Here is a 113763-nt window from a genome sequence, read left to right as displayed (position 1 = left end):
CCGCGGGCGTCGTCCTGGCCTGCCCCATCTGGCTGTACCAGCTGTGGGCGTTCATCACGCCCGGTCTCTACGCGAAGGAGCGCCGTTACGCGATCGGCTTCGTGGTGTCCGGTGCCGCGCTGTTCATCGCAGGCGCCGTCCTCGCCTACGTGGTCGTCGCGAAGGCGCTGCATTTCCTGCTGACGATCGGCGACAACGTTCAGATCACCGCACTCGGCGGCGCGGAATACTTCGGGTTCATCATCAACCTGCTGATCATCTTCGGTGTGAGCTTCGAGATACCGCTGCTCATCGTCGCGCTGAACTTCGTCGGCATTCTGCCGTACGCGAAGCTCAAGGCGTGGCGCCGCGGCCTGATCTTCGCTCTGTTCGTGTTCGCCGCGATCGCGACCCCCGGGCAGGACCCGTTCTCGATGCTCGCGCTCGCGTTCGCGTTGACCCTGCTGTTCGAGGTCGCCGTGCAGATCGCCCGCATCAACGACCGCCGCAAGGCCCGTCGCACGGAACAGGAGTGGGGTGCCCTCGACGACGACGAGGCGTCGACCATCGCCGCACCGTCGGACTTGAACGAGGCATTCGACGTCGCCGCCACACCGGTCCCCGAGCCGGCGGGCCGGTTCCGGCGGTCACGCAAGTCCGGCAAGCCCGCGGGTGCCAACAAGAACGACGACGCGAGCACGACCGGCAGCAACACACCGGGTCAGGACTTCTCCGACACCCTGTGACAATCTGACGGGGTGGCAGTGACAACAGGTGACACGACCGGCGGCACCGAACTCGACGTGTTCTCGGCGCAGCTCGGCTTCGTGCTCGACCCCTTCCAGATCAACGCCTGCCGCGCGCTCGAGGGCGGCCACGGCGTCCTCGTCTGCGCCCCGACCGGCGCGGGAAAGACCGTGGTCGGCGAATTCGCCGTGCACCTGGCGCTCACGTCCGGTCGCAAGTGCTTCTACACCACACCGATCAAGGCGCTGAGCAATCAGAAGTACGCGGAGCTGGTGCGGCGGTACGGCAAGGACACCGTCGGGCTGCTGACCGGCGATTCGAGCATCAACTCGGACGCCCCGGTGGTCGTCATGACAACCGAGGTGCTGCGGAACATGCTGTACGCCGACTCCCCGGCGCTGCGCGGGTTGTCCCACGTCGTCATGGACGAGGTGCACTTCCTGGCGGACCGGTTCCGTGGCGCCGTGTGGGAAGAGGTGATCCTGCACCTGTCCGAGGACGTCCGCCTCGTCAGCCTGTCGGCTACCGTCAGCAACGCCGAGGAGTTCGGCGCGTGGATGGAAACGGTGCGCGGCGACACCACCGTGGTGGTCGACGAGAACCGCCCGATCCCGCTGTGGCAGCACATCATGGTCGGCAAGCGGCTGTTCGACCTCTTCGACACCAGGGCGCGGAGCGGGGACGCCCTCCAGGATCTGGTGGTCGACCAGGATCTGGTCCGTCACGTCAAACAGCGGCAGGCCCTCGAGCGGGCCGACTCGTGGGAGTCGCGGGGCAGGGGACGCCGCGGCGGCGGCCGCGGGTTCTCCAGCGACTTCCGGCCGCTGCCCCGACCGGAAGTGATCTCCCGCCTCGACGACGAGGGACTCCTCCCGGCGATCACGTTCATCTTCAGTCGCGCCGGGTGCGACGCCGCGCTGGCACAGTGCCTGCGGTCCCGCCTCGATCTGACGACGCCGGAGCAGGTCGCCGAGATCCGGACCATCATCGACGCCCACACCGCCGAACTGCCGAAGGCCGATCTGGAGGTCCTCGGGTACTGGGAATGGCGTAAGGCGCTCGAGCGGGGCCTCGCCGCGCACCACGCGGGGATGCTGCCCGCGTTCCGGCAGACGGTCGAGGAGCTGTTCGTCAAAGGACTGGTCCGGGCCGTGTTCGCCACCGAGACGCTGGCGCTGGGCATCAACATGCCCGCCCGCACGGTCGTCCTCGAACGCCTCGTCAAGTACAACGGCGAGGCCCACGCCGAACTCACCCCGGGGGAGTACACGCAGCTCACCGGGCGGGCCGGACGTCGCGGCATCGACATCGAGGGTCACGCGGTGGTCCTGTGGCAGCCCGGGGTGGAACCCGTGGACGTCGCCGGGCTCGCCTCCACGCGCACGTTCCCGCTCCGCAGCTCGTTCCGTCCCGGCTACAACATGACCATCAACCTGGTCGATCGCATGGGAGCGGCGGAATCACGGGCCCTGCTCGAGCGGTCGTTCGCCCAGTTCCAGGCCGACCGGTCGGTGGTCGGCCTGACGCGCGGCATCGAACGCAACGAGGCCGCGCTCACCACGCTCCGAGAACGGCTGGGCGGCGAGGACGGCGAGTACTTCGAGTACGCGCGCCTGCGGGAGGAGCTGAGCAGCCGGGAACGGTCACTCGAACGGGCAGGTCGAACCGAACGCCGGGACGCCGCCGTCGCCTCGCTTGTCGCACTGCGGCGCGGCGACGTGATCGCGATCCCGGTGGGACGGCACTCGGGTCTGGCCGTGGTGCTGGAACCGGACCGGGACCCCACGGATCCGAAACCGCTGATCCTCACCGAGGCGAAGTGGGCGGGCCGGGTGTCGGCCGGCGACTTCCCGGAGCCCGCACGGTCTTTGGGATCGATGCGGTTGCCGCGGCGCTTCGATCACCACACCGCCCGGGTGCGACGCGATCTGGCATCGGCGTTGCGCAGCACCGGAATCGTCGCGCCCGGACGCCGGAAGCGGAAGAAGTCGGGTGCTGCCACCGACGACGCCGAGATCGCACGGCTGCGGCGCGCCATCCGGCAGCACCCGTGCCACAGTTGGCCGGACCGCGAACAGCTGAGCCGGATCGGTGAGCGCTACAACCGGCTGGCCCGCGAGACGGAGACGATGCGACAGAAGGTGGCTGCCACGACGAACTCGTTGGCGCGCACGTTCGATCGCATCCTGTCGCTGCTCGCCGAACGCGACTACATCTCGCCGGGCGAACACCCCGACGCCACCGAACACGGCACACGGCTGAGTCGAATCTATTGCGAGAGCGACCTCTTGGTGGCCGAGTGCCTCCGGCAGGGTGTGTGGAAGGGTCTCGGGCCCGCGGAACTCGCCGCCGTCGTGTCCGCCGTGATCTTCGAATCGCGCCGTGAAGGGGACACCGTCGAAGGCGGCGGTCCGGGAGCACTGCGGCACGCCCTCGACGAGACCGTGCGGGTGTGGCGGGAGCTGCGGGCGGACGAGATCCGGCACAAATTGCCGCCCACCCGTGAGCCGGACCTCGGCTTCGCTGCCGCGATCTTCCACTGGGCGAGCGACAATTCGCTCGTCGAGGCGCTGATCGCGGCCGGAGATCAGGGGCGTGCGCTGTCGGCGGGCGACTTCGTGCGGTGGTGCAGGCAGGTGATCGACCTGCTCGAACAGGTCCGGTCGACGTCCCCCGATCCGCAGGTCGGTAAGGCCGCAGGTCGTGCGGTCGCGGCGATCCGCCGCGGTGTCGTCGCCGTGGATGCTGCGTGACCCGACCCCGTGTGGTTGGATTCGCACGCCGTCCGAAGGCCCGAATCCGATGGCGGGGCGTTACGGTAAGTACAAAACTTGACACGTGAGCGGGAGGCGACGATGAGCGGCCCTTACGGACCGAACGACCCGAACGGGCAATGGGCCCAGGGACAGCAACCGGGCCAGGGTAACCCTGACCAGACCGGCGGCCAGTACGGGGCGCCGCAGTACGGTCAGCAGCCGCCCGCTCAGCCGTGGGGACAGCCGACACCGGGTCAGCCTCAGCAGCCCGGGCAGCCGCAGTGGGGTCAGCACCCCCAGCAGCCCGGACAACCGCAATGGGGTCAGCAGCCGCAACCCGGTCAGCTCGGGCAACCCGGTCCGGGACAGTGGGGTCAGCAGCCCGGGCAGCCGCAGTGGGGTCAGCAACCGGGTCAGCCGCAGCAGTGGGGCCCGACCCCCGGCCAGCAGCAGTGGGGGCAGCCGCCCTCGTCGGGGAAGTCGAAGCTGCCGTTGATCATCGGCGGTGTGGTGGCTCTGCTGGTGATCGTGGGTATCGCCCTGGTGCTCGCGTTCACGGTGTTCGGCACGGACACACTCGATCAGAAGGCGGCCGAGGACGGTGTCGAGCGCATCGTCACCGACTCGTACGGCGCCGAGAACGTGTCCGGTGTCACGTGCCCCGCGGATCAGGAAGTGAAGAAGGGCAACAGCTTCACGTGCAGTCTCACCGTGGACGGTGAGAAGAAGCAGGTCACTCTCACCTTCACCGACGACAAGGGCACGTACGAAGTGAGCCGCCCCAGCTAGACGGCCCTCACGGAACCCGTGCGGCGGCCACCTTTTTCATCGCCGCCGTGAGGCGGCCGACGGAATTCTCGATTCCGAGTTCCTCCGCCAGCCTGCCGAGCCGGTCCGCGTCGACCGGTTCGGCAGGCAGCGTGTCTTCGCGGGACAGTTCGACCTCCGCGTCCCGCACCACCCGCACCACCGGCAGTGCCGCGTCGAGATAGTCCGCTGCGGCGGCGAATTTCGCGCGCGCACCCTTCGCCATGTCGGATTCGGGATCGACTGCGGCGGCCCGCAGGGCGGCGAGCGATCCGTATTGCATGATCAGGCTCGACGCGGTCTTCTCACCGATCCCCTTCACTCCCGGTAACCCGTCGGACGAGTCGCCGCGCAGCAGGGCGAGTTCGGCGTAGGCCTCACCGGCCCGGTCGGCCGGCACCCCGTACTTGGCTGCCACCTCGTCCGGCCCGAGCAGTTCGGCCTTGGCGAGGCCGCGCACCACGTACAGCACCCGCACCGGGACCGGGGCGTCCGTGACGACCTGCAGGAGGTCGCGGTCGCCGGTGACGACGATGGTGGTGTCGCGGGTCTCGGTGGCGGCCAGGGTGCCGAGCACGTCGTCGGCTTCGAGCCCTTCGGCACCGGCGGTCGCGATTCCGGTGGCGGCCAGGACATCCAGGATCATCGGGACCTGCGGCGACAGGGTGTCGGGAACCTCTTCCTCCGCCCCGCCGGTGTCTTCGGCGACCCGGTGCGCCTTGTAGGTGGGCACCGCCTCGACGCGGAACGCGGGCCGCCAGTCGAGGTCGAGGCACACCGCGAGCCGGGACGGCTGGTGCTTGGTGATCAGTGCGGCCACCATGTCGGTGAACCCGCGCACCGCGTTGACGGATCGACCGTCGGGGGAGGTGATCGAGTCGGGTAGCGCGTAGTACGCGCGAAACCACAGGCTGGCACCGTCGAGGAGAAGCAGAGGCCCTGTCATGACCCTCATCCTGCCAAACCGGTTTAGCCTGAAGCCATGAGTTCCCTCGGCGCATCGACTTCACGCTTCCCGACCACCATCTATGCCGACCGGATCGCTCGCGCAGGCGCACTGGCCCGCGACGCCGGACTCGACGGCCTCCTCATCACCCCCGGACCCGACCTGCGGTATCTGCTGGGTTCGCGCGCGGAGTCGTTCGAACGGCTCACCTGCCTGGTGATCCCCGCGAACGGCGACACCGCCTCCGTGGTCGTGCCGCGGCTCGAACTGGCGTCGCTCACCGAGTCGGCCGCGTCCGAACTCGGTCTGACGATCCGCGACTGGGTCGACGGGGTCGACCCGTACGCGTTGGTGTCGGGACTGCTGCCGTCTCCTGCCCGGACCGCCGTCACCGATGCCATGCCTGCGCTGCACCTGATTCCGTTGTCGGAGGCGCTCGGTGCGCTGCCGGTCCTGGCCACCGGGGTGCTGCGGGAGCTGCGGATGGTCAAGGACGACGCGGAGATCGACGCGTTGCGCCGCGCCGGTCAGGCCATCGACCGGGTCCACGCCCGCATGGGGGAGTTCCTGAAGGTCGGCCGCACCGAGGCCGAGGTGGCGGCCGACATCACCGCCGCGATCCTGGCGGAGGGGCACACCGAGGCGGCGTTCGTCATCGTCGGCTCGGGGCCGCACGGCGCCGACCCGCACCACGAGGTGTCCGAGCGGGTCGTCGAATCGGGTGACGTCGTGGTCATCGACATCGGCGGACCCGTCGAACCCGGCTACAACTCCGACTCCACCCGCACGTACAGCATGGGTGAGCCCGATCCGGGTGTGGCTGCCAAGTTCGCGGTACTGGAGGAGGCGCAGGCGGCGGCCGTCGACCTGGTGCGTCCCGGCGTCACCGCGGAGGCGGTCGACGCGGCCGCCCGCGACCTGCTGGCCGCGCAGGGGCTGGCCGAGGTGTTCGTACACCGGACCGGGCACGGAATCGGGTTGTCGGTGCACGAGGAGCCGTACATCGTGTCGGGTAACGCGATCGAACTGGCCGAGGGGATGGCGTTCAGCGTGGAGCCCGGCATCTACTTCCGCGGGGAGTGGGGTGCACGGATCGAGGACATAGTCATCGTGACCGCCGACGGCTGTGAGCCGGTCAACACCCGGCCGCACGGGCTGACGGTTCTCCCCGGCTGAGCACCGGGAGCGTGCGGGGGCGGTGCGGCGCGGGTAGTAACATCTTCCATTTGTTCACGACCGCACTCGCCGCTGCACGTCTGCGGAGAGTCGGGATCACAGATCACGCGAAGGTGTCATGGAAAGCGTCGCCCCGAAGGTAACCGTCGTCGTACCGACCTACAACGAACGCGACAACCTGCCCAAGATCGTCGAGCTTCTCGCGGCGTCGGAAATTCCGAACCTGCATGTGCTGGTCGTCGACGACAACTCGCCGGACGGCACCGGTGCGGTCGCCGACACGCTCGCGCAGAGCGGTCCGATCCCGGTCGGGGTCCTGCACCGGACCGTGAAGGACGGCCTCGGACGGGCCTATGTCGCGGGGATGACCCGGGCACTGGACGAGGGCGCGGACATCGTGATCCAGATGGACGCCGACCTGTCGCACCCCACCGAGGCCATTCCGCGGATGGTGGAGACGCTGGCGACGACGGACGCCGCCGTCGTGCTCGGCTCCCGCTACGTGGCGGGCGGCGCGGTCGCCAGTGACTGGCCCTGGCATCGCAAGGCGCTGTCGGCGTGGGCGAATTTCTACGTCAACGCGATCCTGCGGCTGCGCGTCAAGGACGCCACCGCCGGGTTCAAGGCGTGGCACGCGGACACCCTGCGGGCCATCGACGTCGAGGGTGTGCAGAGCAACGGGTACGCGTTCCAGGTGGAGATGAACTACCGCACGGTGCAGCGCGGCATGACCATCGCCGAGGTCCCGATCCGGTTCGAGGAGCGCACCGACGGCGTGTCCAAGATGAGCCTCGCCGTGCAGATCGAGTCCGCGCTGGTCCCGTGGAAGCTGCGGTTCAGTGGTGACGCAGCGCAGCCGAGCCGAGTACGCGGCTGACGGCGATCTCCACGACCACCCGGGTCGGGTTCACCCGGGGCTGGCGGTACCTGGCGGCGTAGCGGGCGACGGCGTCGGCGACGGACTCGGGGTCGGTCAGGACCCGGGCCGGGCCCTCGAGGGTCATCCAGCGCGGTCCGTCCACCTGGCTCACCGCGCCGTATCCTCCGCGTTCGGCGTTGAGGGCCTTCTGCGAGGAGCCGTTGGTGATGACCCGCGCCAGTCCGTGCTCCTGATCCCAGGTGAAGCCGACGGCGACGACGTGCGGGGTGCCGTTCTTGCGGAGCGTGGTGAGCGTCCCGAGGTGGTATTCGCCGAGGAATGCGAGCGCCGCGTCGGTCAGGCGGATCGGGGTGGAGGGGGTGCGGTCCATGCCCCGACGGTAATCCAGGACACTGGACGGGTGAGCCTGGGATCGAAGAAGAACAGCGGCAAGCCCGGCGACGACGGGGTGGTACTTCTCCTCGGTGGTCGCAGCGAGATCGGCCTCGAGATCGCCTCCCGGCTCGCGCCCGGCCGCACGATCGTCCTCGCGGCCCGCCGCAGCACCGAACTCGCCGCCGAACGGCAGGCGCTCCTGAACGCGGGCGCGTCCGTGGTCGACTGCGTGGAATTCGATGCCGACGACGTGGACAGCCACGAGAAGCTGCTGCGGTCCGTGGTGGACGCGCACGGCCCGCTGTCGGTGGCGGTGCTGGCGTTCGGCATTCTCGGCGATCAGGCGCGCGCCGAGCGGGACGCACGGCACGCCGTCGCCGTGGTCCACACCGACTACGTCGCGCAGGTCGCTGTGCTCACGCATCTCGCCACCCTGCTCCGGGAACAGCGGTCGGGGCGGATCGTGGTGTTCTCGTCCGTCGCGGGTGTGCGCGTGCGCCGCGCCAACTACGTGTACGGGTCGGCGAAAGCGGGCCTGGACGGATTCGCCTCGGGTCTCGGTGACGCCCTCCACGGCAGCGGTGTCTCCCTCCTGCTCGTCCGGTCCGGTTTCGTGATCGGCCGGATGACCGAGGGGATGTCGCCGGCGCCGATGTCGAGCACACCGGCGCAGGTCGCGGACGCGGTCGTGCGCGGGCTGCACCGCGGTGCGAGCCGGGTGTGGGTGCCGGGACGGTTGCGCCCGGTGTTCTTCGTCATGAGGTTGCTGCCGCAGGCGATCTGGCGCCGGATGCCGCGATGACCGACCCGATCGTCGTCGTCGGGATCGGGGCCGACGGGTGGGACGGTCTGTCGCCGTCCGCGCGACGCGCGGTCGAGCACGCCGACGTGGTGATGGGCTCGGGGCGTCAGCTCGGCCTGCTCCCGGAGTCGCCGGCACTGCGAGTGGCCTGGCCGTCGCCGCTCGTTCCCGCGCTGCCGGGCCTGTTCGAACAACACCACGACCGGCGGGTGTGCGTCCTGGCCAGCGGAGACCCGATGTTCCACGGCATCGGCGTCACCCTCGTCGACCTGCTCGGCGCGGATCGGGTGCGGGTGATCTCGCACCCGTCCTCGGCCACCCTGGCGTGCGCCCGGCTGGGCTGGGCGGCGCACGAGACGCCCGTGGTCAGTCTGGTGAACCGGCACGTGGACTTGCTCCTGCCTGCACTCGGCGATCACACGCGACTGCTCGTGCTGAGCCGCGACGAACACACCCCCGCCGCCGTGGCCGAACTCCTGACGGAACACGGGTTCGGGCCGTCGCGGCTCAGTGTGCTCGGCGAACTGGGCGGGCCCGACGAGTCGAGGCTCGACGGAACGGCGTCGGCATGGTCGCACGAACCGGGGGCCCGGCTGAACGTGATCGCGATCGACTGCCGGGCCGACTCCGGCACCCTCCGGTTGACCCGGATGCCCGGACTGCCCGACATCGCGTTCACGGGCGACGGGCAGATGACCAAACACGAGATCCGTGCCCTGACGCTGTGCGCCCTCGCCCCGGCGGCGGGGGAGTTGCTGTGGGACGTGGGAGGCGGGTCCGGCACGGTCGCGATCGAATGGATGCGTACCCACCCCCTCTGTCGGGCCGTGACTTTCGAGCGCAGCGCGGCACGCGTCGACCAGATCGAGTCGAACGCGGCCGCGCTCGGGGTGCCGTCCCTCGCCGTGTTCGGCGACGCGCCCGCAGCGTTCGAGGACGTACCACCCGAACTGTCCACACCGGACGCGATCTTCGTCGGCGGTGGCGTCACGCAGGACGGCCTGCTCGACGAGTGCTGGTCGCGGCTCCGGGTCGGCGGCCGGATGGTGGTCAACGCGGTGACGGCGGAATCGGAAGCGCTTCTGCTGCAGTGGTTCTCGAATTGCGGCGGGCAGCTCCGCAAGTTCCAGGTGTATCGCGGTGAGCCACTCGGCGGGTTCACCGCGTGGCGGCCGCAACTGCCGGTGGCGCAGTGGTCGGTGACGAAGCAGTCGAAAGGTGATGCGGCATGACGGTGTACTTCATCGGGGCAGGTCCCGGCGCGGCCGACCTGGTCACGGTCCGCGCGCAGCGGATCATCGCGGCGAGCCCCGTCTGCCTGTATGCGGGCAGTCTCGTCCCGCAGGAACTCCTGGCGGAATGCCCCGAGGGTGCGCGGGTGATCGACACGGCGCGGCTGAGCCTCGACGAGATCGTCGCCCTGCTGATCGAGGCGGACGCGGCCGGTCAGGACGTCGCGCGCCTGCATTCGGGTGACCCGTCGATCTTCAGTGCGGTCGCCGAGCAGGTGCGCCGGCTCGAAGCCGCCGGCATCGCGTACACCGTGGTGCCCGGGGTGCCCGCGTTCACCGCCGCGGCGGCGTCGCTGGGGCGGGAGCTGACCGTTCCCGGTGTCTCGCAGTCGATCGTGCTGACCCGGGTGTCCACGCTGTCCACCGCGATGCCGGAGGGCGAGGACCTGCGTTCCCTCGGCCGCAGTGGTGCCACGATGGTGGTGCACCTGGGTGCGCACCGGATCGATCAGATCGTCGAAGAGCTCACCGAGAACTACGGCCGCGACTGTCCCGCCGCCGTTGTCGCGTTCGCCTCGCGTCCCGACGAGATCGTGCTCCGCGGCACCCTGGCGACGATCGCCGATCAGGTGAAGGCGGCGGGCGTCACGAAGACCGCCGTGGTGATCGTCGGGAAAGTGCTTGCTGCCGAGGGATTTCCGGACAGTTACCTGTATTCCGCCACCCGCGAGCGCACCACCCACTGAGCGTGGCACGGATCCTGATCCTCGGCGGCACCGGGGAGGCCCGAGCGCTCGCCGCCGCACTCGCGGACGTTCCGGGTGTCGACACCGTGTCCTCCCTCGCCGGCCGGGTCCGCGATCCGCGCCTGCCCGTCGGTGACGTGCGGATCGGCGGATTCGGTGGAGCGGACGGGCTCGACGAGTGGCTGCGCGCGCATCCCGTCGACGCGATCGTGGACGCCACGCACCCGTTCGCGGCGCAGATCACGAGCAACGCCGCCGACGCCGCGCACCGTCGCGGGATACCGCACGTCGTCCTGAGGCGCCCCGAATGGTCGCCGCGTCCCGGCGAACGCTGGCACCGCGCCGCCGACCTCGCCGACGCGGCTGCACTGCTGCCCGACCTGGGAACGAGAGTCTTCCTCACCATCGGCAGGCAGGGTGTCGACGCGTTCGCCGGCCTGCACGCACTGTGGTTTCTCATCCGCGCGATCGATCCGCCCGACGTGGCGACGCCGCCGCGGTCGACGCTGCTCCTCGCCCGTGGGCCGTTCGCGGTGACCGACGAGATCGCGCTGATGCGGGAGCACCGCATCGCCGTCCTGGTCACCAAGAACAGCGGCGGCGGTCAGACCGACGCGAAACTCGACGCCGCCCGTGCGCTGGGCGTTCCGGTACTGATGATCAGCCGCCCACCGTCGCCGTCGGAGACGGTAACAGTGGACGACGTTGCGGGAGCAGTCGAGTGGATCGACTCGGTCACCCGATGAGGAGGCGGGCGCGGTGACCCGTCAGCAGGCCGGCGCCGGCGCGTCCTCGGACAGGGGCTTGCCCTCCGGTTCCGTGTAGAACGCGAGCAACACCAGCGGTTCGGTTCCCAGATTCGAGCCCTCGTGGACGTGATCGCTGCCGTGGTCCTCGGTGATCGCCTGACCGGCTGTCGTCACCGCTTTCGTGCAGTCCTGCAGAGTGCGGGACAGCACACCGGATTCGACGAACGCATACACCGGACCGTCGTGGTAGTGCCATCCCGTCGTTCCGCCGGGGGCGATCTCGATGCGCCGCAGCGTGAGATCGGTGCCCGCCGAGCTTCCGGCGACCGCCGGAACCGTCGTCTCGAACAAAACCTGCGCGGTCACCCCCGAGGACGGCGTGGCCTGGGCGGGGGAAGCGGACAGCACCGCGGCTACGGCACAGGACAAGACGACCACACTCGATTTGAGGAGCATCGTGACGACCTCTCGGCGCGCTGGTCCTGCACACTGCGCGCAGGCATCCAGGGGAGTGCATTTCGGCGTGTCCAGGGTAGGGGTCCGGAGGGAGCGGCCGCGGGGATATCCGCGAACCCGACGCTTCGGGGGCGTCGGCGCGGACGGGGAGGGTCCGCTGAGCCCGAGCGAGCGCATCGGTCCCTCCCCGTCATCCGGCGCACCGGTGTTACACCCGGGCCGGTCGGATTCAGCCGTTGTCGAGTTCGGTGCGGATCTGCATGGCCAGGACCTTGGAGTAGATCCGGCAGAGCTGGAAGTTGCCGGAGGAGAACCACAGTCCGGGTTGTGCGGTCCGCCGCCACGTGTTGCGGACCTCGCCCTCGTCGTCGTATCCCCAGATGGGGCCGACCGCGTCGGCGATCTCGTCGCCGAGCAGGGCGCGTACACCCTCTTGCTGGGTCTGGTATCCGGTCGCCAGGATGACGGCGTCGGCCTCGACGACGTCACCGTTGGTCAAACTCAAACCCTCGGCGACGAACCCGGCCGTGTCGGCGTACTGGACCAGCCCGACCTGCCCGGAAATCAGCAGATCCGAACAGCCGACGTTGAGGTAGTAACCCCCGCCCCGGCGCATGAACTTCATCTGCTGGCCGGTGTCCTCTTCGCCGTAGTCGGTTCGGAAGCCGATGCGATTGAGGGCGGCGACGAGGTCCTTGTCGAGTTCCTTCATCGTCGCGGTGATCATCTGGCTGCCGGTGTAGAGGTCGGGATAGACCGTCGCCATCGAGAGGAGGTCGCAGTCCTCGAGCGTCGGTGCGGTGAGGTACGACGCATCCGCCGCCGCGGCCGAGGGATCGACGCTCACGATGGTGGTCGAACTGCGCTGCACCATCGTCACGTCGATACCGTGAGCATGCAGGTCCTGGGCGACATCGTGGGCGCTGTTCCCGGTTCCGATGATGACGACACGCTGACCCGCGAAGTCGTTCGCGTCGTCGTATTCGCTCGAGTGCAGTGTGCGACCGGCGAACTGCGAAAGTCCGGGGAGCTCCGGGACGTACGGGATGCCGCTGACGCCCGTCGCGATCACGACGTGCTTGGGGCGCAGGGTCCGAACGGTTCCGTCGCCGCGGCGAACCCGCGCGACCCAGGACTGCGACTGTTCGTCGTAGTCTCCGCCGATGAAGGCGGTGGTACCCCAGAAGTTGATTTCCATGGCCTCGACGTACGCCTCGAACCATCCGGCGAGCTTGTCCTTGGGAACGAACTGCGGCCAGGTTGCGGGGAACGGCATGTACGGAAGGTCGTTGAGCCACACCGCGTTGTGCAGAGTCAGGGCGTGGTATCGGGTGCGCCAGTTGTCGCCGGGACGCGCATGTGTGTCCACGACGAGGGCGTCGACGTCAAGCTGCCCGAGCCGGGCCGCGAGGGTCAGTCCCGACTGGCCACCGCCGACGATCAGCACGTCCGGGTCACGGTTCTCGTAGGCTTGCGCGGCGACACGGCGGTCCAGCCAGTTGGGGCCACCGAACTTGGACGAGTCCGCCTGCCCGACGGGCCGGTGCTCGCCGGTGCGTTCGGGGTGGTCGGCGAGCTGGTCGAGGGTTGTGAACAGGGAGCGCACGAGCAGGCCGCGTTCCGGCACGTCGACCAGCCGCGCGACCCCGACGGCGGACCCGGCGAGGGTGTCGAACTCGAAGATGACCTCCAGGCAGGGGATACCCGCCCGCTCCACGAGACGGGGAGGTGTCCGGTCTTCGGCGATCCGGATGTTCGTCGCCTTCGTGAGCTCCTGGCGGCGGAGCAACTCCGCAGGAATCTCGTCGCTGAACGTGCGCAGATCCCCGGTGAACGCGAGCACGTCGCGCCAGTAGGCCTGCGGGGCGAACACAGCGGTGGGTGCAAGTTCGGCGGCGAGAAACCGGGAGAATCCGTCGAGCCACGCCTGGGCGTCGGTTCGAAGATCGGTGTCACTGAAAGTGGTGGTCATGATGTAGTCCTGTCGAAAAGTGTAAAGGGATTACGGAATCAGGCGAAGCGCCCGGAGCTGCTCGAGGTTGGCGACGAAGCTCTCGTGGGTGTCGATGCACGCGGTGAAGCCGGCCCGGCGGATCTTGATCGTGCTCTGCACCATGTCGGACTCCATGGCGAACCATCCGTCGACGAACGGCCAGGCTGCCACCGCGGACAGCGGTAGCGGACGTAACTGGTGCCGGGCGACGACGTCGTCCCAGAGTGCGGATTTGTCCGCCATCTGCTCGCCGAGCGTCATCGGCTGCATCGGTGCGACGTCCATGCCGAAGAAGCCTGCGATGTCCGACCACAGATGCTGCCAGCGGAAGTTGTCACCGTTGGTGACGTTGAACGTCTCGCCGCGTGCCGTTTCGGCGTCGAGCGCCCAGTGCACCGCGGCGCCCACGACGGCACTGTCCGTCGCCTGGTGCAGCGCCGTCCAGGCCTTCGGGGTTCCGGGGAAGCGCAGCGGCAGATCTTGATGCCGGCACAGGGTTGCGTAGACGCCGACACCGGTCAGCATGTTCATCGGTGATCCGATGCTCACACCCAGCACTGCATCCGGTCGTAGGACGGTCCAGGTGTACCCGTGCTGCTGGGCGTCGGCGAAGAGCAGGTCCTCCTGGTCGTTGTAGAAGATGGGACCGAGGTGGCGGGGGTCGGTCTCCTTGGCGGGTGTCTTGTAGAAGCCGTGGTGTTCGCCGTAGGACTTTCCACCGCCGATCAGAACGACATGCCGAAGGGTGGAGGATGACCCTCCGACCGCCTCGAGCACGTGCCGCAGCATTGCGACGTTCGGTGCGACGGTGGCCGCCATCGACTCACGTTCGGCGTACGCGGCGTAGACGATCGTGTCGATGTCGGAACGGCCGGCGAACGCAGCCGAGGTGGCCGCGCCGTCGAGGAGATCGACCTGGATGTGGTCGGCGACCGTCGTCCCGCCCGGCAGCTGGACCGGGCCGCGGCGTGCCACCGTGACGACGTCCCTGCCCTCGTCGGTCAGCGTGCGTACCACTGCGCTGCCGATCACTCCGTGGGCGCCGACGACCAGAGTCTTCCCGTCGCTCATGCCATGCCTCCGGTACTCGTGGGTGCGGTGCCCGCGCCCAGCGCGACGTACTTCGTCTCGAGGTATTCGGCGAGGCCTTCCGGGCCGCCTTCCCGCCCGTAGCCGGAATGTTTGACACCGCCGAACGGTGCTGCCGGGTTCGACACCGTTCCCTGGTTGATCGCGACCATTCCGCTGTCGAGTTGTTCGGCGACGCGGATCGCGCGGTCCAGGTCGCGGGTGAACACGTAGGCAGCGAGCCCGTACCGACTCGAGTTCGCGGATTCGAGGACCGCGGGTTCGTCGTCGAAGGAGATGATCGGCGCGACGGGGCCGAAGATCTCTTCCTGCATCAGGAGCGCGTCACCGGGAACTTCGGTGAGGACGGTGGGCGCGAAGAAACAGCCCGGACGGTCGAGGGGGTTCCCACCCGTCACGACGCGTGCGCCCTTGGCGACGGCGTCGTCGACCAGCCTCTGCACCTGGCGTCGTTGCTTGTCGTCGATGAGTGGGCCGATGTCGGTGCCGGGGTCCATGCCCGGGCCGATGGTCAGCGCGGAGAAGCGCTCGGCTAGTTCGGCAGCAAAGTCGCCGGCGATCGAGGAATGGACGTACAGGCGGTTGGCGCTGGTGCAGGCTTCCCCGTTGTTGCGCAGTTTCGCCTGTACCGCGGCGTCCACTGCCGAGCCGACGTCGGCGTCGTCGAAGACTATGAAGGGGGCGTTGCCGCCGAGTTCGAGCGACACGCGCAGCAACTGGTCGGCCGATTGCCGGACCAGTGACTGTCCTACCTCGGTCGAGCCGGTGAACGAGATCTTCCGCAGCCGTGGATCATTCATGGCCGCGGCCACGACTCGGGTCGAGTCACTGCTGGGCACGATGTTGACCACTCCGGCGGGAACCCCGGCCTCCTCCAGGATCGACGCGGTCGCCAGCATGCTCAGCGGAGTCTGCTTCGCGGGTTTGACGATGCAGGTGCAGCCCGCCGCCAGCGCGGGGCCGATCTTGCGGGTGCCCATCGCCAGGGGAAAGTTCCACGGGGTGACGAACAGGCACGGGCCGACTGGCTTGGCCATCGTGACGATCCGGCCGACCCCCGATTCGGTGACCGTGTAGCGGCCGCCGATGCGCACGGCTTCCTCGGAGTACCAGCGGAGGTATTCGGCTGCGTACGTCACCTCGGCCTGCGCCTGGGCGTAGGGCTTGCCCATCTCGAGCGTCGTCAGGGTGGCGAGATAGTCGGATCGCTCGAGCATGAGTGTGTAGGCGCGGCGCAGGATGTCCGAGCGCGTCCGGGGAGCGGTGCGCGCCCAGTCTCGTTGGGCGGCCGCGGCGGCATCGAGAGCGGCGGCCATGTCGGCGAGCCCGCCGTCGGCGATCTCGGCGATCACATCGCCGGTGGCGGGGTTCTCCACCGCGAGGGTCTGCCCCGTTCCGGGTGATACCCACCTGCCTCCGATGAACAGGTCGGTGGGCACCTTCGCCAGTGCGGCATCGGGTTTCATGGTTTCGTACGTCATGGTTTCCTTTGATCGTGTGTCACGCATGCTGCGTCCCCGAGGACTTGATGCGCAGCCGGTCCAGCGCCACCGCGAGCACGATGACCGCGCCCTGGATGATCTGCTGGTAGAACGTCGAGACGTCGAGCAGCGTCATACCGTTGACGAGAACCCCGATGATCGCCGCACCCACCAGGGTGCCGATCAACGAGCCTCGCCCGCCCATCAGTGACGTCCCGCCGAGGACCACGGCAGCGATCGCGGACAATTCGTATCCGGCACCGAGGTCCGGCACCGCGCTCTGCAGACGGGCCGACGCGATGATTCCGCCCACGGCGGCGCAGATGCCGGAGATCACGTACACGGTGGTGAGCACTCGCCGGACAGGGATGCCGGCCAGTCGGGCGGCTTCGGCGTTGCCGCCGACTGCGCGAACCCAGCGCCCGAAGACGGTGCGATTGAGCAGATACCATCCGCCCGCGAAGACCGCGGCCATCACGAGCACCGGAATCGGTACACCGAGTAGGGAGCCGTGGCCGAGGACGGCGTAGCCGAGGTCCGTCGAGAACAGCGTCTTGCCGTCGGTACCGACGTAGGTGACCCCACGCAGGTATGTCAACGCGGCGAGGGTGACGATGAACGACGCCAACCCGAGCCCGGCCACCAGCGCACCGTTGATCAATCCGATGATCAGGCCGGCGGCCAGCGCACCGAGCAGGGCGACCGGGGCGGGAGCGCCGTTGATGGAGAGGGCGACGGCGACGAACGCGGTCACGCCCACCGCCGAACCGACGGACAGGTCGATGCCTCCGGTCATGATGACGAAGGTCAGTCCCGCACCGAGTATCGCGGTCACGGAGATCTGCCGGGCGACGTCGAAGAGGTTGTCGACCGACAGGAAATACGGTGCGACTGTGGAGAACACGGCGATCAGCACGATGAGTGCGAGCGCCACACCGAGCCGGTCGGCGAGTGCGGCGACGTGGTGGCGGATACCGTTCGAACGCGGGGGCCGGTGCGGCGCCGCAGGCAGGGCGGGGGAGGGAAGTCGGGTGGTCATGAGATTACCTCGGTGAGCGATGGAGGGGCAGTCGCGCTTCCGGTGGCGTGCCGGATGATGTCTTGCTCGGTCATGGAGTCGCCGGTGACCTCGGCGACGATCTCGCCTTCGCGCATGACGAGGATGCGGTCGGAGAGGCCGATGACCTCCGGAAGCTCGGAGGAGATCAACAATATTGCAACGCCTTTCGAAGCGACCTCGTTGATGAGTGCGTAGATGTCGGCCTTGGCTCCGATGTCGACGCCGCGCGTGGGTTCGTCGAGGATGAGTACCGACGGTTGCTTGGCGAGACAGCGCGCGAGGAGGACCTTCTGCTGATTGCCGCCGGAGAGATCCCCGACGCGCTGGTCGACGCCGGTGGTTTTGACGCGCATCTGCTCGGTGTATCGAGTGGCCGCGCGTGTCAATGCTGCCGGCGAGGTCCGGCCGAAGCGGTGGCGGCCGAACCCAGTACCGAGGCAGACGTTGTCGGCGATCGACATGTCGAGGAACAGGCCTTGTTCCTTGCGGCTCTCCGGGAGCATCACGATACCGGCTGCCGCGGTCGAGCGGGGGGTGCCGAGGTCGACGTGTCGTTCGTCGACCACGACCCGCCCGGCCGCGGCTTTGTCGAAGCCGGCCACCAGACGGCACAGTTCGCTTCGGCCGGCGCCGACGATGCCCGCCAACCCGACGACCTCACCTGCGCGGACCTCCAGGGAGCAGGGTTGCACTCTGTCGGAGGAGAGGTCGCTGACCTGGAGTCGGACGTCGGTGCGTGCCGTGGCTCTCCGGTGCTGGTACATCATCTCGACAGGTCTGCCCACCATCGATGTCACGATCCGGTCCGTGGTCATGTCCGCTCGGGCCATCGAGTCGGCGACGACGCCGTCGCGGAGGACGGTGACGTGATCGGCAATGCGGTCGATCTCCGCCATCCGGTGACTGATGTACAGCATGGCCAGGCCGTGCGCCTTGAGTTCGGCGACCAGGCGGAGCAGGTTGTCGGCCTCGTCCTGCGACAGTGCGGCAGTCGGCTCGTCCAGAACGAGGATCCGGGGCTCCTCGGACAGGGCGCGGGCGATTTCGACCAACTGTTGCTGACCCGTACTGAGTTCGGACACAGAGGTTTCGGGTCGGATAGTCGACCCCACCCGTGCCAGGGCCGCGACGGCGAGTCGGCGGGCGGCACCGCGGTCCAGTCGGCCCAGACGTCGCCGTGGCTCCCGGCCGAGCACCATGTTCTCCGCGACGGTGAGTTCGGGAACAAGGCTGAGCTCTTGATGGATGACCGTGAGTCCGTGTGCGCGTGCGTCGCCCGGGCCGGTGAAGTGCGCCGGCGAGCCGGCGACGTGGATCGTTCCCGAGTCCGGTTGGTAGATGCCGGTCAGCACCTTGATCAGGGTCGATTTGCCCGCACCGTTCTCACCGGCGAGGACGGAGACCGCTCCGGGATGCAAGGACAATGACACCCCGCGCAGCACCGAGTTGCCGTTGAAGGACTTCGTGATGCCTTCGAGACGCGCGGCGGGGGCCTTCGTGAGCGTACCCATGGTTCATCCCCAGGTCTTGTAGGCAGTGATGGTGTCCGCGGTGACGAGGACGGTAGGAATCAATGTCGGTGCGCTGTCGACCTTTTCGCCGCCGGCGAGACGAACGGCGATGTCGAGGCCCGAGCGGCCGAGCTGGGCAGGGTCCTGCCCCGACGTGGCGATGATGGAACTCTTGCCGAGGAGGTCGGTCAGTTGTTTCGCGCCGTCCACTCCGACGACCTTCACGTCGACGCCCTTTTGCTGTGCAGCGAGGGAGATTCCGATCGCGGTGGGATCATTGACGCCGAAGAAGCCGTCCACGTCGGGGTTCGCGGTGAGGATGGTGCTCGCGACGTTCATGGCCTTGTCCCGGGTGAGATCTGCGCGCTGAGTGGCCACGACCTCGATACCCGGGTGTGCGTCCAACGCTTCCCGGCAACCCTGCATGCGGTCCGAGATCGCGGATACGGCGGCCCCGTCGACGATGGCTACCTTGCCGGATCCGCCGAGTTGTTCGACGAGATATGTGCACGCTTCGCGGCCTGCCTGGACGTTGTCGCTGGTCACGGTCGCGTCGGCACCGATCGCGGTGACATCGACGGCGACGACGGGGATGTTCGCCTGTGTCGCCCGGAGCAAGGCGGGACCGATGCCGTCGGAATCGACGGCATCGACGATGATCGAGTCCACCTTCTGCCGGATGAACGTATCGATCTGGTCGCTTTGCACGGCGACGTCGGCATTGGCGTACTGGACGGACACTTCCACGCGCTTCTCGGCGGCGGCGGTTTCGATCGCCTGGCCTTCCGCGAGGAAGAAGGGGTTCGACGCTGCGTTGAGGGTGACGCCGATCGTGGTGGTGCCGTCGTCTCCGGCGCCCGTGCCGGACGTGCACGCTGTCATGGTGCCGGCCGCTATCAGCGCGGTACCCAGTGCAGCGGCGATCTTCGACGGCGTTTTCGCACCTGGACAGGTTCTATCGAGAACTGACATCTGGCTGTTCCTTCTTGCTGGTCTGGATCGGTCAGACGACGGGCGTGACGCCGCCGTCGATGCAGAAATTCGCCCCCGACACGAAACTTGCGCGGGTGGACGCGAGATAGACGACGATTCCCGCCACCTCGTCCACGGTTCCCAGCCGGCCAACCGGGATCTTGTTCAGTTCAACGTATTTGGCGAGCGCAGTCTCGTTGTCGACGCCGAATTCAGCCGCCAGTGAATCGGCGATACCGCCGGGCCGGTCGTAGATCGGAGATCGGATGAACGCCGGCGACACGACGTTCGATCGGATGCCGTCGGAGGTGAACTCCGCGGCGAGGACTTTCGAGAGCATCAGAATTGCAGCTTTGGAGACGCTGTAGTCGGGCAGTCGGGGATTGGGCATCCGGGCCGCTTCCGATGCGATGTGGACGAGGGCGCCGTCGCCGTCGCCGTGCCTGCGCATCGCTGTGATCGCCGCACGGGACGCCCGGACGTAGCCCATCAGATTGAGGTCCAGCGTGAGTGCCCAGTCGTCGTCGGACGTCGTCAGGAAGCTGTCGCGTACCGGCGCTACGCCGGCGTTGTTGACCAGGACGTCGACGCGACCGAACTGGTCGAGTGCGAAGTCGATCATCGTCTGGGCGCCGGACGGATCGAGGAGGTCGACCTTCGTCAGGCGTAGGTGCTCGGAATCGTGGGGCAGGTCCGAGGTGGTGACGTCGAGATCGGCGCCGACCACCTTGGCCCCCGCTGCGAGCATGTGTCGAACACAGGCCCCGCCGATGCCGCCCCCTGCACCGGTGATCACGACCACGCGGTCGTGAAGCTCGCCGCTCATGTCCTTGCCTTCCTGCTGGTGAGTCGCACCACTGACTGTGGTGCTCACCACTGTCTCACTTCACGGACGATGTGTCTAGTAGGCGAGACAAACTAAGCGAGAAGGACGCGCGAGAGGAGGTGCTATCCGAAGTTCGCGACCTTCTGGCCGGCGAGATCGACGCCGAGGGCACGAGAAATCTCCTGTCCGCCGCTGATCACCTCCGCCTTCCATCGGTCGCTGTCGGCCCCGAGGATGGATTCGCGGACGCCGCTGATCGACAGCGCAGCCCGGACGCGGCCCTGGTAGTCGATGATCGGGACGCCGATCGCGGCCACGCCGACCGTCACGTCCTGGTCGCTGATCGCGATCCCCTCGTCGCGGGTGCGCCGCAGAAGTGCCCGCAGTTCGGACGGCTCGGCGGGGGTGGAGGGCGTCAGTCGTGTCAACGGGGTGTTTCGGGCGATGTAGGCCTCCCACTCGCTTTCGTCCCGGAAGGCCAGGATGGCGCGAGAGGCGGCACCGGTATGCATCGGCAGTGACCCGCCCAGCCGCAGGGCCAGCGACTGCACTCGTTTGCCGTCGAGGCGTTCGATGCACACCGCCTGGTCACCGCGGGGGACGCAGAGGAACACGGTCTCGCCGGTGAGGGCGTGCAGTCGTTCCATGACCGGCTGTGCGAACCGGCGCTCGTCGAACCGTTCGACCACCGCCGAACCGAGTGACACCAGCTTGAACCCGAGGCGGAACTTGCCGCGCCGCGATCCCGCCTCCACGAGGTCCTCCTCTTGCAGGCTCGCCAGGAGGCGATACATCGAGCTGCGCGGCTCATTTATCGCTTCCGCGATCTCGGTGGCAGTTGCCTCCCCCTTGGCCAGGAAGTCGAGCAACTCCGCGACCTTGCGTACCAACATCAAACTTCCGTCATTTGCCATACGTCCAGATTATCGCTCAGCGGACAATCAGTCCATCAAATAGTTTTACTGCTCTATGGACAAGGCGTCCGGCAGTTGATACTTTTTGTCCATGCTGACACCAACTCCACCGGTCACCGACCACGACGACGAACTCGTCGACCTGATCTCCGAACGCGCGCTGTTCGCCCGCCTCGAAACCGTCCGCCTCATCTCCATCGCCAAGACCGGTCACTACGCCTCCGGCTTCTCGTGCGCCGAGATCCTCGCGACCTTGTACTACGGCGTCATGCGGCTTCGGAAAGGCGAGCCCGATTGGCCCGACCGAGACCGTTTCCTGTTCGGCAAGGGCCACGCCGCGGCCACGCTCTATCCGCTCCTGGCGGATTGGGGATTCTTCGACCCCGCCGAACTCGACGAGTACACCCGCCTCGGCAACGCGTTCGGCGACCACCCCGACATGACCCGCATCCCCGGCATCGATTTCAGCAGCGGATCGCTCGGGCATGCCCTGTCGACCGGCACCGGTATCGCTCTCGGCACCCGCCTGCAGGGCCGCCCCTCCAACGTCTTCGTCCTTCTAGGAGACGGCGAACTGCACGAAGGACAAATCTGGGAAGCCGCGCTCGGTGCGGCCCACCACGACGTTGCGAACCTGATCGCGATCGTCGACCGCAACGACCACTCTCTCGACGGCCGCATCGACACCGTGACCAACATCGAGCCGCTCGGCGACAAATGGCGCGCCTTCGGATGGGACGCGTACGAGGTCGACGGACACGACGTCCGCGCACTGCTCGCGACCTTCCGCGCGATCGTCGAAGACCCCGAACGAACACGTCCGGCGGTGATCATCGCGAACACCGTCAAGGGCAAGGGCATCTCCTACATGGAGTCCGAATTCGGCTGGCATCTCGGCTGGCTGGCAGAACAAGACGAAATCAACGCGATCGAAGAACTGAGGAACAACCGATGAGCGTCGCACCCGGCCTGCAGGCCGAGTCCTGGCACCTGCTTACCCTGATCGAGCGGGCGCCCGGCTTCCACATACTCGCCGACACCTTGGCCGATCTGGTGGACGAGGGCCATCCCATCGTCGCCGGTACCGCCGATCTCAAGTATTCGAACGGACTGGTCGCGTTCCAGGAGCGGCACCCCGACCGATACGTCCAGTTCGGCATCTCCGAACAGCACATGGTCTCCACCGCAGCAGGACTCGCCACTACGGGGCTCCAGCCGTACGTTGCGACCTTCGCGTCGTTCATGGCCTACCTGGCCTGCGAGCAGATCCGCACCGACATCGCCTACACCAAGCAGCCCGTCCGGCTCATCGGCCATCACGCCGGCATCACGCTCGGGTTCTACGGCACCTCGCACCACGCCACCGAGGACCTCGCCATCACCCGCAGCATCCCTGGGCTCACGGTCATCGCACCCGCCGACACCGCTCAGCTCGGAGCCGCGCTCCGCGCCGCCGTCGACCATCCCGCACCGATCTACTTCCGTATCGGCCGTGGTCAGGACCCGGACGTATACGCCGACGGCGCTCACCCCTTCACCATCGGCACCGCCATCGAACACGGTGCCGGCACCGACCTGACGATCATCGCCACGGGATCGATGGTGCATCCCGCGCTCGAGGCGGCGCAGGCTCTGAACGCAGGCGGGATCTCCACGGGAGTCGTCGACATGCACACCGTCAAGCCCCTCGACGCCGACGCCGTCGCCCGCGCCGCACAGCGGTCCCGCATCGTTCTGACCGTGGAGGAACACAATGTCATCGGCGGTCTCGGGGGAGCGGTCGCGGAGGTCGTCGCCGAGCACGGGTACGGCACTCGTGTCATCCGACACGGTGTGAAGGACGAATACGCGCTGATCGGACCGCCGACCCACCTGTATCGGCACTACAAGCTCGACGCCGCCGGTATCGAGGAGGTTGCGCGAGCCGCTGTCGGGTCGTAAGCCCGCGCACGGCAGTAACATTCCCGCGATCCGATATACGGGCGGGCGGGCGGGTGGGTCGTCACGACAACACGACCCCCGCCCTGCCCGGCCATTCCACCGCGGGCCTCGCGTGGCCTCGCGGCGATGAGGGTGCTCTGGTCGCCCTCGGCGACACTGTAGGGGCGTGCCGGTTGCGGCGATAATGTCGTGACTGTGGTGTTGCGGAGTGGACCGACGGGACGAGCATGACGATCGAGCAGTTGCTGACCACGCACTTTCCGGACGATCCCGTGTTGGACGCGGCGCTCGCCACGGCACTTCTGCGTCGCACCGCGCGAGAGCCGAATGCCCCTGCGCTGATCCGCATCTACAGTCCTGCGCCGACTCTGTCGTTCGGGCGGCTGGACGCTGTTCGACCGCAGTTTCCGGCCGCCGCCGCGGAGGCGCGGCGACACGGATTCACCCCCGTCGTCCGAGGGGCAGGCGGTCGGGCGGCGGCCTACCACGAGCAAACCCTCGTCGTGGAGATGTTCTCGAGCGACACGGAGGGCATGGTCGGGGCTCGACCCCGCTTCCAGCGCATCACCCCGAGACTCGTGGAGGTGCTGAGGAAGCTCGGGGTCGACGCGCGCATCGGACCGGTGCCCGGTGAGTATTGCCCCGGTGATTGGACGGTGAACGGCGCGGGCCGCGTCAAGCTCGCAGGAACCGCGCAGCGAATAGTCGCCGGGGCGTGGCTCTTCGGCTTCGAACTGGTGGTGTCCGATTCCGACCCGGTGCGGGCGGTGCTCACCGATGTCAACGCCGCGCTCGAGCTGGAGTTCGACCCGGGCACGGCGGCGTCCCTGACCGACCTGAACCCGAACGTCACCCTCGAACAGGTCCGGGCTGCGGTCCTCGCCGAGGGCGGTGTGGTCCGCGAACTGACCGCAGACCCCGACGTACTCGACGAGGCCGCGACCCTGCGCGACGCACATGTGGCGTGAGGGTCACCGCGCCAGGCGTTGACCCATTGTCCTAGTACGTTGCCGGACAGTGAATGTCAACGTCCGGCGGGGCGCGCGCGAGCGTTCTGTTCTGGAGAACGCAGGCATCGGTACAAACTGTTGGACCGCCGTTCTGCCGGGTTCTAGCGTTGTCGCAAAGCCGTCCGGTGTGACGTGCAGCACGTGCACACCACTGCGACACGTCGGAAACTTGTGGAGGAGCCCAGCATGCGCTTACAGAACCGTCTGACCGAGAAGTTCGGAATCGAGCACCCCATCGTCCTTGCACCGATGGATTACGTCTCCGATTGGCGATTGGCCTCTGCCGTGGCGGAGGCGGGTGGGCTGGGGTTGATCGGCGGCGGATACGGCGACGAGTCCTGGCTCCGCGATCAGTTCGACCGCGTGACGACCGACGCGGTCGGCTGTGGCTTCATCACCTGGTCCATGGCGCAGCAACCGCAACTCCTCGAGAAGACGATCGGCTACCGGCCGGCGGCCATATTCCTCTCCTTCAGCGACCCGGCACCGCATGCGCCTGCGATTCGTGCCGCGGGAATCCCGCTGATCTGCCAGGTGCACGATCTCGAACAAGCGCGCCGCGCGGTGGCGGTAGGTGCGAGCGTCATCGCTGCTCAAGGAGGGGAGGCGGGTGGCCATGGAACAGGAACCCGATCGACGTTCACTCTGGTGCCGGAGATCGCCGACTTTCTCCGGCGGGAGGCCCCGGATGTGATGCTGCTGGCGGCCGGTGGAATCGGCGACGGCCGAGGCCTGGCGGCCGCGCTCGCGCTCGGAGCGGACGGTGCCCTCGTCGGGACCAGGTTCTGGGCGGCGGAGGAGGCGGCGATTCCCCGTGCGGCCCAGCACCGTGCCCTGCGGGCGAGTGGGGACGACACGATCAGGCAGAGCGCCTTCGACATCGTGCGTGAGAAGCCCTGGCCGACTCGATACACGGGCCGAGTCCTGCACAACGACTTCATCCGCCGTTGGCACGGCGACGAGTCCGGTCTCCGGGGCGAGCTTCCTGAGAAGCAGGAGCAGTTCCGGGCAGCAGTGAAGGCCGAGGACTACGACGTCGCGAATCTGATCGTCGGTGAGGTCGTCGGACAGATCGATCGTGTCGACACCGCCGCGTCGATCATCGATGACATGGTCGACACCGCCGCCGCCATCCTGGGCCGCACTTCCCACGACCTGGCGGCGATCGGCTCCTAGCGCCCATCGGTGCGACCTCGCCAACCCTCACCCCGCGCGTCCCGGAGAAGGATTCCCCATGACCACCAGCCAGTCCGTTTCACCGCCCGCTCTCGCGAGCGGTGTCGCGAAGAGCAGTCTTCGCAAGATCATTACCGCGTCGAGCGTCGGAACGTTGATCGAATGGTACGACTTCTACATCTACGGCAGTCTCGCAGTCGTGTTCTCCGGGATGTTCTTTCCCGAAGGAAACGGAACCGCAGCACTTCTCGTCACGATCGCCGCCTTCGGAACGGGCTTCGTCGTACGCCCCATCGGCGCCATGGTGTTCGGCAGAATGGGGGACCGCGTCGGACGTAAGAAGACGTTCATGACGACGTTGCTCATCATGGGCGGCGCCACCACGATGCTCGGACTGATGCCCACCTATGACCACATCGGGATTCTGGCGCCGATACTGCTGGTGACGTTGCGGCTGCTGCAGGGTCTCGCGATCGGCGGAGAGTACGGGGGTGCAGTCGTCTACATCGCGGAGAATTCACCGGCGAAGAAACGCGGAGCCCTCACCAGTGTTCTCCAGACCACCGCGACCGGTGGCCTCCTCCTCTCGATCGGCGTCATCGTGCTCTGCCGGGTCGGGTTGGGCGAGCAGGCATTCAGTGTGTGGGGCTGGCGGATTCCGTTCTTTTTGTCCGCGGTCCTGGTGCTGTTCTCGCTGAAGATCCGCATGAAGATGCACGAATCGCCGGTGTTCGAGGAGATGCGACGGAGTGGAAACCTCTCCCGTTCACCGATCAAGGACGCGGTGGCGCACAAGCCGGCCTTCGCGTTGCTGCTCGTCGTGCTCTTCGGAGTCACGGCCGGGCTGGGAGTTGCCTGGTACACCAGCCAGTTCTACACGCTGTACTTCCTGCAGACGATCTTGAAGATCGACTTCCTCACCGCGAATGTCTCCGTCGGAATCGCCCTGGTCATCGCGACGCCGTTCTTCGTCCTCTTCGGCAAGATGTCCGACAGATATGGGCGGACTCGAATCATCTTGTGCGGCTTGGTACTTTCGGCAGTCGGCTACCTCCCGCTGTTCCTGTGGATCCGGGACGCCGCGGTCCACGGCCACCACATCCAGATGGTCGTCCCTCTGACGATTCAGGTCATCTTCGTCACCATGGTCTACGGGCCCACCGCGGCATTCCTGTCCGAGCTGTTCCCACCACAGATCCGCTACACCGGACTGTCGCTGGCGTACCACATCGGGACCGGCGTGTTCGGTGGCTTCACCCCTCTGGTCGCGCTCTCGCTCAACTCGGCGACCGGGAACGTCCTCGCCGGGCTGATCTACCCCATCGCGGTAACCACGGTCACAGCGGTGGTGTTCGTGCTGACGTTGCGGCGCGGAGTGGACAGCCCGATAGTCCGGAGGGCGTGGAAGCAGATCGATTCCGAGTGCTCGTCATGAGACACCCGACCCGGTACGGCGCGATCGCGTTCACTGCTCCGGTGGCGGAGCGGCAGAAGGCGACGGGGAGCATCAACTGGTACGGGGGCATGCGGGCGCAGGAGGACGACCCAGGTCTGCCCGACGAACTGGACACCCGCGTCACTGCCCTGATCCGAGCCACCGATTCGTTCTTCATCGCGACCGTGACGCCCTCCGGGTGGCCCTATATCCAACACCGAGGCGGCCCGCCCGGCTTCGTGCACGTGCCGAACCCCACGACGATTGCGCTGGCGGACTACGCGGGTAATCAACAGTTCGTCACGGTCGGCAACCTCGACGAGAACGACCGAGTGGCCCTCTTCTTCATCGACTACCCCACCCGCACCAGAGTCAAAGTCTACGGCCGAGCCGAGGTCGTCGAGCGTGCCGACGATCCGGATCTGATCGCCCGGCTTCTCACCACACCGGACGGAGTCGGTCCGGCAGGATGCGATCGCGCGTTCGCCATCCACGTCGAGGCCCTCGACCGGAACTGCACGAAGAACATCCCGCCGAAGTACGGCGAGGCCCGGATGCAGGAGTCGCTCGCGTTGGCCCGCAAGGGTGTACAAGAAGAGATCGAAGTCCTGCGATCCCGCAATGCCGAACTGGAGCGGGAAGTCGCCCGGCTACGCCTGCACACCGACGACGATCAGTCGTGTTGACCGACGGCGGCACTGCCGGGTGGCGGAGAGTGCCGGATCGCGGCGTCCCGCAGGACCCGCAGCAGCGGTGTCACCCGGTTGCGGCGGTACACGAACCTCACGACCGCGGGCGGCGCACCGACCAGCGGGATGAACTGGACGTTCCGATGGGTTACCCGCCTGCGGGCAACTTCGGGAACCGTGCCGACACCCCGATCGGCGGCGATCAACTCGAGCCAGTCGTCGAAGTTCGAGCACGTCACCACCGGGCCGTCGTGGTTCGGCCACAGGTCTTCGGATGTGGTGCCGCTGAGGGTATTGATGACCAGGGGAAGCGTTCCGAACTCGGCCCAGTCGATCGATTCTCGGGTCGCGAGCGGCGACGCCGTCGAGACCGCCGCGATCCGCTGCTCCTCGAACAGCGGATGCTGCACGAACTCGTCGCCGGGAACATCCCGGCGGACGACGGCAGCGTCCACGGTGGCGTTGTTCAGTGCGGCAACGGGGTCGTCGTAGCGTCGCGGAACGACGGTGGCGCGGGAATTCTTCTCGACGTCGTCGATCACCTGCTGCGCCCACGGATCGGGGAGGAGCCAACTGAAGCCGAGGACGAGGGATCGGTTGGTGTACAGCGCAACCGCGGAATCGAGATCGCCGAGGATGACGCGCACCTTCTCGACGAACCCGGCACCGTCCTCGGTGAGGGCAAGTGCCCGCGAGGTCCGGTCGAACAATCGCACGCCGAGCGAGGTCTCGAGCTGCTGCACCGTTCGGGTGAGCGCCGGCTGGGTGATGTGGAGTGCGTTCGCTGCGGCGGTGAACGAGCCTGCCTCGGCGATCGCGACGGCCGCCCGCAGATGCCGCAGTTCGATGGACATAACTCCCAAGCATAGATCCGGCCGATTAGGCATTTCCGCTCCGCAATGCGGCGGTGCACGATGAGGAACGGAAAGACCACGCACACATCGACCGAAAGGATCCTGGTGTTCGATCTCGAGGACGGCCTCCGAATTCCCATCATCGGGGCGCCCATGGCAGGAGGACCGAGCACACCCGAGCTCGTTGCCGCGGTCTCGTCCGCCGGTGGCCTCGGTTTCCTTGCGGCCGGGTACAAGACCGTCGATGCGGTTCGACGTGAGGTCGATGCGGTCCGCGCGCTGACGAGTGCACCGTTCGGACTCAATATTTTCGTGCCCGGCCACCCCCTGGCCGACCGTGCAGCGGTGGAAGCGTACCGGTCGTTGCTGCAGCCGCTCGCCGAACGCAGGCAGGTGTCGCTGCCGGAGGTCGTCGACTTCGACGACGACGCCTTCGACGCCAAGGTCGACCTCGCGGTCGAGCGGGCCGTTCCCGTGGTGTCGTTCACCTTCGGGCTTCCGCCGCGGGACGTCGTCGATCGGTTACACGACGCCGGCAGCGCCGTGGTGGCCACGGTGTCCGATGTCGACGAGGCGCGCTCGGCCGCTCGGGTGGGCGTCGACGCGATAGGTCTGCAAGGAGTGGACGCGGGCGGGCACCGAGCGACGCTCGACCCCGACGCCGAGCCGGACCCACGTTCGACGAGGGACTTGGTGGAGGCGGCCCGTTCGGCAATCGACCTTCCCCTCATCGCGGCGGGCGGGATAGCGACCGGATCAGACGTCGCGGCGGCACTCGCGGCCGGTGCCACCGCCGTCCAGATCGGCACCGCTCTCCTCGACGCCGACGAGGCAGGGACCAAACCCGCGCACCGCGCCGCGTTGCACGACGCCCGCTTCACCGACACCGTCGTCACCCGCGCGTTCTCCGGTCGTCCCGCGCGTGGCCTGGTCAACGATTTCATCACCGACTTCGATGCTCACGCGGTGGCGGCATATCCACAGGTACACCTGCTGACCAGTGGGCTGCGAGCCGCAGCAGGCGCCGCCGGCGACCCGCACGGACTCGCCCTCTGGGCCGGTGTCGGCTATCGCAGTGCCCGTTCGGCCCCCGCCGGGGAGATCGTTCGGGACCTGTGGAGTGAAGCACGGTAATTCTCATGGACATCGGCGATCTGAACTTCTTCCTGGCCGTGGCCCGCGCCGGCGGAATTTCCCGGGCATCGAAGGAACTTCTGACGGTTCAGTCGAACATCAGCTCGCGGATCCGCGCGCTCGAAGACGAACTCGGAGTGGAACTGTTCCGCCGCCATGCCCGTGGGGTGACCCTGACGAACCCCGGCGAACGTCTGCTGCCCTATGCCGAACAGATCACTCAGCTCGTGCGGGAAGTCACGCAGGTCGTCAGCGACGATCGAGATCCGGGCGGACGACTGGCGATCGGCTCCATGGAGACCACCGCGGGATTGCGGCTTCCCGGGGTGCTGGCAGCGTTCAGCGAGGAGTGCCCCCGAGTCGACTTCACCTTGGCGACCGACACCACGGACGCGCTGACCACCCAGGTGATCGAGCATCGACTCGACGGCGCCTTCGTCTGTGGACCGGTGCGGCACCCGGACCTGGTCTCCGAGCAGGTCTTCATCGAGCAACTCGTGCTGGTGAGCGGCGTTCGCGTGGCCGATCTGGACTCCATCATGGCCGATGGCCGGCGGCACAAGGTTCTCGTCCTCCGGGCCGGCTGCGCCTACCGGGCCCGCCTCGAGCGGCTCTTCGAGCAGCACGGAGTGCCGGGCCCGGACATCCTCGAGTTCGGAACTCTCGAGGGCATCCTCGGGTGCGCGGCTGCGGGGATGGGCGTGACCCTGCTGCCGCTGGGCGTGGTGACCACGTCGCCGCTGACGGCGGCCTTGAAGGTGCACCACCTCGCGCCGGCCGACTCGCGCGCGGAAACCCTGTTCATCCGCCGCGCGGACTCCACCATGACCCCTGCCATGTCGCGTTTCCTTTTCCACACCCACGAGTCCAGCCGCCCGGCCTCCCTGAAATCCGTGGCTCGCTAGAGCCGCCCGCACGCCTGCCGACCGAATATTTCTGAGAGAGAACGCATGAACGCAGTACACGGTGCCGAGGAGCTCGTCGCATTCCGCACGCCGACGTCGCCGTGGGTGACGGTCGGCCAGGTCGGGGCTGCATTGGCGGCCAGCATGGGCATCGGACGGTTCGTCTACACACCTGTTCTCCCTCTGATGGAGGCACAGGCAGGATTGACACTGTCGGCGGGCGCCGCTCTGGCGACGGCGAACTATCTCGGCTACCTCGTCGGGGCGCTGGCCGGAATCGTCCTACCCGCCTTGGTGCGTTCGGCGGCAGTCATGCGTGTCTCGCTGCTGATCCTGACCGCCACGCTGGCGCTCATGCCGGTGACATCGAACGAAACCGCCTGGGCCGTACTGCGTTGTATTGCGGGTGCTACCAGTGCGATGGTCTTCGTCATCGCTGTCAGCGCCATGCATTCCACTCTGAGTGGGCACGCGGCACACCTGTCGGGTTGGGCGTTCGGCGGAATCGGAGCAGGTATTGCCCTCTCCGGGCTCGTGGTCCTCGTCTTGCGGTCGATGAGCACGTGGGGATCCGTGTGGTGGGCGGCCGCACTGCTGACCCTGATCTGCACCCTCGCGGCGTGGACTCTCACACCGGAACGCGCTCCGACGGCGCCGGCGGCCGAGCGCAGACGGTCGCGCACGCAGGGGCACCGCCGGTTCAGTGCGCTCTTCATCAGCTACTCCCTCGAGGGCGTCGGATACATCATTGCCGGCACCTTTCTCGTCGCAGCGATCGACCACACCGCAGGCAGCTTCGCGGGTAGTGGCGCCTGGGTGATCGTCGGGCTGGCGGCGCTACCGTCCGCTCCACTCTGGGCGTTGCTCGGCCGACGGTGGTCTCGTCCGATTCTGCTGGTGATCGCCCTCGTCGTTCAGGCCGCCGGCATCGCGTTGCCCGCGGTGGCAGACGGCATCTGGCCCGCCCTGGTGTCCGCCTTCCTGTTCGGGGGAACATTCCTCGGCATCAGTCAGATGTCGTTGACGATCGGCGCTCACCTCCAGTTCCCACGCGCGGTCGCGATCCTGACAACCGGATACAGCCTCGGTCAGATCGCGGGCCCGCTCATCGTCACGCCACTGCTTTCCGATGGCTACCACCTGGCATTGCTCGTCGCTTCGGGCATTGTTCTGGCGGCAGCACTCGCCGCCGCGCTACTGACCGCCCGGTTTCGTCAGCGAGCGACGGTCGAATGAGGAGTGACGGTCGGAAAGCAGGTATGCGCACGCGTACATCGGCCGATGTGGTCACGACGGGTAGCGGCCATGCTGGCTTTCATGTCGCCGGCGCCGCGGCACAGGCAAGAGCACATGGAGATCGTCATGGTGAGTCAACGCAGAGGCCGCAGATTTCAACCACTTCACGCGATTCGCGCGAGTGTAGGTGGCGCGGCCTGTCTCGCCGGCGTCGTCATCGGCGCCATGGCGCTGACGATTCTCGCGTTCCCTGCACCCGGCGTGCAGGCTGCGACCGTCACGTCCCAGAGCCGGTACAGCGTGGGGGAGTGGATCCACCCCGCAAGCGTCCACCTACATCAGGTCTGTCGAAACCAGTCGGAGCCACAGCCATAGCCGCGTGGTCGGATTGTCGAAGTCGATCTGAAACTCTTCGGCGAGACGGGTGATCCGGTACCGAATGGTATTGCCGTGGACATGCATTCGGTCCGCCGCTTTGGACACGTTCGCGTTCGAATCGAAGTACGCACGCAGGGTGATCAGAAAGTCGGTGTGATGGGTGGCGTCGTACGCCCGGATCGCATCGATGACGTCGAACTTGTCGAGATGCTTCTCGGCGATGTACTGACCGATCTCCAGTAGGTTCAGCTCGGTCCAATAGTCTTCGAACACAGCCGCTGCCGGGGCTCGAGGTGTCGGATTCTCTCGCGTGACCGACTGCTGGTGCATCAGATACTGCAATGTGCGCACCGCCTCGGTCCGGGATCGAGGTAACTCGCTGATCTGCGCGGCGATTCCGCCCACCGCCGCGACGACGGGATGCGCGCTGATCGTCGTTGCGTAGGAGCCGATGTCACGAATGACGCGACGGTGGGCTGCACGGGGAGAGTCGCCCGCGCAGGGCAGCAGCGCATACACGACCGAGTCGATCAGGGCGCTGTACGCACTGCGGAACTGGACGTTGCACGTGACGGTCACGAGCTGCAGTAGCCGATGTTGCTCGCGCATGGCGTCGAGGCTGCCGGCGTTCGGGTGGGCGAGGGCGAACGCCGCGATGGCGAATCCGTCGGTGAATTCGAGACCGAGTTGTGCGGCAGCGAACGAGGCCTGGGCCGGATCGTCCATCAACGTGCGCATGAGATCGGCGTTTCGTCGCTCGGTGAAATCGGAAGCGGATCGGGCATGAAGCATGTGCAGTCCGGCCAGTGGAGCCAGCCTGTCGAGCGCATCGAGGGCGGGTTGGCGGCGTTCACTTCCGGGATCGATGATCCAGATCGATCCGAGCAGTTCCCCGCCCGCCCGGACCGCGAGCGCCAGCCGGTCCGCGATCCCGCTGGGCGACTGCACGAACAGTGCGGCGGTGGAGGAGTAGACGACCTTGAAATCGGCGTCGAGGGCTGGAGGTGTCCGCTCCTGCAGGGTCAGAGTCGTCTCGCGGCGTAGGTCGTCGATCGGCTGGCCCGGCACCGTGGAGTATCCGAGGATGCGGCCCGAAGGATCGACGATGCTGGCGGCTCCATTGGCTATCGAGGCCACGGCGTTGGCGAAGGCGAACAGATCGCCCAGACGCACGCCCGATACCGAATCGACCGCAGCACCCGCGACCGCTGTGCGTGCCATCGCGATCAGTCGTGTCCAATCCGCGTCGTCGCCGACGACGAGCACGGGAACGTCGTGACGACTGGACGCGGCCCGCAGGTCCTCGATCGGCGTTCCTCGTGCTTTGACGATCACGGCGGCGGCCTCGCCGTCGGCGGCGTGGACGAGTACTCGCTCGAATCCGGCCGACCCGCAGGACACCCCCATCGCAAGGACGACGGTGTTCCTCACGTTCGCCTGGTCGTCGAGTGCGTCGTAGAGCTGCACGTCGGCGACGGGACGGCGAAGGTTCTCTGCCGTCGGATTCGCGTGCAGTAAATCTTCCTGCACCAAGTCTGTCCACGCCGACAGCGCGATCGGCACAGGTGTCGCGTCGCCGTGCCGCGCCAACTCCTCCGTTGAGTGCATTTGGAAGATCTTACAAGCATCACCTCACAGATTAGAAATTCCTCCATATCAACCGGGTGAGGTCTGGATCACTATTGGTTCCACCCCGCGCACCGGGTGTCAGCACCACTTCGAGGAGTCCCGATGAAACTCAGAGATGTCAGGTCGTTAGTGAATGTCGAGGGCCCGGCTCGGTCCGCCTCGCAACGGCTTGCACGGCGATGCCACAGCATCGAAGACGTACGAAAGATGGCCGCCGCGCGTCTCCCGCTGAGCATCTTCGACTACATCGAGGGCGGCGGCGAAGACGAAGCGTCGGTCCGCCGCAATCGTTCCTCCTTCGACGACTGGTCGTTCGTGCCACGGTGGGGCGCGGTGGAGAACCTCGACCTGGCGTCGACCCTCCTGGGCAAGCCGGTTGCCATGCCGTTGATGCTCTCGCCCACCGGGGGAACACGCCTCTTTCACCCGGAGGGCGAAATCGGTGCGGCGCGTGCTGCTCTCGCCGCGAATGTCCCATACGGTCTGGCGCACTTGAGTACGACGCCGATGGAATTGGTCAGCGCGCAGACCCCGAGCCTTCGTCGCTGGTTCAACATCGAACCGATGGCGGACAAGGGCATGCTCCAGGCGATGCTCGACCGGACAGCGAACGCGGGATACGAGGCCCTGCTGGTCAACGTCGATTGCCGAGCGATCGGTCATCGCGAACGCGACTATCGCAACGGCTTCACGGCACCCCCGTCCCTGAAACCGCGGACGGTCATCGAAGGGGCACTACATCCCGTGTGGGCGTGGAGATTTCTGCGCAACGACGCGATCGCCTTCCCCAATCTCGACGGGACCATCGCGGCGGGGCCGCTGGCGAGCACACCGGATATGTGGCGAACTCTGCTGTCGGGTTCCTACGAGCCCACCGACTGGGACACCCTCTGCGACCTGCGATCCCGATGGAGCGGTCCGATCGTCCTCAAGGGGTGCGTCAGCGCCGACGACGCGGCGATCGCCGCCGACATCGGGATCGACGCCATCCAGGTCAGCAACCACGGTGGACGGCAACTCGATCACATGGCCTCCCCGCTGGACGTGCTGCCGGAGATCGTCGAACGCGTGAACGGTCGGGTCGAGATCATCGTCGACGGCGGCATCCGCCGCGGCTCGGACGCGATCAAGGCGCTGGCGCTGGGGGCGAATGCATGTGCGATCGGCCGCCCGTACCTTTACGGCCTCGCGGCGGCGGGCCAGGAGGGTGTCGCGCACGTGCTGCGGATCTTCGCGGAGGAGATGACCCGGACGATGATGCTGCTGGGGGTCTCGAGCATCAAGGAACTGCAGGACAACGGGCCGTCCCTCGTTCGGAACCGCCATGCCGCGTTCGCCCGCTCGACGCACGCATCCACCGGACCGCACGCGGCCACACCGAAGCAGAAGTCCTCGTCATGACGAGGACTCCCGGAGGCTACTCTCACCGGCTTCTGTGTGCCGGCGCACTCGCCGCCCTCCTCTTCTCCACGATCGGCTGCGGCCGGCTCGAGGAATTTGCGGACCCGCCGGCCTCGGCTCCTGTCGAGGGCGACAGCACGCCGTCACTCGCGGTGAACGAAGCGGCAGTCGCACTGCTGCCCGGCTCGGTGACCGCACGGCACACACTGCGGGTCGCGATCCCGACGAATGAACCTCCCACCCAGTTCTATTCGGAGGGCACCCGATACATGACGGGCACGAACCCCGACATCGCGAGACTCATCGGAAAGGCCCTGAACCTGGACGTCGACATCAAGGTCGTCAATTTCGACTCGATCATTCCCGGGATCGCAGCCGGACGCTACGACATGACGGTGTCCTCGATGACGCCCACCACCAAGCGGATGGCGGCAATGGATTTCGTCGACTACATGCAGGTGGGAAACGCCATCGTCGTCGCGAAGGGAGGGGAGCCCGTCACGAAGGACACCCTGTGCGGCAAGAGGGTCGGCGTCCTGACGGGCTCGTATCAGCTCACCGTCAACATTCCGGCCTATGAGCAAGACTGCGCGGCCGCCGGTAAGCCGCCGATCCAGACCGGCCAGTTCCAGGACACGCGGCAGGCGATTTCTGCGTTGACCAGTGGCCGGCAGGACGCCGTCCTGGCAGATTCCCCGATCCTCTCGTACGCCACGGCGAACAATCCCGCCCTCGAGTTGTCGGACACATTCGATTACGCCCCCGTCGCCGTCGGCGTGACCAAGGAACCCGCACTCGTCGACGCCGTGTCCGCGGCACTCGACGCCGTCATCGCCAGCGATGCGTACAGGGAAGTCCTCGGAAAATACGGTTCGGAGTCCGCGATGATCACTCGAGCACGCGTCAACGCGGCTCAATAAGGAGACCTACCATGCACCAATTGGCCTCGCGAGACGCCTTTCCTCCACCGTCCGCGGTATCGGCGTCCCCGGACACGTCCATCCCGGTTGTGCCGCTCAAACATCCTGTGCGACAGACGTTCGGACTGGCGCTGCTCATCGTCGCCGTGGCGGTGACGTGGAACGTCGCAACCAACGACCGATTCCATTGGACTGTCGTGTCGTCTTATCTCTTTGCCCCGGAGATACTTCGAGGCGTAGTTCTGACGATCATCCTGACGATAGTCTCGATGACCGCCGGGATTTCGCTCGGAACGCTTCTTGCTGTCATGCGACTGTCGGACAACCCGATCGTCAATTCGATCAGCCGGGGCTACATCTGGTTCTTCCGGGGAACTCCGCTCCTCGTCCAACTGATCTTCTGGTACAACATCGCAGCCCTGTATCCCACCATCTCGATCGGAATCCCGTTCGGGGGACCCGAATTCATGATCGGTTCCGTCAACACGCTGATCACGCCACTCGGGGCCGCCCTCCTCGGGTTGTCGCTGAACGAAGCGGCCTACATGGCAGAGATCATCCGCGGTGGCATCGGATCGGTGGACAACGGCCAGTACGACGCGGCTCAGGCGCTGGGAATGAACAAGACTCAGCTGATGCGCCGGGTCATTCTTCCTCAGGCCATGCGTGTGGTGCTCCCGCCGACGGGGAACCAGGTGATCTCGATGCTGAAAGGGACAACCCTCGTCAGCGTTCTGGCGATCTCCGATCTGCTGTACTCCGCGCAGATCATCTATTCGCTGAATTACCAGACGATTCCGCTACTCATCGTCGCGAGCCTGTGGTATCTCCTGATGACCACCATCCTGAGCTTCTTCCAGGACAAGCTCGAAAAACACTACGCGCGTGGTTTCACCGCGTCGATAGCCCCCGCACGCCGTCGATTTGCACTGGGAAGGGCGAAATGAACACCGTCATGGTGAAAGCACAGGGCGTCCGGAAGAGGTTCGGTGCCACCGAGATCCTCAAGGGCATCGACCTCAGTGTCGAACGCGGGTCGGTGACCTGCCTCATCGGACCGTCCGGATCCGGGAAGACAACGTTCCTGCGCTGCATCAATCACCTCGAGAATGTTGATGCGGGCCGCCTGTACGTGGATCAACAGTTGATCGGCTACTCCGAACGCAATGGCCGGCTTCACGAGATGAAGCCACGGCAGACGGCACGGTCCAGGCTGAATGCCGGGATGGTGTTTCAGCGCTTCAACCTGTTTCCGCACATGACCGTTCTCGAGAACATCGTCGAAGCCCCGATCCACGTTCTCGGCCGACCCCGCGACGAGGTGACAGCGGAGGCGCACGTGCTTCTCGATCGTGTCGGGCTGGGGAACCGAGGTCAGGCATACCCGCGGGAGCTCTCCGGGGGACAGCAACAGCGGATCGCGATTGCTCGCGCACTGGCGATGAAGCCCAAGTTGCTGCTCTTCGACGAGCCGACCTCAGCGCTCGACCCGGAACTCGTCGGTGAGGTACTGGACGTGATGAAGTCCCTGGCGGAAGCCGGTATGACCATGGTCGTGGTCACCCACGAGCTGGGGTTTGCCCGCGAGGTCAGCGATCAGATCGTCTTCATGGACCAGGGTGTCGTCGTCGAGGCGGGCCCGCCGTCCGAGGTTCTGGGGAACCCGCAACAGGAGAGGACCCGCGCGTTTCTCTCGAAGGTGCTGTGAACACCTCACCCGCCCGCCCGAGATCGAGAACAACGAAGATTCAGGACTGAGGAAACCACATGAACAGGCAACAGGTCAGCACAGAACATGCACCCAGCCCTGCAGGGCACTACTCCCAGGCGATCATTGCCGACGGGGTCCTGTACACGGCAGGTCAGACGCCCCACCACCCGGATACGTGGGAACTCGTCGGCACCACCATCGAAGAACAAACGGAACAGGCGATGCGCAATCTCGCAGCCGTACTCGAATCGTGTGGCTCCGACTTCTCACACGTGGTCAAAGCCACCGTCCACCTGCAGAATCCGGCGCGAGACTTCACCGGTTTCAACGAGACCTATCAGAATTTCGTCTCGCACCCGTACCCGGCGCGGACCACCGTCGGATCGCATCTCGGTGACTTCCTGGTCGAAATCGACGTCGTCGCCCTGTGCCCCCGCTGACTGGGTCGATTGCGCACTCCGACTGACGGAGTCGCTCGATTCGACATCAAGACCGACAGGGGCCCGCACGGCCGAGATCATGTGGCATTCTCACGAGGTGCGACGGTGCAGAGGTGAGAGTGGTGTGGCCGGTACGCCGGCCGCGACCACGCCAGGGGAAACCCCTGGCTCGACAGTGTTCATCGGAGACACCGTCCGACGCGCGACCGTATGCTCCGCGTGCTTCGGCGCGCCGCAGACGACAGATATCGGTCACCTCGCACCGTCGCACACATGACAACCGGCCGGGCCCTGCAGCTGAAGTTGCTCGTCGCCTCGCGGAAGTGGCGACCGCCGGAGCGTGGACCAGGGCCGGCCTGATGCTCCGCTTCGAGGAAGCCGGTGCGCCGGATGCCGGACGAATCGCGACACGGCTCCACGACCTGATGCCCACGCCGCCGGCCGACGGCGCCGACAGCGTCTATAGGCTGCTGTCGGAGCTCCCGCAGATCGAGCAAACGGACACGGTCGTCGAGGTGTCCGGCAGTGACTGGAAGTTCGACATCGCACGGTGGTCGCACACGGCGGGGGTCGCCGAGGCGGTCGGTCTCACCCCCGCCGAACTCGACTGGTTCGCAGACCCCGGCGGATGGCTGCGCACGAAAGCGACTCCGCTGCAGCACTACCGCGATCGGATCCGATCGGACAACCGCCTGCTCGAGGCACCCAAGGAACGCCTTCGAGAGGTGCAGCGCCGGATTCTGCATTCTGTCCTCGACCGCGTCCCACCCCACGCCGCGGCGCACGGATTCGTCCGAGGTCGCAGCGTCCACACCTTCGCCGCTCCCCATGCGGGGCACGACGTCGTGGTGCGCATCGACCTCCGTGCCTTCTTTCCCTCCGTCTCCCAGATGCGGGTGAGGGCGGTCTTCGATGCCCTCGGCTACCCGAACCCGGTGTCACGCGTGCTCGCCGGACTCTGCACCACGGCCACCCCGCCGGGTGTTCTCGCGCAGCTTCCCTTCGATGCGGCCAGTCGACTCCGGGGTGCGCACCTGCCGCAGGGCGCACCGACCTCGCCGGCGCTCGCCAATCTCGTCGCCTACCGGCTCGACCGCAGACTGACCGGCCTCGCGAGAACGCATCGGGCCTGCTACACGAGATACGCCGACGACCTCGCGTTCTCCGGCACGGAACTGGCGGTGGACCGACTGATCCACGCCGTCGGCCGGATCGTTGCGGACGAAGGCTTCTCCGTGCACCCGGCCAAGACCCGGATCATGCGGTCGCACCGACGCCAGCACCTGGCCGGCCTGGTGGTCAACACCCGTCCGCAGGCGGCGCGCGCCGAATACGACGCCCTGAGAGCCCTGCTCTCAATTGCGCTCGCTATGCACCCGATTCGCAGAATCGTGACGGCAGACTGCATTTCCGTGAATACGTCTACGGACGCATCGCCCGGGTCGGGGAATCCAACGCGAGCAGGAAACGGTCGGTGCACGCACTGGCCGCCCGGGTCGACTGGGCAGACCCGCGCCGCTGATCGGCCGCGCGGTCAGCCGCGGCCGATGTACGGCATGCCGGTGGCCATGATGGTCATCGTCGGCACGGTGACGTCCAAGGGGAGTTCGACCAGTCGGGTCACTGCGTCCGCGACGTACCGCGGGTCGAAGGTGGGTTCCGCTCGCATTGATCCGTCTGGTTGCCGGGCGGATTGGCCGATGCCTTCGGTCATGGCGGTTGCGGCGTTCCCGATGTCGATCTGGGTGCAGCAGATGTCGTGGTCGCGTCCGTCGAGCGCGATCGACTTGGTCAACCCCGACACCCCGTGTTTAGTTGCCGTGTAGGCGACGCTCGCGGGTCGTGGCGTGTGGGCGGACAGTGAACCGTTGTTGATGATGCGTCCGCCGCGTGGTGTCTGGGCTTTCATCATTCGCACGGCCTCCCGGGAGCAGAGGAAGACGCCGGTCAAATTGGTGGCGACTGTTCGGTCCCAGTCCTCCGGTTCGATCTCGTCCACCGCGCCGGACGGGCCGAAGGTGCCCGCATTGTTGACGAGTACGTCGAGGCGGCCGAATCGTTCGGCCACGGCGGCGAAGAGGCTGTGCACCGACTGCGGCGACGAGACGTCGGCCGGCACCACGACTGCGTGTTCGCGACCGTGCGCTGTCTCGTCCAGCTTTTCCCGCGCCCGCCCTGTCAGCACCACGTGATGCCCGGCGTCGAGCAGTCCGGTCGCGATCGACCGACCGATTCCCGAGCCGGCACCCGTCACCACGATCACCCGTTCCGTCACATCCACTCCCTTGCATCACGTAGTTCCGAACAGCTGTCGGAAGCCCCCGAATTGTCGCCGATCGGCGGCGTCGCTGCGGCTGTTCACGCGTTCCGTTCGCGGGTGTCGACGAGAACGCGGGGGGATCTCAGGAATCACGGTGCGCCTAACACTGGAGCGGGGGGCGGTGGTCGGCTTTCCTGTCCGGGTGACCATCGCAGACATCGCACCCCGCACGGCGCTGCAGCAGCGCTACTGGGACCCCGCCCTCACCGAACCCGCGCAGTGGAATCCGGTTCTCGAAGCCCTGCACTCGCACCGGTCGGTCCGCCGCTACCTACCCGATCCGCTGACCGACGAGACGCTCGACGTGCTCGTGTCGGCCGGGCAGTCGGCCGCCACGTCGTCGAACCTCCAGGCGTGGAGCGTCGTCGCGGTCCGCGACCCCGACAGCAAGGCTCGTCTGGCCGCACTCGCGGGCGACCAGGCCCACATCATCGAGGCTCCCGTCCTGCTGGTCTGGCTCGCCGACTTCGCCCGTGTCCGCCAGCTCGCCGGCGACCGCGGCGCGCCGATCGAGGGCGCCGACTACCTCGAGAGCAGCTATATCGGGTTCATCGATGCCGCCCTGGCGGCGCAGAACGCCGTGACCGCGGCGGAGTCGCTCGGGCTGGGAACGGTGTTCATCGGGGCGCTGCGCAACAAGCCCGAGGAAGTCGCGGCGGAACTCGGCCTGCCACCCCACGTGTTCGCGGTGTTCGGGCTCGTCGTCGGGCAGCCCCATCCGGACGCCGACGCCCAGATCAAGCCGCGCCTGCCCCGAGCTGCGGTGTTGCACCACGAGAAGTACGACCTGCTCGCCCAACGCGACCACGTCGACGCCTACGAGGGGCGGATCGCTGCCTTCTACTCGGCGCAGCAGCTCGAACATTCCTGGATCGAAAGGGTTCTGGACCGACTCGCGTCCGCGACGCGGCTGAACGGGCGGGATCGGCTGAAGGAATCGCTCGTTCGTCTCGGGTTCCCCCTTCGCTAGAGGTGTGACGCGGCCGCCGGTGCACGGTGGCCGTTTGAAGTTCGAAACCCGGTGGGTGGCTCTGCGGGACCACCCACCGGGTCTCCTGCCGCAGCCCTTGACTCGTGAGCCATTCCACTAGAACTGACTTCATGGAGCGGATCCGTAGGGGACGCCGTGGACAGTGCCCGGTTTGGTGACGTCTCACTGACCTATGAGCTGCGCGAGGGCGGTGAGCGCGTCGTGCTCCTACACGCCGGTGCCTTCGTCTCGTGGTACGACCCACTGGTCGCGCAGCTGATGGAGTATTCGACCTTGCGGGTCATCGCTGCCTACAGATCAGGCGACAAGGCCGCCGCGGTGGACGGGTTCCTGCGCCATGTGTGCGGCGATGGCTACCGTGCCGTGCTGGACCGGGTGATTCCCCACGCCTTCGACGAGGAGCTCGACGAGGCTGACTTGTTCTGCCGAGCTGAGATGCCGGCCGTGCAGCAGCGGAGTTTCGGGGCAGGGGAGGCCCGGGCGCATCACGCGGCCGGTGCTCAATGTGCTCGGTGCCGAGAGTTGCGCGCGGTTCGTCGATGGAAGCGAGCTCGTGCAGCGCTGGTTCCCGCGGGCCGAGCGCCTCACCGTGCCGGGGGCCGGGCACCTACTGATGGTGCAAAACCCGACGGCATCGGCGCGGGGCCTGAAGGATTTCTTCTCGCACCATCTGATCGGACACCTCGGTCCGCTCGAGGTCAGTTAGCGGCGACCAGCATCGTCGTTCTGGTGTTCGGGCTTCGGTGACAGTTTCTCGATTGATGGACACAGACCCCGGGGGAGTCCCCGGACCGATACCGGGGACTCCCTCCTGTGCGAGGGTTTCGCGCTGTGGTCAGTTGCCGAACCGGAACCGGAGGCGGATTACGCGTCCGAATGCAGCGAGCACCTTCGCGAAGTCACGGAGGCCGGCGGTGCTGCCGGTGACGATGACGATGACGATGACGATGACCGTGACCAAGCAGGCGCTCACGAAGAAGATGAAGCAGGCGGCGATCAGCAGGGCGATCAGGACTTCGGGCTGGACCATGTGGACCCCTTTCTGTTGTGGACACACGACGACAGCGACCGTTCTGGTGCTGCCCGATGAGTGATCTCCAACAGAGGGGCGGGCCCTCTCCCCACCTCGGGTGGGATACCCAAATCATCACCTGGAGCTGGCGGTTTCGTCAATAGCGGATATCGGAAACGATGGGGTCGGGCGGCGCAAGCGTGCACGGTTCTCGCCGTGGCCACGTGCCTCCATCGGCGCTTCAAGCTCCACTCGACGAGCACCGGAGCCTTCCGCACCCGGCTAGGGCGCGGCGATGCCGGACCAGATGGTCGAAGCGACGCGGTGGGCGAGATCTGCGGTGTCGGTGTCCCCGCGGAGGAAAGCCGCGTGGTTCGCACTCGGCTTCGTGGCCGCGGGAATCGTCTCCGGCGTGGTCATCCCACACTGGGGCTGGCGCGCGATGTTCGTCATCGGAGGCATCGTGCCGTTGGTGCTACTCGTTCCTCTGCTGCGTTACTTCCCCGATTCACCCCGCTACCTACTGATGCGCGGCGCTCCCACCCGTGCACATGCCACCCTGCGCCGCATCGACCCCGGCCTGCCCGCCGATACGGTCATTCGGACCGACTACTCGAGTGCCGAGGAACCCGGCCGTGGGAAGGTTCCGATGGTCGTCGATCTGGTACGCGGCAGGTGGTTCCTGAGCACCCTCCTGCTGTGGACTGCCTTCGCGGCAAATCTGGCGGCCTTCTACGCAATTCAAAGCTGGCTTCCGACGATCGTCGGCTCGCTGGGAGCGCCGTCACGCGTCGTTATCGCCTCGACCGTCTTGACCACGATCGGCGGGATTCTGGCAGCAATCATCATCGGTCCCGCGATGGACAAGACCAACCCGTTCCGCACTCTCGGCATCGTCTATCTCGGCGGTGCGGCCTTCGTCGCGGCACTGGGGTGGGTCATCGGTGGCGGCAGCACCTGGGCACTTCTCGGAACCGCATTCCTGACGGGCACGTGTGTGACCGGCGGGCAGATGAGCGTCATCGCCCTGGCAACTGTGCTGTATCCACCCGGCATGCGGTCCACCGGAGTCGGCTGGGCCCTCGGGATCGGGCGCCTCGGTGGAATCGCCGGCCCGTTGATCGTCGGGTCTGCCCTCGGCGCCGGCTTCCTCCCACGCGACGTCTTCTTCGCGCTGGCGGTGGTTCTGGTCGTCGCCAGTATCAGCGTCCTGATGCTCGAACGTCGCTCTCGCGCCTGACGACGTGCGCGAGCGGGAGCCAGAGAATCTCGATCGACAGCGGGCGCTTGCCGATTGGTTCAGTATGTCGTGGGGGCCGTGACCGGGGAACGTTCGGCGATCTGCGCCCACGACATGCCCGCCGCGAGCGGCAGCGTGGCTGTCAGAGTCCACGGTTCCTCGGAATCGCCGTACGCCGTTCCCGAGGAGGACATCCGCCACGACGCACCTGTCCGGAACCAGTCCACGACCGCTACCGTGCGAAAGGTGGAACTCATTCTCGCTGCCTCGGCCGAATTCGAGCGCGTGGTGCGCCAACTGCCGGTGGACTCATGGGACCTGCCCACACCGTCACAGATTTCGGTGCGCGACCTGGTCGAGCACGTCGTGGTGGGGAACCGCTTCACTTCGCTCCTGCTTGGCGGCGTCGGTCGTGAACAGGCCCGGAACATGCTCACGGATGACCAGCTCGGAGACGACCCGGTCGCCGCGGTGGCCGAATCGTCACGACAGCAGGCCGAGGCCTTCGCCGCCGCACCACCGGAACAGCCAGTTCCGGGCCCGAACGGCGACGTCCCCGCCGAGGCGTTCCTGCGCTTCCGGCTCGTCGACCTCGTGGTCCACGCGTGGGACCTCCTCCGCGCGGCGGGCCTCGATGAAACTCTTGATCCGCCTGTGGTCGCCGGACTGTCGCGCGTGGTCGAACCACATCTGGACGACATGCTCGCCTTCGGTGCGTACGGCGAGGGCCCGAGCGACACATTGCCTCCCGACGCTTCGCAGCAGACCCGACTCCTCGATTGGTTCGGACGACGGCCCTAGCCCAACGCCAAGCGATCGAGGACCTCCCGCCGAGGATCCGCGTGCGGAACCGCCTGTCCCTCGGCGCGCTGTCGGCCACTCCAACGCGTCCCCGCCCTAGGTCCGACAATGCTCGACGACGACAAGGCCTTCTTCCCCGTCAATCAGGGCGCCGTCACCCCACCGAGGGGTCCGGATTCAGTCGTGGCCGTTCTTGTTCCAGAGCTGATGGGTGAGACCGCTGGGTGAGGTGACGGTCTCGACTGTGAAGCGGTCTTCGATGCCCTCCAAGCCCTCCCAGAGGGATACGCCGTGCCCGAGGGTGATGGGCACGATCACCAGGTGCATGAAGTCGATCAGGTCGGCTTGCAGAAACTGCCGCACGATCGAGGGTCCTCCGCCGATACGGACGTCCTGACCGTTCGCTGCTTCCTGGGCCATGCGCAGCACCTCATCGGGTGGCGCGTCCACGAAATGGAAGCTGGTTCCGTTGGGGAAGTCGATGCTCGGGTGTGGGTAGTGGCTCATGACGAACACCGGTGTCTGAAATGGCGGTTCGTCGCCCCACCAGCCCCGCCACCCGTCGTCGGGCCAATCGCCGCTGTGGGGTCCGAACTTGCGGCGCCCCATGATCTCCGCGCCGATGCCCTGGCTCCACAGGCTGGTCACGGCGCGGTCCAGGGTGATCGGGGCGTCTACCCGGTCGACCCCGTGGATGACGCGTCCGTCGAACCAGTCGAATAGCCGTTGCGCACCGCCGATCGGGGCGTCGAAAGTCACGTGCTCGCCGGCGGCGTAACCGTCGAGGGAGATGTTCATGTTGTGGATGCGGGTGCGGGGCATGGGCGCCTCCTCCAATGATCGGATGGACCGGGATACAAATAGACAGACCGGAAGAGATGGCTGGACTCATCGTGAACGTCGAAATCGTGTCCCGTCGGCCGATCCGCTTCCGAATGGTGCAGTGCCGCCAAAGGCGGTCAGCCCAGTCTGGCATTTCTTTGCACTCAGGGCTGACACCACTACGCAACGAACAGTCGAAGCCCAGTGACGACATCGACAGCAGGGACGCGGTTCCCTCTGAGGAGCCGGACGAAGGCCGAAAATGACCAGAGCCGTGATCCGAAAACCTACCGAGGTGCACTGGCGAGTCGCGCGCCCCGACGCCACCACGGTCGCCCGGCCGAAGGGGTGGATCGGGGCGATCGCCGTGCTTCGCGCAGTAGACTGACGGCCCGGACAAGGAGGACTCGATGCTGGTCTTCGGCGAGCCGTACGAGGCGAGTAACGGCACGGTGATCATCACTGTGTCGCGGACAGGTTGGGGTCGACGAGGTGAGCGTCCGGTCGGCATCTACACAGTCGGTGCGGAGGGTGTTACGTGGACGCCCGCCGTCGATGCGAGCTGGCACGCGTTGATTGGGGTCTGCACGGGTTTCGCGGCGGCCGTCATCGGCACGATCGCGGTGTTGCGGCGACCGCCATGGCCGGAGATGACCGAGCGGGTGATGACCGCGCTTGCTCAGGCGCGGATCGCCGAAAGCCGGCATAAGTAGGACAACTATCCGCCGCCGGTATGGGCACCGCCGCGCTCAGAGGGTGAAGCGCAGCAGAGAGACGCCGTTTTCGAAGCCGCGGGCCTGCGCCAGCTGCAGTTTCCGCATGTCGTAACCGTCGGGGAACAGCCGTCGTCCCCGACCCTGGACGGTGGGGTACACGAACATCCGGTACCCATCGACCAAGCCGGAGACGATCAGGGTGTGGGTCAGCGTGATGCTGCCCGCCTCAGCTGGTCGGGATTGGCGGCTGGAGCGGCGCCGAGGAAGGCTCCGACAGCGGAGGCGGGGGTGGCTGTGTGGTCGGGTTGTCCGACGGAACAGGCGGGGGCGGTTGTGTGGTCGGGTTGTCCGACGGAACAGGCGGGGGCGGTTGTGTGGTCGGGTTGTCCGACGGAACAGGCGGGGGCGGTTGTGTGGTCGGGTTGTCCGACGGCAGAGGCAGGGGCGGCTGCGGAGGCGGGACCATCGTGATGGTGGGTTCAGGGCTGGTGGACGGCAATGTCTCGGGCGGGAGCGGGAGCGTCGTCGTGGGTAGCGGCGGCAGTGACGTGGGCGGCTGTCCGGGAAGCTGCAGGTCGGTCGGCAGGGTTCCCGGCAACGGCTCGACTCCCGGCGCCGTCGTGGAACCGGGTGTAGCCGGCAATTCGATGGTCTGCGTCGGCGTGCCGGTGGTGGTGGTACCGGGCGTCGTCGTCGCAGGCGGCGTGGTGGGAGCGATCTTCTCGAGTTCCGCGGCGAGCTTCGCCCGCCACACGTCGAGTTCGTTGCGCGTGTCGGCGTCACGTACCCCGCCGGAACGGTCGGCGGCGTCCTCGAGCAGGTTCTTCGCCGCCGCCGCGTCGCCCGCGGCGATCAGCCGCTCGGCCTCCTGCAGCTGCGACGTGGTGTCGATCTGCGCGACGGTCGACTCGGCCTGCTGGCTGAACACGACCGACTTGACGCTCCACAGCGGATCGCCGGGTGCGGCGTTGTACGAGAAGATGGTGGCGCCACCCATGACGACCGCGATCGCGGCGGCAGCGCCTGCGATGGGTCGCAACAAGCGGAGCTTGCTGCGGGCGGCGCTGCGTGCGGAACGGGCGTCCGAGGCGTCGATCGCCGCGATCACGTCGTCCAGCAGCGGCCCGGTCGGCATCGGTGTCGCCACGATGTCGGCGCGCCAATTGGTCAGCAGGAGCGCGAGCTGGTCCTGTTCCGGCGAATCCGTTGCGACGGGACCGCCGCCGGCGATCGCGTCGATCAAAGCGTCGTCGCGGCGTACCGCCGCGACGTTCACCGGTGCGTCGTCTCCTGGGAGATCGGCATCGGGATCGCCGTTGCGCTTGATGCCCCTAGCCAAACCTCTCACCTGCCCTCGTTACCCGCGTGGCTCGTGTCGAGCCACGCGGACAGCTCCCGTGGTAGTACCCACGGCCGGGGTCGTTTTCTCGGCAGTTCGTTCATCTGCCTGCTCGCCTTTCGAGTCCAGCACCCGCTGTTCGGGTCCGTCATCGTTGACTACGACACCTAGTACGTCGGTGACGGGCTCCGACTTGTTACCGCATGTCAGAGAAGAGCGGCACGGAATCGGAACCCTGCAGTCGGTTGTGGGTTCCCCGGTGTTGTCCGCACGCCGTCGGTTGCCGGATGACACCCGTCCTCTGTGGGCCGACCCCGGCGCACTCGGGCGGTCCTGAGGCCCTGGGCCGGGGTCGACGTTTTTGCAAGGACATCGTCTTCGGGCTGGACGATCCTCCTAGGTGGATTATCCCACCGGTGGCCGGTACTCGGCGAGCCCCCGCAGTTGTCGCACCCGCCGCGGGCGAAGTGGGGGCGCTCAGCACGGTGATCATCCGTGCAGAGCCACGAGACAGTAGCGAGAGGGTAATCGAGGACCGGATCGCGTCGTGGCGACGAAGGTACCGTGGTCGGCAAGGGGATGTGAGATGAAAGTGACGGTTTCATGCCTTCCGGCGGCACGGCGAACGTGGGGAACCTCCCCTACGAATTGACGAGTTTCGTCGGCCGCCGTCATGAGATCGCCGAGATCCGCCGTCTACTGTCCGTGTCGCGGCTCGTGACGTTGACCGGTGTGGGGGGTGTGGGAAAGACCAGGCTCGCGCTGCGGGTCGCCGCCGATTCGTCTCGTGCGTTTGACGACGGTGTGTGGTCGGTCGGGTTGGGGGAACTGTACGACCCGGGCGCGGTCGTCGACACGGTGCTCTCGGCGTTGAACCTGCGCGAGGGCCCCGGCACCCCGGAAACGCAGCTAGTCGAGTATCTGACGCCGCGGAAGTTGTTGCTCGTGCTGGACAACTGCGAGCACCTCGTCGGCCCGGTCGCAAACCTCGCGGAAACCCTTCTGCGCAGCTGTCCGGACATGCGGATTCTCGCGACCAGCCGGGAGCCGTTCGGAATCGGGGGCGAGGCCGTGCTGCGGGTGCCGCCGCTGACGCTGCCGGAGGCGAGGCAGCGGTCGGTGGCCGGCGGGGGGCTTGGCCATTACGAGGCGATGACCCTGTTCACCGAACGCGCGGCGACGGCGGTGCCGGGTTTCGAGATCACCGAGAGCAACGAGGGCGTTGTCGCGGCGATCTGCCGGCGCCTGGACGGTCTGCCGCTGGCGATCGAGTTGGCGGCGGTGCGGCTGCGGGTGATGTCGGTCGAGCAGATCCTGCACCGATTGACCGACCGCTTCACCTTGCTGACGACGGGTAGCCGCGGTGCGCCGTCCCGCCAGCAGACTCTCCTGGGGAGTATCGACTGGAGCTACGACTTGTGTACCTGGGCGGAGCGGGAGATGTGGGGACGGCTGACGGTGTTCGCCGGCGGCTTCGAGCTCGACGCGGCGGAAGGGATCTGTTCCGGCGGCATGACGCGGGAACAGGTTGTCGACGTGGTGGCGTCGCTGATCGACAAATCGATCCTGCTCCGGGAGGAGACGGGAGGTGCGGCGCGGTACCGGATGCTCGAGACGCTGCGTGACTACGGGGTGGAACGGTTGCAGGAGACCGGCGAATTCGCATCATTGCTGCGGCGGCACCGGGACTGGTACGCACGCCTGGTGCTGCGGGCGGAGTCCGATTGGATCAGTTCGCGGCAGCTGTCCTGGACCCTGCGCCTCGACGCTGAGCAGTCCAACGTCGTTGCGGCTCTGCAGTTCTGCCTGACCGGCCCGCTCGAGGCGAACGCGGGGATTCGGATGGCGGGCGCGATGTACCCGTACTGGCGGGTGCGGGGCAAGCTGCGCGAGGGGATGCGGTGGCTGGCGCAGCTTCTCGCGGTGCGCGGCGACGAACCCGGGCTCGAACAGATCACGGCGTTGTACGTGCTCAGTGTGCTGTCCGGGCTGCACGGTGACGCTGACGCGTCGGCAATCTATGTTCAGCGCGGCAGTGCCCTGGCGGCGCAGCTCGGCGATCGCACCGCCGCGGCACTGATGGACGATGCCGCCGGCCAGCACGCACTGATCACCCTGGATGCCCGGGCAGCGTGTAAGCACTTCGAATCCTCGCTCGCAGTGTTCCGAGACGACGGCAACGTGCTGTACATGATCTGGTCCCTGTCCGGGCTCGCGGCGGCCAGTGACGCGGCCGAAGACTGGGCGCGGAGCGAGGAGTGTCAGCGCGCGATGCTTGCGCTGACCGAATCGCGCGGCGAGTTCATGTACCGGGGCTGGGCGCTGTGGGGTGCGGGGATGGGGGCGTGGCGGCGAGGCGAGTATTCCGGGGCGAAAGAGCTTGTCATGCAGGGGCTGCAGCTCGCCCGGTCAGTTGATGACCGCACCGGCGGCGCGGGGTGCATCGAGGTCCTGTCGTGGGTCGCGGTGGATGAGGGTGCTCCTCGGCGGGCGGCCACGCTGATGGGTGCCGCTGAGGCCCTCGCGCGGGCCGGCTGCAGCCCCAGCATCCTCTACCCGAGGCTGCTCGTCCACCACGCCCGGTGCGAGGAGAAGGCCCGCGGGGCAATCGGTGACCGCGCGTTCGAGGCGGAGTTCGGGCGCGGTCTCGGGATGCGGTTCGAGGAGGCCGCCGGGTACGCCCTCGACGAGAGTGGTCCGACCGCCGCGGCGGTCGGACCGGGGTCGACGCCTCTCACGCGGCGGGAGCGGCAGGTCGCCGAGCTGGTCGCCGAGGGATTGACCAACAGGGCGATCGCCGACAAACTCGTCATTTCCCAGCGCACCGCTCAGGGCCATGTCGAGCACATTCTGTCCAAACTGGGGTTCACCTCCCGGACTCAGATCGCGGCCTGGGTCATCGAACACAGGCAGGGCGAGTCCTGATCTTTCGTGCCACCGGGTCCGCGGAACAAGTTCCGGCACAGGTCGTTCGGCCTCGCATGGACGGCGGAGTCTTACCGCGGGGCTCCGGTAGGCTGGGTCAGTCGGCGTTGACGGGCTCGGGCTCGGGGTGGTGTGAGGGGCTTGCTCCTCACCACCCCCGATTTCACTTGCTGCGGGCACGTTGCACACCACTGGCGAACGGTGGTGTTACTACAGATCGCTCTGGTGGACGCCGAACGTGGCGAGTCGCGTTTTCATGCGGGGTTCTCAATCCGACTGGGCAGTGCCCGATGCGATAGCGCCCAAGCGCTGGGGAGCGAGTCCCCGGCTGTCGGACTCGCTGCGAACTTGGGTTGGCGGAGACGTGACTCGGAGGGGCTGCTCGGCGGGCAGTGCGTGAGGGTTTGAGCATCGGCGACGCGGCTGGGCCTCGGGCCGTGCGACGCTGAGAACCAGATGCTGGACATACTCATCACGGGTGGGTCGAGCGGTAGCGGGCGGCTTTCGCTTGGTTGCCGCAGGTCTTCATGCTGCACCAGCGGCGACGGCGGCTGCGGGAGGAGTCGATGAAGAACCAGCCGCAGCTGTCGCAGGCGCGTACTCCTTGCGGTGGTGGGGCGAGCACGAGGGTGATGGCGCGCAGCGCCAGGATCGTGAACACGCCCTCAGCGGCCAGTGGAGTCATGGAGCCGTCGGACGCAAGGTTGATGGTGTCGCTGCCGCGACGGGCGGTGCCGAGTAGCCGTGCGAAGGCGTCCGCGGGGATGTTGTGGCCGTCCTTCTGCGCGTCGAAGACTGTCCAGAACAGCGCACGCAATGCGCGAGCCTCCTTCAGGGCGGCCGCGGTGTCGGCGAAGGCGCGTTCCGGAGGCTCCGTCGCAGGTAGCAGGTGGGCCCGGTCGAGCCAGGTGACGAGTGCTTCGGCGTTGGTGAACAGCTCGGCGCCGAGTTCGGGCGTGCGGCGGTAGACGGTGTTGGCGAAGTCGAGCGCGGCGTCACCGGCGATGAAGTGGTCCTCGACCCAGGCCGTGGCGGTGGTCACTGCAGCTCGTAGCGCAGGACAGGGCGGTCGTGCTTAGGCCTGGCAACCTCGGTGAACCCGGCTGCGGTGAAGGCGCTGGCGATGCCGGTCATCGCCGTGTCCCGTCCCGCCGTGCGCCCAGCAGGCGGTTCGACCGGATACGCCTCGACCGTTCGTGTCTGCGGGGTCTCGGCCAGGTAGTCGCACACCGCGGCGATCCACGCCGCCAACAGACCGTCACCCCGGTGATCCTTCTTGATGAGCAGGCACGCAAGCGAGACCACGGGTTTGTCGTCGACAGGTTTCAGGAGCGCCGAGCGCTGCATGCGGGGGAAGTCCGAGCGATACCCGAAGGCGCACCAGGCCACCGGCTCGGCATCGAGATATCCCACGACTCCCGGTGGCGTATCGCGCTCGGCAAGGGCGCGCATGGCGGCCTTGTTGCCGTCGCCCTTGTTCTCCATCCACTCGGCGATGCTCAACCGCCAGTGCATGCACCAGCAGCCGCCGGCACCGCCGCGCGCGCCCATGACGGTCTCGAAGTCCTCCCAGGTATCTGCCGCAAGCGGTCGGACCGAGAGCTCTGGCGCGTGTTTCACAGCGGACTCCTTCGTCTCGTGGGTGGCGGCTAATTCCGTGTAATAACCACATTACGAGCTTTTACAGGTTACAGGGTTGGGTCATCCCGCTGATCACGACAGCCTCCGGCGTGAACGTCCCGTGTGACCAAGCAGGGGCGGCCTACCTCAGGGAGTCGGCTACGACGAGGCTGCTTTCGGTGAATCGGCGAAACGCCATCGACGCGCTCGCGCACGCGCCGAGGCGTTCTACCGCATCGTCGATCGGTAGAGGATGGAGCGGGTCATCCCAGTTTTGGTCGCGCCCTGGATACAAACCACCAGCGGGGACGATCCGGCCGTCAGGCGTCGGGTCCAATCCAGTCGGTGGCGGGCAGAATTTGTCACACTGGCTTCATGAATGATGTCTGGCCGATCGTGCATGCGGAGCGTGCGGCGCTGATCGATGACCTCACCGACCTCACCGACGACCAGTGGGACCACCCCTCACTGTGTGGTGACTGGACCGTGCACGACGTCGCCGCACACTTGATCAACAACGCGAAGACAACCCGCCTCGGCATCGTGCGCAATATGGCCCGGGCGCGCTTCAACTTCGATCGCCAAAACGCCCAAGGCGTCGAACGCGAACGCGGCGCCACACCCCGCCAAACGCTCGCCCGGCTTCAGCAGGTAGCAACACGTACGTCGACGCCGCCAGCACCGCTCGACAGCAGACTGGTCGAAGAGGTCGTCCATGGCGAAGACATCCGGCGGCCGCTGGGCATCAACCGTATATATCCGTCGGAGGCGGTCGTCAGATCGTTGCGGTATCAGGCGCGCACCCCGGTATCCCTGGGGGGTGCGAAGCAACTCATTGACTCGGTCCAGTTGCGGGCCACCGACGCAGACGTGTCGATCGGCGATGGCCCAGAAGTCTGTGGCCCGGCACTATCACTGCTCATGGCAATATCGGGGCGCAAGTTGGCGCTGGGCGATCTCGACGGCCCCGGAGTATCTGCGCTGACGTGACGGTCTGGCCGACAGCGCCCCGATGGCCTGTGACAGGTCCGCGCCGCGGTCCGCGTTCGCGATGACGATGGACCCGGGTGAGGTATCGACAGGCCCGCATCAATTGTCTGTTGCTCATCCCGGATTGTCCGCAAGCCGAACCTTCACCGGGCGAGACAGGCGCACAGCGCATTGCGGGCAGCAGCCGGCGCCCTTTTCGAAGCACGCTGGTCAGGAAGCAACCGTGGTCGCGTCGAGGACCAGCTTCCCTCGGACGTGTCCTGCCCGGCCCTCTTCGTGGGCAGCTTGCGCCTCGGCGAGGGGATACACCGAGCTGACCGTGGGCCGCACTCTGCCGTCGTCGACGAGCCGGGAGATCTTGGTCAGCGTGTCAGAATTCGGTTCGACGCTGAAGTGTCGCGTTCGTATACCGCGTCGGTCGGCTTCGGCCTTGACCACGTCCGGGACCTCTGCCGGCAGGGCGACGAGAACCCCGGCTCGCGTCAGCACGTCGAGGGACCGCTGTTGGACTTTGCCGCCGACCGTGTCGATCACGGCATGAACCGGAGCCACCGACGTCTCGAACCGCTGCTCGCGGTAGTCGACGAACTCGTCGGCGCCGAGCGAGTTCACGTACTCCCGGTTGGAGCCGGACGCGGTTGCGACCACGTGCGCTCCCAAGGCCTTCGCAAATTGCACGGCCAGATGGCCGACACCGCCCGAGGCGGCATGGATCAACACGCGCTGCCCTCGTTGTAGACCGGCCTCGTCGACGAGGGCACGCCACGCCGTCAATCCGGTCATCGGCACCGCCGCCGCGTGTATGTGGTCCAGGATGGGCGGCTTGGTGACGACCTGACTGGCGGGGACCGCCGTGTACTCGGCGTAGGCGTTGCCGGGTTCGGGCAGCCGAACCATTCCGTAGACGCTGTCGCCCTGCTGGAACCCGCTGACGCCGTTACCGACCACTTCCACTACTCCCGAGATGTCCCACCCCGGAATCCACGGCAGCAGAACATCGGGAAACTGTTCGAACCCGCCTTCTCCCAGCAACCAGTCCAACACGTTGACCCCTGCAGCTTGCACCCGCACCACGAGTTCGTCCCCGGCAGGCTCCGGACGGGGGCATCCTCGTAGACCAGATTCTCCGGTCCGCCATAGGCGTGGAGCCGCACCACTTTCATTTCTTCCATGTTCCTCTACCTCTCCGGCCTCTGTCACGCCGGTGACGGACGACAGAAGAGATGTCAGGAATCTCAGACAGAAATGCGGTGGCCGAAGCGTGAGACAAACCAGAACCACCGCAGGCGCGCGTTGACCCTTCCTTGCGAACGACGAGAACGCCTCGTCCACAAACGGATCCACTAATCGCCGAAGCCGGGCGCCTTCCGGTGGCCGTGGCCGTCCTACTCCGAAGCTGTCTTCGGCTCATCGACTGGCCGAGCTGAGCAGCCCCGACCAGTGAACGACACTGCATGCGTCGAGGCTCGAGCGGGGCTCACGGCGGTGTCAGGGCATACCGGGCGATCACGTCGGGCAACCAGTCGGGTTCGCCGAATTGCAGACCGTAGCGCTCGCAAAGTGCGGCGATCTGGGTGACATCCGGTTCGCCGGCGGCGACCAGTTCGGACATTTCCAGGAAGCAATGTTCGAAGCCTGCCGGACTGATGATCTCGATCATGCGCGCCGGGACGGTGCCGGCGTTCCACATGGCGTGCATCTCACCCCGGGGTTTTGTGATGTATCCGCCGGGTTCGAGAACGGCCTCCCGGTCGCCGGAGCGGAATCCGATCACACCCTGAGTAACTATCGAGAATTCGTCCTCCCGCGTATGCAGATGCGGCGGCACCAGCGCACCGACCGGGAACGGGTGCTCGACGACCGACAACACCCCACCGGTGTCACGGCCCCACAGCTTGAATTCGACCCCGATCGGGCCCAGGTCACCGGTCTGCCCGGCCCCCGGCGGCACGACGACCAGCGGTGGGGGATCGGTTGCGCTCACGCTTCTCACCTACTTACCGACTTGACAGATCGGGTCACAAGTTCCCTGCTCAACTTTCCGCCGACGGCGCAGGCATTGTCAACGTTCGCGGGGCGCTCCATCGGGTCCGCTCAGCCACAACGGTTGCGCGGCGATCCGCCTCGCTTTCGGCGCAGAGTCCGCCATCCACAGACGGTCCAGCTCCAGTCGACTTTCGTACGCGACATGGTCGCTGTTGGCAAACCGACCAGAACAGCGTAGTGCCGCCGGTGGTGATGACTTCGAACCATACGAACAGGCCGTCCGTGGACAACTTGACGTGAGGTCTGTCGCCGGATAATGCCTCCGGCGGCTTCATGATTTCGGTGCTGGCGGCAACGGTCCACGGTTTCGGTCTGCCTGTGGTCGAGGGAGGCTCTGCACGACTGCTGGAGGCCTTTCGAGGACTACTCGACGAATTGGGCGTCGAGGTGCGTCGATCTGGACCAGGTGCGATCGGTGGTCGGTTCCGCCTTCTTACCGCATACGCTCGAACCCACAGGTGGCGACGGTGCGGCGTCCTGCAGGTTTCACTCGGCCACCGCCGGAACTATCGGCCTGCACTACCTGGAATACGGCACCGGTATGCGCATTCGCCCGAGCGATCTCGACGACTTCTATCTCGTTCAGATTCCCCTCTCTGAAGTGGCGGAAATAAATTGGGGTGCAAAAACATTCGAGTCAACACCGGCTGTCGCATCGATCCTCCAACCGGGAGGGTCGACGACCATGGAATGGCGCAAGGGGAACCGGCAGCTGATTGTTCGGATCGATCGCCAGGGTCTGGAGCGGCAAGTACAAGAGGCGCTCGGGGCCCCGCTCCGCGAGCCACTCCGGTTCGACCTTCGAATGGAACTGGAGCGAACCGGCATTCGCTCTTGGCGCGACGTGCTCGAGCTCTTGCGGGGCGAAATGGAAAACGGTGGCTCACTGCCGAACGAGCCGATCGTTATGAAAGAGTTCGAGCGGCTTCTGCTCAGTCAACTCATTGTGGCCCAGCCCAATAACTACACAGAGGCGTTGCAGCGGCCAGTGCCGGCGGCGCCTCGAACGATTCGCCGCGCGGTCGAAATACTCGAACACCACGCGGACGAACTGCTCACTGTCGAGGATGTCGCATCGGCTACGGGCATCAGCGTTCGGGCGCTTCAAGACGGTTTCAAGAAGTACTACGGCACGACCCCGATGGGATATCTGCGCGAGGTTCGCATGAAAACTGTACGCGCCTGGCTACTCGACGCCGATCCGTCGACGACGACGGTTTCCGATGCGGCGAGCAGGTGTGGATTCGTGCATCTCGGACGCTTCTCCGTGCAGTACCGAGAGAAGTTCGGCGAGACGCCCCCGGCAACACTCCGGCGATGAAGGTGGGTTGCCCGTAATTCACCGACGGCCTGCGGGCGCTGCACAATCTGTAGGAACAGTGCCACCCAAGCCAAATCCACGAAGCTGTCCATGTCGCGGTGTTCGGCGTCGCCGATGCCCCGGGATCGAGGTTCGGTACAGGGAGTCGGTGTGCACGATGCATCGCGGCGGGGCTGATGAGCCGAGACACGTGTGAGGAGTACGGGATCTTCGGTGATGGATGCCTCGTACAAGAGCGGTCACTACGAATGCCGTGCGCTTACAGTTGCAGTCCACGAAAGACGAGCGCAATCATGAGCACCGCGAGGGGCGGGATGTTCTCCGCGTGCGCACCGTGCGTCGAGATGAGCAGATGCGGATTGGGGCTGGTCGGCCATTCCTCCGACTGAGCTGCGGCCGACGAGCTGGTGGCTGCCTGCGTTCGACCCGAACTTGGCTGACCACGTCGTAGGGACGAACGGTCTTGATCGGCAACTCGAAATGTTCGGCGACCCCACCGAGCCCGCTTGCGTCGCAGATACCCGGAGGTCTCGACGCTGTTCAGAGATCCCGGGACAATTCCCATGACGACCGTAGGTCGAGCTGCAACTAATCGGCACAGCCTCCGTGCACGGCACCTTCGACTCCATGGTTCGATGCGATCAGGATCGCCGCCTCGAGATAGACAGAGGCGGATTGCGGGAGTTTCGGGTGTTGCAGTCGTCTTTGCCGTTCAGGACGGCCGCGGACATCGGCGGGAGGGCTGGTGAGATTGCGACGCCGCAGGTGGTACTCGGCCGCCGGGCTCATCTCAGCAAACAGTGTGTCCTGCCGTGAAGTCCGGCGGCACACAGGCGGGGGTACCGCCCGGTTCGTCAGGCGTGGGCGGAAGCCAGTATTTTCCGTGCCCGTTCCGCGACGGGGAGGTCGACGAATTCGCCTCCGGACAATCGCACCGCAGCGCCGCCGGCGTGCTCGAATGCGTCGACAACCTTTCGTGCCCAGTCAATTTCGTCCTGTCGCGGACTGAACGTGGTGTGGATGGCTGGAAGCTGAGCGGGGTGGATGGCGGACTTGCCGAAAAGGCCGAGGTCACGGCTGTGGGCGGCCTGGCGGACGAGTCCGTCGGTGTCATGGATGTGCGGGTAGACGCTGTCGATCGGTGGGGCGATGCCGGCCGCGCGGGCCGCGACGACGAGGTGGGAGCGCGCGTACTGCATGGGAATGTCGCCGTCGCCCGTGCCGAGGTCTCTTCTAAGATCGATACCGCCGAGCGCGAGATGCGTGACCGCCGGGTGGCCGGCGATCGCAAAGGCGTTGGCAACACCTTTCGCGGTCTCGATGGCGCAGATCAGTGGCTTTCCGGGCGCCCGGTCCGTGACCCAGCGGATGTCGTCGAGTGTTTCGACCTTGGGGATGCGGATGCCGTGCGCGGACGTGGCGACGGCCTCTAGATCAGCGTCCGCCAATTCGGTCCCCGGCGCGTTGATCCGCACCCATGCGGTTCGGGTGGTGATGACGGATGCGACGTTCGCTCTCGCGGTCTCCTTCTCGGTAGGAGGTACCGCGTCTTCGAGGTCGAGGATGACGGCGTCCGCGCCGGCGTCGAATACCTTGCTGAGCAGTTTCAGGTTGTGGCCGGGCGCGAACAGGTAGCTGCGGTCCATCACAGGACGCCCTTCTCGGTGAGTGCGGTCAGTCGGTCCGGGTCGATGCCGAGAGTGTTCTGGTAGAACTGCTCGTTGTCCTGGCCGAGTCGGCGGCCGGCGAAGTTGATCGCACCGGGTGTTCCGAGCATGCGGAGCATGAGGTTCTGCATCTTGATCGGGCCGAGGTCCTCGTCGTCGATGGTGGTGATGCAGTCGCGGTCGAGGACGTGCGGATCGTTCATCAGTTGCGCGACGTCGTAGATCGGTGCCAGTGCGGCGCCGACGCGTTCGAATTCGGCTGTGACCTCGTGCAGCGGTCTGTCTGCGATCCATTTGGCGACCGCCTCGTCGAGCAGGTCACCGTTGCGGCTGCGTTCGCCGGCGGACTCGAACCAGGGTTGTTCGACGATGTCGGGTCGGCCGACCAGGCGCATGACCCGCGCGGCCACGGAGGTGGCGCTCGCGGAGATGGCGACCCACCGCCCGTCCTTGGTGAGGTAGGTGTTGCGCGGGGCATTGTTCGGGGAGCGGTTGCCGTTGCGGCCGGCGATGGTGCCGAGCTGGTCGTGCGCGGTGGGGCCGGGGCCGAGGATCCCCAACAGCGGCTCCAGCAGAGATAGGTCGATGACCTGACCTTTGCCGTCGCCGGCCGGACTGTTGCGGTGCAGCAGCGCGGTCACCACGCCGAAGGCGCCGGCAAGTCCGGCGACACCGTCGGCGAGACCGAACGGCGGCAGCGTTGGCGGACCGTCCTCGCTTCCGGTTTGGTGGGCAAATCCGCTCATTGCCTCGGCGAGGGTGCCGAATGCTCGGCGTTCGGCGTAGGGTCCGGACTGACCGAAGCCGGTGACCCGCAGCATGACCAGTTCTGGGTTGAGGTCACGGAGCCGGTCCGGGCCGAGGCCCCACTTCTCGAGTACGCCGGGGCGGAAGTTCTCCACCAGCACGTCGGCATCGACGACGAGATCGCGGAGCATCTGCTGGCCCTCGGCCGTGCCGAGGTTGAGGGTGATACATGTCTTGTTCCGGGAGATGACCTTCCACCACAGTCCGTGGCCATTCTTGCGTGCTCCGTGTGTGCGGGCGGGATCGCCGGTGGGGTGCTCGATCTTGATGACGTCGGCGCCGTAGTCACCGAGCATCATCGCAGTGATCGGTGCCGCATAGACGGTACTGATGTCGAGGACACGAATGCCGTGCAAGGGACCGCGCGCCGGAGTAGAGCCGACGCCCGTGGTCTCGTCGGCCTGGTCGTCAGGCGAGTGGATGTCACTCGGGTGTGCAGTCATGGGCTGTCCTCGCGTGTGGGGTGAATTGATACGGGGTGCGGCGCTTCGCTGCGGACGAGTGTCGCCCGACGGGTGGGTACCAGCAGGTGTCGCGGTGCGGCCGGGCGTGCGGAGCCGCCGCTGCCGCCACTTCAGACTGACACCCGCACGGTTCAACTACAATCACGGGTATGTCGACAGACGTTAACTTCTTCTAAAGTCTGGAGGTGGGTGGGTGCTGGACACGACCAGGATGTTCACGCTGCGCGAGGTCGCCGAGCATGGCTCGATCACCGCGGCAGCGGCGGCGCTCGGGTACACCACTTCGGCTGTCTCCCAACAAATCGCCAAGCTGGAGAAGGAAGCCGGCCAACCACTCCTCGAGCGGCACGCGCGCGGCATCGTGCTGACCGAGGCCGGGTGGTCGGTGGTCCGGCACACCGAACGCATCCTGATCGAACTCGAGGCCGCCGATGCCGAGCTTGCGGAGATCAAAGGGCTGCGCGCAGGTGTGCTGGCGATCGGCACCTTCCCCACGGCCGGTTCGTCGCTGCTGCCGCTCGTGGTCAAGGAATTCAAGACTCGGCACCCGGGCGTCGAGTTGAAGGTGCTCAGTGGCCGGTTCGCGTATCTGGTCGATGCGCTTCGCCGCCGGGAGACCGAGCTGTCGTTGTTGTGGGACTACGAATGGAACCGGGTCGACGACCCGACGTTGACCTACCACCACGTGATGAACGATCCGACGGTGCTGCTGGTGTCGGAGCGGCACCGCCTGGCCGACCGCGACTCGATCAGGATCGCCGAATTGCGCGACGAGTCGTGGGTGGTCCGCGCCGACGATCATCCGGTCGCACAGACACTCGAAAAACTCTGTCAGCAAGGCGGTTTCACACCACGCACCAGTGTGTTCGCGCACGATTACGGTGAGGTGCAGGCGATGGTAGCCGTCGAACTCGGTGTGGCCATCGCACCGCGGCTGGCCGTGCTCAATCTCCGGCCCGATGTCCGGTCGATTCCCCTCGCCACCCGCCCGCCGCAAAGGCGGATCCTGGTCGCGCATCTGACCGAGCGGCGCCTGAGTCCGGCGGCGCAGGAAGGGATCGCGGTGTGCGCTGCCGCCGCCCACCAACTGCAGGAGGGATTCGAGGCCGGATAGTGCCCGAGCCGATCGTCGGTCAGATTCGGGAGATGCCGAACGCGTCGGCGAGGTGGATGATCTTCTCGGCCCGGCCGAGCCGGGGCAGGTCGCTGCCGTCGCGGACAACCCGGCCGCGGGCGTCGAAATCGTCGAGGAATTCCCGCGCCCAGGTCACGTCCGAGGGCGTGGGGCTGATGGCCTCGTTGATCACCGGCAGTTGATCGGTGTCCAGGCACAGCTTTCCGGTCAAGCCGAGGGACACGGATACCGCGGACTGTTCGCGCAGCACGGTGTGGCTGTTGCTGACGGTGGGCCCGTCGATCGGTCCCGGCAGATCGCCGATTCGGCTGGCGACCACCAGCCGGGAGCGAGGGTAGGCCATGGCGAGGTCGTCCGCGCTGGTGCCGGTGTCGCGGCGATAGTCGCCGCTGCCGAAGGCTAGCCGGAACACGCCGCGGGCGCAGGCAATATCACCGGCCCGGTCGATGCCGAGGGCGGATTCGACCAACGCGAGCACCGGGGTGGATCCGCCGAGCCGGTCGAAGGTTTCGGTGACATGTTCGGCGGCTTCGGTTTTTGCGAGCATCACCCCGGCCAGTCCCGGAAGGCCGGCGAGGCGATCGACGTCATCGCTCCAGTACGCCGAGGACCGGTCGTTGATCCGCACCCAGGCCGAGGTGTGCTCGAGCCAGGCGGCGACCTCCTCCCGCGCGGCGGATTTGAGTTGGGGATCGACCGCGTCCTCGATGTCGAGGACGATCTGGTCCGCGCAGGAGCAGTCGGCCTGGTCGAACAGGTCCGTTCGGGTGCCGTTGACCAGGAGCCAGGATCGGGCGATCCGCGTGTCGACCGGCCGGGGCGCGATCGCGATCTTCTCGGGCATCAGGTGTCCTCACCTATCACGGGGCCGGTGCGGTGCGGGGTCCTCACCGCGCGGACCCGACCAGTGCCGGAGCCGGTGCCGGGGCGGTGACGAATAGTTCCGCCGACGCGATGCGGCGGGCCGCCCGGTGCAGGGTGACCGATTCGAGGATTCCGTCGGCCGAGGTGGCGAGGTCGACATCGAGGACTCCGGCAGGTGTTCCCACCCGCAGCGATCCCGGCCACCGGACCTGCGTGTTGGCGGTGACGACACCGGCCACGGTGGACGCCGCAGCGACGGCGACCGCGGACGTGAGCCCGATCGCCGGGTGCGGGGCGAGCATCGACAGCATCCGGACCGAGACGTCGTAGTCGTCGGCGCTGATGTCGACGCCGGCGCTGGTGCGGTAGTTAGCCGGCGGGCCCACGACACCAACTTTCGGAATCGCATGGGAGATGGGATCTCCCGGCTTGCTCAGTCCCATCCGCAACGATGATTCCTGTCGTAGCCGGAGCAGCAACGGCAGGTGTTCGGCGATGGTCTGGTTGTCCTCCGCGCCGGTCAGCCCGAGGTTGGCGGCGTCGAACAACGCCGCCGGGGCTCCGGCGACGACCATCGTGGCTCGGTACGTGTGGTCGGCAATCGAGATCTGGTCGGCGGCGGCGCCGGTGGGCAGGAGCGTGGTCGCACCGGCGGCGAGACCGGTAAAAGTGAGACCAACCGGAACCCCCAATGCGCTGGTACCGGGTACGGCCGCGTCACCCTCGGTGGGGATCATCCCGCCCGGGGTGGCGATCTCGGCGTGCAGGATCGCGCCGGTGTTCTGGTTCCGCATCCGCACGGTCGTCGCCCGGGGATCGACCGGAACGAACCCGGACTGCAGCGCGTACAACCCGATCGCGGTGGCGCAGTTGCCGCAGTTGCTGCCCCATTCGACCCGGCGGTCACCGATCGCGACCTGCGCGAACAGGTAGTCGACGTCGATTCCGGGTTCGCTGGAGCGGCGCACGATCGCCGCCTTCGAGGTGGTCGAGCTGCCGCCGCCGACACCGTCGAGCTGACGCGGATCACCGGAGCCGAACGCGGAGGTCAAGATGGCATCCAGGCCGCCGGCCTGGGCAATGAGTGGATCGACGTCGAAGGCGTTGAACAGCCAGCATTTGCTGGTTCCTCCCCGCATCCAGGTTCCATGAAGTGTGAACACGGTCCGGCCCACCTTTCGGGTTTGAAGAGTCTGTGAGGCACCGCTGGAGGCTCTGATCGGATGGGGAGCGTGCTTCCCAGCGGTGTCCCACTACCCACCCTGACTGACATCAGGGTGGAGAACAATAGCGAATAAGTCGATGAGGGTTAACTTCAGCTAAACCCTCGCGGGCTGTCGACGCGTCAGACCAGCGTCGGGACGACCACCAGCACCAGCCAGCACAGAGCCGGCGCGATCGCGACCACGATCCCCGCGTTGAGCAGCAGCTGGCGGTAGAACCGGGGACGCTCGATGTTCTGGGCATTGGCGAGGACGAGTGCGCCGTTGGTCGAGAACGGGGAGACGTCGACCACGGTGGCGGAGATGGCGAGGGCGGCCACGAGTCCGACGACCGGCAGTGCTCCGGTTTGCAGCAGTGGAAGCGCGAGCGGGATGACCGCGGTGAGAAGCGCTGTCGACGATGCGAACGCCGAGGTGACGCCGATGACGTAGCAGAGGACGACGGCGACCAGCAGCGGTGCGCCGATCGTGATCGCCATCTCGGCGAGGTGATCGATCGTGCCGATCTCCTCCATCAGCGAGATGTAGGTGACCATGCCGGCGACGAGCAGGACCGTGGACCAGCTGATACCGGCGATGGCCTCACTCTGCTTGGACAGATCGGTGAAGGCGAGGATTGCACCGGCCGCGATGGCAACGAAGCTGATCGGCATGTGCAGGACCAGGACCAGCACCAACACCGCGCCAATCAAAACGAGGGTGAGCTTCTGGACCCCGGTGACCGGCAGCACGTCGTGATCGGTGACGGCCTCGGTGCGCGGTGTCCGGATGAGTACCTGGGTACCACCCGTGCCGGACGAGCCACCGGCCGGGGTTCCCCCGGGTCCCGCGATCGGGGTGCCGGCCGCGCTCCCGCCGCCGTCGGGCTCGATGCCGGCGCTCGAGCCGGTAGCGGTGAATTCGAGGTCGTTTCGTACCCGGGCGAGGATGCCGTAGCCGACCACGGTCAGGACCGAGAGCAGCAGGTTGATGCCGTAGCTAGCGAAGAACAGGGTCCAGGGGGCGATCGTCAGGCCGCTCGACTCGACGATGTCACGGACGAGGACGCCGGAGACCGAGATCGGCGAGAACGCTCCAGCGTGCGCCCCGTTGATCGTCATGATGCCCATCACCAGCGGGCTCATCCGGGTCCGGGCGGCGAACGACATCGCGGCCGGTGAGATCAGAGCGACGGCGGCCGGGCTGAACGTGCCCAGGGCGGTGAGCACCGAGGCGCAGAAGAAGAACACCCACGGGATGACCGTCACCCGTCCGCGAACGCCACGTATACAGGCGTTGACGAGCAGATCGATAGTCCCGTTCTTCTTCGCCATACCGAAGAAGTAGGTGACGCCGATGATCGTCAGCACGATCGAACTGGGGAACTCGGCGAGGATTTCCTTGTCGTCGTAGCCGAGGAGGAAGTACCCCACGACGAACGCGCCGATAAACCCCAGGATGCCGATGTTGATGGGGAAGAAGGTGGCTATCACGAACATTGCCACCAACGCGATCAGTGGCAGTATCTCGATGGAAGTCATGGGCGTACTTTCGGTTCGCTGCGGGGCCGGTCGAACGGCGCCTGGACGGCGGCCGGTCGCGACGGACAGACATGAATACGGTTCGGAGCCACGCGATACGGATCGGGAGCTGTCACTCCCGCCGGCGCACTCCACGGTGCATATCGCCGCCGCCCGAGGTGACTGTCGACGGCGTCGGCCGCCCACCCCGCACCGGGTTGCAGTACCTCATCGATGCCGGCCGAGGGGCGCCGAAGTGAGCGCACTGGGCGACCGACGGGATCGACAGGGCGATTCGGTGCTGTGATCCCGGGTGGTGAGGGAGTTGCGATCGTCTGCATGTCACATCCTTCGCTTGATCATTACCCAGATCACACTATGAGCGGGTTATGTTTATGACAATGTCGTATTTCTACGGCGGGGTTTAGCAGAATTAAAGGCTTGTGGGAGGTATCGATGCGCAACTCGTTCGATGTGGTGACGCTGTTCCTGCTCCTCGACATCGCCGAGGCCGGATCCCTCACCGGCGGCGCCGAACGCGCCAACGTCACGCCATCCGCCGCGTCGCAACGCATCGCCAAGTTGGAACAGGAGATCCGGCAGCCGGTACTGACCCGCCTGCCTCGCGGCGTCCGGTTGACGGAGGCCGGTGAAATTCTCGTCACGCGTGCGCGGCTGTTCCGCCAGGAAATGCGCGCTGCCCGTGGTGACTTGGAAGCTCTGCTGGGGCTCGAGCGCGGCACCGTCCGACTCGGTTCCTTCCCGACCGTCAGCGCCTCACTGCTCTCGGACGCGCTGAAGGACTATCACGCCCACTGGCCAGGCATCGACGTGCGGGTCCAATCCGCGGTTCGCCCGCGACTGTTGGAAATGCTCCATTCGAGCGAGGTCGAAATGGCGTTGCTCTGGAGTTACGACTGGACCGAGGAGACCGAGAAATCCCTGGCCCTCATACCGCTGATGGAGGACGAAACGGTCCTGCTCGTCCCGCTCGAGGGGCCATACATCGACAATGTCGCGGTGGCATCGCTGCGATCGGCGAAGTGGATCATCCGCAACGCAGACCACCCGGCCGCCGAAGTGCTCTACCGTAGCTGCGAGACGGCAGGGTTCACCCCGAACGTCGTCTACGAGGCCCATGACTACCAAGAGATCGAAGCGATGGTCGCCGCGGGGGTGGGCATCGCCATGGTTCCGCGTCTGGCCGTCGCACACCATCGCCCGGACGTCCACGCTGTGCGATTTCTTCCCACCGACCGGGTTCCGACACGATCGATTTACATCGCTTCGCTCGCGCGTCGGCAGTACACCCCGAGCATGCATGCCGTCTCCCGGGCGCTGCACGACGCCGCCGACACCATCACCGCGCGACGCTGACTTTCGTCTCCGCCCTGGAGTGAGGACAGGTATCGATGCAGCATCGACCAGCCGAGCCAGTCCAGCCGGGATCACCAGGACGTCGTCCGCGTTGTATACCTGCGCGCCAGCGCACGAGAATCTGGAGCGAACTCGCCCCTGCCCGAGATCCTACGAGTTCTCGCCCGATCTTGCGGACCGCCGCCGAGATCGTCGCGACGATCCTGATCGTCTCGCACAACATCAACCTCGCGCGGACGGTGCCGGACAACATCGGCATGCTGTTCCGTCGTCATCTGGTGATGTTCGGTCCACGGGAGGTGCTGCTCACCAGTGAGGAGCCGGTGGTCAAACAGTTCCTGTGTGGTGCCCGTCAGCCCACGCGGATGCCGTTGTCGGCGAGGAACTCGCGGGCACGACCCAGTTGACGGTCGGTGGCGAAGGTGTACCACGGGTCGGTGAGGCTCTCCTGGTGGACGAGGTCGCGGAATCGGCCGAACGCGCCCTTGCCCTCGATCGCCCGCTCCAGCCGCTCCCGCAGCGCCGAATCTTGTTGCCGCTCGGCGAAGGCCGCCATGTCCCGCCAGCCATCCCGGGAGCCGGTGCGGTCGAACCGGAGCCAACGGTCGGGCTCGGTCTCCACGTCGACGGCGGCGTCCTCGCCGACCATCATCGGATCGGTGCTGCTGGCGTCGTACACCTGTCCGGTGCGCAGGTCGAGGTAGCTACCGGTGGACATGCCCAGATCCCCCTCCCATTCGGCACCGAGCATCTCGAGGTCGACTGGCACCACCCGCCCGGCCAGCGGCTCGCCGCGCAGACACGCGAGCAGGTCCTCGGCCAGCACCCCGTCACCCGCGCCGGCGCGCCAGGTCAGCCGGTTGATGACCGACACCGCCACCGGCTCGGCCTGCTCCCGTCGCTGCTTCAGTGCCATCGGTATTCCGGCCCCTACCTGTTGCAGCGCGTCGTCGACGTCATGTCCCCCGCATCGCGGTGAGGAACCTGGCGGCATCTGCTGTCGCATAGCTGCGCGCAGCTCGGACACATCGAGTGCGAGCACCTGCCCGTCGTCGTCGGACCACCGGCGCCCGTACTGATCCGGGATGGCGCCCCACCCCCAGTACGGCAGAGGCTTCCCTGGCGTGATCCCCAGCACTTCCAGGGGGTCGACCTTGTCGCCGCCGATCAGACAGCGGTGGGTCCAGTCATCACCCAGGTCGAAGGTGAACTGGAACTCCGCCCCGGGCTTCAGGAGCCGGGCGACTTTGGCCGACTCGATGTTCACCGCCTCGGTGATGGGCCCGCCGAGTGACTCCACCATCTCGGCCCCAGTCTCCGTGTCGGTGACCATTCGTCCATCGGCAAGGGTGAACATCGACAGGTGCGAGCGGTCCCACCGGGCGACGGCGTCGTTGATCGCATTCGCGAGATCCAGGAAGGTATGCGACGGTCCGACCGCGAAGACGCGGCCGGGCCATGGCTACAGTTCCTCGCCGCGCCCGCCGAGCAGCTCCACCGTCACCGACCACCACGTTCGTGCAATTCCTCGAGGATGGCATGCGGGCCGCGGCGCCGCCTGCCCACAGCCGCAAACCGCGCACAGCGCTTCACCGCTAACGGATCCGCTTACGGAACGAAGGCGGACTGCCGCCAGCATGCTCTGGGACGTCACTTCGTCCCGGTGCGGGTTCCTGCAAACACGCGTGGTGATTCGGCCGCCTGCGGAGACTGGCTGTATGGCAAGCGAATGGCAGGATTTGGAACGACATGTCAGCTGGGTACTGGGTTCGCGACGGAGTCGAGGTGATGCGGAAAACCACGGTGGTCTCACTCGTGCCCGCCCGGTTCGAAGCCTATGGCCGCGTGCTGTACCCGGTGCAGTCGGTCGACGACGGCGGGCATACGCGGTGGCTGCGCTGGTCGGACATCGCCCGTGTCACGGGTGCGATGCCTCATCCTTCGATGGAGCTGGAGACAATGCTCGAATTCGCCCCGAAGGGATACTTCCAGTCGGCCCCCATCGTCCCGGAGTGGCGGTCGCCGTGTGGCGACGCGGCGATCGTGAACGAGGCGTCCAGCTGCTCGGACAGGCGCTGCAAATCGACCTCAAAGTGAACGACCGGTTCAATGCAAGCCAGTGTCTGCAGGCGCTGGCATGGATCGGGCATCGGAGGAGCTCAGCCGGTCTGTGGGAAGCCCGATTGTCGTACTGCCCAATTTGAGCGAGTACCAGAAAGCCTGTGAAGGCGCGACGCAGCGTGCCTCGAGTACGGAGGCTTATGCATCTGCGCATCGTGACGGCGCGGCGTTAGGTTTCGACGCCGCGGTCGCCTATGCCTTGGGTGAGCAACTTCATCCTCCGGAGGCGATCCCTTGCGGTCCCGCCGCACACCTGACAAAGCGTGAGCTGGAGGTTGCTGATCTGATTGCCGAGGGCCTGACGAATAAGGAGATCGCTGCTCGCTTGGTAATTTCCCCTCGCACCGCTCAGAGGCCATGTCGAACACCTACTTACGAAGTTGGGATTCACTTCACGCGCACAGGTCGCGGCATGGGTCGTCGAAACACGCAGAGAAAATTCTGTGGCCCATGTTGCGGCGTTGGTGGCGGTGATGATGGCCGCTGCCTCCTGCAGCACCGCACCGCAGTACACGGATGCGAACATCGAAACACTGCCCTCGAATGCAGTAGGAACCGTGTCGCTCGGCGACCGCGCGGTCGAAACCTTCCGTGGTCGGACCCTGGTGTTCGTCTTCGACGAGAGCGGAAACGTCCTCAGCCGTTGGAAAACGGACGCATCGGCGGCAACCAGGTGGTGCCTTACACCACAACGTAGTCACCGCCTGCTGCCATGCAGTGACCACACACACCGACACCGCCGCATCGATACCCCTCTCATCGAGCACACCCCGTGCATCGATCTGAAACAACCCAAACAACGTCTCGGCTGGTCAGGCCGGTGTGAGACGGCACTGAACCGGTGTGGGAACGGGCCGAAAACCGCCTGCAGGTAGCCTTCACTGCATGGATGCGGTGAAGATCGACGCAATCGAGCGTTACCGCGCTGTCAACGACGCTGCGGCCACGCCCGAATTTCGTCTGCCCGCTCATGCGTTCCGAATGCCTTTCGAGAGGAGCAGAGAGTTGTCGGTATCGAAGCCCGAATCGAAAACCAGAAACCCAGAGAAAGGGTATGTCGCCCTTCTGGGTTGGAGTTTGAATGCTATCGAAGCTGTTGACCGTTTCGACAGGCGATATCTCGTCGTCGCGCCCGATTGGGCCGAAGATTATTGCAAGGAACACGGAATTCCGTATGTGCCGTGGAATTTCGAGCGATTGAACGATCGTTCCATGGAGATCGCCGAGACGCTGAAGGAGAAAGGTGTCGACGTCGCGATCCCACTGTTCGAGGAGACCGTCGAGTGGGCGGGCGCGATCAACTCCGTTCTTCTCGACAATCCACGACTCTTCGGCCAGTCTCTGCTGCTGCGCGACAAGGCCTTGATGAAACGTCGCGCCCAACTCGGCGGCATCCGCGTGGGAATCTTCGAGGAAGCCCACGAACGCGACGACGTCATCCGATTCCTCAAGCGAGTCAACCAGACATTGCTCAAGTTGGACGGCGACCCGAACGATCCGATCCATCTCAAAGCCTTCGACAAGGCCGGCAGTCTCGGGCACCGGGTGATCCGCACCCCGGATGAGGTCGACACCATCCCGGACGAGGAGTTCCCGGTCTTGATGGAGTCTCATCTGGACGGGTGGGAGTTCGCAGTCGAGGCATGGATTCACAACGGAAAGATCCGCTTCCTCAACATCTCGGAGTACGTGACCCTCGGATACTCCGTGTTCGTCCCGGCCACACCGGAGTTGGAGAAGTACCGTCCGGAGATCACTCGTCAGATCGAGAAACTGATCAAGACCTTCGACATCGAATTCGGGTTCGTTCATCCCGAGTACTTCGTCACCAGCGACGGAGAGATGTACTTCGGAGAGGTCGCGTACCGTCCGCCGGGCTTCAAGGTGTTCGAGTTGCTGGAACGTGCCTACGGGTTCAACGCATATCAGGGCCTGGTGCTGGCATTCGATCCCAAGACGACGGAAGAAGAAATCGAGGACTTCTTCCCGAAGGAAGTGGTGGACGCCAAGGGGCATGCCGGCTGTTTCGGTGTCTATCCACGACGACGCGTCGTCAGCCAACTGTGTATGCCAGAGGAGACCGAGGACCACATCTATTTCGAATCCCACGAGCTCACAGCGCCATTGGAAGAGACGGTCACCAAGCGAACTGCATTCGGCACGCACTGGGGACTCCTCCACTTCTTCGGTGACGATCCCTACGAGATGCGTGATCTACTGAAGAAACAGGAAGAACTCGACTTCTACGTTTGAGTCGAGCAGGTCCGTTCATACGTGAGGATCCCCGGTTGAAATCGACCAGCAGCGATACGAATACCGACAGCACGACGTTGGAGAAACGTCTGGCCGGGCTCGACGATGCCACCCGATCGTTGGCAGTGACCCGCGATTTCGGTAAACACGTCAAGCTACGCCCGGTGCTGGACGCCCTGCGTCTGGTTCTGTTGCAGCCGGGGGGCGCCGCAGCGGTGCAGGCCCGCGCGGCGGACCTGGACGAAGCGGGCCTGTTCGTCGGCACCGACTGGGCCGAACCACAGATTCTCATCCCGGCGCTGAGCACTGGAGCATTGAGCAGCGCCAATGCGGACACGGTGGTACTGGAGGCCGTCAACGAATTGCGCCTGCTGGCCGTCGCCAAGGGCGAGTATGCGCACCCGTTGATCTCCGCCGAGCAAGCCAGGCAACATCTTTCGCAAGTCCTGGCCGTCAACATGTCGCTGTTGTTGACGCCCCCCAGCGAAGCGGAGCGTGAACAACAGGGACGCCTGGCGCAGGCGACCCGGGCACTGTTCCGTCATCTGGGACAGGGTGTCGGCTACGACAACATCCTCGAACACCTCGTGGAGGAGATCTGGAGGATCCTGCGGCAGCGGCCAATACAGGTCGATCAGGTCAAGCAGATGATCACACAGATCGCCGTATACAGGAACAGTCCGGACATCGAACCGGGTGCCAGCGGGGTCGGCGCCGATCGTCTGATCAGCAGTCTTTTCGGCACAACGGACGCCTGCCGGGAAGACCCGGGCGTCGACGTCTACCGCAGTCGCCTGGAAGCAATGGACAGCAGCGGCCTCCAGTACGAAGCGGCCGGATTCGCGCGCGCAATGCACGACACCGGACTGGTCTCGCCGTACCACGCCGTACTGCTGCGGTACCTGCTCGAAAAAGGGGAGTACCTGATCGGGGAAGCCCTGGGGCTGTCCAGCACCGGCCGCGACTGCCTGCTCTGCTACCACGACCTGGTGCGCAGCCTCATCGACAATGCGGTCCATATCGAGACCGCCCAATGCATCTACGGTCTCGCATTGATGCTGGAACGGGGCATTCTCTATCAACCGGCCGTCGCCCCCGCCATGTGGCGCCAACTGGCGCAACCACTGTCGGCGTCCTCGCGGCAACGCCTGACCCAGACCTTCGGGCCGACGCTGGACGCTCGGGCTTGGCTGTTGTCCGGAATGCTGTCGATCCTGGGCTTGCCGCTGGGAGTGGGACAAGGCGACAACCCGACGTGCCAGTCGGCGAGGGCGCTGTCTATGTGGGCGTACAACGATCCGGACTACCTGCTCCAAACCCTGGTGTGGGCGGCACGAGACGACGAGATCGTCATGCATTTCGAAGGGCAACCGATATCGTCTCGCGACAGTGCGTCCGGTGTTGCGACCGTGCTGCCAGTCGACCTCGACCCGGTATCGCTGCTCGTCGTGCCGCACCTCGACCGCATCTACGCGGAGATGGGGAGGCGGTGCGCCGACCGCGAAGGCGACCCGCACCGCTGGGTCAACCCGGAGTTCCACGGCTGGTGGTCGGGCCGCGGGTTCCGTATCAACGTGGACGTGCCAACCGGCAAACTGACCGAACTCGACGAGTTCCTTCGTCATTTTTATGCCAGCTATCACCCCTTCTACAACGGCAACCAACCGCTCATTCACCCCCAACCGGCCGGTATCGCTGTCACCGACAGCGCCGCCCGATTCATCGGCTGGCATGCGATCACCGTGCTGCGGGTCAATTTGGACCCGCAAGAGGTGATGCGCGTCTACTTCTACAACCCCAACAACGACAGCGGACAGGACTGGGGTGACGGCGTCGTCGTGAGCACCGCAGGTCACGGCGAAAGATTCGGCGAATCTTCGCTACCGTTCGAGCAGTTTGCCTCCCGGCTGTACATATTCCACTTCGATCCACTGGAGCCAGGCGAAGTAGCTGGGGTCACCCGAAGCGAGCTCGATCGCGTGGTGGGGCACATCCACCGCAGTTGGGGTGCGGATCGGCTGCCGGAACTCGAGACACACACAGACTGTTGACTCGACTTCACGCCGCAATCATGGTGCCGGTCCGGACGATGCCCGGGCGTGCACGGATCAGCCTCTTTGGCGTGCGCTCACCGGCCTGCTGACGCCGTGTCGGTTTTTGAGTTAGGTTCGTGCGGGCAGATGGCGACCCCGAGCCTTCCGCGTGGGTACAGATCCGGATCCACGTTTCACCCTCGCGAACGAGCGGACGTTTCTGGCCTGGATCCGGACGTCGCTAGGGCTTCTCGCGGCCGCCGTAGGGTTCCAAGCCTTTGGGGCCGAGTTGGTCGGCCCGACGGTCCACACGGTGCTGGTGATCGGAATGCTCGCGGGTTCCGCTGGTTGACCGCTGGCCCAAGTCCGAATTCGCCCCATACCGGCCGAAGAACGCCTGAGCACACGCGGGTTTCGCAGTTTCAAACGGCGAGAATCGGCGAACCCGCGCGCTTCGGCACGTCCACCACGCCGAGGTCCTCACCCTCACCGGTGACTCCTACCGCACAAGACAACGGCACGAGTTGTTCGGCAAGAACACCCGAGCTAGCAACGACTGACCAAAGTCAGGGTGGTTGATTTTTGTTCGTCGCGTGGATCGCTTTTCGGCCGTCTTTGACACTGCTGACCGACAACCCACACACTGTCACGATCGACCGGATCGCCGGAGTCCCTGTCCGCCACCCCGACATTGTTTTCGCAGGTAACCTGCTGCTTGCCTCCCGTCGAATTGATCACCTTAATGATGGGCGCCGGGCCTAACCCCGGCCTCTCCGTGGTAGGCGAGCGCGATCGGGGAGGTCAGGGGTGTGCCCCGCGGCGCGGGAGGCGTTGACGACGAGGACGTCCCCGGCCCGCAGCGGCAGCACAGCGGGTGCGTCTTGGCCGAGGTGGGCAATCGTGGCGTGCCGGGGACCGCGGGTGCGGATGGCGCGGGTGATGTGCGGCCACGGGCTCGGCCCGTGGAAGGTGGTCGCCATACCCGGAAACGGTAGCGGGTATGCACGCGCGGCTTGGTGTATCCGGATTCGGTATCGACCGGTCAACTTCTAACTTCGTGTTGGGGTGGGGTGTTTGACCTTCCTGGGGTGGGCGAACGGACCCCTGGGGTTGCTTCAGATCGGGCGCTGGAGTGGGCAGAGTTGTACCTGTCACCGATGCACTTCCCCCGACATCCTCAGGAGAACTGAATGATCAACGCCCGCCGAACCGTTGCCGCTATCGCCTTCACTGCCTTTTCGGTTCTGGGTGCGGTCGGGGCGGCGTCCGTCGTTCAGGCCGAGCCGATCGGTCCGAACGGTCCCACCGGTGGTCCGTGTCCGATCGTGAACACGGACTCCCAAGGCAACGAGACGGTGACGTACGGCAAGCCCGGCGATCGCAATGGCGCCCTGGTATGTGGTGCGGACGGTGAATGGACAGTCGGCAAGACCAAGGGCAACCTCGGGCAGATCCAGACCCAGCCCGGACTCTCACGCGGTTAACCGACAGCAGCCTCCGCTGTGTCGTCAGTTCAGGTAGAAGTGATTTTTGGGCTCATCCTCGTCTACGGATCCAGTGGATACCGTCAGCGCCCGGCAGGTACGGATGCGGTGCGTAGCAGGGGAAAACTCGCCCGTGTACTACGCGCCGGCCACCACGTGGGGATCGTCCGGAGTGAGCTGCTACCGACCCACGCAATTGTCTACTCGCTCTAGGGAACCGGGAAGGATCCGAACCCAGGGTTGACCGGTACTTGAGGCCATCGGTCGCTCGCGGGCGGCAGGACGTGGGCGTTGACATCGGCGGTCGCGACGACCGTTCCGCTGCCGGTGCCCACTGTCGCCGGGGTATATCGGCACCTCTCATCCGGCGCGATGGGGCCACTGAAGTCGCCGGGCCGCACGGCTTGGAGCACGGTGGTGCCGGTGGCGCCGGTGGTCAGGTTTCGCCAGTTCACCGACACATCGATACAGTCGAACGTGGTGATCGCGATCGTGGTCGAGGGCTCTGCCGCAAGAGTCACCACGCCAGGTGCACCCGTGGTTGCGGACGGAGTCACGGTTGCCAGCAGGTACGGTACCCAGCATCTGAATCCCACTGTGCTACATGCGGAGACGAACGTCACCGGGGCCTGAAACATCGTCGTCGTCGCCGGGACCGGCGGCGGGTTCGCAGTCGCCGCAGCGGACGAGACTAGCGGCGCAGCGAGGATGGCCACGGACCCCACAGTCCAGGCGACGGACGAACGAGGAAGCGAAACCCACCGCATGGTGTGCCCTCCAATGTGGGACCTGTCCCGACCCTGCTGCAGTGTCAGCGTACTCGCTGAGCGCCCACCAGCTACTCAACTTGAGCTCGGCGAACTGCGGGGCGTTGGATTCGTATGCCCTGTTCACCGGCTCAATTCTCCAGCCGGCTTGTCCCGCCGACATCCGTCTTCCGGCGCGTCAGGGAACAAAACCGACGGTCGTAGTCAGCCTGTCGCATTGGCTGCCACCGTGCGTGCGAATCCCGTTCCGACGGTTTCAGTTCAGGTCGAGTTCGGGTGCGGTGGCGAGGTACTCGATCTGTTCCAACGTGATCGGCACGGTGGAGCCCTTCATAGGGGTGGTGCTGATGAGGATCTGTTGGGTGGAGGGGAGAGTTAGCGAGAAGTAGGCGCTGCCGTGAGCGGGGTAGAACCCGCGGGTGACGGTGGACCGTCTGCTGACACCGTCGTGACACGATTCGGGTCGATCTCGTTCAGGTACTCGTCCTGTCGTGAGGATGCGGGTTGACCACTGACGACGACGATCTCGAGGCGCCCTTCCCCGGCAGCCGATGTCACGGTGACCACCTCACAGACGGTGTCCTTGCCGAAGTCGGTCAACCGGAGTGATCCGATCGGCCGATCCAGGGTGAGGTCAGTATTCCCCGGCATGCTCGCCCACCGTGCTTCGAGTGCCCGGTCGAGCCGGGTCACCTTGTCCCGGGGTCAGCTCCGGGCCGTTCCAATCGGTGTAGGCCCCACAGGATCGCATCAGCGGCACGGCCGGGATGACGGGTGCCGTCACCGCCAGGGACGGGGTTGTCGCGATCGCGGTCAACTCGTCGAGGGTCAACGGGATCTGTCCGCTGTGCCGGCTGCCCGTCCTTGGGTCGGTGTTGTCGGCGTCATTGGCCGTGGCCACGATCCGGGTGCCGTCGGGAAAGTACGCGACGACGGTGCGTTCGAGCGTGCGGACACCGTTGATCTCGTACCAGGTGTCCAGTAAGTCGAGCACCGTGCCGTCCGGGCGGGTGTCGCGTCGATCCAGCGCTCCTGCCACGCACGGCAGGACGGGGCGGTCCCAGGCCTGAACATCGACGGTCAAGGTTCCGATGTGCCCGTCTCGGACCAGCGAGACGCGGGCGTTGGTCGACCCGTTGAACAGGTCCGCAGCTCCCTCCTGTGGGAAGGCGGAGAGGTTGACATCGGTGATCGGCTCGAACTGTAGGGTTCGGCGAGTGCGGCAAGCCTTCCCGGGCTGCGAATGTACCGGAAGCGCTGATCATCCGTTCCAGAAACCGCGCCACGTGCGTGGTCCTGGGGATGCTTGGGGGACAACAATAATGCGGTGGTCGGGACGATCTCGCCGGGCTGGTAGCCGGGCATGTGGGCGACCGCACCGGACCATTCTCACCGCTGCCCATTCCGCAAGCAGCAGAACGGTTCGGCTAATCGACATGCTCCGTGACGATTAGCCGACCGCGTTCTCCGCAGCAGCCCGGAATAGTTGCCGGTCAGCGCATTCCGAGGATTCGGCGGACGGGACCGCGTTTGCGCGTCTTCTTGATCGTCGTCGCCAGGCCGATGCGGCGGCCGGTGAGTGGATCGGTGGCGGGGGGACCGCCGAACCCGGCTTCGGACGCGGTTTCGGGTGCGGCGTCGCGGGTGTCGGTGAGGTATTTGTCGGGAAGCGAGAGTTTCGCGATGGTCCGCCACGACTTCCAGTACTGCACCGCGAGCGGGCCGGTCGTGTACGGCAGGTCGTACTTGTCACATAGCTGCTTCACGCGGATCGAGATCTCGTGGTAGCGGTTGGAGGGCAGGTCCGGGAAGATATGGTGCTCGATCTGGTAGCTCAGGTTGCCGGTCATGAAGTCGATGACGGGGCCGCCCGAGATGTTTGCGGAACCGAGCATCTGCCGCAGGTACCACTGGGCGTGCGTCTCGGTGTCGACGTCGGTCTTGGTGAACTTCTCGGCGCCGTCCGGGAAGTGGCCGCAAAAGATTACGGCGTTGGTCCACAGGTTGCGGACGAGGTTAGCGGTCGCGTTCGCCTTTGCAGTGGACTTCCATGCCTTGCCTGTCAGTGCCGGGTACACGACATAGTCCTTGAGGGTCTGCCTGCCGAGCTTGGCGAGCACTTCCTTGCCGCGCGTCTTGGTGAGTTCACGCTCGTCCCGGCCTCGGGTTACTTTGCCCAGCTCGAGCAATTGGATGGCGAGGCCGTATTGGAACAGCGCCGCGAGAATCGCGTTGTAGGCGAGGTTGCCGAGGTAGAACGGCTTCCAGCGCTGGTCACGGGTGACGCGGAGTAGGCCGAAGCCCACATCGTCGTCCATGCCGAGGACGTTGGTGTATTTGTGGTGGGCGTAGTTGTGGGTGAGCTTCCAGTGCGCCGACGGATCGGCGTTGTCCCATTCCCAGTTCACGGAGTGCACCTCGGGATCATTCATCCAGTCCCATTGCCCGTGCATCACGTTGTGCCCGAGCTCCATGTTCTCGATGATCTTCGACAACGAGAGCATCCCGGTGCCCAGTACCCACAGCGAGCGCTTGCGGGAGCCGAAGAGCACCGCCCGGCCGCCGAGTTCCAGGCCCCGTTGCAGCCGGATGGTGTTGCGGAGGTACCGGGCGTCGCGTGCACCGCGGGATTCCTCGATGTCTCGTCGGATCGTATCCAGGTCGCGGCCGATGGCCTCGACGTCGGCATCCGTGAGGTGCGCGTATTCCTTGATGTCTGATATCGCCATGAACCTACGGTATCGTAAGTTACGCTTCCGTAGGTTACGGGCGGGTATTGTATGACGCGAATCACTTCGACTGGTGCACAGCATCTTTCGATGTCGAAAGTGCGCTGGACGAGCCACATGCCGCGCTTCCGGGCCTGCGGCGACGACCGACCGCACCGTCCTGCAGGACAGCGCGGACGGTCGTATCGCTGCGGGCCCGGTCGGAATGCGAGGGTCATACATCGGGCCGGTGGCTCGCAGCATCGGCAGGCGTGAGCAGTGGAGACTTCGTCAGGGGTGGGTCACTGGGTGAGGAATGTTGGCGTGCGGGTGGTGTGGAAGCGTGGGAGGGCGGCGGCGAGGGCGGATAGGTCGTTGCCGCTACTGAGGACGGTGCCGTCGGGCCGGATGATGGCGGCGCGGGCGCGGCCGCGGCGTAGCCAGCGGTGCAGATCGGTGCCGGGTCGAGCCAGCAGGACTGTGCCACCGCGTTGTTCGATGTCGGTGCGTTGTGTCGTGGTCGGGGAGAAGGAGGTGACGACCGCGAACCGGCCGCCGACGACCTCAGCGAACCGGCGGCCCTGAGCGAGGTCCGGATTCGGGATCAGGCGGCCCGCTCGGCTTCTGCGGAGTCGGGGTCGTTCTATCAGAGTGGAGCGGTGAAGGGCCGGGGTTTCGCCGTCCATGATCTTGTCGCCGAGGCCCGGGATACGGTGCAGCAGTGGTACGACGATGCGACGGATGAGGTTACCGAGTTCGCCGCCTTCGGTCATGGCCATTCCGACCAGCTTGGCGCGCCGGATCAGTGCGAGCGCGTGGGGCTTGCGTTCGATCTCGTAGGTGTCGAGTGCGCTTTCGGGCAGACTTCCGGTGAGGACGCCGGCAAGTTTCCAGGCGAGGTTCATCGCGTCGCGGATCCCTGCCCCCATCCCCTGTCCGATGAATGGCGGTGTGAGATGGGCGGCGTCGCCGAGTAGGAACACGCGCCGGTCGCGCCATCGGTCCGCGATTTGGGCTCGGAACGTGTACTCGGCCACGCGGACAAGTGTCAATTCGTCGACCGGTGTGTTCCGTGTCCAGGGCGAGATGAGGGGTTGTAGTCGAGCCATGTCGCGATAGTCGTCGGCGGTCTCGCCGGGTTCGAGCCGGAACTCCCAGCGGTAGCGAGTGTGTCCGATGCGCATGTATGTTGCCGCACGCACCGGGTCGCACACCTGGTGGGCGCCCTCCCACGCGCCGAGGTCGGCGGTGGTCGCGACGTCGACAACCAGCCAGCGTTGGTCGAACTTCAGGTCCCGCATCGTTGCCTGAATCTGGTTTCTGACCAGGCTGTTGGCGCCGTCGCAGCCGAGGACGTATCTGGCCCGGACCGATTCCTGCACACCGGTGTTTCGGTCGGTGAAGTCGACGCGAACGCTGCCGGTCGTGTCGTCGGCCAGCCCGGTGACCTCGACGTTGCCGCGGAGGGAGGCCTTCGGGTGCCGTGCCAGGTTGGCGCGCAGGATCTCCTCGAACTGCGGCTGGTCGAACATGTTGGCCTCGGGGTAGCCGTGGACGCCCGGACCGGGGTCTCGGTGGAACTCGGTGAGAACGCGCATGTTCCGGTCGACAAGCCGCAACCCGAGGCAAGGCCGGGAGATCGCCGCGAACTCCTCGGCGATCCCGAGGTGCGCCACGATCCGGTGGATCTCACCGTCGAGGTGGACCGCCCGCGGCTGCGCATAGACGCCCTCCCAGCGCTCGAGTAGCAGGCACTCGACACCGTACTGAGCCAGCAGCGTGGCGGCGGTCAGCCCGGTGGGTCCGGCACCGACGATGACGACTGGGACGACCCGTTCGCTCATCGGATCGATCCGAACAGGACTACGAGGTAGGCCACGATCGCTACACCGACGACGATGGCGGGCGCCATCTCACGCAGTCCGTCACCGTTCCGTACGTGTGCGACGACGGCACCTACCATCAGGAGTAGCAGCCCGATGGCGGCTGCGGCGCCGAGCGCCGGCACGAGACCGCCGATCAGGAGACCGACGGCACCGGCGACTTCGAGCGCACCGATGCCCCGATACGTGCTGACGGGCATACCGACGTGGGCTGCCCGTTCCCGCATCGGCGAGGTCGCCGCTATTTTGCCGACGCCGAGCAGGAGGTAGAAGACTGCGAGGCAGAGTGCCAGAACTTGTGATGCGGTGGTCATGTGAGCACCGTGACCTTCCAATTGATCGCATATCGGTTCAAGATCGCCTTGACCGCCGGTTCGCCGGCAGTTCCGTCGATCTCGACAGTGGCAAGGATCGAACCGTCCTCGACGGACGCCTGGATGCTGCCGATGCCTGCGAGGGTGGCGAGGGCATGCTCGAGCTCGCGCCGTGTCGCGTCGGCGCGCAAAGCGAGTTTGTAGAGCTTGCCTACCGCTGTGACGGGCAACGCCGGGAGGATGGTGACCGCCTTGGGTGCCGCGGCCCGTTCGGGAACGCGCTCGCCCGCCCAGGCTTGCAGCTCGTGCGCGGTGACACCGGCGTCTGCGACGACGGTGACGTAGGCAACGGGCACTTCGCCGGCGTGGGCATCGGGGCGTCCCACCGCGCTGACCGCGGTGACCTGTGGATGGGCTAGAAGAGCGTCTTCGATGACCGCTGGATCGATGTTGTGCCCGCCCCGGATGATGATGTCCTTCGCGCGTCCGACCAGGTAGATGAAACCGTCGCTGTCGATGCGCGCCAGGTCGCCGGTGTCGAGCCAGCCGTCGACCAGTTTGCCCATGCCGTCGAGAACGGGCCCGTGTTCGTCGTGGCCGGAAACATAGCCGGCGAACACCGTCGGACCGCTGATCGCCAGCACTCCGGTGGCTCCGGTGGGCAGGTCGTCCCAGGTGCCGTCTTCACGGACGCGTACCACCTTGACCTGCTGATAGGGCATCCGTAGCCCGACCGATCCGGGTCGTGGTGCGTCGGGAAAGCTGCGTGCACTCGCGCAGGTTGCCTCCGTCAGTCCGTAACCTTCGAGAAGGGGGACACTCGTATGGTCCTGGAACTTCATGGCGACCGCAGTTGGCAGAGGCGACGCTCCCACCATGGCGAAGCGCAGACTACTGATGTCGGCATCGACCGGGCGCTGCGCGAGGGCCGCGTAGACGGTGGGCACCGCGCTCATCGATGCGATGCGGTAGTGCTCGACGATCTTCCAGAATTCGCTGGACAGTGCCGGGTCGCGATAGCCGAGCGGGCCGGCCCACACCACACCCTGGCCCTTGAACAGCGGCGCGAGCAGCGTGACCATCAAGGCATTGACATGGAACAGTGGCAGGGCGGCGAAGACGACGGCGTCCGAGTCCCACGACGAGTTCGCGGCCAGCATCCAGGCATCGGCGGCCTCGTTGTCGTGGGTGTGGGCGGCCAGCTTAGGAACACCGGTGGTACCACCGGTGTGAAACAGTGCGGCCACGTCGAACCCACGGGGGGGATCACCGACGAAATCGGAGGATTCGATATCGGCCGCCAGCGCACTGAGGTAGCCGATCCGCACTCCGTCGACCTCGGGCAGGTCCGCAGGAGCGCCGGCGGCGCCGGTGGGCCGCAAGACCAGCACGGCGTCCACCTTCCCGCTCAGGGCGATCTGGTGCGCGGCCTCCCATGTCTCGGGCGCAAGTTCCGGTCCGGCCGCGACGAGTACCCGGGCACCTGAGCGGCGCAGCAATTCAGCGATGTGCTGCTGCGACTGCGCGGCGTTGATGGGAGCAGCGATGCCGGCAAGCTGTGCGGCGAGAGTCGCGGGGATCAACTCGGCGCAGTTGGGCGCCATCACGGCGACCGCGTTCCGGCGCCGCACGCCCAGACGATGGAGCAGGTTCGCGTAACGATGAACATCGTCGAGTAGTTCGGAGAAACTGCGCTGCAACGGCTCCCGCCACCGTGCAGCGTCCGGTAGGACGGTGAGCGCGAGGCGATCCGGCCACATGCGGGCCGCTCGGGTGAGCAACGCATAGGTGGACTCCGGAAGCCCCCGATCGCGCAGCGGCACGGCCTCGATCGTCGCCAGATCCGTGGGAACCGCATAACGCGGCCACAGCAGGTCGGTGGTCATCGCGCGTACCTCACCACCGTGCGCTGGCGCCCCAAGTCGATGGTCCCGTCGTCGGTGGCGACGGTGGCTTCGATGAGGTCGCCGTCCTGAAGGTAGTTCGAATTCTTGGCCTGGCCCTTGAAGAAGAGCTTCCATTTGACTGCCGGCGGCAGCAGGGAGGAGAGGATTGCGATCGGCTTCGGTGGGGCGCTCAGCGCCGTCCCGACCGGTGTTCCGGTCAGCAGCAAGTCCCCGGCATCCAGGCGTTGAAACCGGGTCAGTGCCTGCAGAGTCTCGGTCGGCTGGTAGATCATGTCGGCAACGGTCATGTTCTGGCGCGGCTCACCGTTGACCCAGAGCCGCAGGCGCAGGTCGGTGAATCGCTTCAGCTCGTCGCCGTCCAGCAGTACCAGCGCGGGGCCGACCGGGGTGAACGTCGGGTATGACTTGCCTTCGTAGAACTGCGTTTTCGGAAGCTGGATGTCGCGCGCGGAGATGTCGTTGGTGACGACCAGCCCGGCAACGTAATCGGCGAGATTGTCTGTGGTGACCGCCGTCCCGACCGGGATGTCGCGGGCGAGGACGAGCCCGATCTCCACCTCGTAGTCCAGTAGCCGGACATGGGCAGGACGGATCACGTCGTCGTTGGGGCCGCTGATCGAACCGGATGCCTTGCGGAAGAAGGTCAACGGAATGGTGTCGGGATTCATCCCGGCATCCTCGACGTGCGAGGCGAAGTTCGTCATCTGAGCGACCACCCGGCACGGGGCGGTGACCGGAGAAAGCAACGAGAGGGTCTCGACGGGCACGGCGCCCTTGCTGGACGCCGCGGCCTCGACGGCCGGTCGGTCGGCCAGCAGTTGGGCGGTGGTGGTGGCCTCGGTGTCTACCCGTGCGGCACCCGTGGGTGTGTCGACCCACCAGGCATCGGCGGTGCGGAGGACGGAGATGGTCATGAGCTGGCAACTTTCAGAAGGCCGCGGAGGCGGTGGAGGTCGAATTCGTTGTCGGCGCGCAGCGCATTGACAATGGCGCGCAGTTCCTGGAGTGATTCCCGACCGGGGTTCAATCCGAGGAAGTCTTTGGTGGCGGGCGGCCCCCACTGGGACAGTCCGGACGCGGTCATCGGTGCCCAGCCCGCATCGAGGGTGTCGTCGAAGAGATCGCCGTCGCTGAAGTGCTCGACCAAGAATCCGTCAGGGTCGCGCCAGTAGTCGAAGATCTGGCTGCCCTGGATGTGTCGGCCGATGCCCCAGGACCGGCGGTAGCCCCGGTCGAGCAGGTATTCGCCACCTGCGGCGAGGCAGTCGAGGTCGGCGACCTGATATGCCGAATGCACATAGCGGTTGGCCGGGCCGAGAACCATTGCGAGCGTGTGATGGTCGGTGGGCGTGGCGCCCCGGTCACAGCGGATGAAGCTCATGATCGGGCCCCGGGCCCGTTGTCCGGGGTAGTAGAGGAAGTCGCTGACGATCAGTCCGAGGTGCTCGAGGTACCAGTTGAGTGTTTCGAGATACGTCGTCGTCTGGAGCACGACGTGCCCGAGCCGTTGCACGGTGGCCGGCGCGCGGGGCGGCCGCTGGGGAGCGTTCACCCGGCCGCCGTCGTGTCCGAAATTCAGTGGAAGCGGAGCCTGGTCGGACAGCGCGGGCAACTCGAACGTGTCGGACACGACGCGCACTCCCAGAGCGCTGGGATCCATGAGATCGACAGTGATCCCGCCCAGACTCTCGGGCAGGGGCACGACCGCACCCCCGACCGCGTCCGCCAGTCGCAGCACGTCGGTCGCGTCGGCCGCCCGGAAGGCGGGACCGACGAACCGCGACCGTGGACCCCGGCGGATGAGCACGCAGGGCGAACCGGGGTCTGTCCCGCGCAACTGCAGGTCGTGTGCGGTGCGAAGCGCTGTCGCAAAACCGAAGGCATGGGCGAACGCCTCCGCCCGATCGAGGTCAGGTTTTTCGAACTCCAGCCACGCGAGGTCATGCACTTTGATGATCGGCTCGGCGGCCCGACCCCGGTGCTCGCCCGCCAGCGCGCCCTGCTCACTGTGCAGACCGGTATGCGGGTCATGGTGGGCAGTCATTGACCACTCCCTTCAATTTGTGAGGATATCGTCACTCAAGAGGATATCGTCAGTCAAGACGTTTTGAGGAATTCGTCAATATTGATGACACGCGGTAGTGTCGGGCCAGCTCAGACGAGATAGGGGAGTGGGCACGCAGACATGACCGAGCGAATCACCGATGCACCGAACTGCCTTGACCGGCGCGAGTCGCGTACCCGCGCCGCACTCGTACGCGCAGCCCAGTCATTCGTGGCGGCTGAGAAGCTGACCGCCTCGATGCTCGAGGTCGCCCAGGCCGCTGAAGTCGGAATGGGGGCGTTCTACAACCACATTCAGACCGAGGAGGAGCTCTTCCACGTGGCCGTGGAGGAGGCCCTCGACCGCCACGACGCGTCGTCGGCGGGATGCTGATGGCTGGAATGGGTTTGATGCAGCGGTTGCTCGGACAGGGCAGATTCGAACCGATTCGCGTGGTGGCCGACGTGAGTGCGGCCAGTGAGGCAAATAGAGAAGAGATTCCCGTGGAGCAGGTCGTCGCGCTCCTGCGGGAGCGTGTGTACGGCGCGATGACGTGTTTGGCGACGCTCGCCGTCCTCGTCCGCTATACGGCTCCCGAGGCGAGCCCATGGTCTCGGGTCCTCGATGTCGCGGTGGCCACCGGCGGGCTCTGGGCGGCGAGCCTGCTGGCCGACTGGGTAGCGCACCTCGGCGCGCACCACAGTGCTCCGCGCGGACGGGCAGCGCTGCGGATGTTGCAGGCCTCCGGCCAGATTGTGGAGGCCGCGGTCTTGCCCCTGCTGATATTGGTCGCCGCCGCCGTCGGGCTGTTGAGCCTATCCACGGCGATGTGGATCGCGATGTGGATCCTCGTCGTCGAACTGGGGGTCATTGCTCTGTTTGCCGTGAGAATGGCCCAATTACGTTGGTGGCAACAGCTGTTCACTATCGCAGGTTTGGTCGGTGTGGGCGTACTCGTGGTCGGCATCAAGATCCTCGGCCATTAGCTAGTCCGTGTGTGGCTGCTGCTTGCGGACTGGAGTGGCTGCCAAGTTTGAGGAATTCGTCAATATTGATGACGCCCGGGTAGTGTAGGGCAAGGTCGGACGGATCAGGAGAAGGGCACGCAGGCATGACCGAGCAGATCACCGATGCACCGAACCGTCTGGAACGGCGCAAAGCGCGGACCCGCGCCGCACTCGTGCGCGCAGCCCAGTCCTTCATGGCGGCCGGAAAGCTGACCGCCCCGATTCTCGAGATCACCCAGGCCGCTGATGTCGGAATGGGGTCGTTCTACAACCACTTTCAGACCAAAGAGGAGCTCTTTCACGCGGCCGTGGAGGAGGCCCTCGACCGCCACGGCGCGATACTCGACGAACTGACCGCCGATCTGGACGACCCTGCCCAGATCTTTGCGCAGAGCTTCCGTCTGACCGGACGCCTGCATCGCAGGAATCCCGAACTGAGCAAAGTTCTGCTCCGCGACGGGCCGAGTCTGGTCAGCTCGGACAAGGGCCTGGCGCCGAGAGCTCGCCGCGACATCGAGGCAGCCGCCCGTGCGGGCAGGTTCAGCGTGCGCGATCCCGAACTGGCCCTGACGATCACAGCGGGGGCCGCACTCTGTCTGGGTCAACTGCTGCACGAGCACCCCGAACGTGACGACGCGGAGGACACCGACCAAGTCACTGAGGACCTGTTGCGCATGTTCGGCATCTCGGCCGACGAAGCCCACGAAATCTGCAGACGCCCCTTACCCGACGCTAACGATCAACCCTGAGGCGCAACCGCCACATAGCCGCTCGGAATCTCGCCCGGCGCGCGCCGGGTGTTCAGGCTTTCAGCTCAGTTTGAGCCCGTATCGCGGGCCGAGGCTGGCGATGGCCTTCTTGAGCTTTTCGCCGATATCGTCGAGACCCTCCGCCGCCGACGCGTCGACGGCCGCGCTGATCGCCGCAATCAGACTGCCGTCGGGTGCCAGCAGAGGCGTGGCCACGGCGTATGCGTCTGCGAGCGTGACTCCGCGGTTGAAGGCGAGTCGGCGGGAGCGGATCTCGGGGAGCTCGGTGAGGAATTGTCGGACTTCGCTTGCCTGCTCGGGGGCGGCGAGGTCGAGGAGGCGGTACATCTCGTCGTCGGGGACGTTGGCGAGCACGGTTTTTCCGGCGGCGGTCGTGTACAACGGGCGCCGGGCGTGGGTGCGGGCGACGAAGGTGAGGCTGGGTGATTCTTCACCCGCGAGGTCGGTGAAGACGATGGCGTCCCCGACGCGTACTGCGACGAGGACGGTGCATCCGAGGACCTCGCCCAGCTCGGCGACGAATTGGTGATCGAGCGAGAGCGCGGCCAGCTTGTTCGCGCGTGCGGCAAGGACGAACGGCCCCGGTCCTAGGTGGAACCGGCGCTCCTCCTCGAGGAGATACCCGCGGGCGAGCAGTCCGTTGGTCAGCTCCTGCACGGAGCTCTTCGCCGCGCCCAGGGCGGTTGTCAGTTCGGCCAACGTCACCCCGCGCGGGCTCAGAGACACGGTCTCGAGGATCTCGATCACGCGGTCGACTGTGCGATGCGGGCGAGCAGGCATGCCGGTGACCCTAGCAAACACCGCACACAGTCGGGCTCCACCTCTTGCGACGAGGCGTGGGTCACAGTAGTCTTCACACATGATCCGGAAATCCGGTTCTACATCCGTAAATCCGTACGCACGAAGGGGTCGAACCATGACCGCACCAGTCTCTCCCGGGATGATCCGCACCAAGACCGGCGTCCCGCTGCCGTTGGTCGCGTTGCCGCAGGATGACCTCCTGACCGTGAATATCGATGAGATCCCGCTGCTCGAGGACGCTATGGGCCCGGGGATCCATATTCAGCCGCTGCGCCTGGACCCCGAGAAGGGGCAGGTGGTACTGATGGCCACCATGGCGCCCGGTTGCCTCCTACCCGTCCACTACCACACCGGTACCGCCGAGGTGTGGACGTTCTCGGGCTGCTGGAAGTACGCCGAGTACCCGGATCAGCCCCAGGTCGCCGGCTCCTACCTCTACGAACCCGGCGGCTCGGTCCACACGTTCTACTGCCCCGAGGACAACACCGAGGACACCGTCGTGCTGCTGTGGATGGAAGGCGCGCAAATCGGATTCAACCAGGACGGCACCTTGCATTCGATCAATGACGCAACCTCCATCCAGCATGTGACCGAGACGGTCGCGGTGGCTCAGGGCACCGGACCGGTCGGCTACATCCACGGCGGCTCCGCCGGCGTCATCAAGTCCTGACCCTTCCCTGCCTCCACGATCGCCGCCCGCGCGCGGCATCACACCCGCGCCGGGCGGAGTCACCCGGGTCGTCCGCGACGGCAGTTCGAAATGGCCGAAAGATGATGTCGTGCAGGTGGGCAGCTCCACGATCTTGTCGGGCGACACCTGCAAGTTCGGCTGCGCTCACCCTGTCCTGGCTGCCGCCGGCGACCCGGGGTTGGCAGCCCCTGCCTCGACCACCTGATCTGCGCGCGATCCACCGTGGGTTCGCACCGATCAACCATTGTCGAACCGGTCGGGCCCTCGGACATGGCCGTGCTGATGCTGCTCACCGCCAGATGTCTGGCCTGTGTGCAGTGCCGAGTAAGTCTGCAATAACGCATTTCATCGACAGAAATCACGGAAACTTTTGCGCACCAGAGGTATTGGGCGCCACAGGAAAGGAGGTGCTGCTCTGGTGACGACGCGTGCAGCGACGAGACCACCACTGCGGCGATGCCGCGGTCAACAACTCCTGATCGGAGAGGCAAGCAATCATGTCCGCGTTTGACGGCATCCGGGTCCTGGAATTGGGCCAAATCTACAACGGTCCGTACTGCGGACTTCTTCTCGCCCAGCTGGGCGCCGAGGTCATCAAGATCGAGCCGCCCGGCGGCGAGCAGTTGCGCTTCCGCTCACACCAGCCGGTCGAGTCCCACGAGTTCGTGATGCTCAACTCCAACAAGATCAGTGTGGTCCTCGACTTGAAGACCGACGCCGGTCGCCACGCGCTGCTCGACCTGGCCGAGACCGCCGACGTGCTCATCGAGAACTTCGCGCCGGGCACCATCGAGCGGCTCCAGCTCGGCCCGGAGCAACTCCTCGAGCATAATCCGCGTCTGATCGTGGCCCGCGGCAAGGGCTACGGGTCCACGGGCCCGTACGCACACATGTCGGCGATGGACATCACCGTGCAGGCGATGTCCGGCAGCGCCGCGGCCACCGGAATGCCCGACGGTCCACCGACCAAGGCGGGCGCCGCATTCGTGGACTTCTCCGGCGGCATCCACCTGTTCGGGGCGATCAGCGCGGCCCTGTTCCAGCGCGAGCGCACGGGGCGGGGGCAGCTCGTCGAGGTGTCGATGCACGACACCATCTACCCCATGCTGGCCTCCAGTCTGGGTGGCCTGCACAACAATCCAGGCCGAAAGCTGCCCGAGCGCACCGGGAATCGGCATTCGGGCATGGCGCTCGCGCCGTACAACATCTACCAGGCCAGCGACGGATGGCTGGCGATCATCTGCATCTCCGAACGGCACTGGCGCGGTGTCGCGACCGCACTGGGCCGGCCCGAGCTGGTCGACGACCCCAGGTTCGCCAAGGAGAGCGAGCGGGCCGCGAACATCGAGGCGGTCGACGACGAGGTGTCGGCGTGCACCAAGACCCGCACCCGCGCCGAACTGGTGCGGGATTTGCAGGCCGCCGGTGTGCCGTGTGCGCCGGTCAAGTCGATCCGGGAGATCGACACGGACGAGCACCTGATCGAGCGCGGCATGATCCGGTACGTCGAGCACCCGGCGAGGGGTCGGGTGCCGGTACCGGGATGTCCGCTCAGGCTCAGTGACTCGCCGGTGGGACCACTGCGCGCCGCCCCGCTGCTGGGGCAGTCGACAGAGGAGATCTTGGCGGAACTGTCCGGTGAGGAGCCCCAGCATGTCCCCACTGCTTGAATCCGGCACTGCGCTGGCGGCGTACTACGCCCAGACGCAACCCCGGACGGGAGAGGTTCTCGCACGGCGCAGCCTCGGCACCCTCGAGGCGGTGACCATCGGCCGCTACGCGATGACCATCGGCGCCATCGATCCGAAGCACTACGATCCGGCGCACGCACGCGCGGCCGGGTACGCCGATGTCGTGGCGCCACCGAACATGCTCGCCGCGATCGTGGAGTGGGGTCTGGGCACCCCCGAGGCCCGGCTGCAGCCCGACGGAACCCCGCACGGCGGGGACATGCCCCTCGGTGACGGCGACCTCGGGCTGCGTGTGATGGGCGCCGGCGAAGAGATGGAGTTGGTCAACCCCGTGATCGCGGGCACGGAGGTGGTGCTCGAGACCACCCTCGCGGCGGTCACCCCCAAACAGACCCGGGCGGGCAGCTGTGTGTTCGTCACCACCATCAACACCTTCATGTCCGCCGAGGGTGCCGTCCTCAACCGGAACCGGCGCACCGTCGTACTGCGCAACCCCCTCCAGGAGTCCTAAATGTCCATCAGCTTCCAGCCCGGAGACAGGCTGCCACCGCTCGAGCACACGGCTACGCCCTTTCAGTTGTTCCGCTACAGCGCGGTCACCTGGAACCCGCACCGCATCCACTTCGACGAGTCCTATGCACGCGAGGAGGGCCATGACGGTGTCGTGCTGCACTCCCACCTCCGGGCGGCACTCGCCTTGCGGTGCGTCACCGAGGGCCTCGGCCCGACATGGCACGTCACGAAGGCCGCCTACCGCCTGCGCAGACCCGTCTACGCACCGGCGGACCTGACCTACACCGCCCGGGTGACGGCGGCCGAAGATGACAGCTTGACCCTCGAACTCATCGAGCGGCACCCCTCCGGTGAGGTGGGCTTCGAGGGGACAGCGTGGGTCAACAAGACAACGGGAGCAACAACATGACATCAGCACCGGGACGAGGGCAACGTCCGATCCGCGTGGGGAATTGCTCCGGCTTCTACGGTGACCGCGCCTCCGCGATGGCCGACATGGCCCGAGCCGGCGGCATCGACGTCCTCACCGGTGACTACCTCGCCGAGGTCACGATGCTGATCCTCGGCAAGGCGCGCGCCAAGGACAGCACCAAGGGCTATGCGACCACCTTCCTGCAACACGTGGACGCAGCACTGGATCACCTCGTCGCGAACGGGATCCGGCTCGTCGTCAACGCCGGCGGACTCAACCCCGCCGGGCTGGCCGACGCAACCCGCGCCCTGATCGCCGGCCGCGGTTACGACCTACAGGTCTCCCACATCGGAGGCGACGACGTGTTCGGCAGCCTCGACGAGCTGCAGCAGACCGGCCATTCGCTGCCACACCTGACCACCGGCGAGCCGCTCTCGTCCTGGCCGCACCGCCCACTGACGGCCAACGCGTACCTGGGCGGATTCGGCATCGCCCGCGCCCTGGCCCGCGGCGCCGACATCGTCATCACCGGCCGCGTCGCCGACGCCGCGTTGGTCGTCGGTCCCGCCGCCTGGTGGTGGAACTGGGCCCCCGACGACTACGACGCGCTCGCCGGCGCCGTCGCGGCCGGACACGTCATCGAATGCGGACCGCAGGCGACCGGCGGCAACTTCTCCGGATTCCGCAACATCGCCAATTTCATGCAACCGGGATTCCCGATCGCCGAAATCGACACCGACGGCTCCTCGGTGATCACCAAGAACCCGGGCACCGGCGGCGCCGTCACCCACGACACCGTCACAGCCCAACTGCTCTACGAGATCGGCGAACCCGCCTACCTCAACCCCGACGTGATCGCCCACCTGGACACCGCCGAGCTCACCGACCTCGGCGACGACCGCGTCCGGATCCGCGGCGTGCGCGGCTCGGCGCCACCGGCGACGACCAAGGTCGCGATCACCGGGGTGGGGGGCTGGGAGAACAGCATGATCCTCGCGCTCACCGGCACCGACCTCGACGCGAAGGCGGCCCTCGTCGAACGATTCGTGCACCGCGAGATCGAGGCCGCGGACGGGCTCGACGCGGTCACGATCACGCGGATCGGTCAGGCCCGGCACGATCCCGACAGTCAGAATGCGGGCACCGCGCTGCTCCAGATCGCAGTGCAGGGCACCAAGGAGGCCGCCGGGCGCGCCTTCTCGTCGCGGATGGTCGAGCTGGCCCTGTCCAGCTACCCCGGGTTGTACACCCTCGGCCCTCCACAACCGGGGTCCGCGTTCGGTGTCTACTGGCCCGCACTGCTCGACCAGCGAATGCTCGACCACATGGTCCACCACCATGACGGCACCACCGAGATCATCGCCCCCGGCACGCCACACGACGGGGGTCTCGAGGCACCCCCGCCGGTCGAGCTCTTCCCCGCGCCGTCGGTGCGAGCGCCCTGGACCGACGCACCACTCGTCATCGCCTCACTCGGTGAGATCGTGCATGCCCGCTCCGGCGACAAGGGCGGCGACGCGAATCTCGGCGTCTGGGTACGCGACCGGGGCGCATGGCAGTGGCTCCAGTCGACCCTCACCGTCGACGAACTCCGACGCCTCCTCCCCGAAACACACGAATTGGCCATCTCGCGTTACGAACTACCCAAACTCGGTGCGGTCAACTTCCTCATCCGGGGGATGCTCGGCAGCGGTGCCACCTCGACACTGCGGCTCGACTCCCAAGCCAAGGCACTCGGCGAGTGGCTGCGCGCCCGCAACACCAAGGTACCGCGATCTCTGCTCAACACGTCAGGAGCGCACTGGTGAGCGATCCCGACGAGAGCAACGTCGACGTCGTCCGCAAGGCAACCCGAGAGCTGGCCCACAAGTTCGACTACGACTACTGGCGCACGAAAGACACACTGGCCCAGTACCCGTGGGAGTTCCTCACGGCATTCGCCGAGGGCGGATGGCTCGGCGCGCTCATCCCCGAGGAGTACGGCGGCCTCGGGTTGGGCCTCGCCGAGTGCGGCGTGATGATGCAGGAGATCGCCGCATCGGGTGCCGGCGCGAGTGGCGCCTCGGCGGTCCACTTCTACCTGTTCCCACCCGCACCGATCATCCGTCACGGCTCGGAGGAGATGAAGCAGCAGTTCCTGCCCAAGCTCGCCCGGGGCGAGATCCTCATGGCGTTCGGTGTCACCGAGCCCACCGCCGGCGTGGACACCTCGCGCATCACAACTAAGGCCGAGAAAGTCGCCGGCGGCTGGGTGGTCAACGGCCAGAAGGTCTGGATCACCAACGCACAGAACGCCCACAAGATCCTGCTGCTGGCGCGCACGTCCGCCCGCAACGAGGAAAGACCGCTGGACGGGATGACGCTCTTCTTCACCGACCTCGACCGCGACCGGATCACGATCCGCGAGATCGAGAAACTGGGCCGGTCGGCGATCGACTCCAACGAACTCTTCATCGAGAACCTCGAGGTCCGCGACGACGAAGTCGTCGGTGAAACAGGCAGGGGCTTCAGCTACCTGATCGACGGGCTGAACTCCGAGCGCATCGTAGTGGGACTGGAAGGCGTCGGTATCGGTCAGGCAGCACTGGAGCTGGCGACGAAATACGCCAAAGAGCGTGTCGTCTTCGACCGGCCCATCGGCCAGAATCAGGCGATCGCCCACCCACTAGCGGATTCCTGGATCCGGCTGGAATCGGCTCGACTGATGGCGATGCACGCCGCCGAGCTCTACGACAACCACCAGGACTGCGGCAAGGAGGCCGCCGCGACCAAATATCTGGGCGCCGAGGCCGGCTTCGATGCCTGCGACCGGGCCATGTCCACGCACGGTGGCTACGCCTACGCGAAGGAATACCACGTGGAGCGGCTGTGGCGGGAGGCGCGGCTGCTCCGCAACGCACCGTTCTCACAGGAGATGGTCCTCAACTACATCTCCGCGCAGGCGCTGAAGCTTCCCCGCGCCTACTGACTCCGATCACCACACGCGATGAATGCCGCCATTCGCTCCGTTCTGACACTCACAAGCATCACGAATAGGACAGCCGGATCGAGTCGAATGACTCGTGATGGAAGCAAGATAGGAGGGAAGTAGTGTCGAATTCGCTATTGCACGGTGAGGTGCTGGTGACAGATCATCTCAACGTCGGCAATCATTTGGCGCTGGTGATCGACGAGGATCAGGATCGCCTCAAATCGATGAAACGTACGTTCTCCTCCGGCGCACCGGAGAACACGGTCTTCCTGGTCGACGCGTCCGAGGGGCGCGCGCTCATCACATCCGTCGATGAGATCCTCTCACTGCATCGCGGACCAGGAAAGGTCGTAGTATTCCTTCGCGCGGACCCTGGCAGCTGGACTACAGCCGCGGTCCTGGCAGGGATACGGCACCACACACGCTTCGAACGAGTCGATGTCGTTGCGGTGGCAGCGGGAACGCCAGACACACTCCCCGTGCAGATCACCGACTTTCCCGGATTGCGAATGGTGCCACCTGGCAGGCATTCGTGCGACCTGGTCGTCAGGTTTCTCGAAGCCCACCTGACCGATTCGGCGGGCACTGAACGCGGGCGCACGCGCGCTATCGACCACACTCGCTGACAACGAACCCTGAACCGTTTGAAGACCGCGAGTACTCATGGGGGGATCGGTGCCACGCGCCGGTGTCGTCGAGTCGCTGAAGGCGCCCGTCGAAGACCCGCTGTCGGCCGATGTGGCGCTTGTCGGTGGCGCTCGTCTCGCCGTCTGTCTGACGAGGGTGGTGACGAAGAACGTGCAGGATTCGCCGATCGATTCGAAGTGGCAATCCAACTCGACGGGCCGGGCGTCTGGCGGGAAGTACGAACTGGACCCACACGGCAAGACCAGGGCGGCGCCGCGGGGTGTCTCACATGCCGGGGAGCGGCAGCACCACCCACCACGCGGCGTACCGACCCTGACCGTGTGAACACAAGAACAGCGCAGATGGCCCACCCACACCGCCTCGCCGACCAGGTGATCGACCGGATCAACAAGAAAACCGATGTTTACCACGTACGCACGTTGCCCGTTGGACAACGCAAAATGGAGGAGATACGTGAGGGTCGTGTCAGAGGACCAGACGCTCGTCGACAACAACGCGCTGGGCTACAGCCAGGTGAGCGCGCAGGTCACAGCGAACACGCGAAACGCCTGCGGCAGGCTGGCAGTGGTCACGCGATGAAGCCCGCCGAAATCGCCGAGGGCGTGTTCTTCGTGCACTCCGAGATGGTCAACTGGGTGCTGCTCACCGAAGGTGACGCGGTGACTGTGATCGACACCGGATACCCGGGGCAGCGTGGCGAGGTGGAGGAATCGATCCGAGCTATCGGACGGGATCCTCACGGCATCGAGGCCGTGCTCATCACGCACGCGCATGTCGACCACATCGGAAGCGCACAATATCTCGCCGAGACTTACGGGGCGCCTGTACTGGTACACCCTGCCGAGGCAGCTCATGCCCGGCGTGAATGCCATGAGGTCGCGACCCCCTGGGACGTGCTCAGCAACATCGGGCGCCCCGGAGTCCTGTCCTGGGCAATGAAACTGGTGCGTCTGGGTGGCACCGCCAAGTACGGCATCGACTCCCCGACCCCGATGCCCGTACTTGGTGCCCTGACCTGCCCGGGTGCCCCCGTTCCGGTTCTCGTGCCCGGTCATACCTCCGGGCACACGGTTTATCACCTTCCCGATCACGGTGTGGTGATCTCCGGGGACGCCTTGATCACCGGGCATCCGACCTCACCCATCTCCGGTCCCCAGCTACTGCCGCAGTGGCTCAACCACTACTACGGCACGGCCGCCGTGTCACTGGACATCATCGGAGAGCTCGGCGCCGACATACTTCTGCCCGGCCACGGGCCGATCCATCGCGGTTCCCTCGCCGAAGCGGCCGCGACCGCGCGTGGGCGTGCCGGCTTCACCCTGTGAGATCGGGCCCTAGCGTGGGCCTGCGCCCCGTCCTGGCAGCCTGCCGGGGTGACGCCGGCGGCCTCGTGCAGGTATCGGACGGATCTGTTCGGCGGCCGCCGTGGTGCGTACGCGTCGGCAGCACAGTCCCAGAACAGCAGCGGCTGAGCTTCCAATTCCGCGGCGAACTCGGCCGTGTCACGTCCCTGCTGCAGCACTGGTTGCTCGGCGAGGAGGAGTACCGGATCCATCGCCCCTCTGCCCCAAGCGCGATCTGCCTCGGTCGGAACGGCGGTGCGCATTCCTCGAGGCTTGCGGCAGGGCGCGGCTCGGGCGGAGGCCTCCAGCGCGGAAGCAGACCGCTCCGGTAGCCGGCCCGGTTGGAGGCGGCTGTCGTAGTACGGGCTCGAGGACGCGGGGTGAGCGACCTCGCTCAGCCCGCGCCGATGCCGCTACTGACGTTTCCGCTCCACGACCCAGGCCGCGACCTGTGTGCGGGAGGCGAAACTCAGTTTGGCCAGGATGTGCTCCACGTGGCCTTGCGCGGTGCGTGGTGAGATCACCAGGCGGTCGGCGATGGCCTGGTTGGTCAGGCCTTCGGCGATCAGGTCGGCGACTTGGTGTTCCCTCTTGGTCAGTCGCACCGACGAATCTGTGTCGGGCGCGGAGGTGCTGGCCGGCTGCTCATGGAGAGCGTAGGCGATCGCTGCATCGAAGCCGAGACTTCGGCCCTTGCTGTGGGCCGACGCAAAAACTTTGTCTCCGAGTTCCTTCCGGGACTCCTGGTCGCAGTCCTGATGATAAACAAGCAAATTGGTATGTATGACCACAGCGCTGCCCACCGATTGCGCCAGCCCGTCCGCGGCTCCCATCAGCGTTGCGGCCCGTAGTGCGTCGCCCTGTTGGCGGGTGATCCAGGCCAGTGCCTCGAGGCAGGCTGTCGCGACGCGGGGGGTGTGCACGTGCCGGGTCAGCTCGAGCGATTGTTCGAGGAGCCGGACCGCACGATCGGTATCGCCCTGTCGCCACACGTCGATGCCCATGGCCCACAGAGAGTGCGCCCGGTACATTTTCTCGCCGTATCGCTCCGTTATCGCGAGGGCACGTTCGTGGCATTCGATCGCCCGGTCTGTCCGGCCGGACAGACCGTAGGCCGTTCCCAACGGGTACAGGAGGCTGGTTTCGAGTGTGCGATCTTTCCGTGCACTGAACTCGACGAGAGCGGATTCGAGGTGAGAGCATGCTCGCGCGAGATCACCGCTGTATAGCGCCAGCATGCCGTCGGCGCAGTCGCTGTACGCCCGCAACACAGGGTCGCTCGTGTGTGCGGTGAGAGTCCGCGCCGCCTCGACGAGCGCCGCCCCGGCCTCGAGGTCTCCCTGGCTATTGGCCATCACGCTGTCATAGCAGAGCGCCGTAACCCGTTCGAGGGTCGTTGCACCGCTGCGGCGGTCGAGGAGGTGGTCGAGCCACCGCCGGCCCTCGTTGTAGAGGCCTTGGGAACTCCAGAACCAGTACAGTGCGGCGGCGATGCGAAGGCCGGCGGCGGGATCGTCGTCGATGCTGAACTCGAGGGCCTCCCGCAGATTCGGCTGTTCCCGCTTCAGCCGGGCGATCCAGTCGAGCTGGCGGGCGCTGATCCAGTCGGCCTCCGCATCGCGCACCAGCGTCTCGTACCAGTCCCGGTGCCGGCGGCGCAACGCCACAGCCTCACCGGTCTGCTCGATTTTCTCGTAGCCGTACTCGCGGAGGGTCTCGAGCATCCGGAAACGCACCGCCGACCCGGATTCCTCCCGGATCAGGATCGACTTCTCCACCAAGGAGGTCAGCGTGTCGAGCAACTCGTCCGGTGCCAGGCCCGCGCCGCACACCTGCTCCGCGGCATCGAGTTCGAAACTTCCCGCGAACACCGCCACCCGCCCCCACACGAGTTGTTCATCGGCGGTGCACAACTCGAAGCTCCAGTCGATACACAACCGCAGGGTTTGCTGCCGCGTCGGCGCACCCCGGTTGCCGCGGGTCAGCAGCGTGTAGCGGTCGGTCAGCCGCCCCAGGATCTGCTGGGGCGACATCGCCCGCAGCCGCGCCGCCGCCAGTTCGATCGGCAGCGGCAACCCGTCGAGGCGGTGACAGATCCCCGCCACCTCCGCCGCATTGTCGTCGGTGAGCGCGAACCCCGGAACGGCAGCATTGGCGCGTTCGGTAAACAACGTCACCGCATCGTATTTGGGTAACCCGCGCAGGGAGAGCTTCCGTTCGGGATCGGGGACGGCCAGCGGGGGGACCCGCAGCACTGCTTCCCCGCCGATGCCGAGGGGCTCACGGCTAGTGGCGAGGGTCCGCAACCGCGGACACGTCCGTAGCAGGGTTTCGGTCAGTTCCGCCACGGCGTCTACCAGGTGCTCGCAATTGTCGAGAACCAACAGCACCTCGCGCGGGGCGAGGAACTCGATCAGGACATCCCGCAGGGGCCTCGTCGAGTGGTCCCGGACTCCCAGTGCGCCGGCGAGGGCGTCGACCAACGACGACGCGTCGTGCAGCTCACCCAACTCCACCAGCCGCACACCGTTGGCGTAGTCGCGCTGCACAGCCGACGAAATCCGCATCGCCAGCCGCGTCTTGCCCACACCTCCGATCCCGGTCAACGTCACCAGCCGCGACCCGGCCAGGAGGTTCTTCGCCTCGGTGAGCTCGTGCCGGCGGCCGACGAAACTCGTCAGTTCCAGGGGAAGGGCTCCGGTAGTGCTCCGAGGGGCGGGTTCTGTGGGGTGCCGAACGCCTGACGCTAGCGCTCGGTCACCGACCTCGGCGCCCGGTTCGGCGCGCAGGGCCATCTCGTCGACCGGGAAGCCGTGGGCGCGTTGCAGGGCTCGCAGCTCCTCTCCGAAGTCGGCGGCGGTAGCCGGGCGCTGGTCGGGCTCGCGGGACATCGCGTGGGCGATCGCCGCGGACACGTCGTCGGGGATGCCGTGCTCGCGCAGGTCGGGGACCGGTTGCGTGGTGATCCGCAGGAACTGCGCTACGACCTGCTCACCGCTGCGGCGTTCGAATGCGGCGTGGCCGGTCAGGGTACTGAACAGGGTGGCGCCGAGGCCGTAGACGTCGGCGGCCGGGCTCGGTGGTTCACCGCCGAGCACCTCTGGAGCGGTGTACGCCGGGGAGCCGGTGACGGCGCCGGTGGCGGTCTCGAAGCCGCCGCTGATGTGAGCGATGCCGAAATCGGTCAGTTCTGGTTCGCCGTAATCGGTGAGCAGGATGTTCGCGGGTTTGATGTCGCGATGCAGGATGCCGAGCCGGTGTGCAGTCTCCACCGCTCCGGCCATTCTCACCCCTAGGCGTAGTGCCTCCTCCACCGGCAGCGGACCGTGGCGGCGGATCCGCACGTCCAGGGAATCCTGCGGGTGGTACGGCATCACGATGTAGGGAAGTTCGCTGTCGGTGGCACCGACCTGCAGAATGTTGACGATGTTCGGGTGCCCGGTCAGCCGCCCCATCGCCCGCTGTTCCCGGAAGAATCGTGCCCGGTTCTCGTCGTCGAGTTCGACGGTGAGGACCTTCACCGCTACCGTGCGCTCCAGGTCTTCCTGGGTGCAGCGGTAGACGACGCCGAAACCGCCGCGGCCGATCTCTTGGGCATCGTCGAAGCCGGTGCCTGCCAACTCCGCCGCCGGGGAGGGCGGGTACCTCTGAGTGTCGAGCGGATCACCTGCACCCATCGGACGGTCTACTCACTCCGTCGGCTCATGGGGCTGCGGGCTGGTCCCGACGGCACGACCAGCGGAAATACAACCGTGGACTCACCTCTCGATGGCGTCCTCTCAAGGATATCGCCGACACCCCGGGCACACGGAATCGCTGCAGCCCTCCGAGGGCCGGCCTCACATCAGGCCGACGGTGCTCTCCGTAGGAAGTCCTCGATGACGGGGCCGAGCGTGGCGGCGTTGGTGAGGAGGTCGACGTGGCCGCCGGGGTGTGTGACGAGGGTGGCGTTCGGCATCAGCCGGTACATGATGTGCGCGTTGATGATCGGGATGATCGGGTCGTCGGTGCCCGCGACGATGAGGGTGGGTTGGCGGATTGCCGGGAGGGCGAACAGGCTCGACCACACCGCCCCGGCGAGCAGCTGGTGCAGGTAGCCGCGGCGGGATCCGGCGGCGAGTTGATGGCTGACGAGCTGGGTGACGGTGGCGTTACCGAAGTCGACGCTGCCGCCATAGATCGTCGCGGCGATGGAGGCCAAGTAGTTGCGGTCGACGAACCGGCGCGGGGTGAGCATCTTCGCGAGGACAGCGGGCCGGGCGGGCACCATCAGGGCGCCGGTTGCGGTTGCGGCCAGGACCAGGCGGCGACACCGGCGCGGGTTCTGGAACGCGAACTGCTGGGCGAGGGCCCCGCCCCATGAGTACCCCAGCATGTCGACCCGGCCGTAGCCGAGCGTGTCGAGCATTCGTCCGGTTACCCACGCAAGATACGGGATCCCATAGGGCACAGGAGAAGTCGGTGACGCCCCGGTGCCTGGGGCGTCGAACCGGATCACGGTGCGGTGTGCGGCGAGATGTGCGACCAGCGGGTCGAGTACCTCGAGGCTGGCGCCGATCCCGTTGCACAGCACCAGCGGCACGCCGGTGCCGCGCCGGATGTGTACACGCAGGTGCTGGCCACCGGCGCGCACCATCCGGGACTCGCCCGCCCGGTCCGGAGGGCGGTTCATCTGTAGACGATCACTGGTTTCGGCGACGCAGACGGGTGATGTTGCTTTCTCGGACTCGAAGGTGACGCCGAACACGGCCTCGAGCCCGGCCTCGAATCGCTGCGCGGAAAGGATCCGGCCGGTGCAGCGGACCTTCGTTCCCACTCGGTCGGGTGTGGGGAAGCGAACCCTGTTGAGTCCGTAATCGATGGTCTCCGGTGCACTGTCGATGGTGAGCAGGTCGCCAAGGCCCGTGGGAGGAGTGAGAGGGTGAGATAGCCGGAGGCGACGGCATTCTTGAATTCGGCCGCGGTGCGCGGTGGGGGGTGAGGGAGCCGCCGGTAGTCGCCGGTGGCGTCGGCGAACAGGTTCACCCGCTCGTAGGTGATCTGGTACCAGTCGGTGGTGCCGAGCTGCTCGCCGACGAGATCAAGGAGCTCGGCCGGGCGCGTCAGGTGTGTGGTCATCGCGGCCCTCCGATTGCGAGGTGGTGGGTCATTGTTCGCGGACGTAGGAGCCGGGCGCGGGCATCAGGGGTGGGAGATCCACGGCGCCGAGCATGGCTGGTGCGTCCTTGGCGGGTCCGCTGCGCTTGCTCAGCCAGTCCGCAAAGTCGGGCCACCAGGAGTCTTGCTGCTGCTGGGAGGTCTCGAGCCACTCGGCGGGGTGCTCGGTGCTCGGTGAAGCCATCCGGTAGGACGCGCGAGGATTGCCGGGCGGGTTGACCATCGCGGCGATGTGTCCACTGGTGGAGAGGACGAACCGGCTACTCTCGCTGCCGAGTAGGCGGGCGCTGCGGTAGCACGCCTGCCAGGGGCTGATGTGGTCGGCGATGCCGGCGATCACATACGAGTCCACGATGACCTTGGACAGGTCGACGGGGGTGCCGAGCATACTCACCGCGCCCGGGGTGGTCAGCGCGTTGCTCAGGCCGATCTGCACCATGTCCTTGTGGAGGGTGGCCGTCATGCGGGTGGTGTCGGCGTTCCAGAACAGTACGTCGAACGGCGGCGGCGTGCGGCCCTGGATGTAGTTGTTCACCCAGTATCGCCACACCAGGTCGGTGGGGCGCAACCAGGCGAACACCTCGGCCAGAGACCGGCCGTCGAGGTATCCGCGCGCGGCCGAGACCTGGATGGCGGCCTGGGCGGTTGTCGGGTCGAGAGCGGCGGCCGCGAATCCGGCCCGGCTCTGGTCGAGGACGGTGACCGCCAGCGTGAGGCCGGCGAGGCGGTCGCCCTGACCGATGTGGGTCAGATGTGCGGCGGTCATCGCGGCCAGCATCCCGCCCGAGCAGCTCCCGTGCAAGTGCGTGCGCGTACTGCCGGTGATCTTTTCGACCGCGTCCAAGGCGTCGACGATGGCCTGCCCGTAGGTGTCCAATCCCCAGGTGCGGTGGCGGGCCTTCGGGTTGCGCCAGGAGATGGTGAACACCTGCTGACCCTGGCCGAGGAAGTACTCGACCATGCTGCGGCCCGGTGAGATGTCGGTGATGTAGAACTTGTTGATCACCGGGGGCACGATCAGCAGCGGCACCTCGCGCACCGTCGGGGTCTGCGGAGCGTACTGGATGATCTCCATTATCCGGTTCTGAAAGATCACGGACCCGGGTGTCGCGGCGACGGTGCCGCCGACAATGAATGCGTCGGGGTCCACCATCGTTGGCACCCGTGGTGTGGTGGCCAGGTCGCGGACCAGATTGCTCATCCCGCGCACGACGCTGGTGCCGCCGGTGTCGATCACCGCCTTGTAGCCGAGCGGGTTGAGCAGCGGGTTGTTACTTGGCGCGGCGGCTTCGACGGCGTTGTCGAGGACGAACTGCAGGCGCTCTCGATCTCTCCACTCGAGGTCGGCGTCGATGAGCAGTTTGCCCGCGGTCTCGGCAACGGCGAGGTGGGTCTGCATGATGCGGCGCAGCAACGGGTTTCCAGACCAGGCCGGGTCGGCGAACCGTTGGTCCGCGCGTGCTGGGCTCCGGGTAGAGGTGCCGCGCGTGATGTCCGCCAGTTCCACCGCCAGCCCGCGGCCACGGCCGAGAAGAAAGTGCGGTGCTCCGGCCAGGCTGGCGCCGAGTCGCAACCAGGAACGGTTGGGCAGCATCCGGCGGGCGATCCCGAACACCGAGTCGGTCAGCAGCAGGTCCAGCGGTGCGGCGAGCTCCTCGGCCTCGGCCTCGGTGGCGGCGACGATGGTGTCGGTCATGGTAGGTCTCCTTGTTGTTCGGTCAGACGGTGTGCGGACGAGACATGGGTGGACAGTGATGCGAACGGTGTGGATCCGGCGTGCGACTAATGTCATCGACATCCGCCCGGTGTGGCGTTGGTGGACGTCTTGGCGACGCTCCAGCGGCGGAGAGTGATGCGCTGTCGACCGCCGTTCCGAATGCTCCCTCGGAACGGTCGACGAGGATGAGAGGGGGAGTCCGGCGCCAGTCGGACCTTGATCGATTTGCTGGTCGGGGACGTGGAGTGTGTCGCGGAGTTCGGGTGGTGCTTGGAAGCTGGTCGCCGGCGGTGAGGTCTCGTTGGTGTGCGGGCGGCGGATCATCCAGCGCCCAGGCGTCGCCGGGCGAGATTGGTGATGGCGACCTTGTCTTATGGCAGCGCTTACACCCCGAATACGGCGAACGTTCGGTTACCTGTTTGCATATTCGTCATCATTTGGGACACAGAAGGATACATATTCTGCGGCATGGTGTGGTCATTTGCTGTTGCAGCGCAACGTAACTGGGCTGGCACTCAAGTCCCCGCATTCATCGGCTCGAAGACGATCGAGTGGCGCACCCCATTTCGCTTCATGTGGTTGTCATGCTCGGGCCACATCCCGCGCCGCCTCGGCATGTTGCGCGCGACCTCATCCTCTGTAGCGGGTCGCGACAGATAGTTTGCAGCGGTGCCACCGATTTCGATACGTGCCTGGTCGGCGAGCAGGTTCTTCGGCCAACTGGAGGCCGCTTCTAGCCTGAAGTTCTCGCAAGCGGCGACGAGATTCTTGCCATCGCGAACATAGTGCAGCGGAACCGTTCGATCTTTGCTTCTTCTGCCTGTCGTCAGCAGCAGCAGGGTCGTGAGCTGCGGTCCGCTCAGGGAGGGCCGGCCTCGGCTCCCGCGGATCAGTGCCCGGTCTCCCCGTGAGCCGACGTAGTTCATGAACAGGGAGAACCAGCGGTAGTGACCGACCCGACGCATCACGCCGATATACAGCTCACTCATGGTCGGACCTACGCGCGATCGCGTCTGGGTGTCGTCAGTTGAGGCCATATACCAAAGCTCCCGCCGTACGTATTTACAGTTTGCTCGACAGATATACGGATAACATGGACTGTACTGCGACGCGCACGGCGCTGCAACACCCTGTCCGAACTGATCGACAGGGCTTACAACTAGCGCGGCGTGGATGGTGGATCGCTTACGGTTCGAACTCGAGCGGTGGGGTTCGGTGGTCGAGGCTTTCGTTCTTCTCCGTGGCTGTTGGTGGACGATGTCGGCGGAGCGATCGAGCCGATCCGTCGGTATCTGGTCGAGGTCTCGGCTCTCGGCTCTCGGCAATCGGCCGGGTAGCGTGCGCAGTTACGCCTTCGATATACGTCGGTGCTGGCGATGGCTTCGGATAGTCGGCGTGCCGTGGCAGCGCGCGACATCGGCCGCGATTCGCGACTACGCGCTGTGGCTCGGTGTGGCGACCAAGCCAGGCGTGTCCGCGCGCACGGTGTCGTCGACGACAGCGGGAACAGTCAATTCAGTCACTCGCAAGGCTTACCTGAACGATCGCTACCAACCGCGGACGGTCCGTCACGCGTTGGCGGTACCAAGGGAGTTCTACGGGTGTTGGGCCGATCTCGGCGAGGGACCCGTCGATATGCTGCACGCATCCTTACTGCTCACAGCGAAGAGACGGTGATCGAGTTGTCTGATGCGCAACGTGGCCAACCCCGACAAGCTGCACGCCGTGGTGGTCGGCCCGATCCTCCACGTCGGCGCGCAGCAACCGCGGACGCGCACATCGTGTTGCCGACCATCGACGGGCAGTCGTTCGCGTCGTTGCGCCGCCGGGCCACGCCGAGGGCGGAGCGGTACGCGCTCGGCAAACGCCTGCGTAAGCAGGCACCGCGGTCCACGCTCGGCGAGTGGCGCGCACCGGACGATCGCCCCGATGTGGTGGATCAAATCGGTGTGTCGCACCAAGGTCGGGTGGAATCGCTCATACCGGTCAGGGTGGGGCGGATGGCGGCCTCGCCGTACGGTTTTCTGCGCGGCACCGCGATCGTGATGGCCCAGGACCTCGCCGGGCTGCCGGCGACCGGAATCCAGCCGGTGATCTGCGGGGACGCGCATCTGGGCAACTTCGGGTTCTACGCCTCGCCGGAGCGCGACCTGGTGCTGGATCTGAACGACTTCGACGAGGCGCATCCCGGCGGCTGGGAATGGGACCTGCGTCGCCTGACTGCGAGCATCTGGGTGGCGGGCCGGCAGAACTCGGCGACCGAGGGGCAGTGCGAGAGTGCAGTGCAGTCCTGCGTCGCCACCTATCGCGAGCATGTGCGCTGGCTCGCGGAACAACCATTGCTGGCGCGCTCGTTCGAGCGACTCGACCTCGACCGGCTGCAGACGACGGCGTCGGACGAGTCGCTGCGCCACGAGATCACCCGCGCCGCGGAGCGGGCTCGGCGCCGGGTCAGCGACCGGGCGCTGCCCCGATTCACCGAGCAGGACGAAACCGGCCGGCGCATCGTGGAGGAGCCGCCGCTGATCACCCGGGTGTCCGAGGCGGAGGCCGAGCAAATCGCCGCCGGGCTCGACGAATACCTCACCACGCTGCCCAGCCACTGGGCACGACTGCTCAGTGGCTACACCGTCGTCGACGTCGCGCACAAAGTGGTCGGCGTGGGCAGCGTCGGATTACGTGCCTACGTCGTGCTGTGCGAAGGGAGCAGTGTCGACGACGTGGTGTTCCTGCAGCTCAAGCAGGCACGTCGATCCGTCGTGGCACGCTTCGTTCACGGCGAGTCCGCCTGGCACGACCACCAGGGCCGGCGCGTGGTCGAGTATCAGCAGGCCCTGCAGACCGTCAGCGATCCGTTACTCGGCTGGACCACGGTGAAGGGCCGGCAGTACTACGTGCGGCAGTTCCGGAACATGAAGGGCGCGGTCCCGATCGACCACCTCAGCGCAGCAGCGCTGACCGACTACGCCGGCATCTGCGGGCGCCTGCTCGCGAAGGGCCACGCGCGGACCAGTGGTGCGTCGATGATCGGCGGCTACGTCGGAAAGTCGGACACGCTCGACGTCGCACTGAGCCGGTTCGCGCACGCGTACGCGGATCAGACCGAACGCGACCACGCGACGTTGGTCGACGCGGTGAAGCGGGGGAAGTTGCCGTGTGAGCCGCCGACGTGAATCGGTGTGTATTTGTCGTCCGGCTTCGCGGCGGTCACACTCTGGGTCTTCGCCGGTTTCGGCCTAGTGTGTGGACTCGTAGGTGCTGCCGTCTTGTGGTGGTACGCCTCCCAGCCGTTCACGATCTACACGGCCAGCTACCAGCCGAACGAGTTCCATTCGATACGGAGCGACAAGGTCTCGGTTGACCGATACATGATTGGACTGGTCGTTGGTGGCCCTCTTTTCGGAGCCGCAATCGGGGCGCTCGTTTCCACGACGGGTTGGAATCTCATGCGGAGAGAACGCACGCGCGATTCTGTCCAAATCATGAGGCCGTCACTCGACTGGTGAAGCTGCCGTGGAATCCGGGGAAGAAGTGCCGGTCCAACCTGGCGACGGCGATGGGTGCGCGGGAGGGGTCGCGGGCGTCGGGAACCACCAAGGCGGAGCGGTGCTCGGCAGCGAGATAGACGACGGTCAGCAGCCAGCCGCCGTCCTCGGCTGCGGTGCCCGAGCGGGGCACGGAGATCGGCTCGCCGACCGCGTCGCCCGGTTCGAATACGTGCTCCAGATGTCGCCCCGTGTCGGTGTCGATCTTGACGACACGGTTCGAGGCATCGGGGCGTGAATCAAGTGTGCCGTGATAGCCGTACCGATAGGTTCGCGAGGCGCACCGCCAATCATGTTGCGGCAGTTCGGTTCGCTGGCCGCTGAAGTCCTCGACAGTGACTTTGCTGCCTTTGCTGACGCGAAGCCGTGACGCGTAGCCGCCGATCACGGCAGGAGCGCGGAAGTCGCGCGCGGGATCGAAGAAGTCGTGATAGTCGTCGTACCGGACAAGGTCGACCACAACATCGCCACGATCCTCGAACGCATTGTTGATGTGGACGTACATCAGCGGCGGGCATTCGATTTCGCGTCGCTTACCACCGCCGCGGGGGACAAGGATGATCTTGGTGCCGACCTCGGGCCGGTAGCTCGTTGCTGCTTCGGCTGTGCTCAGACCGAGCATCGCCTTGACCGGGTCGAGGATGATCGGCGCAAGTACGAATACGTAGTAGTGCTCGGTGAGGGCGAAGTCATGCTGGATGTGCGCGTGATCGAGCGGGACGGTCGCATCTTGGGTAGCTGTCCAACTGACGATGGCTAGAACGGACCAGATCACCGCAGAACGGCGCTCAGCCTGTCAGTTTCAGAAGACGACTGCACACGTCCAGATGGACGCACGTCGTCGAGGGAGAGTGAGGCCCGTGTTCATTTCACTGCGTTGAATTCCTGCGGCAACGCGGCGGTCAAGGCGCTCCTGCGGCCGGACACCCCCGAGTGTTTCGTGGGTCCACGGGCAGCAAACTCCCGTTCCGGGTGCTGGCAGTGGCCCACTCTCCTGTGGTGAGGATCCAAGCGAACACGCGCCGACCAAGACGGACGCCATTTCGAGTGCAGGCAGAGGCGACCGGGCTGGCCTAGGGCTGCGCCGGGCATCGGTGCTGGTGTCCATCCCATCCCGGCCGGCCGGTCCCCGTAGCAGGGCTTGGGTGCGGCTCACGTGGAGTGAGGGTGTGAATCCGGAGGCACTCGCAATTCAGGGGCAATACCCGCGCTGACCTGCATTGGGGAACAACTGAATTCGATTCCGGGTAGCTGTGGGGCGCGTATGGGGCGCGGGTGCTCGTACACAAGCCGATACTCAGCGGGGGCCGTTCACGCTCGGCTTCGTTACACAGGCTCCGACATCCATCCTTGCCGCTCCACCCCGCCCCGAGCACGTTCCCGACAGTGGTCGGCCCGCCGTCACGTCCGGCTTCTCCCCACTCTTCGGGAGACGAGCGCTGATCGTAGATCAGTCCTTCGCTTCGCGGACGTCCTTTCCCTGCTCGGCGAACGCCTTGAAGTCCTGCATGTGCTGTTGTGACTGCTTGCGGGAGGCGCCGGGCATCAGGAGCCCCACCAGCCGCATCAGCAAGCCGCTGAACCGGTATTCGCTCTCGCTCACCCAGAGCGTCATCTCCGGACCGACTTCGGTCAGCCGGTCGCGCACGGCGCTCCACATGCCCTCGCCGACGATCTCGCGGTCGAAGTGAACGACGCTCCCTTTCGGGATCCCGCGCAGGTCTTCCGGTTCCCGACGCGTGATGGTCTCGGTGCATTCGATCTCCTGCTTCCCCATCTGCATCACGACCCGCGATGTGGTACCGACCTGTCCGTGCACCCCACTCAGCGGCTCGTGCAGCACCAGACCCCGCAGCCACTTCGGCAGGTGTGCCGATTCGGCGAGCAGCTGTACCACTGTCTCCCGCGGCAGGGCGATCTCGATCGAGACGGTGTTCTTCATGGCGGAGCGCTCCTGGGTCCCGAGTAAAGAGGCCCACGCCAGCAGCCTCGCTTCATATTATGAGGTCACGGCGTGTTCAACGATTGAATCGCCCCGGGTCTGTCGGAGGCTCTCCAACCTGTGAAGGATGGAGAGCATGGCAGCACTACGGAAGTACAGCGTTGAGCTGAAGGATCGAGCAACGAGGATGGCGGTCGAGGCCCGCCAGGATCCGGCGACGCGGCCGGGAGCGATCAAGCGGATCGCCGATCAGCTCGGTGTGCACCCCGAGGCGTTACGGACTTGGGTCAAGCCGGCCTCGCCTTTCTTTGCGGCGGACATCGACCGCCCACAGCGCTGATCGTGGAGTTCGTCGCTGCTCACCGCGACGAGCACGGAGTCGATCCGATCTGCGCGGTCTTGCGCGGTAAGGCCACCCAGATCGCTCCGTCCACAGTCCGAGCTCACCTGAGTCCCCAGCGAACCGAATCGGCACGTGCCGTACGTGATCGCGAGGTTCTGTCCGAGATCCGGAGAGTTCATGCCGACAATCTCGGGGTGTATGGGGCCCGCAAAGTGCACGCCAGTCTGAAACGAGAGGGGACGTCGGTGGCCCGGTGCACCGTGGAACGATTGATGAAAGCCGATGGGCTACAGGGAATACCACGATTGAAAGGGCGGAAGATCACGCACAGTGACGGAGCCGAGACTCCGCGGCCGGCGGATCGGGTCCAGCGTCAGTTCGTCGCCGACGCGCCCAACACGTTGTGGGTGGCGGACCTGACCTACATTCGCACGCATTCGGGGTGGGTGGACGCCGCGTTCATCCTCGACGCGTTCTCCCGGATGATCGTCGGTTGGCAGGTCTCGACGTCGATGCGGACCGACCTGGCCCTCTTGGATACTGGGTTGTGGGCGCGCCGACGGGTCGGCCAGGACGTCGCCGGATTGATTCACCATAGCGACCGCGGCGTGCAGTATCGAGCGGTGCGATACACCGAGCGCCTCGACGAGTGTGACGCGGTGTCTTCTTTTGGTTCCAAGGGAGATTCGTATGACAACGCGATGGCGGAGGCGTTCAACTCGTTGTTCAAGGTCGAGTGCATTCGCAATCCCGTGATGCGCCCGCACGGGGGCTGGCGAGGCGTTGGAGACGTCGAGTGGGCGGTCGCTGAGCACATCGACTGGTTCAATCACCGCCGCTTGCACGGCGAGATCGACCACGTCCCACCCGCAGAGTACGAGACCGCCTACTGGTCGAATCACACGGCGGCCGACTACCGTGAGACACCGGTCCTCGCTGAGGCCTTCGCCCGTACGGTCCTCGAATAGACACACGTGGGCAACGCTCACGCGCGTCAGCCGATCTGCTCGAACAGGGACACTATGATCCCTTCGGGCCCACGTACGTAGGCCATCCGCACGCTGTTTTCGTACTCACCGATGCCGCCGATGAGCCCGTACCCGTCCGCAGCCACCGCATCGACGGCCGCCTGGAGGTCGCCGACCTCGAAGGACACGTTGCGCAGCCCAAGCTCGTTGGCCATCGCCGTGGGCGATCCGGGCACGTGGTCGGGCGTGACGAAGGTCGCGAGCTCCAGCCGCGATCCTCCGTCGGGCGGCCGCAGCATCGCGATCTCACAATGCGCGCCGGGGATGCCGCAGACGGTCTCCACGAATTCGCCCTCGACGGATCCGGTGCCCTCTACCTCGAGGCCCAGTCCGACGAAGAACGCCGTTGCCGAGTCGAGGTCCGCGACGGTGATGCCGATGTGGTCGAAACGTTGTACGTGTGCCATGGGATCCATCCTCCAATTGTTGTCTTGTGTTGTCTTGCCGATTCGATGCTGGGACGGAGCCGGTGCCGGGATCTCGACATGTTCTTGCCGCAAGCCTGCGATCAACCCAGGGTTTCGGAAGATCGTGCGGGACGACATCCTCCCCTCGACGGGGCGCCCGTTCATTGTGATGCAGCATCATCAACGGGGCTCTCTGGACGCGGCTGTGCGTCGGCAGGGTCCGATGGCCTGGGGCAAGGTGGTCCGGATCGGCGTAAAGTTGGCGGGGGCGTTGGAGACTGCGCACCGGGCGGCCATCCTGCACCGGGACGTCAAGCCGGGCCCAGTCGCCGCACCCGCGGTGCCTCGTTCCACCGAACGGCTGACAGATTTCGCTGGTCTATTCCGGGGTATCCCGATTCCAGCACTCGACGATCAGTGCGGCAACCACCGAAACGACGGAGATGTGATGAATCAGCCAGACCCTCTCGCGCAGATCGAGTCCCTCATCGCCCGCGAGCATGAGTTGCGGGACCGGGTCCAGGCCGGCGAACTGACCCCCGGCGAGGAACGCGACCAACTCCGTCGGGTCGAGGTAGCACTCGATCAGTGCTGGGACTTGCTCCGCCAGCGCCGCGCCCGCCAGGACTCCGGGCAAGACCCCGACGGTGCGGCCCCGCGTCCGATCCCGGAAGTCGAGAACTACCAGCAATGAGCTCAGGACTCCTTCCGCTACGGACGACCGGGTCGCGTCCCTGATCGAACAGGTCCAGAATCCGATCGCCTCATCGAGATCGGCCGGGTGCGGTTGCGGTGCCTGCGCCGTCAGCGTCGCCCGTTCCGTGAGTCGGCTGGGGTCCTCGCCCTGTTCCACACCGGTCAGACTGGGATCGGCGCCGGCGGCCACGGCATCAAACTGCGCTACTTCGACCAGATGCTGCTCGACGACGTCGCCGCCTGGGTCCCGCGACCTGTTCGGGCGGACGGTCGGTGGGTACTCCCGGTCTGACAGGATCGGCGGCGTCGTCGATCTGGGTGATGGTGAAGTGGTGTGAGCGGGCAAGGTGCTGGTGGGCTGTGCGCCGTCACCGCAGCTTGGACAGTGCTCCAGCGACCGGCCGAGGCGGTCGACAGCAGCGCCTTGTCCAGCTGCGGGCGCGACGCAAGTTTCCCGGAGGCCTTGTCGATGAAAATCTCATCGCACCCTGCGGCGGTCAACGCATCATGCTGCGACTCGGGACGCTGATCCCGCGTCGACACTCGGCCGTACCTGATCCTCACATCGGGGAATGTATCGCGTAGCCCCGACAACGTGACGTTGTTCCGTACACGGTGTTCTTTACGCATCCGACCTGGGTAAACGTCAACCGGTCAGTGATGTCTCATGAACAACCGTTTGTGTGGGGGGATCTGACCGGTCGGCCATCTCCGCGCAGACCCGCCATTGTTCGAGCGCCGGGGCAGGGCGGGAGAATCCTACTGCCGACGCTCACCGCAGTTCCCGCGCGATCGCTCGGGCCGCGCGGCGAGCCTGCTTCGCCGCGAATCCGATCTGCGACGGCCTGGGCACGAACCCGATGAAACGCAACCTCTCGGCGGCCGGCTTTTCACCGGTGGCGTGCGGCCAACCTCGCTCGTCCAGTACGCCGAGGTGCCCGACCAGCTTTTCGAGTTCCTGGCGGAACCCCGTCGCGCAGACCATCGCCTCCGGGTCGATTCGCACACCGTCCACCAGCCACACGCTGTCCGCGTCGAGTGACTCGACTCCGCGAACGACCTCGATGGACCTGTCTCGGATCGCGGCGATGAGCTCCTTGTCGACGATCGCCGGTGCCACGCCCAGGCGGGCGCTGCGGGCGAAGATCCCCTCGTCGGGGATCGGTAATCCGAACTCGCGCAGGTCGCCGATGCTCCTCTCCCGGCCGAACCGAGCGATTGCGTCCGCGATAGGGACCGGGGCATGGTAGAGCGGCGTCGCGATGAAGTCTCCCGGTATGCCACCAGGTCCTTGGCGGAGCATGATGTTCGGCGGCGTGCGAGCCGAAAGCCAGACCTTTGCCGCGCCTCCGGTGGCGAGGTCGTAGGCAATTTCCATGCCCGAGCAGCCCGCTCCCACCACGAGGACCCGTTTCCCGTTGTACTGCGAGGGATTCCGGTACTGCGAGGAATGAACCAGTGCACCCCGCCAGTCCCCGCGTCCGGGCCAGTCCGGGACGAAGGGCTCATGATCGAAGCCGGTCGCGACCACCACCTCGGCAGCGTCGACCGAACCGGCAGCGGTGGTCAACCGCCAGTGCCCGTCCGTTAGGTCGAGCCGTTCCACCGGGCAGCCCAGGCGCAGCTCGATCCCGTCCGCACGTGCGTGCCGCTCGAGATGCTCGATCACCTGTTCCCGCGTGGGAAAGGTCGGTGTGCCCTTGGGGTAGGGGCGGTTCGGCAGGTGGGAGAACTGCCTGCCGGTGTTCAGTCGCAGCCGGTCATAACGAGAGTGCCACGACGAACCGACTTGGTCGGCTCGGTCGATCAGCAACGGGTTGATGCCACGGTCGGCGAGGGCCACCGCCGCCGCGACCCCGGAAGTGCCGGCACCGACGATTGCGACTTGATGCTCGCTCATCGTGTGCTCCTTGGGTGTTGTCTTGTTTCATGCGGTTTCGGCGACAATGACGCTCATCGGGCCGGTGAGCGAGCGATGGTCGCGGCAGCGCCAGCCAGTGTCCTGCAGCCAGGCGATGCCTTCTCCGACGCTGTAGACGTCGCCGTGTTCGAGGTGGACCGCGAATTCGCCCGCCATCAGGGCGGCCGCGACCGGCTGGGTGTGGGTGGGGTCGGTCCAGAAGTCGGCAATCAGCAGCGTGGCGCCGGGTGCGGCGACGTCGCGAATGCGTTGTAGCAGCGCACGATTCTGCTCCGGCGACCAGTAATCCACCAGGTTCGCGACCAGGAAGGCGTCGTATCCGGTGGGCAGCGGGTCGGCCATCGCGTCGCCGGCGTATACGTCGATTCGCCCCTCCATCCCGACCGACGCGATGCGGTCCTGCGCGGTCTGGGCAACCGCCGGCAGCTCGAACACGGTCGCGCTCAGTTGCGGGCAGTGGCGCGCCACCGCGATGGACCAGGAGCCGGTGCCGCCGCCGATGTCGAGGAGTCGATGACTGCCGGACAGATCGACCGTGTCCGGCAGGGCGAGCGAGGAGCCGGCCGAAAACGCCTCGATACCGATCGAGGCGATGGGTTGCAGGGCGGCGTCGAGGTCGAAGATCTGGCGTTTCGGCCCGCGGGCGAGTGCGCCGGCCAGGTCTTCCCACGCCGGGAAGCTGATCTTGTCCCAGAACCGCAGCAGCGGACGCAGGTCGGCGGGCGATCCGCCGGCGAGGAACGCGGCCGCCGTCTCGGTATTGACATACTGTTCGCCTCGGCGTTCGAGCATACCCATCGCGACCATGGCGTCGGCGCTGATCCGGGTGGCTCGGGCAGTAAGCCCGCTGCGGGCGGCCAGGCCATGCAGGTCGGTGGGGCCCTCGCCCAACGCCTCGAACAAGCCGAGTTCGCTGGCGGCGAAGAGGTGTTTGGCGGCCATGAACCCGGACGCCAGCTGCATGATCGGCTCCGGGCTAGGCAGGTCGTGGTCGGTTTCGGCGGAGGTATGGGCTGTCATCGTCATGCAACCAGCGTCGTCGTTGTCGGTTCTGCGTCATATCCCTGAATCCTGGGGAATTCACCCAGATTTCTGGGGTAGGCAGCCCTAACCTGCTGCGATACACTTCGGAGATGGCGCAGAGCTTGCTGCCACGCGTCCGCGATCAAATCTCGCGTGCCGCCGCCGACCAGCTGGACTGGGTGGGGTACAGCGCGCGAATGAGCGAGGCCCTGCGCGCGGTGATCCCACATGACCGCTGCTGCTGGCACACCGTCGACCCGGGCACCATCCTGTTCACCGGCAGCGTCAACCGGAACGTTGGGTGTTCCGGATCCTGGTTGGCGCACTACGAATACGAGGTCGAGGACGTCGACAAGTGGGCGTTTCTTGCGCACAGTGGCCGCCTGGCGGGTGCACTTAGTCTGGATACCCACGGAGATTTGTCCCGCAGTGCACGGCACCGTTCGCACGAGGCGTACGGAATCGGCGACGAGCTGCGGGTCTCCCTGGTGTCGGACGGGGTCTACTGGGGTGCAGCGGCATTTCTGCGCGATGCGGGCGCGCCCTGGTACACCGCCGAGCACGTCCGCGCAATCGCCGCGCTGGCGCCCGCGCTCGCGACCGGTCTGCGACATTCGATGCTCCACAAGGTCGAGGCCGCCGTGACGACCGTGGACTACGGCCCCGGCGTGGTGGTCTTCGACGCCGCGGGCAACCCGGAATCGGTCTCACCCGCCGCGGAACGCTGGATCGACGAAATTGTCGAGGTCCCGGCGCCGTCGACGCCGTTCGAATCGAAGGTCGTGCAAGCCATCGCGGCCCGGGCGCGGGCGATCGAACCGGGCACCGATCCGCTGGAACTTGCCGCGCGCTCGCGGGTACGCACGCGATCCGGCGCCTGGCTGTTGCTGTACGGGACCAGGCTTTCCGGCGTCGAAGACGGACGCACCGCCGTCATCATCCAACCCGCGACGCCGCATGAGATCGCGCCCGTCATTGCCATGGCCTACGGACTGTCCCAACGCGAATGTCATCTCACTGCGCTGTGCATCCAAGGGCGATCGACAAGGGAGATGGCGCACGCAATGTCGTTATCCGTCTACACAATTCAAGACCACATGAAGTCGATCTTCGACAAGACCGGGGTGCGCAGCCGCGGGGAATTGGTGGGGCAGATATTCCTCGAGCACTACGCGCCACGCTGGGAGACGGCATCCCCGCCATCCGGATGGTGGGCGAAGGGCATCAACTGAATTCGCCGAACTCTCAGCTGTGCGTATCTGCTTCACGGCCAGTGGCGCGCCAACCAAGAAGGTTCACCGCCCGAACCATCTCTCCTTCCACGACGCTGGCGCTCACCGATACTTTGCCGTCGACCGGGAAGGTGCCCCTCGCACATTCTGTCGCCGCCGCAGCGAACGGAGGTGGCCCCGATTCCCTCCGTTCGTCCTGCAAGCCCAATCCCAATTCACACGACCAGCAGCGGCTCCGCGAGTCCGGCAGGCAGCGCCATATAAAGCCGCGAAATCGATGCCACTTATCGCCTTGAGTCACAACCAAACCCGCGGGTCAGAGTGGGTGTCGGAAAACGATCGTTTCTGCAGCTCACGAATGCGGCCCGCGACAGTCACGGTGTGTTCACGATGGATCGTCGGGAACCGCCCACAGGCCCGGGCCGGTCCGTCGGCCGGTGTCGGGGTTCAGTGCCCGGAGCTGTTCGGCGTCGTCGCTCAGTGCTTTCTGTGGGTGGGGTCGGGCGTCCTCGGTGACCTCTGGTGGTAGTGGGCAGTCTTGGTGTGCGAGGTCGGGGGTGTTGTCGATGAGCCGCGCCGCTCGCAGGGGGAGTGGCTCGGGCACTCGGACCGTGGGCGGTCGCGGCGTGGTCTCGGGTCGGGACGCCGAGGGTGGAGAACGTCGACATCGCTGTCGCCGGCTCGTCGGGACCTGTGTTGGCGCCGGTGAGGGCGGCGACTTCGACGAGGGCGGCGATTGTCGCACCGAGGGTGGGGGGCATGGTGATGGCTGGGTAGCATGCTGCCCTCGCGATTTCAGCGGCCTGTGTGGCCGCTTCGCCGGTAACGGCGCTCCCACTGCTATGGGTGTGCCAGG

The 113763-nt window shown here is 66.2% G+C and carries 102 protein-coding genes, 9 pseudogenes and 1 other annotated feature (1 of these 112 only partly in view); of the genes and pseudogenes, 59 read left to right on the top strand and 52 right to left on the bottom strand.

Annotated elements, in window-relative coordinates:
- The 3 genes from tatC to PSR88_RS04245 form a co-directional block, all read left to right on the top strand.
- A protein-coding gene (tatC, locus tag PSR88_RS04255) for a twin-arginine translocase subunit TatC (RefSeq protein ID WP_009473512.1) crosses the window boundary here: on the top strand, positions 1 to 725 show its 3' portion. It extends 316 nt beyond the left edge of the window; the window shows 725 of its 1041 coding nt (coding positions 317-1041); the start codon falls outside the window, past its left edge; the stop codon is at positions 723 to 725.
- 18 nt (positions 726 to 743) lie between these two features.
- Positions 744 to 3479, top strand: coding sequence for a DEAD/DEAH box helicase (locus PSR88_RS04250; protein WP_009473511.1), 2736 nt, complete (start codon positions 744 to 746; stop codon positions 3477 to 3479).
- Positions 3480 to 3581: 102 nt separating this feature from the next.
- Entirely contained in the window at positions 3582 to 4271 is a 690-nt protein-coding gene (locus PSR88_RS04245) for a DUF4333 domain-containing protein (RefSeq protein WP_009473510.1), read from the top strand.
- Between the two features lie 7 nt (positions 4272 to 4278).
- Here PSR88_RS04245 and PSR88_RS04240 read toward each other — a convergent pair whose 3' ends face one another.
- Complete coding sequence (locus PSR88_RS04240; RefSeq protein WP_009473509.1) at positions 4279 to 5235, bottom strand: 5'-3' exonuclease; 957 nt, start codon at positions 5233 to 5235, stop codon at positions 4279 to 4281.
- Between the two features lie 36 nt (positions 5236 to 5271).
- Between PSR88_RS04240 and PSR88_RS04235 the strand changes: the two genes are divergently transcribed.
- Positions 5272 to 6411, top strand: a complete 1140-nt coding sequence (locus PSR88_RS04235) for a M24 family metallopeptidase (protein WP_016880747.1) — start codon at positions 5272 to 5274, stop codon at positions 6409 to 6411.
- A gap of 118 nt (positions 6412 to 6529) precedes the next feature.
- Positions 6530 to 7288 (top strand): polyprenol monophosphomannose synthase, encoded by a 759-nt coding sequence (locus PSR88_RS04230; protein ID WP_009473507.1) that lies wholly within the window; start codon positions 6530 to 6532, stop codon positions 7286 to 7288.
- Here PSR88_RS04230 and PSR88_RS04225 read toward each other — a convergent pair.
- Positions 7248 to 7661, bottom strand: coding sequence for a TIGR03618 family F420-dependent PPOX class oxidoreductase (locus tag PSR88_RS04225; RefSeq protein ID WP_009473506.1), 414 nt, complete (start codon positions 7659 to 7661; stop codon positions 7248 to 7250). The genes PSR88_RS04230 and PSR88_RS04225 overlap by 41 nt on opposite strands.
- A gap of 30 nt (positions 7662 to 7691) precedes the next feature.
- Here PSR88_RS04225 and PSR88_RS04220 point away from each other — a divergent pair, with 30 nt between their 5' ends.
- Genes PSR88_RS04220 through PSR88_RS04205 form a run of 4 tightly spaced genes read left to right on the top strand, consistent with a single transcriptional unit; the run spans position 7692 to position 11192 of the window.
- The gene (locus tag PSR88_RS04220; RefSeq protein WP_016880746.1) at positions 7692 to 8468 is read left to right on the top strand and encodes an SDR family NAD(P)-dependent oxidoreductase; all 777 of its coding nucleotides are present in this window, start codon (positions 7692 to 7694) and stop codon (positions 8466 to 8468) included.
- On the top strand, positions 8465 to 9700 hold the full coding sequence (locus PSR88_RS04215; RefSeq protein WP_016880745.1) for a bifunctional cobalt-precorrin-7 (C(5))-methyltransferase/cobalt-precorrin-6B (C(15))-methyltransferase: 1236 nt from the start codon (positions 8465 to 8467) through the stop codon (positions 9698 to 9700). Before PSR88_RS04220 ends, PSR88_RS04215 begins: the two co-directional genes overlap by 4 nt.
- Positions 9697 to 10446 carry a precorrin-4 C(11)-methyltransferase gene (gene cobM / locus PSR88_RS04210; protein WP_009473503.1) on the top strand — a complete coding sequence of 250 codons (750 nt, stop codon included), beginning with the start codon at positions 9697 to 9699 and terminating at the stop codon, positions 10444 to 10446. Before PSR88_RS04215 ends, cobM begins: the two co-directional genes overlap by 4 nt.
- A gap of 2 nt (positions 10447 to 10448) precedes the next feature.
- Positions 10449 to 11192, top strand: a complete 744-nt coding sequence (locus PSR88_RS04205; RefSeq protein ID WP_011594065.1) for a cobalt-precorrin-6A reductase — start codon at positions 10449 to 10451, stop codon at positions 11190 to 11192.
- 21 nt (positions 11193 to 11213) lie between these two features.
- Here the strand turns inward: PSR88_RS04205 and PSR88_RS04200 are convergent, their stop codons facing one another.
- The 9 genes from PSR88_RS04200 to PSR88_RS04160 form a co-directional block, all read right to left on the bottom strand.
- The gene (locus tag PSR88_RS04200; protein WP_016880744.1) at positions 11214 to 11651 is read right to left on the bottom strand and encodes a cupin domain-containing protein; all 438 of its coding nucleotides are present in this window, start codon (positions 11649 to 11651) and stop codon (positions 11214 to 11216) included.
- Positions 11652 to 11880: 229 nt separating this feature from the next.
- Positions 11881 to 13623: a flavin-containing monooxygenase gene (locus tag PSR88_RS04195; protein ID WP_016880743.1), complete on the bottom strand. Its 1743-nt coding sequence runs from the start codon at positions 13621 to 13623 to the stop codon at positions 11881 to 11883.
- Positions 13624 to 13653: 30 nt separating this feature from the next.
- A complete protein-coding gene (locus PSR88_RS04190; RefSeq protein WP_011594062.1) occupies positions 13654 to 14715 on the bottom strand; it encodes an SDR family oxidoreductase in 1062 nt (353 codons plus the stop codon).
- Entirely contained in the window at positions 14712 to 16214 is a 1503-nt protein-coding gene (locus tag PSR88_RS04185) for an NAD-dependent succinate-semialdehyde dehydrogenase (RefSeq protein WP_016880742.1), read from the bottom strand. Before PSR88_RS04185 ends, PSR88_RS04190 begins: the two co-directional genes overlap by 4 nt.
- 19 nt (positions 16215 to 16233) lie before the next feature.
- The gene (locus PSR88_RS04180) at positions 16234 to 17253 is read right to left on the bottom strand and encodes an ABC transporter permease subunit (RefSeq protein WP_011594060.1); all 1020 of its coding nucleotides are present in this window, start codon (positions 17251 to 17253) and stop codon (positions 16234 to 16236) included.
- On the bottom strand, positions 17250 to 18785 hold the full coding sequence (locus PSR88_RS04175) for a sugar ABC transporter ATP-binding protein (RefSeq protein WP_011594059.1): 1536 nt from the start codon (positions 18783 to 18785) through the stop codon (positions 17250 to 17252). The genes PSR88_RS04180 and PSR88_RS04175 overlap by 4 nt, the downstream gene beginning before the upstream one ends.
- Before the next feature lie 3 nt (positions 18786 to 18788).
- Positions 18789 to 19757 carry a substrate-binding domain-containing protein gene (locus tag PSR88_RS04170; protein WP_011594058.1) on the bottom strand — a complete coding sequence of 323 codons (969 nt, stop codon included), beginning with the start codon at positions 19755 to 19757 and terminating at the stop codon, positions 18789 to 18791.
- A 31-nt stretch (positions 19758 to 19788) separates the two neighbouring features.
- Positions 19789 to 20631, bottom strand: a complete 843-nt coding sequence (locus tag PSR88_RS04165) for an SDR family NAD(P)-dependent oxidoreductase (protein WP_237723872.1) — start codon at positions 20629 to 20631, stop codon at positions 19789 to 19791.
- Positions 20632 to 20705: 74 nt separating this feature from the next.
- Positions 20706 to 21476 carry an IclR family transcriptional regulator gene (locus PSR88_RS04160; protein WP_016880740.1) on the bottom strand — a complete coding sequence of 257 codons (771 nt, stop codon included), beginning with the start codon at positions 21474 to 21476 and terminating at the stop codon, positions 20706 to 20708.
- Positions 21477 to 21588: 112 nt separating this feature from the next.
- Here PSR88_RS04160 and PSR88_RS04155 point away from each other — a divergent pair, with 112 nt between their 5' ends.
- From PSR88_RS04155 to PSR88_RS04130, 6 genes are all read left to right on the top strand, one after another.
- Positions 21589 to 22452, top strand: a complete 864-nt coding sequence (locus tag PSR88_RS04155; protein WP_011594056.1) for a transketolase — start codon at positions 21589 to 21591, stop codon at positions 22450 to 22452.
- Positions 22449 to 23438 (top strand): transketolase family protein, encoded by a 990-nt coding sequence (locus tag PSR88_RS04150; RefSeq protein ID WP_016880739.1) that lies wholly within the window; start codon positions 22449 to 22451, stop codon positions 23436 to 23438. Before PSR88_RS04155 ends, PSR88_RS04150 begins: the two co-directional genes overlap by 4 nt.
- Positions 23439 to 23665: 227 nt before the next feature.
- Entirely contained in the window at positions 23666 to 24406 is a 741-nt protein-coding gene (locus PSR88_RS04145; RefSeq protein ID WP_016880738.1) for a biotin/lipoate A/B protein ligase family protein, read from the top strand.
- 228 nt (positions 24407 to 24634) lie between these two features.
- Positions 24635 to 25624, top strand: coding sequence for an NAD(P)H-dependent flavin oxidoreductase (locus PSR88_RS04140; protein ID WP_011594053.1), 990 nt, complete (start codon positions 24635 to 24637; stop codon positions 25622 to 25624).
- Between the two features lie 58 nt (positions 25625 to 25682).
- A complete protein-coding gene (locus tag PSR88_RS04135; RefSeq protein WP_016880737.1) occupies positions 25683 to 27059 on the top strand; it encodes an MFS transporter in 1377 nt (458 codons plus the stop codon).
- Positions 27056 to 27745 carry a pyridoxamine 5'-phosphate oxidase family protein gene (locus PSR88_RS04130; protein WP_029538131.1) on the top strand — a complete coding sequence of 230 codons (690 nt, stop codon included), beginning with the start codon at positions 27056 to 27058 and terminating at the stop codon, positions 27743 to 27745. The genes PSR88_RS04135 and PSR88_RS04130 overlap by 4 nt, the downstream gene beginning before the upstream one ends.
- Here the strand turns inward: PSR88_RS04130 and PSR88_RS04125 are convergent.
- Complete coding sequence (locus PSR88_RS04125; RefSeq protein ID WP_029538128.1) at positions 27733 to 28602, bottom strand: LysR family transcriptional regulator; 870 nt, start codon at positions 28600 to 28602, stop codon at positions 27733 to 27735. The two genes, PSR88_RS04130 and PSR88_RS04125, sit on opposite strands and share 13 nt — an antisense overlap.
- 105 nt (positions 28603 to 28707) lie before the next feature.
- Here PSR88_RS04125 and PSR88_RS04120 point away from each other — a divergent pair, with 105 nt between their 5' ends.
- The 3 genes from PSR88_RS04120 to PSR88_RS04110 are packed head-to-tail and all read left to right on the top strand — an operon-like array spanning position 28708 to position 31877.
- Entirely contained in the window at positions 28708 to 29736 is a 1029-nt protein-coding gene (locus PSR88_RS04120; RefSeq protein WP_029538125.1) for an NAD(P)H-dependent flavin oxidoreductase, read from the top strand.
- A gap of 5 nt (positions 29737 to 29741) precedes the next feature.
- Positions 29742 to 30641, top strand: a complete 900-nt coding sequence (locus PSR88_RS04115; protein ID WP_009473451.1) for a LysR substrate-binding domain-containing protein — start codon at positions 29742 to 29744, stop codon at positions 30639 to 30641.
- A 45-nt stretch (positions 30642 to 30686) separates the two neighbouring features.
- Entirely contained in the window at positions 30687 to 31877 is a 1191-nt protein-coding gene (locus PSR88_RS04110) for a YbfB/YjiJ family MFS transporter (protein ID WP_016880733.1), read from the top strand.
- A 333-nt stretch (positions 31878 to 32210) separates the two neighbouring features.
- Here the strand turns inward: PSR88_RS04110 and PSR88_RS04105 are convergent, their stop codons facing one another.
- Positions 32211 to 33863 carry a PucR family transcriptional regulator gene (locus tag PSR88_RS04105; RefSeq protein WP_029538122.1) on the bottom strand — a complete coding sequence of 551 codons (1653 nt, stop codon included), beginning with the start codon at positions 33861 to 33863 and terminating at the stop codon, positions 32211 to 32213.
- A gap of 228 nt (positions 33864 to 34091) precedes the next feature.
- Between PSR88_RS04105 and PSR88_RS04100 the strand changes: the two genes are divergently transcribed.
- From PSR88_RS04100 to PSR88_RS04075, 6 genes and pseudogenes are all read left to right on the top strand, one after another.
- Positions 34092 to 35285: an alpha-hydroxy acid oxidase gene (locus PSR88_RS04100; RefSeq protein WP_016880731.1), complete on the top strand. Its 1194-nt coding sequence runs from the start codon at positions 34092 to 34094 to the stop codon at positions 35283 to 35285.
- Complete coding sequence (locus tag PSR88_RS04095) at positions 35282 to 36205, top strand: transporter substrate-binding domain-containing protein (protein WP_016880730.1); 924 nt, start codon at positions 35282 to 35284, stop codon at positions 36203 to 36205. The genes PSR88_RS04100 and PSR88_RS04095 overlap by 4 nt, the downstream gene beginning before the upstream one ends.
- 11 nt (positions 36206 to 36216) lie before the next feature.
- Positions 36217 to 37152 (top strand): amino acid ABC transporter permease, encoded by a 936-nt coding sequence (locus PSR88_RS04090; protein WP_011594044.1) that lies wholly within the window; start codon positions 36217 to 36219, stop codon positions 37150 to 37152.
- Positions 37149 to 37913 carry an amino acid ABC transporter ATP-binding protein gene (locus PSR88_RS04085; RefSeq protein ID WP_016880729.1) on the top strand — a complete coding sequence of 255 codons (765 nt, stop codon included), beginning with the start codon at positions 37149 to 37151 and terminating at the stop codon, positions 37911 to 37913. The genes PSR88_RS04090 and PSR88_RS04085 overlap by 4 nt, the downstream gene beginning before the upstream one ends.
- A 59-nt stretch (positions 37914 to 37972) precedes the next feature.
- Positions 37973 to 38356, top strand: a complete 384-nt coding sequence (locus PSR88_RS04080) for a RidA family protein (RefSeq protein ID WP_016880728.1) — start codon at positions 37973 to 37975, stop codon at positions 38354 to 38356.
- A 359-nt stretch (positions 38357 to 38715) separates the two neighbouring features.
- A pseudogene (locus PSR88_RS04075) lies at positions 38716 to 39585 on the top strand (reverse transcriptase family protein); the annotation flags it as partial.
- A gap of 305 nt (positions 39586 to 39890) precedes the next feature.
- On the opposite strand, the gene PSR88_RS04070 reads toward PSR88_RS04075, so the two are convergent.
- Positions 39891 to 40637: an SDR family oxidoreductase gene (locus tag PSR88_RS04070; protein WP_016880725.1), complete on the bottom strand. Its 747-nt coding sequence runs from the start codon at positions 40635 to 40637 to the stop codon at positions 39891 to 39893.
- A 181-nt stretch (positions 40638 to 40818) separates the two neighbouring features.
- Between PSR88_RS04070 and PSR88_RS04065 the strand changes: the two genes are divergently transcribed.
- Complete coding sequence (locus PSR88_RS04065; protein WP_029538117.1) at positions 40819 to 41646, top strand: NADPH-dependent oxidoreductase; 828 nt, start codon at positions 40819 to 40821, stop codon at positions 41644 to 41646.
- A 318-nt stretch (positions 41647 to 41964) separates the two neighbouring features.
- On the opposite strand, the gene PSR88_RS04060 is transcribed toward PSR88_RS04065, so the two are convergent.
- A complete protein-coding gene (locus tag PSR88_RS04060; RefSeq protein ID WP_148228372.1) occupies positions 41965 to 42156 on the bottom strand; it encodes a hypothetical protein in 192 nt (63 codons plus the stop codon).
- A 16-nt stretch (positions 42157 to 42172) separates the two neighbouring features.
- Here PSR88_RS04060 and PSR88_RS04055 point away from each other — a divergent pair, with 16 nt between their 5' ends.
- Positions 42173 to 42373, top strand: coding sequence for a hypothetical protein (locus PSR88_RS04055; RefSeq protein ID WP_037196097.1), 201 nt, complete (start codon positions 42173 to 42175; stop codon positions 42371 to 42373).
- A gap of 129 nt (positions 42374 to 42502) precedes the next feature.
- On the opposite strand, the gene PSR88_RS04050 is transcribed toward PSR88_RS04055, so the two are convergent.
- Complete coding sequence (locus PSR88_RS04050) at positions 42503 to 42697, bottom strand: hypothetical protein (RefSeq protein ID WP_016880721.1); 195 nt, start codon at positions 42695 to 42697, stop codon at positions 42503 to 42505.
- Positions 42698 to 42974: 277 nt separating this feature from the next.
- On the opposite strand from PSR88_RS04050, the gene PSR88_RS04045 reads away from it, so the two are divergent.
- Positions 42975 to 43919, top strand: coding sequence for an MFS transporter (locus tag PSR88_RS04045; protein ID WP_016880720.1), 945 nt, complete (start codon positions 42975 to 42977; stop codon positions 43917 to 43919).
- A gap of 59 nt (positions 43920 to 43978) precedes the next feature.
- Here the strand turns inward: PSR88_RS04045 and PSR88_RS04040 are convergent, their stop codons facing one another.
- The gene (locus PSR88_RS04040) at positions 43979 to 44176 is read right to left on the bottom strand and encodes a hypothetical protein (protein WP_157180081.1); all 198 of its coding nucleotides are present in this window, start codon (positions 44174 to 44176) and stop codon (positions 43979 to 43981) included.
- Here PSR88_RS04040 and PSR88_RS04035 point away from each other — a divergent pair.
- Entirely contained in the window at positions 44166 to 44720 is a 555-nt protein-coding gene (locus PSR88_RS04035; protein ID WP_029538116.1) for a TIGR03086 family metal-binding protein, read from the top strand. The genes PSR88_RS04040 and PSR88_RS04035 overlap by 11 nt on opposite strands.
- Before the next feature lie 177 nt (positions 44721 to 44897).
- Here PSR88_RS04035 and PSR88_RS04030 read toward each other — a convergent pair whose 3' ends face one another.
- On the bottom strand, positions 44898 to 45542 hold the full coding sequence (locus PSR88_RS04030) for a dihydrofolate reductase family protein (RefSeq protein WP_016880718.1): 645 nt from the start codon (positions 45540 to 45542) through the stop codon (positions 44898 to 44900).
- Positions 45543 to 45952: 410 nt separating this feature from the next.
- Here PSR88_RS04030 and PSR88_RS04025 point away from each other — a divergent pair, with 410 nt between their 5' ends.
- Positions 45953 to 46255 (top strand): hypothetical protein, encoded by a 303-nt coding sequence (locus PSR88_RS04025; RefSeq protein ID WP_009473426.1) that lies wholly within the window; start codon positions 45953 to 45955, stop codon positions 46253 to 46255.
- Between the two features lie 36 nt (positions 46256 to 46291).
- Here the strand turns inward: PSR88_RS04025 and PSR88_RS04020 are convergent.
- Together PSR88_RS04020 and PSR88_RS04015 are read right to left on the bottom strand one after the other, a co-directional pair.
- Positions 46292 to 46480, bottom strand: a pseudogene (locus tag PSR88_RS04020) (dihydrofolate reductase family protein); the annotation flags it as partial.
- Positions 46481 to 46484: 4 nt separating this feature from the next.
- The gene (locus tag PSR88_RS04015) at positions 46485 to 47606 is read right to left on the bottom strand and encodes an anti-sigma-D factor RsdA (protein ID WP_029538112.1); all 1122 of its coding nucleotides are present in this window, start codon (positions 47604 to 47606) and stop codon (positions 46485 to 46487) included.
- A gap of 594 nt (positions 47607 to 48200) precedes the next feature.
- On the opposite strand from PSR88_RS04015, the gene PSR88_RS04010 reads away from it, so the two are divergent.
- Entirely contained in the window at positions 48201 to 50522 is a 2322-nt protein-coding gene (locus tag PSR88_RS04010) for an ATP-binding protein (protein ID WP_016880715.1), read from the top strand.
- Positions 50523 to 50994: 472 nt separating this feature from the next.
- Here the strand turns inward: PSR88_RS04010 and PSR88_RS04005 are convergent, their stop codons facing one another.
- Together PSR88_RS04005 and PSR88_RS04000 are read right to left on the bottom strand one after the other, a co-directional pair.
- Positions 50995 to 51564 carry a CGNR zinc finger domain-containing protein gene (locus PSR88_RS04005; protein WP_016880714.1) on the bottom strand — a complete coding sequence of 190 codons (570 nt, stop codon included), beginning with the start codon at positions 51562 to 51564 and terminating at the stop codon, positions 50995 to 50997.
- Positions 51561 to 52142 carry a hypothetical protein gene (locus tag PSR88_RS04000; protein ID WP_016880713.1) on the bottom strand — a complete coding sequence of 194 codons (582 nt, stop codon included), beginning with the start codon at positions 52140 to 52142 and terminating at the stop codon, positions 51561 to 51563. The genes PSR88_RS04005 and PSR88_RS04000 overlap by 4 nt, the downstream gene beginning before the upstream one ends.
- Before the next feature lie 375 nt (positions 52143 to 52517).
- On the opposite strand from PSR88_RS04000, the gene PSR88_RS03995 reads away from it, so the two are divergent.
- Positions 52518 to 53132, top strand: a complete 615-nt coding sequence (locus tag PSR88_RS03995; protein ID WP_016880712.1) for a maleylpyruvate isomerase family mycothiol-dependent enzyme — start codon at positions 52518 to 52520, stop codon at positions 53130 to 53132.
- 210 nt (positions 53133 to 53342) lie between these two features.
- Here PSR88_RS03995 and PSR88_RS03990 read toward each other — a convergent pair whose 3' ends face one another.
- Together PSR88_RS03990 and PSR88_RS03985 are read right to left on the bottom strand one after the other, a co-directional pair.
- The gene (locus tag PSR88_RS03990; protein WP_237723871.1) at positions 53343 to 54206 is read right to left on the bottom strand and encodes an NADP-dependent oxidoreductase; all 864 of its coding nucleotides are present in this window, start codon (positions 54204 to 54206) and stop codon (positions 53343 to 53345) included.
- A 403-nt stretch (positions 54207 to 54609) separates the two neighbouring features.
- On the bottom strand, positions 54610 to 55116 hold the full coding sequence (locus PSR88_RS03985) for a cupin domain-containing protein (protein WP_016880711.1): 507 nt from the start codon (positions 55114 to 55116) through the stop codon (positions 54610 to 54612).
- Positions 55117 to 55593: 477 nt separating this feature from the next.
- Here PSR88_RS03985 and PSR88_RS03980 point away from each other — a divergent pair, with 477 nt between their 5' ends.
- On the top strand, positions 55594 to 56499 hold the full coding sequence (locus PSR88_RS03980; RefSeq protein ID WP_016880710.1) for an AraC family transcriptional regulator: 906 nt from the start codon (positions 55594 to 55596) through the stop codon (positions 56497 to 56499).
- A gap of 854 nt (positions 56500 to 57353) precedes the next feature.
- On the opposite strand, the gene PSR88_RS03975 is transcribed toward PSR88_RS03980, so the two are convergent.
- Both PSR88_RS03975 and PSR88_RS03970 read right to left on the bottom strand, forming a co-directional pair.
- Positions 57354 to 58145, bottom strand: coding sequence for an HpcH/HpaI aldolase/citrate lyase family protein (locus tag PSR88_RS03975; protein WP_029538111.1), 792 nt, complete (start codon positions 58143 to 58145; stop codon positions 57354 to 57356).
- On the bottom strand, positions 58145 to 59416 hold the full coding sequence (locus PSR88_RS03970; protein WP_016880707.1) for a CaiB/BaiF CoA transferase family protein: 1272 nt from the start codon (positions 59414 to 59416) through the stop codon (positions 58145 to 58147). The genes PSR88_RS03975 and PSR88_RS03970 overlap by 1 nt, the downstream gene beginning before the upstream one ends.
- A gap of 214 nt (positions 59417 to 59630) precedes the next feature.
- Between PSR88_RS03970 and PSR88_RS03965 the strand changes: the two genes are divergently transcribed.
- Positions 59631 to 60551: a LysR family transcriptional regulator gene (locus PSR88_RS03965; RefSeq protein ID WP_011594019.1), complete on the top strand. Its 921-nt coding sequence runs from the start codon at positions 59631 to 59633 to the stop codon at positions 60549 to 60551.
- 19 nt (positions 60552 to 60570) lie between these two features.
- Here PSR88_RS03965 and PSR88_RS03960 read toward each other — a convergent pair whose 3' ends face one another.
- The 3 genes from PSR88_RS03960 to PSR88_RS03950 form a co-directional block, all read right to left on the bottom strand.
- On the bottom strand, positions 60571 to 61416 hold the full coding sequence (locus tag PSR88_RS03960) for an HpcH/HpaI aldolase/citrate lyase family protein (protein WP_009473410.1): 846 nt from the start codon (positions 61414 to 61416) through the stop codon (positions 60571 to 60573).
- 43 nt (positions 61417 to 61459) lie between these two features.
- Positions 61460 to 62575 (bottom strand): PrpF domain-containing protein, encoded by a 1116-nt coding sequence (locus PSR88_RS03955; protein ID WP_029538108.1) that lies wholly within the window; start codon positions 62573 to 62575, stop codon positions 61460 to 61462.
- Positions 62576 to 62781: 206 nt separating this feature from the next.
- Positions 62782 to 64179, bottom strand: coding sequence for an SLC13 family permease (locus PSR88_RS03950; RefSeq protein ID WP_009473408.1), 1398 nt, complete (start codon positions 64177 to 64179; stop codon positions 62782 to 62784).
- 435 nt (positions 64180 to 64614) lie between these two features.
- Between PSR88_RS03950 and PSR88_RS03945 the strand changes: the two genes are divergently transcribed.
- Both PSR88_RS03945 and PSR88_RS03940 read left to right on the top strand, forming a co-directional pair.
- Positions 64615 to 65535: a LysR family transcriptional regulator gene (locus PSR88_RS03945; protein ID WP_011594017.1), complete on the top strand. Its 921-nt coding sequence runs from the start codon at positions 64615 to 64617 to the stop codon at positions 65533 to 65535.
- 179 nt (positions 65536 to 65714) lie between these two features.
- Positions 65715 to 65882: pseudogene (locus PSR88_RS03940) on the top strand (ABC transporter ATP-binding protein); the annotation flags it as partial.
- Between the two features lie 5 nt (positions 65883 to 65887).
- On the opposite strand, the gene PSR88_RS03935 reads toward PSR88_RS03940, so the two are convergent.
- Complete coding sequence (locus PSR88_RS03935; protein WP_016880704.1) at positions 65888 to 66868, bottom strand: UPF0158 family protein; 981 nt, start codon at positions 66866 to 66868, stop codon at positions 65888 to 65890.
- A gap of 470 nt (positions 66869 to 67338) precedes the next feature.
- Between PSR88_RS03935 and PSR88_RS03930 the strand changes: the two genes are divergently transcribed.
- The 5 genes and pseudogenes from PSR88_RS03930 to PSR88_RS03910 all read left to right on the top strand — a co-directional run bounded on the left by PSR88_RS03930 (position 67339) and on the right by PSR88_RS03910 (position 72294).
- On the top strand, positions 67339 to 67632 hold the full coding sequence (locus PSR88_RS03930) for a hypothetical protein (protein ID WP_237723870.1): 294 nt from the start codon (positions 67339 to 67341) through the stop codon (positions 67630 to 67632).
- Positions 67548 to 68093: pseudogene (locus PSR88_RS03925) on the top strand (response regulator transcription factor); the annotation flags it as partial. The gene PSR88_RS03930 and the pseudogene PSR88_RS03925, both read left to right, overlap by 85 nt.
- Before the next feature lie 544 nt (positions 68094 to 68637).
- Positions 68638 to 69909, top strand: a complete 1272-nt coding sequence (locus tag PSR88_RS03920; protein ID WP_051004113.1) for an acetyl-CoA carboxylase biotin carboxylase subunit family protein — start codon at positions 68638 to 68640, stop codon at positions 69907 to 69909.
- 35 nt (positions 69910 to 69944) lie between these two features.
- Complete coding sequence (locus tag PSR88_RS03915) at positions 69945 to 71960, top strand: hypothetical protein (protein ID WP_016880701.1); 2016 nt, start codon at positions 69945 to 69947, stop codon at positions 71958 to 71960.
- A 151-nt stretch (positions 71961 to 72111) separates the two neighbouring features.
- Entirely contained in the window at positions 72112 to 72294 is a 183-nt protein-coding gene (locus tag PSR88_RS03910; RefSeq protein ID WP_009473397.1) for a YidH family protein, read from the top strand.
- A gap of 405 nt (positions 72295 to 72699) precedes the next feature.
- On the opposite strand, the pseudogene PSR88_RS03905 reads toward PSR88_RS03910, so the two are convergent.
- Positions 72700 to 72922, bottom strand: a pseudogene (locus PSR88_RS03905) (phosphatidylserine/phosphatidylglycerophosphate/cardiolipin synthase family protein); the annotation flags it as partial.
- A 210-nt stretch (positions 72923 to 73132) separates the two neighbouring features.
- Between PSR88_RS03905 and PSR88_RS03900 the strand changes: the two are divergent.
- Entirely contained in the window at positions 73133 to 73426 is a 294-nt protein-coding gene (locus tag PSR88_RS03900; RefSeq protein WP_016880700.1) for a hypothetical protein, read from the top strand.
- A gap of 209 nt (positions 73427 to 73635) precedes the next feature.
- Here PSR88_RS03900 and PSR88_RS03895 read toward each other — a convergent pair whose 3' ends face one another.
- The 9 genes and pseudogenes from PSR88_RS03895 to PSR88_RS03855 all read right to left on the bottom strand — a co-directional run bounded on the left by PSR88_RS03895 (position 73636) and on the right by PSR88_RS03855 (position 83049).
- Positions 73636 to 73947 (bottom strand): hypothetical protein, encoded by a 312-nt coding sequence (locus PSR88_RS03895; protein WP_237723869.1) that lies wholly within the window; start codon positions 73945 to 73947, stop codon positions 73636 to 73638.
- 880 nt (positions 73948 to 74827) lie between these two features.
- Positions 74828 to 75277 carry a hypothetical protein gene (locus PSR88_RS03890; protein WP_237723876.1) on the bottom strand — a complete coding sequence of 150 codons (450 nt, stop codon included), beginning with the start codon at positions 75275 to 75277 and terminating at the stop codon, positions 74828 to 74830.
- Positions 75278 to 75425: 148 nt separating this feature from the next.
- Positions 75426 to 75558 (bottom strand): annotated as a pseudogene (locus PSR88_RS03885) (transcription antitermination regulator); the annotation flags it as partial.
- A 128-nt stretch (positions 75559 to 75686) separates the two neighbouring features.
- Positions 75687 to 76922 carry a fatty acid desaturase family protein gene (locus PSR88_RS03880; RefSeq protein WP_016880697.1) on the bottom strand — a complete coding sequence of 412 codons (1236 nt, stop codon included), beginning with the start codon at positions 76920 to 76922 and terminating at the stop codon, positions 75687 to 75689.
- 281 nt (positions 76923 to 77203) lie between these two features.
- Entirely contained in the window at positions 77204 to 78745 is a 1542-nt protein-coding gene (locus PSR88_RS03875) for a bifunctional 3-(3-hydroxy-phenyl)propionate/3-hydroxycinnamic acid hydroxylase (protein WP_016880696.1), read from the bottom strand.
- Positions 78742 to 79098, bottom strand: coding sequence for a DoxX family protein (locus PSR88_RS03870; RefSeq protein ID WP_016880695.1), 357 nt, complete (start codon positions 79096 to 79098; stop codon positions 78742 to 78744). The genes PSR88_RS03875 and PSR88_RS03870 overlap by 4 nt, the downstream gene beginning before the upstream one ends.
- Complete coding sequence (locus PSR88_RS03865) at positions 79095 to 80984, bottom strand: acyl-CoA synthetase (RefSeq protein ID WP_016880694.1); 1890 nt, start codon at positions 80982 to 80984, stop codon at positions 79095 to 79097. Before PSR88_RS03865 ends, PSR88_RS03870 begins: the two co-directional genes overlap by 4 nt.
- A complete protein-coding gene (locus PSR88_RS03860; RefSeq protein ID WP_016880693.1) occupies positions 80981 to 81919 on the bottom strand; it encodes a fumarylacetoacetate hydrolase family protein in 939 nt (312 codons plus the stop codon). Before PSR88_RS03860 ends, PSR88_RS03865 begins: the two co-directional genes overlap by 4 nt.
- Positions 81916 to 83049: a VOC family protein gene (locus tag PSR88_RS03855; RefSeq protein ID WP_016880692.1), complete on the bottom strand. Its 1134-nt coding sequence runs from the start codon at positions 83047 to 83049 to the stop codon at positions 81916 to 81918. The genes PSR88_RS03860 and PSR88_RS03855 overlap by 4 nt, the downstream gene beginning before the upstream one ends.
- Positions 83050 to 83190: 141 nt before the next feature.
- Here PSR88_RS03855 and PSR88_RS03850 point away from each other — a divergent pair.
- The 3 genes and pseudogenes from PSR88_RS03850 to PSR88_RS03840 all read left to right on the top strand — a co-directional run.
- A pseudogene (locus tag PSR88_RS03850) lies at positions 83191 to 83424 on the top strand (TetR family transcriptional regulator); the annotation flags it as partial.
- Between the two features lie 26 nt (positions 83425 to 83450).
- The gene (locus PSR88_RS03845) at positions 83451 to 84035 is read left to right on the top strand and encodes a hypothetical protein (protein WP_029538098.1); all 585 of its coding nucleotides are present in this window, start codon (positions 83451 to 83453) and stop codon (positions 84033 to 84035) included.
- 125 nt (positions 84036 to 84160) lie between these two features.
- On the top strand, positions 84161 to 84805 hold the full coding sequence (locus PSR88_RS03840) for a TetR/AcrR family transcriptional regulator (RefSeq protein ID WP_016880689.1): 645 nt from the start codon (positions 84161 to 84163) through the stop codon (positions 84803 to 84805).
- Positions 84806 to 84865: 60 nt separating this feature from the next.
- Here the strand turns inward: PSR88_RS03840 and PSR88_RS03835 are convergent, their stop codons facing one another.
- Positions 84866 to 85606, bottom strand: a complete 741-nt coding sequence (locus PSR88_RS03835) for an IclR family transcriptional regulator (RefSeq protein WP_029538095.1) — start codon at positions 85604 to 85606, stop codon at positions 84866 to 84868.
- Positions 85607 to 85742: 136 nt separating this feature from the next.
- Between PSR88_RS03835 and PSR88_RS03830 the strand changes: the two genes are divergently transcribed.
- The 10 genes from PSR88_RS03830 to PSR88_RS03785 all read left to right on the top strand — a co-directional run bounded on the left by PSR88_RS03830 (position 85743) and on the right by PSR88_RS03785 (position 93878).
- Positions 85743 to 86297 (top strand): 2,4'-dihydroxyacetophenone dioxygenase family protein, encoded by a 555-nt coding sequence (locus PSR88_RS03830; protein ID WP_029538092.1) that lies wholly within the window; start codon positions 85743 to 85745, stop codon positions 86295 to 86297.
- Between the two features lie 518 nt (positions 86298 to 86815).
- Complete coding sequence (locus PSR88_RS03825) at positions 86816 to 87988, top strand: CaiB/BaiF CoA transferase family protein (protein ID WP_016880686.1); 1173 nt, start codon at positions 86816 to 86818, stop codon at positions 87986 to 87988.
- On the top strand, positions 87972 to 88520 hold the full coding sequence (locus tag PSR88_RS03820) for a MaoC family dehydratase N-terminal domain-containing protein (protein WP_016880685.1): 549 nt from the start codon (positions 87972 to 87974) through the stop codon (positions 88518 to 88520). The genes PSR88_RS03825 and PSR88_RS03820 overlap by 17 nt, the downstream gene beginning before the upstream one ends.
- Positions 88521 to 88931, top strand: coding sequence for a MaoC/PaaZ C-terminal domain-containing protein (locus tag PSR88_RS03815; RefSeq protein WP_011594006.1), 411 nt, complete (start codon positions 88521 to 88523; stop codon positions 88929 to 88931). It begins immediately after the preceding gene.
- On the top strand, positions 88928 to 90742 hold the full coding sequence (locus PSR88_RS03810) for an acyclic terpene utilization AtuA family protein (RefSeq protein ID WP_016880684.1): 1815 nt from the start codon (positions 88928 to 88930) through the stop codon (positions 90740 to 90742). Before PSR88_RS03815 ends, PSR88_RS03810 begins: the two co-directional genes overlap by 4 nt.
- A complete protein-coding gene (locus PSR88_RS03805; protein WP_016880683.1) occupies positions 90739 to 91902 on the top strand; it encodes an acyl-CoA dehydrogenase family protein in 1164 nt (387 codons plus the stop codon). Before PSR88_RS03810 ends, PSR88_RS03805 begins: the two co-directional genes overlap by 4 nt.
- A gap of 122 nt (positions 91903 to 92024) precedes the next feature.
- Positions 92025 to 92531, top strand: coding sequence for a hypothetical protein (locus tag PSR88_RS03800; RefSeq protein WP_016880682.1), 507 nt, complete (start codon positions 92025 to 92027; stop codon positions 92529 to 92531).
- Between the two features lie 49 nt (positions 92532 to 92580).
- Positions 92581 to 92877, top strand: a complete 297-nt coding sequence (locus PSR88_RS03795; protein ID WP_192815042.1) for a hypothetical protein — start codon at positions 92581 to 92583, stop codon at positions 92875 to 92877.
- 129 nt (positions 92878 to 93006) lie between these two features.
- Positions 93007 to 93132 (top strand): hypothetical protein, encoded by a 126-nt coding sequence (locus PSR88_RS03790; protein WP_016880681.1) that lies wholly within the window; start codon positions 93007 to 93009, stop codon positions 93130 to 93132.
- Entirely contained in the window at positions 93129 to 93878 is a 750-nt protein-coding gene (locus PSR88_RS03785) for an MBL fold metallo-hydrolase (protein WP_016880680.1), read from the top strand. Before PSR88_RS03790 ends, PSR88_RS03785 begins: the two co-directional genes overlap by 4 nt.
- A 431-nt stretch (positions 93879 to 94309) precedes the next feature.
- Here the strand turns inward: PSR88_RS03785 and PSR88_RS03780 are convergent, their stop codons facing one another.
- The 4 genes from PSR88_RS03780 to PSR88_RS03765 all read right to left on the bottom strand — a co-directional run bounded on the left by PSR88_RS03780 (position 94310) and on the right by PSR88_RS03765 (position 101759).
- The gene (locus PSR88_RS03780) at positions 94310 to 97573 is read right to left on the bottom strand and encodes a protein kinase domain-containing protein (protein ID WP_016880679.1); all 3264 of its coding nucleotides are present in this window, start codon (positions 97571 to 97573) and stop codon (positions 94310 to 94312) included.
- Between the two features lie 167 nt (positions 97574 to 97740).
- A complete protein-coding gene (locus PSR88_RS03775; protein WP_063711541.1) occupies positions 97741 to 98568 on the bottom strand; it encodes an alpha/beta fold hydrolase in 828 nt (275 codons plus the stop codon).
- A gap of 474 nt (positions 98569 to 99042) precedes the next feature.
- On the bottom strand, positions 99043 to 100749 hold the full coding sequence (locus PSR88_RS03770) for a PHA/PHB synthase family protein (protein ID WP_016880678.1): 1707 nt from the start codon (positions 100747 to 100749) through the stop codon (positions 99043 to 99045).
- 536 nt (positions 100750 to 101285) lie between these two features.
- Positions 101286 to 101759, bottom strand: a complete 474-nt coding sequence (locus tag PSR88_RS03765; protein WP_016880677.1) for a nitroreductase/quinone reductase family protein — start codon at positions 101757 to 101759, stop codon at positions 101286 to 101288.
- Between the two features lie 792 nt (positions 101760 to 102551).
- Here PSR88_RS03765 and PSR88_RS03760 point away from each other — a divergent pair.
- Positions 102552 to 103943 (top strand): DUF2252 domain-containing protein, encoded by a 1392-nt coding sequence (locus PSR88_RS03760; protein WP_029538087.1) that lies wholly within the window; start codon positions 102552 to 102554, stop codon positions 103941 to 103943.
- A 307-nt stretch (positions 103944 to 104250) separates the two neighbouring features.
- On the opposite strand, the gene PSR88_RS03755 is transcribed toward PSR88_RS03760, so the two are convergent.
- Together PSR88_RS03755 and PSR88_RS03750 are read right to left on the bottom strand one after the other, a co-directional pair.
- Positions 104251 to 105090, bottom strand: coding sequence for a carotenoid oxygenase family protein (locus PSR88_RS03755; protein ID WP_016880674.1), 840 nt, complete (start codon positions 105088 to 105090; stop codon positions 104251 to 104253).
- A gap of 675 nt (positions 105091 to 105765) precedes the next feature.
- Positions 105766 to 106257 (bottom strand): SRPBCC family protein, encoded by a 492-nt coding sequence (locus PSR88_RS03750; RefSeq protein ID WP_016880673.1) that lies wholly within the window; start codon positions 106255 to 106257, stop codon positions 105766 to 105768.
- A gap of 136 nt (positions 106258 to 106393) precedes the next feature.
- Here PSR88_RS03750 and PSR88_RS03745 point away from each other — a divergent pair.
- Positions 106394 to 107568: pseudogene (locus tag PSR88_RS03745) on the top strand (IS3 family transposase).
- Positions 106557 to 106686 (top strand) — a sequence feature (AL1L pseudoknot). It overlaps the preceding pseudogene by 130 nt.
- 26 nt (positions 107569 to 107594) lie before the next feature.
- On the opposite strand, the gene PSR88_RS03740 reads toward PSR88_RS03745, so the two are convergent.
- Positions 107595 to 108035: a VOC family protein gene (locus tag PSR88_RS03740; RefSeq protein ID WP_029538082.1), complete on the bottom strand. Its 441-nt coding sequence runs from the start codon at positions 108033 to 108035 to the stop codon at positions 107595 to 107597.
- A 448-nt stretch (positions 108036 to 108483) separates the two neighbouring features.
- Between PSR88_RS03740 and PSR88_RS03735 the strand changes: the two genes are divergently transcribed.
- The gene (locus PSR88_RS03735; RefSeq protein WP_081437514.1) at positions 108484 to 108729 is read left to right on the top strand and encodes a DUF2630 family protein; all 246 of its coding nucleotides are present in this window, start codon (positions 108484 to 108486) and stop codon (positions 108727 to 108729) included.
- Positions 108730 to 108867: 138 nt separating this feature from the next.
- Positions 108868 to 108981: pseudogene (locus PSR88_RS03730) on the top strand (4-hydroxyphenyl-beta-ketoacyl-CoA hydrolase); the annotation flags it as partial.
- On the opposite strand, the gene PSR88_RS03725 reads toward PSR88_RS03730, so the two are convergent.
- The 3 genes from PSR88_RS03725 to PSR88_RS03715 form a co-directional block, all read right to left on the bottom strand.
- On the bottom strand, positions 108936 to 109361 hold the full coding sequence (locus tag PSR88_RS03725; RefSeq protein WP_202801302.1) for a recombinase family protein: 426 nt from the start codon (positions 109359 to 109361) through the stop codon (positions 108936 to 108938). The pseudogene PSR88_RS03730 and the gene PSR88_RS03725 sit on opposite strands and share 46 nt — an antisense overlap.
- 142 nt (positions 109362 to 109503) lie before the next feature.
- Positions 109504 to 110631 carry a flavin-containing monooxygenase gene (locus PSR88_RS03720; RefSeq protein WP_011593985.1) on the bottom strand — a complete coding sequence of 376 codons (1128 nt, stop codon included), beginning with the start codon at positions 110629 to 110631 and terminating at the stop codon, positions 109504 to 109506.
- Positions 110632 to 110658: 27 nt separating this feature from the next.
- Positions 110659 to 111678, bottom strand: coding sequence for a methyltransferase (locus PSR88_RS03715; RefSeq protein ID WP_016880670.1), 1020 nt, complete (start codon positions 111676 to 111678; stop codon positions 110659 to 110661).
- Positions 111679 to 111785: 107 nt separating this feature from the next.
- Here PSR88_RS03715 and PSR88_RS03710 point away from each other — a divergent pair, with 107 nt between their 5' ends.
- Positions 111786 to 112907: a helix-turn-helix transcriptional regulator gene (locus PSR88_RS03710; protein ID WP_016880668.1), complete on the top strand. Its 1122-nt coding sequence runs from the start codon at positions 111786 to 111788 to the stop codon at positions 112905 to 112907.
- A 385-nt stretch (positions 112908 to 113292) separates the two neighbouring features.
- On the opposite strand, the gene PSR88_RS03705 is transcribed toward PSR88_RS03710, so the two are convergent.
- On the bottom strand, positions 113293 to 113511 hold the full coding sequence (locus PSR88_RS03705; protein ID WP_009473350.1) for a hypothetical protein: 219 nt from the start codon (positions 113509 to 113511) through the stop codon (positions 113293 to 113295).
- Positions 113512 to 113763: the final 252 nt, after the last annotated feature.

This window comes from Rhodococcus sp. DK176, assembly GCF_038447315.2.
In the GTDB taxonomy this organism is placed as follows: Bacteria; Actinomycetota; Actinomycetes; order Mycobacteriales; family Mycobacteriaceae; genus Rhodococcus_F; species Rhodococcus_F jostii_A.
This window is presented reverse-complemented; position numbering and strand designations above follow the sequence as displayed.

What these genes read in the sequence shown, in the direction of transcription:
- PSR88_RS03810 (WP_016880684.1), top strand. Translation starts at nt 88,928, where the DNA reads ATGACATCAGCACCGGGACGAGGGCAACGTCCGATCCGCGTGGGGAAT.
- PSR88_RS04010 (WP_016880715.1), top strand. Translation starts at nt 48,201, where the DNA reads ATGCCTTCCGGCGGCACGGCGAACGTGGGGAACCTCCCCTACGAATTG.
- cobM (WP_009473503.1), top strand. Translation starts at nt 9,697, where the DNA reads ATGACGGTGTACTTCATCGGGGCAGGTCCCGGCGCGGCCGACCTGGTC.
- PSR88_RS03815 (WP_011594006.1), top strand. Translation starts at nt 88,521, where the DNA reads ATGTCCATCAGCTTCCAGCCCGGAGACAGGCTGCCACCGCTCGAGCAC.
- PSR88_RS04045 (WP_016880720.1), top strand. Translation starts at nt 42,975, where the DNA reads ATGCCGGACCAGATGGTCGAAGCGACGCGGTGGGCGAGATCTGCGGTG.
- PSR88_RS03775 (WP_063711541.1), bottom strand. Translation starts at nt 98,568, where the DNA reads ATGAACCGCCCTCCGGACCGGGCGGGCGAGTCCCGGATGGTGCGCGCC.
- PSR88_RS03995 (WP_016880712.1), top strand. Translation starts at nt 52,518, where the DNA reads ATGAATGATGTCTGGCCGATCGTGCATGCGGAGCGTGCGGCGCTGATC.
- PSR88_RS03840 (WP_016880689.1), top strand. Translation starts at nt 84,161, where the DNA reads ATGACCGAGCAGATCACCGATGCACCGAACCGTCTGGAACGGCGCAAA.
- PSR88_RS04170 (WP_011594058.1), bottom strand. Translation starts at nt 19,757, where the DNA reads ATGTCAGTTCTCGATAGAACCTGTCCAGGTGCGAAAACGCCGTCGAAG.
- PSR88_RS04085 (WP_016880729.1), top strand. Translation starts at nt 37,149, where the DNA reads ATGAACACCGTCATGGTGAAAGCACAGGGCGTCCGGAAGAGGTTCGGT.
- PSR88_RS04190 (WP_011594062.1), bottom strand. Translation starts at nt 14,715, where the DNA reads ATGAGCGACGGGAAGACTCTGGTCGTCGGCGCCCACGGAGTGATCGGC.
- PSR88_RS04150 (WP_016880739.1), top strand. Translation starts at nt 22,449, where the DNA reads ATGAGCGTCGCACCCGGCCTGCAGGCCGAGTCCTGGCACCTGCTTACC.
- PSR88_RS03875 (WP_016880696.1), bottom strand. Translation starts at nt 78,745, where the DNA reads ATGAGCGAACGGGTCGTCCCAGTCGTCATCGTCGGTGCCGGACCCACC.
- PSR88_RS03845 (WP_029538098.1), top strand. Translation starts at nt 83,451, where the DNA reads ATGGGTTTGATGCAGCGGTTGCTCGGACAGGGCAGATTCGAACCGATT.
- PSR88_RS04185 (WP_016880742.1), bottom strand. Translation starts at nt 16,214, where the DNA reads ATGACGTACGAAACCATGAAACCCGATGCCGCACTGGCGAAGGTGCCC.
- PSR88_RS03820 (WP_016880685.1), top strand. Translation starts at nt 87,972, where the DNA reads ATGTCCCCACTGCTTGAATCCGGCACTGCGCTGGCGGCGTACTACGCC.
- PSR88_RS03865 (WP_016880694.1), bottom strand. Translation starts at nt 80,984, where the DNA reads ATGACCACCGACCTGCTGTGGCCGCGTTATGCGGTTCCCACGGATCTG.
- PSR88_RS03870 (WP_016880695.1), bottom strand. Translation starts at nt 79,098, where the DNA reads ATGACCACCGCATCACAAGTTCTGGCACTCTGCCTCGCAGTCTTCTAC.
- PSR88_RS03960 (WP_009473410.1), bottom strand. Translation starts at nt 61,416, where the DNA reads ATGCCCGAGAAGATCGCGATCGCGCCCCGGCCGGTCGACACGCGGATC.
- PSR88_RS04145 (WP_016880738.1), top strand. Translation starts at nt 23,666, where the DNA reads ATGACGATCGAGCAGTTGCTGACCACGCACTTTCCGGACGATCCCGTG.
- PSR88_RS04040 (WP_157180081.1), bottom strand. Translation starts at nt 44,176, where the DNA reads ATGAGTTCCACCTTTCGCACGGTAGCGGTCGTGGACTGGTTCCGGACA.
- PSR88_RS03770 (WP_016880678.1), bottom strand. Translation starts at nt 100,749, where the DNA reads ATGACCGACACCATCGTCGCCGCCACCGAGGCCGAGGCCGAGGAGCTC.
- PSR88_RS03955 (WP_029538108.1), bottom strand. Translation starts at nt 62,575, where the DNA reads ATGCGGGGAGGAACCAGCAAATGCTGGCTGTTCAACGCCTTCGACGTC.
- PSR88_RS03750 (WP_016880673.1), bottom strand. Translation starts at nt 106,257, where the DNA reads ATGAAGAACACCGTCTCGATCGAGATCGCCCTGCCGCGGGAGACAGTG.
- PSR88_RS03720 (WP_011593985.1), bottom strand. Translation starts at nt 110,631, where the DNA reads ATGAGCGAGCATCAAGTCGCAATCGTCGGTGCCGGCACTTCCGGGGTC.
- PSR88_RS04080 (WP_016880728.1), top strand. Translation starts at nt 37,973, where the DNA reads ATGAACAGGCAACAGGTCAGCACAGAACATGCACCCAGCCCTGCAGGG.
- PSR88_RS04095 (WP_016880730.1), top strand. Translation starts at nt 35,282, where the DNA reads ATGACGAGGACTCCCGGAGGCTACTCTCACCGGCTTCTGTGTGCCGGC.
- PSR88_RS03975 (WP_029538111.1), bottom strand. Translation starts at nt 58,145, where the DNA reads ATGGACCGCAGCTACCTGTTCGCGCCCGGCCACAACCTGAAACTGCTC.
- PSR88_RS03880 (WP_016880697.1), bottom strand. Translation starts at nt 76,922, where the DNA reads ATGGCGATATCAGACATCAAGGAATACGCGCACCTCACGGATGCCGAC.
- PSR88_RS04050 (WP_016880721.1), bottom strand. Translation starts at nt 42,697, where the DNA reads ATGGTCCAGCCCGAAGTCCTGATCGCCCTGCTGATCGCCGCCTGCTTC.
- PSR88_RS03835 (WP_029538095.1), bottom strand. Translation starts at nt 85,606, where the DNA reads ATGCCTGCTCGCCCGCATCGCACAGTCGACCGCGTGATCGAGATCCTC.
- PSR88_RS03725 (WP_202801302.1), bottom strand. Translation starts at nt 109,361, where the DNA reads ATGCGTAAAGAACACCGTGTACGGAACAACGTCACGTTGTCGGGGCTA.
- PSR88_RS03830 (WP_029538092.1), top strand. Translation starts at nt 85,743, where the DNA reads ATGACCGCACCAGTCTCTCCCGGGATGATCCGCACCAAGACCGGCGTC.
- PSR88_RS03740 (WP_029538082.1), bottom strand. Translation starts at nt 108,035, where the DNA reads ATGGCACACGTACAACGTTTCGACCACATCGGCATCACCGTCGCGGAC.
- PSR88_RS03900 (WP_016880700.1), top strand. Translation starts at nt 73,133, where the DNA reads ATGATCAACGCCCGCCGAACCGTTGCCGCTATCGCCTTCACTGCCTTT.
- PSR88_RS04030 (WP_016880718.1), bottom strand. Translation starts at nt 45,542, where the DNA reads ATGCCCCGCACCCGCATCCACAACATGAACATCTCCCTCGACGGTTAC.
- PSR88_RS04135 (WP_016880737.1), top strand. Translation starts at nt 25,683, where the DNA reads ATGACCACCAGCCAGTCCGTTTCACCGCCCGCTCTCGCGAGCGGTGTC.
- PSR88_RS04230 (WP_009473507.1), top strand. Translation starts at nt 6,530, where the DNA reads ATGGAAAGCGTCGCCCCGAAGGTAACCGTCGTCGTACCGACCTACAAC.
- PSR88_RS04140 (WP_011594053.1), top strand. Translation starts at nt 24,635, where the DNA reads ATGCGCTTACAGAACCGTCTGACCGAGAAGTTCGGAATCGAGCACCCC.
- PSR88_RS04130 (WP_029538131.1), top strand. Translation starts at nt 27,056, where the DNA reads ATGAGACACCCGACCCGGTACGGCGCGATCGCGTTCACTGCTCCGGTG.
- PSR88_RS04180 (WP_011594060.1), bottom strand. Translation starts at nt 17,253, where the DNA reads ATGACCACCCGACTTCCCTCCCCCGCCCTGCCTGCGGCGCCGCACCGG.
- PSR88_RS04235 (WP_016880747.1), top strand. Translation starts at nt 5,272, where the DNA reads ATGAGTTCCCTCGGCGCATCGACTTCACGCTTCCCGACCACCATCTAT.
- PSR88_RS04110 (WP_016880733.1), top strand. Translation starts at nt 30,687, where the DNA reads ATGAACGCAGTACACGGTGCCGAGGAGCTCGTCGCATTCCGCACGCCG.
- PSR88_RS04245 (WP_009473510.1), top strand. Translation starts at nt 3,582, where the DNA reads ATGAGCGGCCCTTACGGACCGAACGACCCGAACGGGCAATGGGCCCAG.
- PSR88_RS03825 (WP_016880686.1), top strand. Translation starts at nt 86,816, where the DNA reads ATGTCCGCGTTTGACGGCATCCGGGTCCTGGAATTGGGCCAAATCTAC.
- PSR88_RS04090 (WP_011594044.1), top strand. Translation starts at nt 36,217, where the DNA reads ATGCACCAATTGGCCTCGCGAGACGCCTTTCCTCCACCGTCCGCGGTA.
- PSR88_RS03855 (WP_016880692.1), bottom strand. Translation starts at nt 83,049, where the DNA reads ATGACTGCCCACCATGACCCGCATACCGGTCTGCACAGTGAGCAGGGC.
- PSR88_RS03785 (WP_016880680.1), top strand. Translation starts at nt 93,129, where the DNA reads ATGAAGCCCGCCGAAATCGCCGAGGGCGTGTTCTTCGTGCACTCCGAG.
- PSR88_RS04155 (WP_011594056.1), top strand. Translation starts at nt 21,589, where the DNA reads ATGCTGACACCAACTCCACCGGTCACCGACCACGACGACGAACTCGTC.
- PSR88_RS03950 (WP_009473408.1), bottom strand. Translation starts at nt 64,179, where the DNA reads ATGACTTCCATCGAGATACTGCCACTGATCGCGTTGGTGGCAATGTTC.
- PSR88_RS04240 (WP_009473509.1), bottom strand. Translation starts at nt 5,235, where the DNA reads ATGACAGGGCCTCTGCTTCTCCTCGACGGTGCCAGCCTGTGGTTTCGC.
- PSR88_RS04215 (WP_016880745.1), top strand. Translation starts at nt 8,465, where the DNA reads ATGACCGACCCGATCGTCGTCGTCGGGATCGGGGCCGACGGGTGGGAC.
- PSR88_RS03945 (WP_011594017.1), top strand. Translation starts at nt 64,615, where the DNA reads ATGCGCAACTCGTTCGATGTGGTGACGCTGTTCCTGCTCCTCGACATC.
- PSR88_RS04100 (WP_016880731.1), top strand. Translation starts at nt 34,092, where the DNA reads ATGGCCGCCGCGCGTCTCCCGCTGAGCATCTTCGACTACATCGAGGGC.
- PSR88_RS03920 (WP_051004113.1), top strand. Translation starts at nt 68,638, where the DNA reads ATGCCTTTCGAGAGGAGCAGAGAGTTGTCGGTATCGAAGCCCGAATCG.
- PSR88_RS04175 (WP_011594059.1), bottom strand. Translation starts at nt 18,785, where the DNA reads ATGGGTACGCTCACGAAGGCCCCCGCCGCGCGTCTCGAAGGCATCACG.
- PSR88_RS04225 (WP_009473506.1), bottom strand. Translation starts at nt 7,661, where the DNA reads ATGGACCGCACCCCCTCCACCCCGATCCGCCTGACCGACGCGGCGCTC.
- PSR88_RS03860 (WP_016880693.1), bottom strand. Translation starts at nt 81,919, where the DNA reads ATGACCATCTCCGTCCTCCGCACCGCCGATGCCTGGTGGGTCGACACA.
- PSR88_RS04160 (WP_016880740.1), bottom strand. Translation starts at nt 21,476, where the DNA reads ATGTTGGTACGCAAGGTCGCGGAGTTGCTCGACTTCCTGGCCAAGGGG.
- PSR88_RS04105 (WP_029538122.1), bottom strand. Translation starts at nt 33,863, where the DNA reads ATGCACTCAACGGAGGAGTTGGCGCGGCACGGCGACGCGACACCTGTG.
- PSR88_RS03970 (WP_016880707.1), bottom strand. Translation starts at nt 59,416, where the DNA reads ATGACTGCACACCCGAGTGACATCCACTCGCCTGACGACCAGGCCGAC.
- PSR88_RS04200 (WP_016880744.1), bottom strand. Translation starts at nt 11,651, where the DNA reads ATGCTCCTCAAATCGAGTGTGGTCGTCTTGTCCTGTGCCGTAGCCGCG.
- PSR88_RS03715 (WP_016880670.1), bottom strand. Translation starts at nt 111,678, where the DNA reads ATGACGATGACAGCCCATACCTCCGCCGAAACCGACCACGACCTGCCT.
- PSR88_RS03780 (WP_016880679.1), bottom strand. Translation starts at nt 97,573, where the DNA reads ATGGGTGCAGGTGATCCGCTCGACACTCAGAGGTACCCGCCCTCCCCG.
- PSR88_RS04115 (WP_009473451.1), top strand. Translation starts at nt 29,742, where the DNA reads ATGGACATCGGCGATCTGAACTTCTTCCTGGCCGTGGCCCGCGCCGGC.
- PSR88_RS04025 (WP_009473426.1), top strand. Translation starts at nt 45,953, where the DNA reads ATGCTGGTCTTCGGCGAGCCGTACGAGGCGAGTAACGGCACGGTGATC.
- PSR88_RS04195 (WP_016880743.1), bottom strand. Translation starts at nt 13,623, where the DNA reads ATGACCACCACTTTCAGTGACACCGATCTTCGAACCGACGCCCAGGCG.
- PSR88_RS03735 (WP_081437514.1), top strand. Translation starts at nt 108,484, where the DNA reads ATGAATCAGCCAGACCCTCTCGCGCAGATCGAGTCCCTCATCGCCCGC.
- PSR88_RS03935 (WP_016880704.1), bottom strand. Translation starts at nt 66,868, where the DNA reads ATGGTCACCGACACGGAGACTGGGGCCGAGATGGTGGAGTCACTCGGC.
- PSR88_RS03765 (WP_016880677.1), bottom strand. Translation starts at nt 101,759, where the DNA reads ATGAGTGAGCTGTATATCGGCGTGATGCGTCGGGTCGGTCACTACCGC.
- PSR88_RS04125 (WP_029538128.1), bottom strand. Translation starts at nt 28,602, where the DNA reads ATGTCCATCGAACTGCGGCATCTGCGGGCGGCCGTCGCGATCGCCGAG.
- PSR88_RS03710 (WP_016880668.1), top strand. Translation starts at nt 111,786, where the DNA reads ATGGCGCAGAGCTTGCTGCCACGCGTCCGCGATCAAATCTCGCGTGCC.